This window comes from Marinobacterium sp. MBR-109, assembly GCF_040547565.1.
Classification (GTDB): Bacteria; Pseudomonadota; Gammaproteobacteria; order Pseudomonadales; family Balneatricaceae; genus Marinobacterium.
Genome location: NZ_JBEPPZ010000001.1, coordinates 1 through 113,428, shown reverse-complemented (window position 1 = coordinate 113,428; position 113,428 = coordinate 1). Strand labels below are relative to the sequence as shown.

The window sequence follows — 113,428 nt, the reverse complement described above, 5'->3', positions numbered from 1 at the left end:
CTGGATACCAATAAGGCGACCTTCTACCGTCAGACCGACATTCCCGAAATTACCGAGTTGACCTGGATCCTGACCTGCCAGACTTCCAAGGGGCTGATGAACCGTGCCCACGCTTACAAGGCCTCGGTGGATGCCAACCGTGAGGCTGGCAAGGAAGATCTGGATGATGGTGTCACCATGGGCCTGTTCAGCTATCCGATACTGATGGCCGCCGACATCCTCATGTTCAATGCCGACACCATCCCGGTGGGCAAGGATCAGGTGCAGCATATCGAGATGGCGCGTGATATCGCCGGTCGATTCAACCACCAGTTCGAGCCCCTGTTCACCCTGCCGCAGGCGCAGGTGGATGAAGAAACCCAGCTGATTCCGGGGCTGGATGGCCGCAAGATGTCCAAGAGCTACAACAACACCATCCCGCTGTTCTGTTCGTCAGATGAGCTGCGCAGGCTGATCAATCAGATCGTGACCGATACCCGCGAGCCCGGTGAGCCCAAGGACCCGGACAATACCCTGATGCACCTCTATCGCTGTTTTGCGACCGAAGCGGAAAGTGCCGCCATGCGTCAGCGTTTTATCGAAGGGATCGGCTGGGGTGCTGCCAAAACCGAACTGTTCGAGTATCTGGACGGTCGGCTCAGCCGCCCGCGTCAGCACTACAACGAACTGATGAATGATCTGGGCGCCGTTGAGGAGGTACTGCTCAAGGGGGCCGAGCGGGCGCGGGAATACGCGACCCCGTTCCTGGACAAGGTGCGCCACGCCGTCGGCATCCGTTCACTGACGGATACCAGCAGTACACAGCAGCAGAAAGTGGCAAAAGAAAAGGAAAAGAGCGAGGAAGAGCTGGCTCGCGCCGAGGAAGGGCGCCGTCGTGCCATCCTGATGCAGATCCGTCCCCTGCTGGAGCGGGTGGAGCAGGCGGAAGACAGGGCTGCAGCAGCGGTGACGCTGGTTGAGGAAAAATCGGCTGAGGTTGACGCGCTGAAGAAAAAGGCACGACAGAAAGCTCAAAATGAGCTGGATCTGCTCAAGGAGGAGCTGGCGGCCTATCTCTAGGTGCTCCCTGTTTCCGCACAACTTCCTGCATGACCTGAAACAGCCTTTCCCGACCGGAAAGGCTGTTTCATTTCCGCTGTCCACACCTTGTCATCAAATGACAAAGAAAGCCTCACACACTTGTTATATTCCAATATTAGGCTATGCTTCTTGTAATAAAACTACAAAATAAAATAAACAGGAGGAAGAACATGGATATTCAGGTAAAGGCAGAAGAACGGACTATCGCCATTCTGGGTGTGGATGGCGAAAACTTCGTTGTCAGCGGCGTGTATCAGGGTAGTGCCCGCAAGCCAAGCTCCTACATTGTAACCCGCAGCGGTGATCGCAGCGTCAGCGTACGCGACCTTGGCAGTTTCCCGAGCCATCAGCAGGTACGCGAACTGATGAGCTGATATCAACACCCGACTCAGTCAGAGAAACTGCCGCCTTAAGCGGCAGTTTTCGTTTATGGCACAGCTGTCTTCGGGTGGTTATTGCACCGTTTCGTTATCGCTGAACATGCCTTCAAACAGGATTGAAGACAGGTAGCGCTCACCTGAGTCGGGCAGAATGACCACGATCTGTTTGCCGGCATTGGTTTCCAGCTCGGCCTGACGCAGTGCTGCCGCCAGGGCTGCACCACAGGAGATCCCGCACAGAATGCCTTCCTTCTGCATCAGCTCGCGCGCAGTTGCGATCGCATCTTCATTACTGACCTGCTCAACCTTGTCGACCAGTGAAAGATCCAGGTTCCTGGGTACAAAGCCGGCGCCGATGCCCTGAATCTTGTGCGGGGCGGGCTTGACCTCTTCACCGGCCAGCGTCTGTGCAATCACGGGTGAGTCGACCGGTTCAACCGCGACGCTGATGATCTGTTTGCCCTGAGTCCGTTTGATGTAACGGGAGATGCCGGTCAAGGTGCCGCCGGTGCCAACACCGGCTACCAGCATGTCGATCTTGCCATCGGTATCGCGCCAGATTTCCGGGCCGGTGGTTTTCTCATGGATATCCGGGTTGGCCGGGTTCTCGAACTGCTGCAGCATCAGGAAGCTGTCCGGGTTTTCGTCCACCAGTTGCTGGGCTTTTTCGATGGCCCCTTTCATCCCCTTGGCCGGTTCGGTCAACACGATTTCGGCCCCCAGCGCCTTCATCAGTTTGCGTCGTTCCAGTGACATGGAGGAGGGCATGGTCAGCATCAGGCGGTAGCCCTTGGCGGCTGCTACAAACGCGAGTGCGATACCGGTGTTGCCGCTGGTCGGCTCAATCAGGGTCATGCCGGGCTTCAGGCGCCCTTCCTGTTCCGCCGCCCAGATCATGCTGGCACCGATGCGGCATTTGACCGATCCGGCAGGGTTGCGTGATTCGATCTTGGCGTAGAGATTGCCGGCGGGCCAGAGATTGTTGAGTCTTACCAGCGGGGTGTTGCCGATTGTCAGCGCGTTGTCTTCGTAAATATTCATCAGCTTTTCAACTCCATGACGGCTTGAATCAGGGTCAGCAGACTACTCCAGGCTTGCTGACAACAGGTATAGTTCAGTGTACCGCTGACTGCGGTAAAATGTGAGACGATTTTTTCATATCTGTATAAAGATACGGTTTCTAATGCCTTGGGGGTATATATGCACTGGCTGATGCGGCAACTGGCACCCTTGATCGCCTGGCTGGCAAATTGCCTGTTTCATCTGCCGTTGTTTAAGCGGTCCCGGTTGCGTCATCGGGTGGCCATGCGTCTGTTCCGATTGGCTGCGGACAATGGCAGCCAACGGGCGCTTTCGGTGTACGGCCATCTGCTGCATTTTAGAGGTGAAGATATGGCCAGTCGCATTCAGGGCGGAATCTACCTGCAGCGAGCGGCCGATGGTGGTGACCCCAGGGCGCAGTACCAGATGGGCAGGATTTTCGAAAATGGCTTCGAGCACCACTTCCCACCTGATCTCGGCAAGGCGTTGCAATATTACCGTCAGGCGGCCGAACAGCTTCACCCCCTTGCCATTCGACGCATGATTGAGGTGTACGAAGAGGGCGCATTGGGCGTTGCCATCGACCCGGCGCGGGCCAACTGCTGGCGTCAGCGCCAGGACCGGTTGCCCTCGGTCGAGGCGCTCAGCGTGTCGTCAGAGTCGCGCTGAAGCTCAGCTCCTCTTCACTTTCGGCAGGGATCTCCATCTGCCAGCTGGCAGAGGCACCGCTGACCTGTGTCGTTGGCCTGCTGGTGAGCGTCAGTTTGAACGGCAATGGAAAGTGAGCGGTCAGGTCCAGAGGTTTGCTCTGTTCCGAGCGGTTGCGCACACTGATCCTGTACTCCACTTCATAGCCTTCAAACACCTTTCTGAAACCCGTTTGAACCTGTTCGATGCCCAGATCAAAGGCTTCACCCATAATCACTCTGACCTTCTCGCCTGCAGCAGTTGCAGGTACCTGAGTGCCCCCTACAAACTGCAGCTGGCCGTCGGCATCGGGCCGGAATACACGCGCCTGTCCGGCAGGCAGGGGCAGGCGTGACCCGGACGTGGCGGGTGCGGTGAAGTGCAGCTCAGTCAGGGCCTGGTCAAGCTGTGGAGGCATCTGCTGATGGGCGTTCACCTGTAGCGCGTAGGTGTACCGAATGCTGGCAGGCAGCTCAATATGTGGAATCAGGGGTACCTGCTTCTGCTGCTGATCCTGCAGGTCGTGATGCCCCGGCAGAGTGTAAAGATGGTAGTCCTGTACCGATCCTGTCTCAACGCCACCGCCTTTCATGTCGGCTGCGGCCGAGCGCATCAGCATGACTTCAGGTCGGGGCGGCTGTGGCTGGTTGACCTGTCCCGCCAGCAATTTGATGTTCGCTTCCGGCCAGGCCAGTCCACTGCGGTTGTTAAGGGTGGCAAGGCCTTCCAGATCCAGCTGTTCACCTTTACTGTCGAGGGTCAGCAGATAGTCCATCTGCCAGCTCAGGCCCTGTGTCAGATAACTGATTTCGGCTTCAGCCTCATTGCGGGTACCCTTGGTGCGAAAGGACAGGCGTGGCTGCAGCTGATAGTTATGGCTATCGGGCTTTACAATCAGCCGCCACTGGCCCTGGTGTAGCGGCAGGGTTTCGATCTCTCCTGCGTCATTTGCCACCAGTGCGGTGCTGCCTTCGACGCGCAGAAGACGCACTTCAGTGCGTGTCTCGGTTCCTGTCACGGAGTTGAAGCGGGCGAGGGTAACTGTCTTGCCCGTTTGGGTCTGTAAAAGGCTGCCAAGGCTGAGCAGGTCCTGCTCCAGATTCTGCTCCAGAATCTGCCCCATACCTCTGAGCTTAAGGGTTTGTGCCTGCATCTGCGGGCTCACGGCCTGTAACAGAATCGGGGTGTTGCCTGGCAGTGCCGGTACCTTGCGCTGTTCCTGAACCAGTGCGAGGTTCTGCTGATACAGCGTCAGATCAAGACGGGTACGGCTGTCGGCCGCGATGCTGACTTCGGCTGCGGCCTGTATCAGTGGGCTCAGCAGCAGGCCGCCAGCCAATACGGTGGACAGGGACAGTTGTCGAATTATCATGGGGGGCTCCTGTTATTGCATGCTGGCCGGCAGATCCAGGGCAACCCTGAATCCCCAGCTGTTGCGGGAACTGGTGGCGGGGTGCCGGTAGCGGCTGGCCGGGCGTACGACGCGAGGAATATCAAACCATGAGCCACCTCGCATCACTCGATGAGTGCAGTCGCTGGTACGCACGGCGCTGCCGTCGTCAGGGGCATTGCTGTAGTCGGGCTGATAGCAGTCCAGCACCCACTCGTCCACATTGCCGCTCATGTCGTGCAGACCCCAGGGGTTGGGCTTCATCGAGCCGACGGGGGCTGTCTGCTGACCACCCCAACGGCTGTCGCAGCCGTCACAGACGGCATAGTCCTGCCCCGGCTGGTTGCCCCACCAATAAATGGACTCGGTGCCTGCCCGTGCGCTGTATTCCCACTCAGCTTCTGTCGGCAGTCGATAGGGTTGTCCGGTCTGTTCGGCCAGCCAGAGGGTGTAGGCATTGGCGTCATTCCAGCTGACATTGATCACCGGTCGAGAGCCCCGTCCCCAGCCTTCGTCATTGGGCAGAGGGCGGCCGGTTGCGTTGGCAAAGCGGTCATACTCCTCGAAGGTGACTTCATGACGGGCCAGTGCAAAGCTGTTGCTGATGATAACCTCATGGATTGGACGTTCGTTGTCGTCTCCATTGCCATGCAGATCGCCCATGCGGAAGCGTCCGGCAGGAATGACGGCCATCTGGGGGCCTCTGCCACCTTCGCGAAGCTCATCCTGAAACAGGGTCAGGTTGTTGACCGGGCGGTTGGCTTCTCGCAGGGCGCTGGCCGACTCTACCCCGGTGGAAGGCTGCTCACTGACAGGTTGCTCTGCTGCCATGCGCAGGCGATCAAGCTCCTGCTGCTGGCGCTGGTGTGCCAGTTCAAGCGACTCGAACACGGCACGCAGCTCACGGTTGTTTTTCATCTGTGTCAGGGCCTGTGAGCTGATCGCATCGAGTTGCCCCTGATAAAACAGCAGCGCCAGCCAGAAGCCGGCCACAACGCCGAGCGCAAAGATCAGGCCGCGTCTGGACCAGCGTCGAACCGGTTCGGGCAGCTGACCGAATGCACGCAGTCGAGCGGCCAGAAAACCTGTGCCGGTGCCAGGCTCTTGTTCGGCATCGTCTTCACTGTCGTGTGGGTGTTGCTCTGGCTCCGACTTTTTCTGGGCCTTGGCGGTTGGCGTCTTCTCTATTTCAGCATCCAGTTCGGCCTCTGGCTTCGGTGCCGGTTGGGGTTCCGGTGCCGGTGCCGATTCTGATTCTGATTCTGCGGTTGCAGCTGCCGGCCGCTCCGGAGTCTGTTCCGGTGTTGATTCCGTTTGTGACGGCGTCTCAGGCGGAGGGCCTGCAATCTCGTCGGTGGTGTCAGGGGCAGGCTCACCGGCAACAACCGTGTCCTCAGTGGCACCTGCTGCCGGCTGGTCTAGACGCTCAGTGGCGGGCGCGGGTTGATCCGGAGCGGGCTGAACTTCAGCTGCCGCCTGCTCGATCGCGGCCGCCGCTGGCTGGTCCGTCTCTACCGCTGCCGTCTCGCCAGGGCTCTCGCTGCGCATGTCCGGAATTGTGCTCTGTTCCGGGCTGGTCTCAGTGGCAAACAGCTCTCGCACCAGCGCCATGCAGCTGGCAGGGCGGGGCTCTGTTTCAGGGCTGAGGGCATGGGCGAGGCTTGTCCACTGTGCCTTGTTCAGCCCACCGGGAGCTTTGAACTCCTTACGATAGCGCGCAGCTTCACCATCGGCAGGCTGAAAGGCACGTTTGCCGCTGTACAGCTCCCAGGCGATCAGGGCCAGCGCATAAACATCGGAGCGGGCAGTCTGGTTCTGTGGGTGAAAGGCTTCTGGGGCCTGATAGCTGGGGTAGTCCGGCTGCTTCGGCAACAGGGTAAGCAACGGATCGAGAATGCTGCGCCAGCCAAAGCCGGTCAATTTGACCCCGCCGCCGGCATTCAGAAAAATCAGGTCAGGCGCCAGCAATGAATGAGGTTTTCCCAGCTTGAGCTGGCCGCTGTCCACGGCCTTGGCCAGCTGAATCAGCAGTCCCTGTTTCTGGCGGTCATTGAGCTTGCGTGCCTGATTGCGCTGAAACAGATCGGAGAGGGTTTGCCCGTCCAGGTGTTCCAGTGACATGAATTCCAGCCCGCGCCAGCTGAAATAGCCGTAGCAGGTGGCGATGTGAGGATGGCGCAGTGCCGAGCGCAGCTTTGTAACCAGCTTGCGCATCTGGTCGGCAACCCCGTCGTGACGAACCAGTTCGGGGCGCAATATCAGCAGGCTGACCTCGGTACGGGCAGCAGTGGAAATATCTTCAGCCAGCCAGAGGCTGCCCATGAAGTGCTCGCGCTGTTTGCTGATCAGCTGAAAACGGTGATGGCTGGGGCCAATGACCAGCTCTTCCTTGAGCCCTGAATAGGCGGTTTCGATCGGGTTAGCCATCTTGATACCGGGTCCTTGCTGTAAACATCCTTATCATAGCTGACATGTGCGTGGCTTACAGCTGTGAGCCACGCACGGTCTGAATCAGGCGCTGGTATCGAGAGGGGCGAATGACTTGACCAGTTCGTCAACGGCCTTCATCTGGGCCAGATAGGGCTCCAGCTTGTCCAGCGGCAGAGCGCAGGGGCCATCGCATTTGGCTTCGTTGGGGTTGGGGTGTGCTTCGAGGAACAGGCCGGCGATGCCCTGAGACAGACCCGCCCGTGACAGCTGCGCCACCAGTGCTCGGCGCCCGTCCGCCGAGTCGGAGCGACCACCGGGCATCTGCAATGCGTGGGTGGCATCGAACATCACCGGATAGCCAAACGTTTTCATGACGCTGAAGCCAAGCATGTCAACGACCAGATTGTTGTAGCCGAAGCTGCTGCCGCGCTCGCACAGAATCAGTCGGTCGTTACCGGCTTCTTCACACTTGTGCAGGATATGTTTCATCTCCTGCGGCGCCAGAAACTGGGCCTTCTTGATGTTGATCACAGCACCTGTGGCGGCCATGGCGCTGACCAGGTCGGTTTGGCGAGACAGAAAGGCCGGCAGCTGGATGATGTCACACACCTCGGCGGCAGGGGCGGCCTGATGCGGTTCGTGTACATCGGTGATCAGTGGTACGTTGAAGGTGTTTTTTACCTCTTCCAGAATCTTTAACCCTTCATCGAGACCCGGGCCTCGAAAAGAGTGCAGGGAAGAGCGGTTTGCCTTGTCGAAGGATGCCTTGAATACATACGGAATGCCCAGCTTTTGGGTTACTTCAACGTAGTGTTCGGCGATGCTCAGAGCAAGATCACGCGACTCCAGTACATTCATGCCTCCAAACAGAACCATCGGCTTGTCATTGCTGATCTCGATGGAACCGGCACGCACAACCTTCTGCTGCATAACACCCTCTCGTTACTGGCGAATCAAAACGGGGATTATAAGCCATTCGAGGGGAAATGTGCCGCCTGATGCGCAATCCACTCCAACGCACGTTTTTCGGACTCTTCTGCAGGTGCCTTACGCTGGTAAAGTGCAATTTGGCACAGCTGTTCGAGCATGCGTCCCCTGAACAGCTGCTCCTGCGTCAGAAAGGCGAGTTTCAGCTTGTAGTGATTACCCTCTCGGGTACATTCCATCACCAGAGCATTGATGCAAAAATCAGATGAAAGTGCCGGGGCGCTGATACGCAGCCATTCTCCACTGGGGTGGGGGCTAAGTGCGTTGAGGCTCAAGCCCAGTGGCAGGGGAGACGTGCGGTCGGAAGGGGCTTTATCCAGCGGCAGCAACCTCAGCTCTATCTGATCCGGATGTTGCAGGTAGCGTTGTGGATTATGCATGATCCCAGCCTCTTGAACGGGTACAACGGAACTGTCGGCCTCGATACCTGTATCTTGAGCGCTATTCCTTCATCCTGCCAGTAAAACCTCAAGAAAAAGCCAGAAAGCGACGCCTGTCAGCGACAAGCACCAGACAGACATCCAGCGGTAGCGTCGCATCAGGCGCTCTTCATCGTAGGTCGATAAAAGGTACGGCTGGCGTCGATTCTGTGGATCAGTCAGCACATTCATGCTGGGTAGCTGATGCAGCTCGCGCTGCTGGGCCTGTGCCTCACGCAGGGCTTCTTCCTGAGCCTGCTGCCACTCCTGTATATCAATCTGACCATCACCGTTTTGGTCGAAGCGCTCGCGCAGCTGTTCCGGGTTCTGCTTCCAGTCGCGCAGCAAGTCACGAGCGGTGGCCTTCATGTCCAGCTGCTCACGGCCACCGCCCACCGTGTGGAAGCGACCCAGTGCGTAGAGTTGTTCGTGTTCAAAAATCAGATGTTCGGTATAGCGGTAATGACCACTGACGGTATTGCTGGTCAGAATGGCGGCTATACCCTGGGCTGACAGGCCGCTGGTGGCAATTGACGGGAGTTCATTGTGGCCGCGCCAATTCTGCTTGTGCAGTGATGTGACTTCGGCACCCTCCGGGTCGATCAGGCAGGTGCCGGTCCCGTCGTTGATCTGAAACCAGCTGTCGGAACGGCCGCTGCGGACGGTTTTCCACTGCTTGCGCTCCCCCCCGCTTTGTTTCTCGACCTTGTAGGCGAACCAGACACAGGGGCGGCCCGACAGAGGCGCGGTCAACATGCCGTTTTCACCGGCGATCACATGACCGATCAGCTCCACATATCCTTGCGGAGCCGATCTGATACGAGCGGTAGGGGTGTCTGCAATCAGGCGGTAGTGTCCGAGTTTGCGAAACACGAACCAGAGCGCAACCAGTGCTGCCAGTGCCAGTGCAAGCAGGGCGATCAGTCGTTCAGTGGAGCCCAGCGGCCCGATATCCAGAAACATCGTTCAGCTGAACAGCTGCTTCATGTCGACATCCGCCAGCTCTGCCTCGTCAAACTCAAGCAGTTCGGCAGCCTTGAAGCCGAAACGGCGCGCAATGATCACGTCGGGAAACTGCTCAATGCGAACATTCAGCCGGTTAACCGAGTCGTTATAATACTCGCGGCGGTCGGCGATGCCGGATTCGAGTCCACTGATGCGGCTGTGCAGGTGGTGAAAGCTCTCGCTGGCGGTCAGCTCGGGGTAGTCTTCAGCCACGGCGAACAGGTTTCCAAGGCCCAGGCGCAACTGGGTTTCCGCTTTGCCCAACGCCCCCACATTGCCCTGTTCACGAGCACTGGCGACTGCAGAACGTGCCTGCATCACGGCTTCCAGTGTTTTCTGCTCATAGCCCATGTGCTGCTTGCAGGTTTCCACCAGCTTGGGCAACTCGTCATGACGCTGTTTGAGCAGCACATCGATATTGGCCCAGGCACGCGATACGCCATGCTTGAGCTGTACCAGATGGTTGTAGAGTGAAATGAAGTAGAAAACGACAATGGCCAGAACGACCAGTATAACAATCAGCGAAATATCCATGTGTGAGCCCCGGAAATGATCCTTTGGCTCACACTATAAACGCATTTTATCGCCGGTTGAAACGGCCCTGATGCTCAGATGCTGCCGCCGCCGATAATCTCGACCACCACCGTCTTGACCAGGAAGGCCACCAGACCCAGACCGAGGGCGAAAAACAGGATGAAGGTACCGAACTTGCCGGCATTGGACTTCTTGGCAAGGTCATAGATGATATAAAAGATAGCGGCTGCGAAGAGTACCAGACCCACATTGAGCATCAGCGCTTCGATTTCTGCCAGGCGCATGGACGTATCTCCAGAGTTTTTAAGTTGTATAAATTATGCATGATTCGGTTTTGGATAAACACCGAAACTATGTAGGGAAAAACGGTGCTTTCAGAGCAGGTCGTCCTTGCCGTAGACCTGTTCCTGCCATTCCGGGCCAAGCTCCTGCTCGATAAAGTCGCGGATGAACTTGCGCACCATCTGGGAGGGGGTGACGTCCTGTTCATTGCACAGGCGTTCGAAGGTGGCCTTTTTCTTGGGGTCGATCAGCAGCGTGAGGCGGGCAGTACGGTTTTCCATGAAGCGGTCATTACCTTAAAGTCGAATGTATGTTAATCATGTTAACATTGAATCATATTTGAGCAACCGTTAATGTAGTTGAATTGTACTCATCTCTTTGCTCTTTACAGGGAATACCTCATGTCCAGACATGCCCGGTTGCACTCGCTTTCTTTCGCCAGCGCACTGCGTGAAGTGTTCCGTGAAGGGTATGACCGCCGGGCACTGGGACAGGATCTGCTGGCAGGGCTGACGGTCGGGGTGATCGCCATACCTCTGTCGATGGCGCTGGCGATTGCCAGTGGTGTGCGTCCTGAGTATGGGCTTTACACGGCGATTATAGCGGGCTTTCTGATCGCGCTCAGTGGCGGATCGCGCTTCAGTGTTTCCGGGCCAACGGCGGCTTTTGTGGTGATCCTTTACCCGGTGGCGCAACAGTTTGGGCTGGCAGGGCTGCTGGTCGCTACCCTGATGTCAGCGGTGATACTGCTGCTGCTGGCCTTTGCTCGGCTTGGAAGGCTGATTGAGTATATTCCCGAACCTGTGACGCTGGGGTTTACCTCAGGCATCGCCATTGTAATAGCGACGCTACAAATTCCTGACTTCTTTGGCTTGCAGCTGGCTGAGATGCCTGAGGCCTGGTGGCTCAAGCTGGTGGCGCTGGGGCAGGCGCTGCCCGGCTTTGATCTCGCCACGTTGCTGGTGGCAGCTCTAACCCTTGCGACACTTATTCTTTGGCCCCGTTTGCGTTTACCGATTCCGGGGCACCTGCCTGCCTTGCTGATCGGTGTGGGTGTGGCATGGATTGCATCGGGCCTCGGCTGGAGCGTTGAGACCATTGGCAGTCGCTTCAGCTACCTGTTGCCGGATGGTTCAACCGGGCAAGGCATTCCGCCCTTCTTTCCGGAGTTTGTGTGGCCCTGGCAGCAGCCGGGTCCTTCCGGTGAGCCGCTGGACTGGTCCTGGGCACTGGTGCGTGAACTGCTGCCGGCCGCGTTCTCCATTGCCATGCTGGGTGCCATCGAGTCGCTGCTGTGTGCCGTTGTGCTGGATGGCATGACCGGCAAGCGCCACCATGCCAACGGTGAGCTGCTGGGGCAGGGGGTGGGCAACCTGGTGGCGCCCTTCTTTGGTGGCTTTACGGCTACAGCCGCCATCGCACGCTCTGCCGCCAACTACCGGGCCGGTGCACGCTCACCGATTGCCGGTATGGTGCATGCGCTGGTGGTGTTGGCTGGCCTGCTGGTATTGGCACCCTTGCTGGCATATCTGCCCATGGCGAGCATGGCCGCGCTGCTGCTGATAGTGGCCTGGAACATGAGTGAGGCACCCAAGGTGGTTCAGCTGCTTAAGCGTGCGCCGCGAGGTGATGTGCTGGTGCTGCTGACCTGCCTGTCGCTGACGGTGCTGTTCGACATGGTGATCGCCATTTTCACCGGCATTATGCTGGCTTCGCTGCTGTTCATGCGTGATCTGGCGGGCATGACCCGCTTCACCAATATCAGTCAGCAGCAGAAACATGTGCCTGGGCAGTTACGACCCGGCTGGCAGGTCTACAAACTGAGTGGGCCGCTGTTTTTTGCGGCCGCTGAGAGAGTGTTCGACGAACTCCACGAACAGTGTCAGGGGGCGAAAGGTGTGGTGCTGTATATGGATGCGGTGCCGTTGCTGGATGCCGGTGGCCTGAACGCGCTGGAGCACTTTATCCGTGCCTGTGAGCGTGAGGGGATCGAGCTTGTGGTGGCCGACCTGCAGTTTCAGCCGCTGCGGGCACTGGCTCGGGCCGGCATGGCGCCGGTGCCCGGACAGCTGAGTTTCAGTTCGACTCTGGCGGAGGCGTTGCAGCCTTTGGTTGTTGCAGGCGCTGTGGCTGATAGCTCTCCAGCCAGGCATTAATTTCTTCTGCCGGCAGCGGGCGGCAGAACAGGTAACCCTGCATGAACTGACAGCCCTGTTGAGCCAGTGTGGAGCGCTGGGCTTCGGTTTCCACCCCTTCCGCGATCAGGCGCAGCTCAAGGCTGGCCGCCATGGAAATGATGGCGCTCACCAGCGAGTCAGCGTAGCGGTCGGTGTTGAGGTCACGCACAAACTCCCGGTCAATCTTGAGCGTGTCGACCGGGAAGCGCTTCAGGTAGCTCAGAGAGGAGTATCCGGTGCCGAAGTCATCAATGGCCAGGTTGACACCCACTTGCTTGAAGCCATTGAGCCAGCCGATGGTTTCTTCCGAATCCTGCAGCAGCAGCCCTTCAGTGATTTCGAGCACCAGCTGTGACGGATTGATGTGGTAACGCTCCAGAATGTCGCGGACCACCTCAGCTTCAAGCCCAAGTTCACGCTGACGCTCGGAAATATTCACTGACAGATACAGGTTCAGGCCGCTGTCTGACCAACGTTGCAGCTGGGCACAGGCCGTTTCCAGTACCCATTCGCCGATAGCACCGATCAGGCCCGTTTCTTCCGCCAGCGGAATGAAATGGTCCGGTGGCACCATGCCTCGCTCAGGGTGATGCCAGCGCAGCAGCGCCTCTACCCCGGTGATGCGCCCGCTGCGGCCATGCACGACAGGCTGATAGAACACTTCCAGCTGTTCCCGGTCCAGTGCGTGGCGCAGATCCTGTTCCAGCGTCATGCGCTGGTTGGCATGTTCCTGCATGGCGGCGGTGAAGAAGTGAGCCTGATTGCGTCCGGACTGCTTGGCCTTGTACATCGCCAGGTCGGCATTGCGGATCAGGGTCTCGGCGGTATTGGCATCGCCCGGATGCATGGCAATGCCGATGCTGGCCCCGATGATCACTTCCCGTTCAGCCAGCAGGAAGGGTTCGCTCAACTGGTCAATCAGTTTGGTCGCGACATGAGTGGCATCGGCATCCGATTTGACGTTGTGTAGCAGAATGACAAATTCATCGCCGCCAAAACGGGCAACGGTATCGGTTTCGCGGACACAGTTGTTCAGGCGCTTGGCCACCTGCTTGAGCAGATCATCGCCGTACTCATGGCCCATGGAGTCGTTGACGAACTTGAACCGGTCCAGATCGATAAACAGCAGGGCGATCATCTGCTCGTCGCGGTCGGCGGTGACTATGGCCAGATTGAGGCGATCCGACAGCAGGGTCCGGTTGGGGAGCTCGGTCAGCTCGTCATAATAGGCCTGGCGTACAATTTGAGCCTCATCATTCTTGCGCTTGGTAATGTCCGAGAACACGGCAACGTACTCGCTGGCGTTGCCTTCGCTGTCGTTTACCACGGAAACCGACAGCCACTCGGGGTAGATGGTACCGTTCTTGCGCCGGTTCCAGATTTCGCCACTCCATGACCCGTGTTTGAGAATTTCCTGCCACATGTCTTCGTAAAAGTGCTCGTCGTGGCGGCCGGAGCTGAGCATGCTCGGGTTCTTGCCCTGAACCTCTTCAGGGGCGTAGCCGGTGATGCGGCTGAAGGCGGGGTTGATGGTTTTGATGAGGCCATCCTGGTCGGCAATCATGATCGCTTCGTTACTGGTGCGGAACACCGTTTCGATCATCTGCAGCTGCTCTTCGACCTCTTTCTGCTGCGTGATATCCTCTTTCACCGCAATGTAGCTGAGCACCTCACCGTTTTCATCCCGTACAGCAGAGATGGAGGCCGACTCCCAGAACAGGCTGCCATCCTTGCGACGGTTCAGCAGCTGGCCATGCCACTCCTCGCCGCGTTCCACGGTGGCCCACAGGTCCTTGTACACCTCGGGTGACATCTCGCCCGAGCTCAGCATGCCGGCACTCTGCCCAAGCGCTTCCTCACGGTCGTAACCGGAAATCTGGCAGAATTTCGGGTTTACATACTCGATTCGCCCCTGGGTGTCGGTAATCATGACCGAGGCCGGGCTCTGCTCCATGGCGCGGCCAAGGTTGCGCAGTTTCTGTTCGATCCGCTGGGTGTGAGTGATGTCGGTGCGCACGCAGGCCAGACCGCCTTCGCGGGTGCGACAGTCACTGGCCATGATGGAGTGGCCACTGTCCAGATGTTCGATGTAGCTCTCGGCACCGGGTTGCTCGCTGCCGATCTGTTCGCGGCGCAGCACATGGGGTTGCAGTTGATGCTGGAAGTCGTCCCAGCGTTCAAGTTGAAGCTCATCCATCCAGGGATAAACCTGACGCCAGCGCCGGTTACACACCATCAGGCGGCCAGTCGGGCTGAACAGGGCAAAGGCTTCCGACAGGCTTTCGACCGCATCGTGCATCCGGTCGCGGGAGGTTTCGGACTGGCGACGCAGCAACATGAAGCGACGCAGCAGGTCGCCCATCAGCAGGAATACCAGCAGGAATACCCCGAACAGGGCAACGCCGAGGGCACGGGCATCCATGTTGGCATCTGAGCCACTGAAGTGATTGCGATCCCCGCTCCACAAGATGTAGAACAGCAACAGCAAGTTCAGTCCGGTCAGAACCAGCATCAGCTTGAGTGCGCGGGAAGAGACTATTCTCATTTAATCCAGTAGTGAATAAAGGGTTAAAGGGGGCAAAGTGTAGCGCCTGACAGACTCTTTGCCATAGTTAATTCTGTCTATTTCGTTAATTGTCCGTCAGTTTTCGGTGCTTGTCAGATTTTTTCCGGCCTGAATCAACTTTAATGGTGTACAGTAAATACATCTAAGTAATCGGATGACGCAACAGAGGTTCAGTGAATGTCAGTCGTTAATCTCGAACATACACCGCGCAATCGTTATGAGTTGATTTTCAGTAACGGTTTCCGCCCCATGTTTACGCTGGTTGCCCTGCAGGCGTTGTTGGCACTCGGTGGCTGGCTGGCGTTCTGGAATGGCTGGCTGGCCGCTCCGGACACCCTGGGCACACCCCTGCTGTGGCACGGGCATGAGATGCTGTTCGGTTTTGTTGGTGCAGCGATAGGCGGCTTTTTGCTGGCAGCAGTTGCCAACTGGACCGGTCGACGGCCGGTTCATGGCGGTGCGCTGGTGCTGCTGGTGCTGTGCTGGCTGCTGGCTCGCGCCGTTGCCTGGCTGGGGGCTGATTGGCCGGCACTGTTCAATGCGCTGGCCGCATCACTGTATTGGGTCGTGCTGGCAATCCTGTTCGGGCGTGAGCTGATCGCGGCGGGCAACCGGCGCAACCTGAAGGTGCTGGTATTGATCGGGTTGTTTACCCTGTTCAGCCTGGCGTTTCATCTGCAGTGGCTGGCGCCCCTTGACGTACTGCACCTGACCCTGGTGCTGATACTGATGCTGCTGACATTGATCGGCGGACGCATTACCCCGGCCTTTACCCGTAACTGGCTCAGTCGTCAGTCACCGGCACCGTCCCGGTTGCCGGCGGCATTTGGCCCGCTGGATGTGGCCGCCGTCGTAATGACAGCCCTGTCCGGGCTGGTGTGGGTGTTCTGGCCACAATCGGTTGTTGCCGCAGCGCTGCTCGCACTGGCGGGTGTACTGCAGCTGAGCCGGGTGTTGCGCTGGTGCGGCTGGCAGACCCGAACAGAACCGCTGCTGTGGGTGATGCATCTGGGCTATGCCTGGATCGGCATTGGCCTGCTGTTGCTGGCCGGCGGAAGTGCTGGCCTGTGGCTCTCCAGTGCCGGGCTGCATGCGCTGACCATTGGGGCCATGGGGGGCATGATCATGGCGGTTGCGTCGCGCGCTGCACTGGGACATACCGGCCGTGCGCTGGTATCAACGCCTGTGCTGACACTGGCGTTTGTCAGCCTGCATCTGGCGGCACTGACGCGGGTGGTTGCAGCGCTCTGGCCGTCCGTGATGTTGCCGTTGATTACGCTGTCAGCGTTGCTGTGGCTGCTGGCCTTTGCGCTATTCAGCTGGCGTTATCTGCCGATTCTTTTGGGGCCCTCGGTCAGCTTCAGTGATCGTCTCAAGGCCGGGCAGGGCTGACCGCTCGCCCGTTTACAGGCAGTTGGCCTTGCGATAGGCACCTTGATAATCGAACAGACGCTCGCGGACCTGCCAAAAGCCGCCCCCTTTGCCGGGGCGGCCCTTTGTGCCGCTCATGCGGGCGATGACGAAATCGGGGGCGGGCAAGAGCGCTTCACTGGCAACGACCTCGGCTGCGGTGGTGAAACGCCTTGGCTGTCGGCCCTGACCGCAGCGGCGACCAAACAGAGTATTGAACAGAGCCCTTTGTGCGGGGCGATCCATGTGGAAACGCTCCTGTAGTTCCTCTCCCTGCTCCTCATGATAGGTCAGCGTCAGGCACTCGCCGCTGGCGCTGACGCTGATCCCGGCACAGCGAATCACGCGGGCATCCTTCAGCTGCAGGGCGCGTTTGAGCAGATCGTCCGGGTCGATGATCGCCTGTCGGCAGCTGTGGCAGTTGCGTGCCGCAATATCGTTTTCGGCACCACAGTGAGGGCATTCCTTGAAGCGGAAACGGTAGTCGCACTGTTGTGGTTTCTCGCCTTCCATTTCCAGCAGACCCTGACAGCGGCGGCCATAGTGTTCGATGATCTGGCCGCTGTCGTCTGTCTTGCCCCAGAAAATGTTGGCAAAACCGCAGCCGGGGCAGAACACCTGTACCGGTTCGCTGTCCGTTGAGGGGCGAGGTGTGCCCACCTCGGGGTGGTGCAGATTGAAGCCGTTACCGGCATAGTCGATCACCAGGCAGTCATGCTTGCCTTCATTCAGGCGCAGGCCTCGGCCCACAATCTGCTGATACAGGCTCACCGAGGCGGTGGGCCGCAGGATGGCGATAAAGTCGACGTGAGGGGCATCGAATCCGGTCGTCAGTACCGCTACATTGACCAGATATTTCAGCTCTCGGGACTTGAAGCGCTTGATCAGGCTGTGGCGTTCATCACCGGGCGTTGTGCCGGTGACAATTGCGGTCTGTGCGGTCGGCAGATAGTGCTGAATCTCCCTGGCGTGCTCCACTGTGGCGGCAAACACCATCACCCCCTCGCGTTCTGCCGCCAGTTCGACGATCTGTTCGCAGATAGCGCGGGTGACACGCGGGTGTTTCAGTAGCAGGCTGTTCAGTTCCCGTTCCGGGTAATGGCCGCTTGAGGAGGGTGTCAGAGCGGAAAAATCATAGTGGGCGATGGCGGCATCCACCAGCTCGGGGGGTGTCAGATACCCCTTGCGGATCATCCAGCTCAACGGCAATTCGTAGATGCAGCGCTCGAATACCCGGGGCTCTTCACTGCGCACGAAGCCACGGTAGTGAGTGCGGTAGATCCAGCCATAGCCCAGTCGGTAGGGCGTTGCCGTGAGACCGAGCAGTTTCAGGCCCGGATTCTGTTGGCGCAGGTGGCCGATCACCTGCTGATACTGGGAAGTATCGTCTTCGCTGACGCGGTGACACTCGTCGATGATCAGGAGCGAGAACTGATCCGTAAAGGCCTCCAGATTGCGCGCAATCGATTGTACACTGGCAAAGGTGACCTGATGGCTGAATTCGCGCCGACCAAGACCTGCGGAGAAAACACCGGCCTCAAGCCCCAGTGCCTCAAATTTGGCGTGGTTCTGTTCCACCAGCTCACGCACATGGGTGATCACCAGAATGCGCTTGCGGGCCAGTCGCGCCAGCTCGGCGATCACCAGACTTTTTCCGGCACCGGTCGGCAATACGATCACCGCCGGGTCATTGCAGGCACGGAAGTGTTTCAGAGTGGCGTCGACCGCCTCCTGCTGGTAGTCACGCAGGGTGAACGCGGTGTTTGAGGGGCTGGCAGCTGTCATGGCGGCCATGTTAATGCGCGGCCTGAGCAAACTCCATCGGTAAGGGAGAAAATGAATGACGTTTGAAGTCTGGTTGAGGCTGTCGGTCTTTCTGCTGGTCCTGCTGTTGTGTGCCTTGTTCGAGTGGCGCATGCCAAGGCGCAGCTGGCGTTTTCCCAAACGCTCACGCTGGGTGACCAACCTGACTCTGACCCTGCTGAACACGCTGCTGGCCCGGCTGACACTGGGTGCCTTCGCCATAACCGCAGCGATCTGGGCCAGTGAGCGGGGCATGGGACTGTTCAATCAGGTTGCCGCCCCCCAGTGGCTGATTCTGCTGACCGGGGTTGTTGTGCTGGATGCGGCGGTCTGGCTGCAGCACCGGGTCACCCATCGGGTGCCGCTGCTGTGGCGGCTGCACCGGGTACACCATACCGACCCGGAGCTGGATGTGACCACGGCGCTGCGCTTTCATCCGGTGGAGATCGGCCTGTCGTTGCTGTGGAAGGCGCTGGTGGTGATTCTGCTGGGGCTGACACCGGCCGCGGTGATTCTGTTTGAGCTGGTGCTCAGTATCTCGGCCATTTTTACCCACGCCAACCTGCGGTTGCCCGCAGGGCTGGATCGGCGCTTGCGCTGGGTAATCTGTACCCCGGACATGCACCGCGTCCACCACTCGGTGTATCAGCCTGAAACTGACAGTAACTACGGTTTTTTTCTGTCGATCTGGGATCGTGCCTTTGGTTCCTATCGCCACCAGCCAGCCGAGGGAGCCGAAAGAATGCGGCTGGGGCTGCTGGAGTTTACCGATCAGCGTCAGCTGACACTGGGGCACCTGTTACTGCAGCCACTGAAAAAAGTGCAACGGATCGAAGAGACAGGACCGCTCAGCAAGGCACGCTAGCCTGCCCGAGGTGTGCCAGCAGTAGAGGCGATCGCCTCGGCCCAGGCCGATTTGAGCCGCGACCAGCTCAGATGTTGGATATTGGGCCCTGTGATCACCTCACCCTGCTGCTTTCTGGCTGACAGGTTGGCGATCATGGTCGCCAGTGCACGGCTCTCCTGTTGCTCGGCATAGCGGTATTCGGGCGCAAACAGTTCGCGGTAGGCCAGTCGGTCGGGCACCACCGGGCAACAGCCCGCTGCAACCGCTTCCAGCACGGCGATGCCCTGAAAGTCGTGCAGGGCGGTCGACAGCACAACATCTGATTGCTGCAGCAGCTGGCGGTATTCCTGCACACTCTCGACATGTCCCCAGTACCCGCACTGATTGCCGGACTCAAGCCGCTGCTTGAGCTGCTCAAAAGCGGCCGGCACCTTGCGGAACTGTTGTCCCACTACATGCAGTCGGAAAGGGACCTGCTCGTGCTGCAGCTGTTCCACCGCCGCCAGCAGCAGTTCGGGCCCCTTGTCGAATTCCCAGCGGTGGTTCCATACCAGCTCCAGTGGACCATGGGTGATTTCGTTGGGCAGGAAAACCTGATCAGGCAACGGCACGTGCAGTACCCCGGAGCGGGCCAGAATCCGATCGGTCAGGCCCGTTGGGACCTGATCCGGCAGTTTGCGCAGCAGCCGGTCAGCACCTTCCAGCAGAGTGTCACGGTTGTAGCCCGAGTTGAACAACACCCGATCGGCACAGAGCGCGTTGTAGAGGTTCAGAATCAGCGGCTCCACACTCTGGTGCTCGTGGCCCGAGGCGGGGTAGGCGAACTGGTTTTCGTGGAAGTACACCAGGCAGGGTGTAACTGCCAGCGAGGGCACGAAGCCGCGCAGGCTGGTCAGATCCACCATCGAGGTGGCGAGCACAAGGTCGTAGTGCCGCTCCAGCTGCTCTCGGGCTTCAAAGGCCCAGCTGAGGCTGTTGCCGCGAATGCGCCAACTGAAATAGCGGGCTGGAAGACTCAAGACTGTCCAGTCATGTTCGGGCAGAGCTTCTACCAGCCCGTTGCGCCAATATCGGTGGCTGACTGCGTCATAAGCCGAAAGCAGAAGAATCCGCATGCAGATATCCGTTTAATCAAAGCGGTGGATTCTGCCAGAGTCGGACAAACTTGTCAGACAGGTTGCGGCCTGCTTGACTGAGAGGTAGTTGTATCGAGGAGAGCACAGATGTCCAGAACAGTTTTGATTACCGGATGCAATCGCGGTTTGGGACTTGAGTTTGCGTATCAATATGCCCGTGATGGCTGGCAGGTGCATGCCTGCGCCCGAGACCTGGTACACGCCGAAGCCTTGCAGGCACTGGAAGCGCGCTTTCCCGAGCAGATCAGTCTGCACACACTGGATGTGAACAAGGATGGGCAGATCAAAGCGCTTGATCGTGTGCTGGATAACATCACCATCGACCTGCTGATCAATAATGCAGGTTATTACGGCCCCAAGGGTGTGGCGTTTGGCACCCTGGAGCGTGAGCTTTGGCGACAGGTACTTGAAACCAATACGCTTAGCCCATTGATGCTGACGCAGGCGCTGTATCCGCGCATTGCGGCCAGTGAGCTGAAAACAGTGGCATTTATCAGCAGTAAGGTTGGCAGTATTGCCGACAACACTTCAGGTTGCGGTTACTACTACCGCAGCTCCAAAACGGCACTGAATCAGGTGGTGCGCAGCCTGTCTATTGACCTGTCGGGTGCGGGGGTGAAAGTGGTTGCACTGCATCCGGGCTGGGTTCAGACCGATATGGGAGGCAGTAACGCCCTGATTACGGCAGAAGAAAGCGTGACCGCCCTGCGCTCGCTTTTGGCCGGTCTGACACAGGAGCGCAGTGGTGATTTCATCAATTATGATGGCAGCACGCTGCCCTGGTGAGCTTTATTACAGTGGTCTGATTGCTATGGATGGGCCTGACAGGTAGATTTGATTCTCAATGCTTTTTGGCCGGGAAAGATGACAGGATGCTGCTTTCACAAATGCGATCACCGCTGATACTGACACTGCTGTATGCCGTTCTGGGTGTGGCGTGGATTGTGTTCAGTGACCAGCTTGTCGTTTACCTGGCCGGCGACCTTCACCGTTTTGCTGCGGTCAGTCGCTACAAGGGCGTGGCTTTCGTACTCATCAGTGCAGCGCTTATCTTTCTGGCCTTGACCCATTATCGCTTTGAAGAGCGCTCCAGCCACGGAGCGTTTGGGCGTCAGCGTTATCTTGTGTTTGCCTTTGTTGCGCTGCTGCTGGTGGTACCGCTGTTGGCAGTGTCGGTCACCCGGCTTTATGGCCCCGAACTCCAGCAGCGTGAGCTGGACCGACTTGGCCAGGTTGCCGAGCTGAAAAGCTCGCAAATCAGTCAATGGCTGGAGCAGAGCAGTCGGGAGTTGGGCGCCATTGAGCAGCTGCTGGTAACAGGTGGCAGTACAGTTGCTCCTGAGTCAGAACGTTTTGCACGCATGCAGCAGGCCGTTTCCAGCCTGTTACAGGGGCTGGGCTATTCCGGGGCAGAGATCCATTTTCCGGGGCGGGAGCCGCTTCAACTGGGAACGGTCCCCCGTATAGTGACCAATGGCAATGCTCTCAAACCCTTCAGAATCAGTCAGAGAGACTGGCTGCAGCTGCTGCAGGATGAAGATGCGACGGCCTGGGTTCGACTGTCTCGCCCCAGTCATGGGGACCGTGTCGCCCTTGAGCTTTACAAGCCGTTTGAAACCTCGTTGCAACCGATCTTTGCCGACTGGCTGATGCGCAAGGACAGCTCCGAGATGTTGCTGTTGCAGGCCCGAGGGAATCGGGGTTTTTTCATATCACCGCTGAAATACAGTGATGCCCCTCCCATGACACAGTCATTCTCGCTGATCAACCAGGATATCCCGGCAGCCACCGCATTGGCCACCGGTGGCGCAGGGCAGCTGGCCGGCAAGGATTATCGCGGTGTTTCCGTATTGTCTGCGTACAGATCGGTGCAGGACACCCCTTGGTCACTGATTGTAGAGCGGGATCTGGACGAGGTACTGGAGCCTCTCAGAACTCTGCTGCAATGGATACTGCTGGTTGGCATGGTATTCATGCTGGCGGTGGGGCTCATCCTGTTGCTGCTCTGGCGTCAGCAGCGACTGAGGTTAAGTCTGCAGGCCAAGGCTGATCTGGATGCACGTGACCGAATTCTGCAGCGCTTTTATGACATGCCGCTGATCGGGATGGGCATCTATGACCCCGCCGCCCGGCGCTGGGTGCGCGTCAACGATGAGCTGCTGCGGATGCTGGGCTATGAGCGTGAGCAGTTCATGGCAACAGACTGGCGTGAGCTGACCCCAGGTCACCTGCTGGAAGAGGAAGAGTATCAATTTCAGGCCATATTGGACGGTCTTCGCGATGGTTATCAGATCGAAAAGCAGCTGCGTCACGCAGAGGGTCATCTGGTGGATATCCGGCTTGATGTTCAGATTGAGCGGGAAAACGGCGGCTGGATGCTGGCCATCATGCAGGATATCTCTGAGCGGAAGCGCAATGAAGTGCTGATCCAACGTCAGGCCAACCTGTTCAACATGCTGTCACAGACCAACCAGATGATCGTGCGGCGCCATACGCCAGATCGGATCTTCCAAAGCGCCTGTGATATTGCCGTCCGCTTCGGGAAGTTGAGATTTGCCTGGATGGCTCAGCTTGATCAAAAAGGCCAACTCAAGCCTCTGGCCAGTGCCGGGTTTGGTGGCGAAAGCCTGCCGATGCTGGTGCAGTTGTGCCGCAATTACCCTGAGCAGGGGCTGACCATGGCAGCCATCCGCCAGGGTGAGCGCATGCTGGTGAACAATATTTTTACCGACCCCGGTTTCCAGCCCTGGTATCAGCTGGCGCGGCGCCATGATATCCATGCCGCCATTGTACTGCCCTTGAGTGATGCCGATGGTCGTCTGGTCGTGATGACCCTCTATGCCGGAGAGCCTGACTTCTTCACCGATGAAGTTGTGAACACGCTGGATGAACTCAGCCATGACATCAGTTTTGCACTGGCCAACTACTCGCGAGACCAGGCGCTGGAAAAGGCCAATCAGGTGATCAATGCCAGCCCTGTAGTCTTGATGCGCTGGGAAAACAGTGCAGGCTGGCCCGTGTCCTATGTGTCCGACAATGTGCGCCGCTGGGGGATCGAGCCCGCGAGCCTGCTTGGGGGAGAGGTCAACTATGAGCAACTGATTCACCCGGATGATCGCGACACCATCGCTGCAGAGGTTGAAGGCCACCTGAAGCGAAACGAAAACGAGTATCACCAACTGTATCGTCTGCAGCTGGCATCGGGTGAGGTGATCTGGGTAGAGGACCATACCCATGTGCAGCGGGATCGCCAGAACAATATTCTGCATATCGAAGGTGTCCTGACCGATGTAACCGAGCGCCAGCAGCAGGAGGCGCGCCTGGAGCGTGCTTCGGCCGTTCTGGACAGTACCCGCGAGGCGGTGGTAATTACGGATGCCCACCAACAGATCATTCAGATCAACCCTGCTTTCCATGAGATGTTTGGCTGGTCAGAAGAGGAACTGCTCGGCAATACACCGCACCAGTTTGCCTCCGGCCGTCATGACAGCGCCTTTTATGAACATATGTGGCATGAGCTGGATCAGTCCGGCCACTGGCAGGGTGAAATCATGAGTCGGCGCCGCGATGGCGAAGTATTCCCGGCGCTGCTCAGTATCAGCGTGGTACGCGGGCCGCGTGGCAGTATCAACCATTATGTCGGTGTTTATACTGATCTGAGCCGCTTGAAAGAGAGCGAATCCCGGCTTGAATATCAGGCGCTGCACGACCTGTTGACCGGTTTGCCCAACCGGCAGATGCTGTTCAGTCAGCTGGACCACTGCATTCATTACAACCGCCGCCACAAGCGTATCTCTGCGCTGCTGATGATCGACCTGGACAACTTCAAGGATGTGAACGACAGCTTTGGTCATCTGGTGGGTGATCAGTTGCTTGAGCAGGCCGCGCAGCGACTGAAACTGCGCCTGCGGGACGAGGACATGCTGTTCCGTCTGGGGGGAGATGAGTTTGCGATATTGCTGGATGATGTGAACTCGGGGGGTGATGCGGCCAATGTGGCCCTGAGCCTGATTCGGCAGTTTGACGGCAGTTTTGCACTGGCCGGTGGTGTGGACGTACGAGTCGGTGCCAGCATCGGCATCAGCCTTATCACCAATGTTAAACAGAAGCCGGAAGATCTTCTGCAGCAGGCGGACGCGGCTCTGTTTCGAGCCAAGGAGCGGCGTGGCAGCCTGAGCTTCTTCAGTGATGACCTGACTCAGGCTGCCCGCCAGCGACTGGAGCTGGAACAGCGCCTGGGTCGTGCTATCGAAGCCAACGAACTCCGACTTTACTACCAGCCGCAGTGGTCTCTGGAAAACGGTGAAATGACCGGGGTGGAAGCACTGGTCCGCTGGCAGGATCCCGAGCGCGGTCTGATTTCGCCCGCCGACTTTATCCCGGTCGCCGAGCAAACGGTCTTGATCGACCATATTGGCCGCTGGGTGCTGAACGAGGCCTGTGACCAGATTGTCCGCTGGCAGGCGGCCGGTTTGCACATACCGTGTGTTGCGGTCAATGTATCACCGCAACAGCTGCGCTATCACAGCCTGCCGGATGAAGTGGCCAAGGCGCTGGAGCGAACCGGTATTGCACCGGAGCTGCTGGAGCTTGAGTTGACCGAGAGCGCACTGATGGCGCCCAACCTTGAACCTGTGGCCATGCTGAAGCAGTTGCGCGCACTGGGTGTGCGGCTGGCGATCGATGACTTTGGTACCGGTTACTCCTCCCTGGCCTACCTGAAACGTTTCCCGCTGGATCTGCTCAAGATCGATAAATCCTTCACCGATGACCTGCTGGAAAGTGACGAGGCACGTGCCATTGTCGAAACCATTATTGTACTGGGGCACAAACTTGGCCTGAGAGTGCTGGCTGAAGGGGTTGAAACCGAGGCTCAGCGCAGCCTGCTTAACACGCTTGGCTGTCATCAGTATCAGGGCTATCTGAGAAGCCGGCCGTTGCCGGTGACCGAGCTGGAAGCACTGCTGGCACCGCCACAAGGTTGATCTGTAACAAGTGGAGAAGATACCCGGGCACGGCTTTTGATGTATGATCGAGCACATGTCAAATACCCGGGTCTCAATCATCTGACCTGCAGGGAGTGCAGAGGATACTGTGAATTCATCAGCCGTGTGTCACAGCTCCAACAGAATCATCGCCAATCTGTTGCTGGCCATCGCTTATGCGATGCTCGGACTCAGCTTCTCCACGACTGGACTCCATGATCAAATAGTCCCCCTTTGGTTGCCGGCAGGTCTTGCGCTTGCGGTTGTACTGCGTTTCGGCCTGGCACTGTTGCCGGGTGTGTGGCTCGGCAGTCTGCTGGTCAATTTGATTTTGCCCAGCGGCTGGAATCTGCCCGAGACAGGGCATCTGCTGACCGCGCTGGTGATTGCCAGTGGGGCCGCTCTGCAAACCGGGCTGGCGGCATTCCTGATCCGTCGTTTAGGGGTCGATCCATTGGCGCCGGTCAACGAGCGCTGGATGCTGCGCTTTCTGCTCTGTGCCGGGGTCCTTACCTGCACCCTGAATGCCACCCTTGGAACGCTTGCGGTTACCTACATCAACCAGTCCGGAGGCAGCCTGGGGTTGTTGCTGGACTGGGTCAGCTGGTGGTTGGGTGACAGTTTTGGCGCTGTTTTCGGTACCCCACTTTTCCTTTCGCTGCTGCCGGCGACCCAGCCTGACAGTACCTCTCGCCGTTGGGTGCTGTCGGTGCGACTGTTGGGAACTCTGCTGGCGCTGATCGTGATCAACCAGTACTACCTGTCTCACCTATCCAGCCTGCTGGAGCGAAGCTTCCGTCAGGATGTACAGCTGATTGACGCCCGCATTCAGGCAACCATCCAGCAGAACCTGCGTGATCTGACCCGGCTTGAGCAGCAGATCGCCAGCCGTCCTGACCTGACACCGGCAGAGTTTCGTGAGCTGGTGTTCGCGCGCATGCAGGACAACCCTGCGCTGCGTGCCTATTCGTGGGACCCGCTGGTACCGCGTTCGCACAGGGCCGAGTTTGAGCAGCGTACGCGTGAACTGTTGGGTGACCCCGAGTATGCCATTTATGGTGAATCCCCGCCGTCTGAACAGGCCTTGATTCCGGTGCAGTATGTCGAACCGTTGGAACAGAATCGAGCGGCGCTGGGGTTCAATCTTTACTCGCTTGAAGACCGCCGCCGCTGGGTGCTCCAGGCTCAGTCACGCGGTCAGGCGGTGGCAACCGGTATTCTGAATCTGACCCAGGCCCCCGATGAGCCGGGCTTGCTGATTCTGCAGCCGGTTTACCGTCAGACAGGGGCAGAGCTGCTGCAGAGTCGTCGTGAGCTGCTTGGCTTCATTGTAGGGGTGTTCACGGTGGCTCAGTTTTTTGATGCCGCGCTGCAGGAGTCAGGTATCGAGCATGTGGGCCTGAGGGTATCCGAGCGTTTCGGCGGGCCGTTCTATGACACGATCAATACCGGCTCTGAGGGCGTGAGCCTGAAGCAGACGTTTCCGGTGCTGCTGACACAGCAGGAGTGGCAGGTGGAGGCGGTGGCCGGGCCTGATTATCTGGCTGCACACCCGATCAGTCAGGCGCTCTACCTGCAGGTTTTGTTGGTAGGTATTGGTGCTCTGGCCTCTTTGCTGATCCTGTCGATGTACAATCGTGAGCGCCTGCTGGTGGCAAGGGTACAACAGCAGACACTGGATCTGGCGTGGCAGGCCCGTCACGATGATTTGACCGAACTCCCCAATCGCACCCGCATGCAGGAGCAGTTGGCGGAATGGCTGAAAACGCCTGACAGCCCCTTCGCGCTGCTGTTCATCGACCTGGACCGCTTCAAGCTGATCAATGACAGCCTGGGGCACCAGGTGGGTGATCGCCTGTTGCAGGCGCTGGCGCATCAAATGCGAGTGGAAACCCCTGAAGACTGCAAACTGTGCCGCATGGGCGGTGACGAATTCATCCTGTTGGTACCCGGTGCCGCTCAGCGCGCCATTGCAGAGGCGCAGCGTATCCTGCTGATTGTGGGCCGCCCCTATACGGTTGCCGAGCATAGCCTGCAGCTGACCGCGAGTATCGGCATCAGCCTGTACCCGTCACATGGGCGTGATGCCGACAGCCTGATCAAGCATGCCGATACCGCCATGTACCGCGCCAAGTCGCGTGGCAAGGATCGCTATGAGCTGTACTCCGAGCAGCTCACCTCGGATGCGGTGCAAAGCTTTTCCGTCGAGCAGGATCTGCGTCAGGCGCTGCAGGAAAACCAGCTGGTGTTGCACTACCAGCCACAGTATCGCCTGGATGACGGTCGCCTCTGTGGTCTGGAGGCGTTGGTCCGCTGGCAGCATCCGCAGCGCGGGCTGTTGGGGCCGGACCAGTTCATTCCGCTGGCGGAAGAAACTCAGCTGATCGTGCCGCTGGGCTGGCAGGTGATTGAGCACGCCTGTCAGCAGATGTCCCGTTGGCTGGAGCAGGGACTGGATGTTCCGCTGGTTGCGATCAACATTTCACCGCACCAGCTGTTACAGGCCGACTTTATCCCGCGCCTGAATGCGCTGGTAGACGGGTTTGATCTGGAGCGGCGTCGAATTGAGCTGGAAATCACCGAGTCGATGATCCAGCAGGACCCTGACTTCGTGATTCAGCAGCTGCAGCGTCTGCGTCTGTCGGGCTACCATCTGGCACTGGATGACTTCGGCACCGGCTTCTCTTCACTGGACCGGCTCAAATACCTGCCGCTGAATCGACTCAAGATCGACAAGAGCTTCACCCGCGACATCGGCCGCAACCCCAAGGATGAAGCGGTTATCTTAACGGTGATCGCACTGGGCCGCAGTCTGGGGGTTGAAGTGCTGGCGGAAGGGGTCGAGACCGAAAAGCAGCGTGATTTCCTTAAAGCACATCATTGCAACAGCATGCAGGGCTTCTTGATGGGCAAGCCGGTACCGGCAGAGCTGGTCTGCCTTTCCGGTGAGGAGCGCCAACCAGCCTGATAGTTGTGTGGTTGGGCTCCACCCTGTTTCAGGGTATGCCGTTTGACCGTAACTGATCATTTCGGATTAATTGTTATGTTATAACAAAAGTTATAGTATGCCGATCCCATTCATCAACGTACTAAAGCCGTTAACCATGAACATCAAGTCAATTGCACTGCGTACACTGCCTCTGACCGTTTTTTTATCGGGTACCGCTCAGGCGGAGCTGTCTGCCCCCGAGATCAGTCTGACCATCGACGCCTATCACAAATCCACAGATACGGCGCTGGGTGGCCGTACAGAGGGCTGGGGGTTAAGCCACACTGAACTGGCGCTCAAGCAGCAGTTTGGCAACCTGATGAGCGGCAAGCTGACCGCGGTAATGGAAGCCAATGAAGAGGAAACCGATTTCAGTATCGAAGAAGCCTACCTGCAGACGCTGTCATTGCCGGCGGGTATGACGTTGCGTGGCGGGCGCTTTCTGTCGGATATCGGTTATCTGAATGGTCAGCACCCCCATGCCGACAGTTTTGTTGAGCGCCCGCTGCTGTATCGCGCCTTTTTGGGTGGTCATTATTACGACGACGGTCTTGGGCTGAGCCTGGTTATGCCCACGGATCTTTACTGGCGCATCAGTGCCGAGGCTTTTGATGGTGACCAGTTGAGTGAAACCGATAGCGATCACACGGTGGGTACCTGGGCGCTGTCGACCAGCCTGGGCGGTGACCTGAGTGACTCACAAAGCTGGCAGGCCGGTTTCAGCTATCTGCGTAACCGCACCCTGGAAGCGGGTGAGCATGATGAACATGGCCACCATGACCATGAAGAAGAGGAGCACGGCCACAGTCATGGTGCCGAATATACCGGCAAGCATCTGTACCTGGCCGATCTGGTGTGGAAGTGGGCGCCTCAAGGCAACAATCGCAACCAGCAGCTGACGCTGTCAGCCGAGTATGCCCGCGTGACCGACCCGAACGAACATGCCAGCAGCAAGGAGTATCACGAGGGCTGGTACGGCTCGGCGGTGTATCGTTTTGCACCTCAGTGGAGTGCAGGGCTGCGTCATGGTCGCCTGGATGTACAACTGGGGCACGATGATCACTTCCATGAGGGCTCTCTGGAAGAGACCGCCGTGATGCTGGCCTGGAACCCGAGCCATACCCAGACACTGCGTCTGCAGTACACTCATCAGGATGTGCGCAAGGACTGGCATGAAACCTTTGATGCGGCCGCCGATGATGTTCTGACGCTGCAGTACATCATCAGCTTTGGTGCTCATGATGCGCATTCGTTCTAGTCTGACCGGCCTTGCGCTGGTGGCGGCATTACTGCCGCTGCCGGCTCAGGCACTTGAGATCTTTGCCTGTGAGCCCGAGTGGGCAGCACTGGCTCAAGCACTGGCGCCGAACGCACGTGTCAGCAGTGCAACCCATGCCTATCAGGACCCGCACTATATTGAAGCGCGGCCGAGCCTGATCGCCCGGTTGCGCCGGGCTGATCTGGCCATCTGCAGCGGTGCCTCGCTCGAAGCCGGCTGGCTGCCGGCGCTGCAGCAACGAGCGGCCAACCCAAAGGTACAGCCGGGGCGTGCGGGAATGCTGTTTGCGGCTGATCATGTCGAAACGCTTGATCAGCTTGATCACGTACCCTTCGGTGCCGGTGATGTGCACCCGGAGGGCAATCCGCACCTGCACCTTGATCCGGAACGAATCCGGCAGGTGGCAGCGGTACTGAGTGAGCGGCTTGGCCGGGCCGATCCTGAGCAAGCTACCCAGTACCGTGCGGCCTACCTGCGCTGGTCCCTGAACTGGCAGCAGCGCATGGATGAATGGCGTGAACGTGCGGAGCCGCTGCGCGGTCGTACGCTTGTGGTTCAACACAGTACCTTTGATTACTTCTGGCGCTGGCTGGGACTGGAGGTGGTGGCTGATCTTGAACCCAAGCCGGGTGTGCCCCCGACCCCGGGTCATCTGGCATCGCTGGTTGATCACGTGAACGCAGAACAGCCGCTTGCGATTGTACACAGCTGGTATCAGGACCCGCAAAGTGCCCAGTGGCTGGCGCACAAAACCGGGCTGGCAGTGTTGGCACTGCCGTCCACAACAGCGCCGGATCAGGGAATAGAGCGGCTGGATCAGCTGTTCGAGCATCTGCTGACGCGTTTGCTGGAGCAGGTCGATGCTGGCTGAGGCGGGGCTGTTGCTGGTTCCGTTGGCAGCAGGGCTGCTGGTACTGCTGACCCATCTGCCGCTGGGCGAACAGGTGCTTAAGCGTGGCATTCTGTTTATCGACCTGGCGGTGGCGCAGCTGGCCGCACTGGGTGCCTTGCTGGCGCAGCAGTGGTGGCCGGGTGTGCTTTGGGCCGTGCTGGCCGGTGGCACTTTGCTGGCGGTGCTGGGGGCCGGTCTTGTGGGTTGGCTGGCCGGGCGGTATCCAGCCCAGCGGGAGGCGGTGATCGGGTTGCTCTATGCCGGGGCTGCCTGTTCGCTGCTGCTGTTGCTGGCATCCGATCCTCATGCCGGGCATCAGCTGGCCCGCAGCCTGAACGGTGACATCCTTTGGGTAAGCTGGGATGACCTGTTGCCGCTGGCGCTGCTGACTGTCGCTTTCTGGGCTGTACAGTGGCGGTACTCTAACTGGCTAGGTGCTGCCGGGTTCTATCCCTGTTTTGCGCTGCTGGTCAGCTTCTCGGTGCCGCTGCTGGGCGTCTATCTGGTGTTCGTGACGCTGATCGCACCGGCACTGGTGGCGCAGCTGGCAGGTGGTCGTCGGGCTGCACTGTTGTGTGGCTGTGTTGGCTACCTGTTGGGGCTGGGACTGGCGTGGCAGCTGGACTGGCCGGCCGGTGCCACTCTGGTGCTCAGCCTGTTGCTGGCAAGCGTGATCTGGGTGGTGCTGTATGGCCTGAGAGCAGGCTACTCTTCAGGCCAGTCTTCAGCATCATCCGGCAGTTCATAGGGTTGAATGCGGTAGGCTTCCAGACGGTAGCCTGCCGTTCCCATCTCATGGCTGAACACTTCAGTCGTCAGGCGACCGCTGATCAGCACCGCATCGTACAGACTTTCAACCCGTGTGCCGGGCTGGTAATGCACGTCGATAATCTGGTTGGAAGGCGGTGGCGGCACATGAATACAGGCACCGAAATAGGGCACCAGAAAAAAGCGATCGACTACGTCACCGACCCCCTCAAGCGGTACCACAAAACCGGGAATGCTCACCATGCGGCCATCCATCGACTCCACGATCGGTGCTGAAGCCAGTGTCTGCATCATCTGGTCCATGATCTGCTGCGCCTTCGGGCTGTAGTCGTCCAGCGCATCCAGCTCGGGGCTGTTGAACAGCTCTTCAAGTGAGAGGCCATAGTCTTCCGGCATCAGATCATCCCAGCTTATCTCGGCTGCGGCTTCGCCATTGATGATGACCTCTTCGCTGGCCTGCAGAGGCTGCAACAGCAAAAGGCCCAGTATCAGGGTGGTCAGTACACGCATTGAGTTCTCCATCAGTTGCGCCGTATCAGGCTGTTGGCCAGTGCCATGCGGTAGGCCATCAGGGCCGGTATCAGGCCGCTGAGCAGTCCCAGCAGCAGGATGATACCACCAAGAGCCCATTGTTCGGATGACAGACTGGCAGGCGTCAGCCTGAGGCCAAACAGATCCAGCAGGGGCTGTTGCAGCAGTGCCATGCCGCCCCAAAGCAACAACAGCCCCAGCAACAGGCCGCTGAGGGTCAGCAACAGGCTTTCGGTCATCAGCAGGCTGGCGATGCGCAAAGGGGACGCCCCCAATGCCCGCAATACAGCAATTTCATGCCGGCGCTGCTGGATGCCGCTGAGCAATACGGCCAGCATGCCACACAGACCGATCAGCAGTGCGGCACCGGACACGGCCAGCAATGCCTTTTCGGCCACGCTGACCACCTGCCACAGTTCCTGCAGCGCCACGCCGGGCAAAACGGCAGTGAGGGGGTCGTCCCGTCGGTTGTTCAGCTCGCGCTGCAGATGGAAGGTCTGCAGGCGGGATTCAAGGCCCACCAAAACAGCCGTAACCTCACGGGGTGTCAGTTCGCGCTCACGGGCCTGTCCGGGCGTGACCTGCATACCCGGCAGGGGGATGCCGGCGCGCCAGCCGAGGTGAACGGCCTCCAGCCCCTCAAGTGATACCAACAGGGCCCGATCCAGCGGTGTGCCGGTGGCGGTCAGAATGCCGCTGACCTTGAAGGGCAGATTGTCGTGACGCTTGAAGCTGGTATTGCCGGCACCGTGTGCAATCACCAGGCGGTCATCAAGGCTGTAGCCCAGCTCGCGTGCCACTTCAGCCCCCAGAACCACCGAAAACAGGTCATCCAGCGGTCCGCCCTGAGCAAACTCAAGCGGTTTCTTGGCGCCGTAGCGGTAATGTTCAAACAGGCTGTTGTGAGTGCCCACAACACGGTAGCCGCGGTGCGAGTCGCCCAGTGACAGCGGGACTGTCCAGGCGATGCGCGGGTCCTCACGCAGGGCTTCGTAGCTGCTCCAGCGGATATTGCTGGTGGCCGAGCCGATATGAAACACGGAATAGAGCAACAGCTGGACAGGCCCGGAGCGGGCACCAACGATCAGGTCGGTACCGGAGACGGTATCGAAAAAACTCAATCGACTCTGCTCGCGGATCTGTTGTACCCCAAGCAGCAGGGCGGTACTCAGCGCCAGAGTGAACAGTGTCAGCAGTGCACTGGCGCGGCGACTGGCCAGACTGCTCAGTGCCAGTCGGATCAGCATGAGCCGCCTCCTTCCAGTGTGAGATGGCGTGAAAAATGCTCCGCCAGCGCCGGGTCATGGCTGACCAGCAGCAGGGTGGTATTGCTCTGAACCAGCTCTTCCAGCAGCAACTGCATGAAACGGTCACGACTGGCACCATCCAGAGCAGAGGTGGGCTCGTCCGCAATGATCAACTCCGGTGCGCCAATCAGAGCGCGGGCGGCAGCCACGCGCTGCTGCTGGCCGATCGACAGTTCGGCGACGGCTCGGCGTTGAAACAGTCCGGTGGGCAGCTGCAATCGTTCCAGCAGGCGATGCGCTTCTGCCTGAACACTGCCACTGCGGCGGATTGCGGCTTCGCGCCGGGGGGCTGAAAGTGTGCAGGGCAGGCTGACGTTGTCGATCAGGTTCAGGTAGGGCAGCAGGTTGAACTGCTGAAACAGTACGCCAATATGGTCTGCACGCAGGCGATCACGCTGGCGCTCCGACAGGCTCGCCAATGAATGGCCTGCAAGCTTGATATCACCTTTGAAACCGCTCAATACACCGGCTATCAGGTTGAGCAGGGTGCTTTTGCCGCTGCCGGAGGGCCCCTGAATAAACAGGTGCTCGCCGGGTTGCAGTTGCAGCTGCTCGATACTGACCGCCTCAGCTTCACCGGGCCAGGCAAAGTGCAGGTTTCGGATCTCAATCAGCGGGCTCATGGCAATGACAGCACCCGCTCGCCCTGAGACAGGCTGCGAAGATGCTGCCCTGCGGGGGTGATCAGTTGAACCTCCAGCTGCTGGATGCCGGGAAAGTGCTGCATCAGCGGCAAGGTCATCTGTTGCAACCGCTCGGCCCCGGCGCAGAGGTAGTGATACTCAACCATCAGGTCTGCATGTGTCTCTTCTTCGTGTGCATGAGGATCGGTTTGGCCATGGTCATGATTGTGGCCGTCTGATGATGGCTTATCCATGAACGGCTGGTGCAGGGCAACACGGCTCAGGCTGCAGTCTGCTGCCGCGGGCAGCTGAATCTGCAACTCGGCTTGCTGTAGCTGCTGCTTTAATTGCTGCCAGTCAGCCCGTTCCTGATCGGATGTGGGGCGGTGTTCAAACCCGATCAGATTGGCAAGCGGTGAACGAACCGAGATCGCCAGCACGGGAGGCTCCAGTACCAGATCCAGCTGGGCGATGCCGTGCTGGTGAACACCGGCCGCCAGCAGGGGTTGCAGCGGCAGTAATGCACATAACAGCAGAGGTTTTATCAGTCGCATCATGCTCTCCGGTTACGCATGGGATTAACAGGTGTATGTTACTTTATAACAGGATAAATAATAGTCTGCGCGCATCAAATAAAGTCATTAATACCAGAGTGATCTAATTGGGCTCTGTCCTGTGTGGCATCGGCACATGATGCTTAACCGATATAAATACCGATACGCCGAATCAGAGTCCTTGCGTCTACATCTGACCGATCCATGGCCAGAATCGAATTCAATCTTGAAGGTGAAATCACCGAAACCAATGCCAATGTCATGCAAACAATGGGGTACAGTGAGAGAGTTGTTGGGGCAGCACCACAGAATTTACTGTGACCCACAGCGAGTTGCATCTAAGCTGAAACGAGGGAACATACGATGCTTTTCCACGAGCGTTACCTTTGGCTGTTGCGATATGCCTTGAGGAAGATCTGGGTAAGAGTTGCAGGCTTTGCACTGCTGGCCATTCTTTCACTTGTGGTGGCGCGTATGTTCTCGGGCCGGCTACCTGTTGAATTGACTCAGCGTTCCGGTGCGGCTGTGGTTGAAGACCTGCTGACCATTCTGGCCACTTCCATGTTGGCTGTAACCACCTTCTCGTTGTCCATCGCCGTTTCAGCCTTCGCCGCAGCGGCGAACTCAGCGACGCCTCGTGCCACGGCACTGTTACAGGAAGACAACACGACCCAAAACGTGCTGGCCACATTCATTGGGTCTTTTGTGTTCAGTCTGGTTGGCTTGATCGCGCTGAATGCCGGTTTGTATGACGAATCAAGCCGATCTGTCCTGTTTGCATTTACCATTGCAGTGATCGGATGGGTGGTTTTTGCCCTGATCCGCTGGACAAATCACCTGATGAATTTCGGCAGGATGAGCGACACTCTTGGGCGTGTGGAGGTGGCAGCCACCGATTCTCTTGCTGCACGCATTCAAAACCCGTATCTGGGAGGGAGGCGGCTTTTCAGTACCCCGCCACAGGGGCAGAGGTTGCATGCCACTGCGACGGGCTATGTACAGCACATTGATATGCCCGCACTGCAGGGTATTGCAGATAAGACAGGTGCAAACATCTATCTGTGTCAGCTGCCCGGTCACTTTGTTTATAACGGCAAACCTCTGATGGTAATCACGGGTGCTCAGTTGGACAGCGAAGCCGTTTCGGCGGCCTGCGCTGCGGTTGTGTTGGGTGCGGTCCGTACCTTTGCAGAAGATCCTCGGTTTGGGCTGATCGTGATGGCTGAAATAGCCAGCAGGGCCCTATCACCGGCAGTCAATGATCCGGGAACAGCGATTGACGTTGTTGGACGTCTGCTCAGAGTGCTCTCGCTGTGGTCTGAGCAAAACGAACCTGAGCCCAGCTTTCCAGGCATCCATGTGCCTGTTGTATCCGTGAATGACCTGGTGACCGATGCATTCAGACCCCTCGCCAGAGATGGCGCGGCATTGGTTGAGGTGCAGTGCCGGTTGATCAAGGCGCTTTTGGCATTGAAGTGCCAGGCCCCGGAAGTGTTTGGAGAAGCGGTGAATGTAATGCTCCCCTACATATTTGACCGAATGAATGCGGCAGGTGTTGCCTCTGCCGATATGGACGAGGTCATGAAGATTGTTGGAGGGGTACAGCTTTCTGACAATTAAGTGGTGGGCACCAGCTCAATCAAAACGAAAACACCCCGCATGGGCGGGGCGTCACGGTTCGAGCTGCAGGCTTACTCCTTGGGCCTGTGCTCCTTGAGCTCCTCCTCAAATGCGTCCAGCCCTGCATCGATCTCGGGATGCTCGTGCTCTTCAGGCGTCTCTTCCGGTTTGCTCAGGTCATCATCGTGCTCTTCCATCTGCCAGGGCAGGATACCCGGCGATACATGCAGGAAGTGCAGATACTTCTCGAACTGGTCAAGAATATCGCTGATGATGTCCTGCTGGTCGTAGCCGTATACATCATACGCCTGACCACCGCGGCGCAGGAACACCTCGGCACGGTAGTAGTGTTCATCGCCGTCCGGGTCACGGTCCATCTCCGGGTAGGCGAAGGTCGGCATGGCATAGCCGCGCAGGCGTATCTCATAGATGAACTCCAGCTCACCCGGCTTGATCACATCGATATGGGCACGCCAGTTGTGCTCATCGAAGGTTACCTCGGCGGGCCAGCCTTTCTCTTCAAGCTCCAGCTTCACGCGCTCCATGCTGGTGTATGCCTTGGTGCGGATGAATTTTTCCACATCTTCCTTGCTTGGGAAGTCCACCAATGACGCCAGACGCTTCTTCCAGAACCCCGGCCCCTGTTTGCCGTTGCCACTCTGGCGATGGCTCTGCATGTGACTTTGCAGGCTGGCCTCATGGTGCTGCTCGATCACCAGTGCACGCCACATACCCACCATGGCGATCAGCATGATGATCGCAAAGGGTAATGCACTGACGATGGAAGCGGTCTGCAGTGCCCCCAGACCACCGGCCAGCAACAGTACCGACGCCACAACACCTTCGGTCGTGGCCCAGAATACCCGCTGCCAGGCGGGGGTATGCAGTACGCCGCCGGAAGCCAGTGAGTCGATTACCAGCGACCCGGAGTCAGATGAGGTGACAAAAAAGGTAATGATCAGGATAACGGTGACAAACGACACGATCGATGTCAGCGGCAGGCGCTCAAACAGCTTGAACAGGGCGATGGCGTGATCATCCTGTACCTCCTGGATCAGCTGGGTGTAACCTTCCACCATGATCAGGTGCAGCGCGGTATCACCGAATACCGAGAACCAGAGAAAAGTGAAAATGGTCGGTACCAGCATGACCCCCACCACGAACTGGCGTATGGTACGGCCACGGCTGATCTTGGCGATAAACAGGCCGACAAAGGGGGCCCAGGCGATGGTCCAGCCAAAGATGAACAGGGTCCAGTTACCGATCCAGTCACTGGCGGTATAGGCCTGCAGGCTGAAGGTACGCTCGACAATGTTGCTCAGGTAGCTGCCGGTGTTTTCAACGAAGGTTTCCAGAATGAAAATGGTCGGGCCAACGATAAACACGAACAGCATCAGGGCGATCGCCAGCGCGATGTTGATCATCGACAGGCGCTTGACGCCCTTGTCCATGCCGGCCACCACAGAGATGATCGCCAGCCCGGTGATGGCGGCAATGGCGATGATCTGGAAGGTGGTATTGACCGGAATCGACGGGAACAGATAGTTCACCCCGGCGTTGATCTGTGCCACCGACAGACCCAGAGTGGTGGCGATCCCGAACAGGGTGCCCAGGATGGCAAAGGTATCAACCGTGTGGCCCATCCAGCCGTGGATGCGATCCCCGATCAGCGGGTACAGGGTTGAACGCATCGCCAGCGGCAGGCCGTGGCGGAAGGCAAAGTAGGCCAATGATAGCCCTACCAGACCATAGATCGCCCAGATGTGGAAGCCCCAGTGGAAGTAGGCAATCTGCATTGCCTGCTTGGCCGCGTTAACGGTTTCCGGAACCCCGGCCGGTGGTGAAGCGTAATGCAGCACGGGTTCGGCCACACCGAAAAACAGCAATGCGATGCCGTAACCGGCCGAGAACAGCATGGCAAACCAGGATTTGAAGTCATACTCGGGTTCAGCATGGTCAGGCCCCAGTTTGGTGCTGCCCCAGCTGCTGAACGCTACGCTGACGATGAAGATCAGAAACAATGCTACGGCGAGCATGTAGAACCAGCCGAAGCTGGAAGTAACATAGGCCAGGGTGTCGGCAAACACCTCGCCCGCCAGTTCAGGATTACTGACGGTACCGATCACCATCAGGGCGATGACGATAACGGCCGGCAGAAATACCGGGACCAGAATGGTCGAGTTCCATTCACGTTTTGCGGTCGTCATGGATGACTCCTTTTCAGGAATGTGTAATCGAGCTGGCCGGTACGCAGGTAAGGGTGAACCGGGTCAGCTTCACATCAGTATGACAAGGAATAGCTATCTGGCAAAAACATGAAGTTACCGTTTTATGTCACCTGTCCCTTTCACGGGGCTCATCTTCTGTACAGGCAAGGTGAGCAAGGGAAGATTTTCAGTGCGTGGGCAGGTTAGAATGATGCCAGACTCGATCAAAGGAGCTGCGTGAGTGTCCCTGTTTTGTCGTCCCCGTTTTCTGTTGTTGCCAGCTCTGCTGTTCTGCGGATTGGGTGGCCAGGTGTTCGCTGCTCAGTTTGAACTCGAAGGAGTTGAAGACGAGCTGGCTGACAACGTGCGCGCGATGCTCAGGATCGATGATGCACTGGTACAGACACCTCCGCCCACTGCCAGCCGGCTTCGCTACCTGCATCGTCAGGCGCCGGAGGAGATACGCCGGGCGTTACAGCCGTTCGGTTACTACAACCCTGTGCTTCAGCTTGATATCAAGCTGGATGGGCCAGCAGAACAGTGGCTGGCTCGCTATCGGGTTGATGCAGGCCCGCTTACCCGAGTCCGTTCTGCGCAGCTGGTACTCGAAGGTGAGGGCGCTGAGGACGCGGTGTTGCAGCGGGTCTTGAAGGACACGAGTATCCGAACCGGTGCACCCCTGCGACATGAAGATTATGCGGCCCTTAAAAGCAGCCTGCAGTCGAGGGCGGCCGAGCGGGGCTACTATGAAGCGATGTTCAGACGCAGTGAGATCCGGGTAGATCCCGAACAGAATCTGGCCGACATCGAGCTGGCCTATGACACCGGAATCCGGGCCCGGATCGGTGAGATCCGTTTTGACAAGGCGCCGGTGTCGGAGGCTCTGTTGCGACGCTACCTTCCCTTCGAATCAGGTGATCCGGTCAATACCGCGCATCTGATCGAGCTGCAGCGTAACCTGATCAACAGTGATTACTTTGCCGATGTGGAGGTCAGACCTCAACTGGCGGAGCTGGACAATGCAGAGCTGCCGATCGATATAAAACTGACACCGCGCAAACGCAGCCTCTATCAGGCCGGTTTCGGCTACGGTACCGATACAGGGGCGCGCATGCAGGTGGGTCTGACTCGGCGTTGGGTTAACAGCCGGGGGCACAGCCTGAACAGCCGGCTGCGGTTGTCTGAAATTCGCCAGCAGTTTACGACCAGTTATGAAATTCCCGGCTTTCAGCCAACCACTGACCGCTTTGCGCTGAACCTGAAACTGCAGGATGAGCAGTCCGATACCATCGACGCCCGCAGCTACGGCATCGGTGGCAGCTGGCAGAAACAGATCGGTGACTGGGAGCGGCACCTGTCACTGGATTGGGAGCAGGAAAGCTGGGTGTTTGAGGGGGTTGAGCAGGATTCCACACTGCTTATCCCGAGAGCCCGTTTCAGTCGAACCATCGCGGACAACCGTCTTAACACCCGTAAGGGGCATCAAATCAGTTTTGGCGTGGGTGTGGCTTCGCAAAACCTGCTGTCCGATACCGATCTGCTGCAACTGGATCTGCGCGGCAAGCGCGTCGACAGCCTGTCTGACCGCTGGCGTTTGCTGTCCCGTGCCGAGCTGGGCATCACGCTGATCGATTCGGTTGATGACCTGCCGGCCACCATGCGTTACTACGCCGGTGGTGACAGCAGCGTGCGGGGTTACGACTACCAGTCGCTGGGGCCGGTCGGCCGTGACGGTGATGTGATTGGCGGGCGCTATCTTGTGACCGGCAGCGTGGAGGTCGACTATCTGGTTCGCGAGAACTGGCGTGTGGCGGCCTTTGTCGATACCGGCAACGCCTTTGACGACACTGATACAGAGCTGAAAACAGGTGCAGGTATCGGTGCTCGCTGGCAGTCGCCGGTGGGGCCGGTGCGCCTTGATCTGGCCATGCCTCTGGACGAGAGCGGCTGGCGCATACACTTTACTCTGGGGCCTGATTTGTGAGACCGCTGTTACGCTGGAGTCTGGGTACACTGCTGATTCTGCTGCTTGGCATCCTGCTGATGCTGGCGGCCATTCTGTTTCTACCTTCCGGTACCCGTTTTGCGCTCAACTTGAGTGCCAATCTGATGCCCCAGCTTGAGCTCAGGGGCATTGACGGCACACTGACATCCGAGCTGCAGATTGGCTATCTGCGTTTTGCCCAGAATGACCTGAGCATCGAGGTAGAACGGCTGGCACTGCACTGGCACCCCTGGTCGCTGCGCGACCCACGCCTGAAAGTGTATGAGCTCAGTGCAGAGTCCGTGAACATTGCCTTGCCGGCATCGGTTGAAGAAGAGGCTCCGGTACAGGAAACAGCCACTTTTCAGCTGCCGGAACTGCCTGCGGTGGAGTTGCCGCTTCAGCTTGAGCTGGATCGCGTCAATGTTGGCCGGATACGCGTTACCCAGGGAGAACAACTGCTGCTGGACGAGCTGGGTGTAAGCCTGGCACTGCACAGCGAAGGCCCGCTGCTGGTGATCGACTCACTGCAACTTGAACAGCCCGGCAGCCAGTTGCAGTTGAGCGGCTGGACCGAACCGGCGCGGCAGTTTCTGAGCCACCTTGAGTTGCAGGGCTCAACCGATCTGACCCGTTGGGTACAGCTTGAACACTGGCCGGAGTCACTGCCGCTGAGTGCCGATCTGGTGCTCGACCTGGATGGCGCTCAGCGTCGACTGGAGGTGCAGCTGCAGGCGCAGCAGGGTGATACGGTGTTGCGGCTGCAGTCACAGGTGGATGCCAGGGAGGCGATCCAGCTCGACTATCAACTGAGCGTTGAGGCTATAAACCCGGCACTGGCAGCCCCTGATTGGCCGGGGCAGCTGGAGCTGTCGGCCAATGGTCGCATTGAGTTGGGGACGCAGCTGCCACAGTTGTCGCTTCATCTGCAGTCATTGCAGGGGCAGTTGCGACAGCAGCCCATCAGCTTGAGCGCCAGGGTAGCGGGTGATACCCGACAGTGGAAAATTGATGCGTTTGATCTTCGCTACGCCGGTGCACGAGCACAGGCAAAGGGTGAGGTCAGTGATCGTCTGGACTTGAGTTGGGAGTTGCAGGCACCCAATCTGACGCGGTTGCTGCCTGACGCGCGTGGACAGCTGTCACTCAGTGGGCAGTTGAAGGGCGCACTGCTGCAGCCTGCCGTGACCGCCCGTGTACGTGCCAGTGGGCTGGGCTATGCCGATCAGGCGAGTCTGGAGCGCTTGAGTGGCGACGTGGCGCTGGACCTGTCCGGTGGCAGCGACTGGAAGGCAGACCTGCAGCTGGATAATGCCGCCGCAGCCGGGCAGACCATTGAGCGGATCAGATTAAGCCTTAACGGCAAGCCGGAACAGCACCGCCTGAGCCTGTCTGCCAACGGCTCGCCGGGTCGGCTGGAGCTGGACGCCGCCGGTGGCTGGAGCCCGGATCAGCGGCGCTGGCAGGGGCAGCTCAATCGACTGGAGCTGCTGCCCGAGCCGTTCAGTCAATGGCGCTCGGTGGCACCTGCGGCGCTCATGATCTCAATGCAGGACTACCGCCTGGAGCGTTTATGCCTCGATGAGCAAAGTGCCGGAGGGCGTCTGTGCCTGCAGGTAGACGGTGATTTTGCCGGCCGTACGCAGGCAAGGGCCGAGCTGGACGAGCTGGCACTGAGCATGTTGGAGCCACTGCTTAATGGCATGCAGCTGACCCCAACACTCTCGATGCAGGCAGACTTCACCCAGCAGCCTGGCAGCCTGCCAAGACTTAAGGCAACACTGACAACCACGGCCGGTGAGCTGACCCCGGCACAGGCGGACCAGTCGGTTACTTTGGCACCACTGAATGCGAGCATCTCGCTGCTGGAAGATCGTCTGCAGGTGAGAGCCGATACATTGCTGGAAATGGTGGCTGGAGAGCTGGCGCTGGAGCTTGATGTTACGGGCCTGAGCCAGCAACAGCGGCTGCGTGGACAGCTGCGCCTCAGTGCGGACGATCTGAGCGACGTGCAGGTGCTGGTACCGGACCTGCAGAACCTGAAAGGTTTTGTCCGTGGCGAGCTAAGCCTGGCCGGTACACTGGCAAAGCCGGAGGTGGCAGGGGAGATCAGCTATCGCGAGGGCAGTGTAGAACTGCCGGCAATGGGATTGCTGATCGCGCCGATTGAGCTGCAGCTGGCGCAGGCCCAATACCCCGGCCTGATCCGTTTTTCGGGGTCGGCCCGTTCCGGTGACGGAGGGCTGCAACTGGACGGGGAGTATGATCTGGAACAGCGCACCGGTGATCTGACCCTGAAGGGCGAGCGTTTCACCGCCATGAACACACAGGAGGTTCGTGCCCTGATCAGTCCCGACCTGACCCTGAGCCTGTCTCCGGAGTCGATCCGGCTGGGCGGGACTCTGGGGGTGCCGCAGGCGATGATATCAACGCCCAAGTCGCGTGAAAGTGCCGTGCAGCCATCCTCGGACGTTGTTATCGTCAAGGATGGCGAGGTCGCCGAGAAGGAGCCCGTTATACCCGTATATGCCGACATCCGCATCGAACTGGGTGACGATGTGCGGGTCGATGCGCTGGGCTTCAAGGGCCGTCTGCTGGGGGCGTTGCAGATAGAAGAGTCACCGGGTCAGACCACACGGGCAACAGGCAGCATCCAAGTGGAAAGTGGCGAATATCGTTTGTATGGTCAGGACCTGCAAATCAGGCGTGGCAGTCTGGTGTACACGGCAGGCCCGGTGGACAATCCGGGGCTTGACCTGCGCATCGGCCGTCAGGTGGATGACGTGATGGTGGGGGCCAATGTCAGCGGCACTCTGCGAGAGCCTCGCATGGATCTGTATGGCGAGCCGGCCATGCCGGACAGCAGCGTGCTGTCTTACCTGCTGCTGGGCAAGGCACCGGGGGAAAGTTCCGCCGGTGAGCAGCAGATGATGCTGCAGGCGGCACTGGCACTGGGCATGAATCAGGGCAACAAGATCACCGGCAACCTGCGTGAGGCGTTTGCTCTGGACGAGTTTGGCTTTGACAGTGATGCGAGCGGTGAGTCGGCCTTTTTCATTGGCAAATACCTGTCACCCAGGCTCTATTTGCGCTACGGCGTAGGGGTGATGGATGCCGTCAATACCCTAAGCCTGAAATACAAGCTGAGTGAAAAGTGGCGTGTTGAAGCGCAAAGCAATGAACTGGGCAGTGGCGCCGATCTGCTCTATACATTGGAGCGCTGACGGTAAACCCGGGGCGGGAGTGCAGATGAATTGTGACGAGCACGACTATATCGAAATCGCCTGTACCTTCCGGATGCATGTCCGGCTGATACTGACATCAGGTGAGCTGATTGAGGGCAGGGCGCTGGATACGCAGCGCAATGATGCCGGAGAGGAGTGCATCAAACTGGCCGTGGGCGGTGAGGAGGTTCTGGTGATACAGGACCAGATCAGGAGGATGGAGGCGCTCAGTGAGAATCCGCACTTTCAGAGTGTCGGGTTCTCCTGAGCGAATCGGTGCGCTGATCAGCGCAGCAGCAGCAGCGGAACCTTGCTGTTGTGCAACATCCAGTTGGTCATGCTGCCCACCAGAAACTGGCGGATGCGGGAGTGGCCCCAGGCGCCCATCACCAGCATGCCGATCTTATGCTCTTCCACATAACTCAGCAGGGCAGTGCGCACCTCTTCCTGCTCCAGCTCAGCGGTGGAGACCTCGAACCCGGCCCCTTCCAGCATGGTTTTGGCATTGGCCAGTTGTTCGCGCTGGCGCTCCAGGCGCTTGCCAGCCATCACCAGATGGCAGGGAATACCCTTGAACAGCGGGCTTTGGGCGACCATTTTCAGAGCCTTGTTGGCGGTCACGCTGCCGTCATAGGCGAGCATAAAGCGTTCGGGTGCTTTGAAGTTGTCCAGCGCAACCAGAATCGGCTTTTGCAGCGTACGGGTGACATTCTCCAGATGGCTGCCGACGGCATCACTGGCGCTGTCATGGGCTTCACCCTGACGACCCATCACCAGCAGGCGGGTATCCGGCTCAAACTCCAACAGGGTATCGACCAGAAAGTCGTGGCGCTGCAGTTCGCTGATCTGCTCACTGGACACACCGGCTTCTTCCACCTGCTTGTGGGCTTCAGCCAGCATGAAACGCCCCTGTTCCAGCATCAGGCGACTGCGTTTGCCATCCAGCTCGGCCAGCTCTTCCAGCAGATGCTCACGAGTGCCCAGGCCGATATTGCCGCTCATGTTGCCTTCGGCCGGGTAGTCGGTCTTTTCCAATACATGCAGCAGCTCCAGCGGTGCATCCAGCTGCTGTTGGGCCCAGGCGGAGGCTGCACACACGTTGATGGCGGCCCGTGATCCGTCGATACACGCAATAATCTTACTCATCGTCTGCTCCTCAGTGCCCGGCCATGAATTTTTCGACTTCTTCCGGCTTATTGTGGATCGCCTGCTTGTCCACAATGGTGCGACTGGCTTCATTGAGGCCAATCACGTCAACTTCCACGCCTTCGCGGCGGAACTTGATCACGACCTTGTCCAGTGAGCCAACTGCCGTTATATCCCAGAAGTGTGCCTGACTCAGGTCGATTACGACCTTATCAAGCACTTCCTTGAAATCAAAGGAGGCGATGAATTTTTCCGCCGAGGTAAAGAACACCTGACCGGTGACGGTGTAGGTGCGGGTGGCAGTCGCATCATCCTTGCTGGAGCGGATTGCCATATACTGGCCCACCTTGTTGGCGAAGAACAGTGAGGCCAGCAGCACACCCACAAATACACCGATCGCCAGGTTATGGGTGGCAACCACCACGGCAACGGTAGCGATCATCACGACATTGGTCGACATCGGGTGTTTCTTCAGGTCACGGATAGAGGCCCAGGAAAAGGTGCCGATGGAGACCATGATCATCACCGCAACCAGCGCGGCCATCGGAATTTTGCTGATCCATTCGTCCAAAAAAACCACCAGAATGATCAGGAACAGGCCCGCTACAAAGGTGGACAGGCGCCCGCGACCACCGGATTTCACGTTGATAATGGACTGGCCGATCATGGCACAGCCGGCCATTCCGCCCAGCAGGCCGGAGCCGATGTTGGCGATGCCCTGGCCCTTGCACTCACGGTTACGATCGCTGCTGGTATCGGTCAGTTCATCGACGATGTTGGCGGTCATCAGCGATTCCAGCAGGCCGACCACAGCCAGACCAACCGAGTAGGGCAGAATAATCATCAGGGTTTCAAGGTTAAGCGGTACATCAGGCCAGAGGAAGATCGGCAGCGTATCCGGCAACTCGCCCATATCGCCCACGGTGCGGATATCTATGCCGAACACCATGGCGACGGCAGTCAGGACCACGATGCAGACCAGTGGTGAGGGCAGGTTTTTGCCGACCACTGGAATGTAGGGAAACAGGTAGATGATACCCAGACCGGCCGCTGTCATGGCATAGACATGCCAGGTCACATCGGTCAGTTCAGGCAGCTGGGCCATGAAGATCAGGATGGCCAGCGCATTCACAAAGCCGGTCACGACCGAGCGTGACACAAACCGCATCAGATCCCCCAGTCTGAGGAAGCCGGCCAGAATCTGAATCACACCGGTCAGCAGGGTGGCGGCCAGCAGGTATTCAAGGCCATGATCCTTTACCAGCGTCACCATCAACAGTGCCATCGCACCGGTGGCAGCGGAGATCATCCCCGGGCGACCGCCCACGAAGGCGATGATCACGGCGATACAGAAAGAGGCGTAAAGACCAACCTTGGGGTCAACGCCGGCGATTATGGAAAAGGCGATCGCTTCGGGAATCAGGGCCAGGGCCACGACCGTCCCGGCCAGCAGGTCCTTGGGGACATTGGAAAACCAGTCCTGTTTGATTTTTTGCAGCATTGCGGTTCTCTTGAGTTTTGACGTATTGAGTCAGGTTTTATTACCGACAGACGAATCAAAACAGGGCCGCTTTTGGGGCACAGGCCCACGCACGGCGCGCTGACGGCAACATCAGAAACGGAAGGCTACCTGTAAAAACAAGGCAGCAGTGGGCTCGCCATGACAGGAAGTGTCTCGGAGCCGTGTGACAGGAGTATTAGGGCGGAGTGATCTTCACAGCGCATCCTGAATCGGGTTGAACAAAGAGCGCAACATTATACAGATCCTGAGTGGCAGGTACAGGCGATCCTTTTCAGTGGTATTAATATAGCTAATCTGCATATAAGTATAAAATTATAAGATTTCTTTTATTGATTTCCTTTTGTTATAAAGGATCCATTCTCAAGACCCGAACAAAAGGTGAAATCATGAAACACTGGATCAAGGCTGCTGTACTGGGCGCCGCCCTGCTGTCTCAGCCGGCACTGGCACAAGAGCGTGAACTGCTCAACACATCATACGACATTGCCCGCGAGCTGTTCGCTGACTACAACGAGCACTTCAAGGCACATTGGCAGGAAAAAACCGGCGAAACTGTTGCCATCAAACAGTCTCACGCTGGCTCTTCCAAGCAGGCCCAGGCCATTCTGCAGGGGCTGCGTGCCGATGTGGTGACCTTCAATCAGGTCACCGATATCGATATTTTGCATGAGCGCGGTAATCTGATTCCGGCCGACTGGGCCGAGCGTCTGCCCAATGCCAGCTCTCCCTATTACTCCACCATGGCGTTTCTGGTACGCGAAGGTAATCCGAAAAACATTCAGAACTGGGATGACCTGATTCGTGACGATGTGGCCCTGGTGATGCCCAACCCGAAAACCTCGGGCAATGGCCGTTACACCTATCTGGCCGCACTGGGCTATGCCCAGAAAGTGTTCGGCGATGACCAGGCCAAAATCGATCAGTTTCTGGCCAAGCTGCTGCGCCAGGTAAAAGTATTTGATACCGGCGGCCGCGGTGCCACCACCACTTTTGTTGAACGTGGCATCGGTGATGTACTGCTGACATTCGAGAGCGAAATTCTCAACCTGGCCGACAGCCATCAGGGTGCCTATCAGGCAGTAACACCGAAAGTCAGCTTCCTGGCCGAGTTCCCGGTGACCTGGCTGGAGAGCAACAACGAGCGCAATGGTACAACCGATCTGGCCAAGGCCTATCTGGAAGAACTGTACTCGGAGGCGTCTCAGCGTCTGCTGGCCGGCTACAACTACCGCGTGCACAACGAAACCGTGAAAACCGAAACGGCTGATCGTTTCCCTGAAGTCGAGCTGCTGCCGATTCAGGCCATTACCGGCAGCTGGCAGAAGGCGATGGATGAACATTTCGCCAGCGGTGGCAAACTGGACCAACTGCAGCGTCGCTAGGAGCGGATAGGTGACTTCACGGCAACTCTCTGTACAGCCACCATCAGGCGCTCCCTCCGGGGGGCGCCTTTTTGGCAAAAAAGGCAAAAGGGTTCTGCCCGGTTTTGCACTGAGCCTTGGCATCTCGCTGTTTTTTGTCAGTCTGGTGTTGCTGCTGCCCATCAGTGGGCTGGTGGTGGAAACCTCAGGCATGGGCTGGGGGCGGTTCTGGTCGGTTATCACGGACCCACGGGTTGTGGAGTCCTACAAGGTAACGGCCTGGACAGCGCTGGCAGCCTCGCTGTTCAATGGTGTGTTCGGCCTGTTGTTGGCCTGGGTGCTGGTGCGGTATGAGTTTCCGGGCAAGCGGCTGGTCGATGCCGTTGTGGACCTGCCTTTTGCACTGCCTACAGCGGTTGCCGGTATCACCCTGGCGGGGCTGTTTTCGCAAAATGGCTGGTACGGCCAGTGGCTGACACAGCTGGGAATCGATGTGGCCTTTACGCCGCTGGGCATTGTGGTTGCCATGTCGTTCACCAGTATCCCCTTTGTGGTGCGTACCGTTCAGCCGGTGCTGGAAGACCTGGCTCCGGAAGATGAAGAGGCGGCGATCACACTGGGGGCAAGTGATACACGGGTGTTCCGTCAGGTAGTATTTCCGGCGATATGGCCGGCACTGGTGACCGGTATCGCGCTGTCCTTCACGCGTAGCCTTGGCGAGTTTGGCGCCATCATTTTCATCGCCGGTAACATGCCTTATGTGAGTGAAGTAACCAGTTTGATGATCTTTATTCGGCTGCAGGAGTTTGACTATGCCGCTGCCAGTGCCATCGCCTCCGTGGTACTGCTGGTGTCGCTGGTACTGCTGTTTGCAATCAATCTCTGGCAGGCACGGTTCCTGCGTCGGCTGGCGGGACGGTAAGGCGATATGAAACGTGCACAACACAACCGTATTGGTGATCAGCCCTGGGTAAAATGGTCACTGGTTGGGCTGACCCTGACGCTGGCGGTACTGCTGTTGCTGGTGCCGCTGGTGCTGATTTTTGTGCAGGCGTTCAGTGCCGGGGTAACAGGCTATATGGAAAACCTGAGCGACAGCATCACCCTGCATGCCATCGGCCTGACCCTGCTGGTAGCGGCACTGACGGTGCCACTGAATCTGGTGTTTGGCACGGCGCTGGCCTGGGCCGTTACCCGGTTCCGTTTTCCCGGGCGCAAGCTGCTGATCACCCTGATCGATATCCCCTTTGCGGTATCACCGGTGGTGGCGGGCCTGTTGTATCTGGTGCTGTATGGCAACAACGGCTGGGTAGGGAGCTGGCTCAGCGACTACGACGTTCAGTTGATGTTCGCCTGGCCCGGTATCGTCATGGTGACAGTGTTTGTCACCTGTCCCTTTGTGGCCCGTGAGCTGATCCCGCTGATGCAGCAGCAGGGCAGCGAAGAGGAAGAAGCCGCGGTGGTACTCGGTGCCTCGGGCTGGCGGCTGTTCCGCAAGATCACCCTGCCCAACATCAAGTGGGCGCTGATTTACGGCGTGGTGCTGACCAATGCGCGGGCAGTGGGCGAGTTTGGTGCCGTGTCGGTGGTGTCCGGCAACATCCGTGGTGAAACCAACACACTGCCGCTGCATGTGGAACTGCTGTATCAGGATTACAACATCGTAGGGGCCTTTGCCAGTGCCTCTCTTCTGGCGGGCATAGCCGTTATTACCCTGGCGGTAAAAGGGTTTGTGGAGTGGCACCAAAGCCGCGAAACCGAAGCAACACCGAGTGACAGGACAGGCGCATGACCATCAGAATCGAACAAGTAAACAAGTTCTTTGGTAATTTTCAGGCGCTGCATGATGTGAATCTGGAGATTCCCGAAGGTCAGCTCACGGCCCTGCTGGGGCCGTCCGGCTCCGGCAAGACCACGTTGCTGCGCATCATTGCGGGTCTTGAGAGCAATGATCAGGGGCGCATCCTGTTCGGTGATCGGGATGTGAGCAAGCTGCACGTGCGTGATCGCAATATCGGCTTTGTGTTCCAGCACTATGCGCTGTTTCGCAACCTGACAGTGGCGCAGAATATCGCCTTCGGTCTGGAGTCACTGCCACGCCGCGAACGCCCTTCAAAAGCCGAGATCGGCAAGCGGGTGAATGAGCTGCTGGAGATGATTCAGCTGCCGCAGCTGGCAGATCGTTATCCCGCTCAGCTGTCCGGTGGGCAGAAACAGCGTGTGGCTCTGGCACGGGCACTGGCGACCCGGCCGCGGATTCTGTTGCTGGATGAACCGTTCGGGGCGCTGGACGCGAAAGTGCGCAAGGACTTGCGCCGCTGGCTGCGCAGCCTGCATGACGAATTCCACTTTACCAGCATCTTCGTGACTCACGATCAGGAAGAGGCGCTGGAGTTGTCCGATCAGGTTGTGGTGATGAGTCATGGTCGGGTGGAGCAGGTCAATACACCCACAGAACTCTATGCCCGACCGGAAAGCCGCTTCGTGTTCGATTTTCTGGGGCATGTGAATGTGCTCTCGGGACAAATCGACACCGATCGACTGAGCCAGGGTGAGGCCTGGGTCCGGCTGCCGCAGGCCGCGCCGCAAGGCGAGGCACAACTCTGCCTGCGCCCCCATGAGGTCAGACTGGTCGAGCAGCCCTCCGAGCATGCCTACCTGCCGTTCAACATCGAAGCGGTCAGCCTGATCGGCTCAGAGGTGAGGGTCGAGTTGCGCCCGGATGGTTGGGCCGGTGACGAGATCTGGGAGGTTGGCATTAGCCATGCCGAGTTCAACCGGCGGCAGCCCAAACGTGGCGATCGCTGCTTCGCGGTGCCTGATGTGGGGCATCTGTTCGTGGGTGCAGCCAGCAAACCGCAGACACTGGTTTGGGCGGATTGAATCGGCTTCAGGTGTAGCGGTTGTATCCGCCACGGACACCATGGCGTGAGAACACCCACTGCCACAACTGAATGTCGCGGGCACGGAAGGCTCCGGCGCAAGAGAGCAGGTAATAGCGCCACATGCGATAAAAGCGCTTGCCCAGTTGCTCTCTGAAGCGGGGCCAGGCAGCCTCGAAGTTGGCATGCCAGGCCATCAGTGTTCTGTCGTAGTCGGCGCCAAAGTTGTGCAGATCCTCGGTCACAAACAGACCGGCAGCCGCATCACCGATCTGACCAATGGAGGGCAGGTCCCCATTGGGGAAGATGTAGCGATCAATCCAGGGGTCGGTCACTGAATGGCGCACATTCTTGCCGATGGTGTGCAGCAAAAACAGGCCGTGGTCTTCCAGGCAACGCTCGGCCACCTGCATGTAGGTGCGGTGGTTGCGCCGCCCCACGTGCTCAAACATGCCAACGCTGACGATGCGGTCAAAGCGTCCATGCACCTCACGGTAGTCCTGCAGATGGAATTCGAGGCCAAGATTGCTGTAGCGCTCCTGGGCCCAGCGCATCTGCTCTTTGGAAATTGTCACGCCGACACATTTCACGCCGTAGTGCTCGCTGGCATACCCCATGAAACTGCCCCAGCCACAGCCGATATCGAGAACACGCATGCCGGGCTCCAGTTCCAGCTTGCGACAGATCATGTCGAGCTTGGCTTCCTGCGCCTGTTCAAGTGTTTTGGCATGTTTCCAGAAACCGCAGGTGTAGGTCATGCGCGGGTCCAGCATGGTGGCATAAAAGTCGTTGCCCAGATCATAATGCCGTTCCCCGACCTGCCAGGCACGCTTGCTGTTCTGCAGGTTCATCAGCCGGGCTCGCAGGTAATGCAGCAACAGGCGTGAGGGGCGAATGTACTGATCCAGACGCGCACTGAGGGCGCGGTCAAAAAACTGATCCAGTCGCTCGCAGTCCCAAAGGCCATCCATGTAACTTTCGCCCAGCCCCAGATTGGCCTGGGCGATGACCCGGTCGAACAGCTCTGGTGAGTGTACCTGAATATCCCAGGGTCGAGAGCCGTTGACCTGAATGTCAGCCTTTTCCAGCAGCGCTTCGATGAAGTGCTCTGAGGCGCTGTGCCGTCGCCTTAGTAAAGAAGGGGTGTTGAGGTTACCAGTGTTCATGCCTGCCTCCGATCCTGATTGAGACCTGTCTGAAACCTTTAACCTCTATGTTTAGTTCATGGAACTTTGCTTTGCCAGTTCAAGCGGTTTGATTTGCAGCGGCTGTCCACTCAACTGTCTGTCCCGGTGAGGCAAAATATCGACACTGGGCCAGAGCCCGGTAATCAGCGCCTGCGCATACGCATCACAAAGGTCGGCTTGTTGCATCCGTTGTCGGCTTTGCTGTGCCTGATACGGCAGCCGGTGCCAATGGGCGCTGATGTCATCGTTGTCAGGTTTCAGCAGCAGATACCAGCCATCCTGCGTGCCATCGTTGGCTGGCATGCCAATGACACCGGCATTAAGCCAGTAGCCGGTGTCCAGCCGCTCGCCAAAGGGAATACCGCAATGGCCCCCGACCACTGCATCGGCAGCGGTGGCTGACAGACGTGCCTGTTTCAGTGCCTGCGCAGTGCCCGGGAAGATGAACTCGTTGATGCTTTGAGTGCTGCCATGTACCACGCTGAATCGGAGTGAGCCCAGCTGAAAATCCAGTTGCCCCGGCAGCTCGGCCATCCAGTACTGCTGCTCCGGGCTGACCCGTTGGCTGGCGTAGCGATACCACTCGATCGACAGCAGTGAGCAGCTGCTGCCGCTGTCAAATCCACAGCCGCAGTCGGGGGCATCTGCTCCCAATGATTGCTCGCAGTTACCCTGTACCACATGGATGCCCCAGCGCCTGATCAATTCAAGAGTTTCGGCAGGCTCGGCGCAGTAGGCGATGACATCACCGGTGCAGATGATCCGCTCGGGCGGAATCTGCAGCCGCTGTGCTTCGGCCTGCATCGCTTCGGTGGCGGCCAGGTTGCTGTAGGGGCCACCAAACAGCAATACAGGCCCGTTCAACAGTCCCAGGTCCCTCTTCGGGTTGATCATCATGGCTGTACCTGCATCCGGCTGTCCGATGGTCGGGGGCGGCGGGCACTCAGGCTGCCGATCTGGAACATCAGGCAGCCGATGACCAGCACGGCCAGTGAGATCCACAACAGCTTGGTGTACTTGTGTGCCTCGCCCAACAGAGCGCTGTAGCCCGAGGACTCGGTGAAATAGAGCACCGCACCCCCAAGGGCTACAACAAAGCTGCCCAGATAGCTCCACAGCGGAATGTCGCGTTGATTGCCCCACAGGCTGAAAAAGATGACCGGGGCCAGGTACATGGACGCGGTACCGCTGACCGCCACGGCGCTGAACAGGTCCTTGTTGCCCCAGAACACCAGCGCCAGCCCCAACAGCATGAACAGCACCATGGCGATACGGCCGTTGTTTACCCGTGCCGGGACCAGCTTCATATCCATCACCACCAGTTTGGCGGAACTGGACAGGGTGCTGTCCAGGGTCGACATGGCCGAAATCACCAGCGTGGCACTGAACAGCAGCATCGGCCACTCACCCAACAACCGGGTGAGCGCCTGGTTCATGTCTTCACCGCTGAAGGCACCGGCACCTGCAATGACGCCCAGTGAGCCAAAGGCGAGAATGCACAGAGTGCTGATCCAGCCTGCGTGGATGAAGCTGCGCCAGGTGGTACGGCGGTCGGCAAGGAAGCCGCGATCCATCATCACCGGGTCATGCATCGGGTAGCTCCACACCTGCAGCAGGGCAACCAGCAGCAGAATCGGGCCGGGATCACTGATGGCAAAGGGCTTGAAGTCGAGCAGGGTGGCAGAAAAGTGGCCACCGCCGACGGCAAAGATCAGCAACAGCCCCAGCACCGCAAGGAATACCAGCATCTGGAACAGGTCGGTGCGCAGGCTGGCGTGCAGGCCACCGAGCATGGAGTAGATGAGGGTCACCAGCGATACGGCCAACACCGCCAGGGTATAGGCCTGAGAACCGGCCACACCAAACAGAATACCGATCACCAGCAGGTTGGCGAACACCTCGCTGATCAGACGTACGCCGATCACCAGGTTGTAGCAGCGGGTGCCCCAGTGGCCGAAGCGCTCATGCAGGAATGCCTGAATGCTCGTGTGTCCCTGCCGAAAGCGCAAGTGGTCAATGATCAGGGCGCCGGTAAAAAACGACAGGTAGTAGGCGGCGTAGGCAAGCGTGCCCCAAATGCCGTAGTAAAAGCCCAGGATGGCGGCATTGAGCAGCGAACGGGCAAAGATCCAGGTGGTAACCTGAGAGAAAATCAGCGTGATCAGCCCCGGTGCATTGCCTTCGGCAGAGCGGCCATGAAAAAAGCCGCTTTCCTGTGTACTGCGGCGGGACAGAAAAAGCGAGAAAGTAGCCACGATCAGAATCAAAACAGCCAGTGAAGTGTTCATCTCAGTTCTCGTGCGTGTCGGTCAGGTTGTCGGGGGTGGGTCCTGGTGCCGCAGTGGCAGGAAACCGGCACGGGGCCTCGGCCGTTACCATGTGAAGGTCGGCAAACAGGGCGCCGGTTTGAGTACCGGTGTTGTCGCTGTCGGATGCTATGGCCAGTTGCAGGGTGCGGGCCGACTCGGCGCCAAACAGTTGCTGCAGGTCCGTCAGCAGGTTGCGGCGTTCTTCAACCCAGCGGCCGGTGCCGTCCCTGCCGCTGCGCAGTACCAGCATCCGGGCGCGGTCGGTATAGGCATTATCCGCCGTTGTGCCGATGGGATGACGGTTGTCCCAGATATAGTTGATGGCGGCATCCGGCAGGTCATCGCCGTGCAGCGTGCGGGCCAGGCCCAGTTTCATGCGTGTGCCGAAGCTCAAGGCACTGTCGGGCAGGTCAAAGGTGACGTAGACGCGGGCTGCATAGTCATCGCCCGCTTTGGTGGTCATGTCAGCCTGTTCGATGGGGCTGTCGACCCACCAGCGCCAGCAGAGTACCGGCGTCTGATCCAGGTCCACCTGTAACGGGCGCGCCAGCAGCGCCATGGCTCCATCGGCACGGGCTTCAACGGCTGCAACTCCCTGATGTTTGCTCAGGCTGTACCGGGTTGCCGGGATTTTTTCATCGAAACGCACCAGCTGCCAGGGTTCCTTCGGCAGGCTGTTGTAGCGGCTGAAATCGCCCAGCATGACGACTTCAGCCCCCGACAGGGCCGGGGTGCATAGCGATGCACTCAAAACAGTGGCGCACAGCAAGCGGCTTCTCATATCGAGCCTCCTGACAGAGGTGGATAGTGCTTCAGTCGAGCCAGATCCTCCGGCTCGTCCAGATCCCAGAGCGGTTCACTCTCATGCCAAACCCAGCCCAGTTGCTTGAGGCGGTCACGGGTCAGAGCCATCACCTGATCCGAACTCCAGGGAATATCGCTGAACAGCAGGGGATTGAACCGGCGCAGCCCCAACAGGGAATAACCGCCATCCAGCACGGGGCAGAGGCAGGCATCCTGTTTCATCAGCGCGGCGGCCATGGTCTTCAGCCGTGGTGCTTCGAGTTGTGGGCAGTCAGTGCCGATCAGCATCACCGGCCGTCCTGATGCCAGCCCCTGTTGAGCCGCTGTGGCCATGCGATGGCCCAGATCCCCGTGACACTGTTCGGTCAGCTCGATCCGGTCATTGTCATGCCAGTGGTGCCAGTGGTGCCAGTAGTCGGCACGTCGGTCCGGGGTCACACACAGTTCCACCGGCCCCACATCCGCCGCCAGCGCCTGTGTAACCACGTGGTGTAACAGCCGGTCGGCCAGTTCGGCGGCACCCTGCGCACCCAGTGCTGGAATCAGCCGGGTTTTGGCCAGGCCGGGCCTGGGTTCCTTGGCGATGATGATGATGCGTGCAGTGTTCATCGATAGCGCTCCGCCAGTTGTTGTGCCGGGGTGCCACGCCAGTAGGCCCAGCGCAGTTGCCACATCAGCAGGATGGTGCGCCAGCTGCCACGGCTGTCCCAGCGCCTGCCGGAGGTGGTGACTTTCTGACGCAAACAGGTGGGGGCAACAATCGAATTAAGCCGTTTGCTGATCTCGATATCCTCCATCAACGGCTGTTCGGGGAAGCCGCCGACCCGCTCGAACAGCTCACGGCTCATGAACAGCGCCTGATCGCCGGTGGCAATGCCGCTCAGGCGGGAACGCAGATTCATCAGGCGAGCGATCAGCGGCAACATCCGTGAACGCCCTTCAATCTGCACATCGAAGCGACCCCAGGCGAGCGGTGAGCGTGCCAGCTCGGCCAGAACGGTCTGATCCGCCCCATCCGGCAGACGTGTATCGGCATGCAGGAACAGCAGGTTGTCCGCTTTGCAGGCTCGCGCGCCGCTGTTCATTTGAGTGGCGCGACCGCGCGCGGCATCCAGTACTCTGAAGTCCAATGCCCGAGCGGTTTCAGCGGTGTGATCACGACTGCCGCCATCGACCAGCAGCACCTCGACACCGCGCTGCTGCCAGTGACGCAGATGCTCCAACAGCAGGGGCAGTGTCTCGATCTCGTTCAGGACCGGCACCACGATCGCCAGATCGGCCCGGGCGGACATCTCAGCCCCTCCTCCAGCTGTGGTAGCGCTGCAGCCATTTCATGGCCGCTTCGGGGGCGTGTGCCTTTTTCCATTCACCGGCCGCATACTTGTTGGCTTCGGCCCAGGTGGGGTAGGTATGAATGGTGCCCAACACCTTGTTCAGGCCCAACCCGTGCTTCATCGCCAGTACAAATTCGGCCAGCAGATCACCGGCGTGGCTGCCGGCGATGCAGACGCCGAGAATGCGATCCTTGCCCGGTGCCGTGAGCACCTTGACGAAGCCGGTGCGTTCGCTCTCGGCAATGGCGCGATCCAGGTCATCCAGATCGTAACGGGTCACCTCATAGGCGATGCCCTGTTCAATCGCGTCCTGCTCGCTCAGGCCCACCCGTGCCACTTCAGGGTCGGTGAAGGTGGTCCAGGGGATCACGCGGTAGTCGGCGCGAAAGCGCTTGAACTGCCCGAACAGGGCATTGACGGCGGCGTACCACGCCTGATGGGCCGCCGTATGGGTGAACTGATAGGGGCCGGCCACATCACCCACGGCATAAATATTGGGGTAGAGGGTTTCCAGATAGTCGTTGGTGACGACTGTGCGCCTGGTTTCGATCCCCAGTGTCTCCAGTCCATAACCGGTAAGGCGTGGCTGTCGGCCTACGGCGATCAGCAGCTGATCGAATTCCAGTGCTGTTTCCTGTTCCTGATGCTCGCAGATCAGGAACTTGCGCCCTTCGCGCAACTCGGTGCGCAGGGCGGCGTGCCCGGTCAGAATCTGTACGCCGTCGGCCTGCATGGAGGCCTGCACCAGCTGCGCCACTTCCTCATCCTCACGCGGCAGCAGGCGTGGGCCTCGCTGCACCTGGGTCACGTCTGAACCCAGACGTGCAAAGCTTTGTGCCAGCTCACAGCCGATGGGACCGCCACCCAACACGATCAGCCGCTTCGGTGGGGTGTCCAGTTCAGCAAACCTGTCCCACAGGGTATCGCTGGTGACATAGCCGGTCTCGTCCAGTCCCGGCAGTGGTGGCACAACCGGGCTGGCACCGGTGGCGAGAATGATGCTGCGGGCGGTCAGGCGCTGGCGGCTGCCATCGTGCAGGCGAACGTCCACCGTCCAGGGATCAATCAGGCTGGCATGCCCCTGCAGGACTTCGACACCCAGCCCGGTATAGCGCTCAACGCTGTCATGGGGCTCTACCTGACGGATCACCTCATGAATACGCGCCATGACGGCACGAAAGGAAAACCGGGGTGTTGCCGCTTCAAGGCCATAGCGTTCGGCATGTTTGATCTGGTGGGCGACACGGGCGCTCTTGATCAGCGCCTTGCTGGGGACGCAGCCGTAGTTGAGGCAATCGCCGCCCATTTTGTTGGCTTCGATCAGGGTCACCTTGGCTTTCACGGCGGCGGCAATGTAGGACGACACCAGCCCACCGGCACCTGCACCGATCACGATCAGGTTACGGTCAAACCGAGCCGGTTTTTGCCAGCGGGCATAAACCCGGCGGCGCTGAATCAATCCAATCACCTTCTTCGCCAGCAGCGGGAACAGTCCCAGCAGGGCAAAGGAGATCAGCAGGTCAGGCGACAGAATGCCGGACAGGGTTTCAAGCTGTGCAATCTGGGTGCCGGCGTTGACGTAGACAAAGGTGCCGGCCAGCATGCCGATCTGGCTGACCCAGTAGAATGTCCAGGCCTTGATCGGGGTGAGGCCCATCAGAAGGTTGATCAGGAAAAAGGGGAATGCCGGCACCAACCTCAGGGTGAACAGATAGAATGCTCCATCACGCTCGATGCCGCGGTTGATGGCTGCCAGCCGTGAACCAAACCGTTGCTGTACCGAGTCACGCAGCAGATAGCGCGACACCAGAAACGCCAGGGTGGCGCCGATGGTGGATGCAAAGGATACCAGCAGTGTGCCTTGAAGCAGACCGAACAGGGCGCCGGCAGCAACAGTCATCACGGCGGCACCGGGCAGTGACAGCGCGGTCACGACCACATACAGAAGAAAGAAACCGCCGGCCATCAACAGCGGAAACTGACTGCGCCACTGCTCGAACTGGCCCAGGCCCGATTTGAGCCCATCCAGTGTCAGCCACTGGTGCAGATCGAGCATAAAGAAGGCGCCGGCAACGGCGGCGATGATGACGATTATCAGCAGTTTTTTCATCCCTTGTCTCCTATGGCACCACCGCAGCTGCTGCCCTGACCGGCGGTACAGCCATAGCAGTGGTCGCCGGTGCAGATCGTGCTGCCGGCCAGATCGGCGTTGAGCAGATCCTCAAGGTGGCGTTGCGTGCCCGGTACAGGCATTTCCAGCTGCTGGTTGAAGTCGCAGTCATACAACTGACCCTGCCAGTCAACGCTGAGGGTGCTGCGGCACATCAGATTGTCCAGATTGGTCTGGCTGAAATTGTCCTTCAGCAGTTGCATGTAGGGCTCAAACTGACCTTTGGACAGCAGCATGGAGCCGAACCGCTTGATCGGCATGTTGGTAATGGTGAACAGCTGATTGAAGACAATACCGAAGTGTTCTGCCAGCTCACGCGTGTAGTCGGCTTCCAGTGCCTGCTGCGGCGGCGGCAGCGAAGGGCCCTGCGGGTTGTAGACCAGGTTGAGTACAAGACCGGTATCGGGTTGGCCGTAGCCAAGCGCGTTCAGTTTCTGCAGCCCGGCAATGCTCAGGTCAAACACCCCCTTGCCGCGCTGTTTGTCCACGTTTTCAACCGAGTAGCAGGGCAGGGAGGCCACGACTTCCACCTGATGTTCGGCGAGAAACTCGGCCAGGCCTGTTTGATCCGCTTCAAACAGAATGGTCAGGTTGCAGCGATCGATCACCTTCACGCCCAGTGCGCGTGCAGCGCGAACCAGTTCGCGAAAGCGCGGGTGCATTTCAGGTGCGCCGCCGGTCAGGTCCAGGGTGCCGATATTGCGCGCCTTGAGGACCTGCACAATCAACTCGATCAGTGTGTCACTCATCATTTCGGTACGGTTGGGGCCGGCGTTGACATGGCAGTGCAGGCAGGTCTGGTTACAGCGATAGCCGAGGTTGACCTGCAGGGTCTGTGTCCTGTCGCGGCGTATATTCGGGAAGTCGGTCACTTCCAGCAGTTCAATGGTCGACAGCATTGCAGGCTCCATGCGGTGAAAAATGAGTTCAGGTGTTTGTTAGTCAACGCAAGCATGCGTTTTATTACAACACTTCAGTCATTTTTTCTTCATCTGCTTAGTTTGACAGCCTGAGGATTGTCACTTAGCCTGCTAATGATAATTGAGCAATTGCTCAATTTTGAAGGTGTTCTTCAAAAAGGAGAGTAATGCGATGAGCCATTTCAAGATTCATGATATCGAGTCGGCACCTGTCGACAGTCAGCCGCTGCTTGAAAATTCCATCAAGGGCTTCGGTGTGATTCCCAATCTGCACGGTGTAATGGCTGAATCACCGGCCACGCTTGAGGCATACCAGTTGCTGCATAAGCTTTTCCAACAGTCTGATTTTGATGCGCAGGAGCTGACGGTTATTTGGCAAACCATCAATGTCGAAAATAACTGTCATTACTGTGTACCTGCGCATGCAGCCATTGCCAGCATGATGAAGGTTGACGATGCGCTGACCGATGCGCTGCGCAATGGCAAGCCGATGCCAACGGAAAAGCTGCAAGTGCTGCATGACACGACACTGGCATTGATGCGCAATCGCGGAGTGTTGTCGGAAGAGGACAAACAGCGTTTCTTCGCGGCAGGGTATGGTACTCGTCAGTTGCTGGAAATTGTGTTGGGGCTGGCGCAAAAGACAATGAGTAACTACATCAACCACTTGGCCGACACGCCCTTGGATGAGCGGTTTGCAGATTTTGCCTGAGGGTTCTGGGGTATAATGGCCTTTTTGACTGTCACGATGGAACTCCATGGCTAATACCATCAAATTTAAACCGGATGAGGTTGTTCAGCGCGCCATGCTGCTGTTCTGGGAAAAGGGTTTTGCCGGTACATCGACCCGAGATCTTCAGCAGCAGGTACGCCTGAATCCGGGCAGCCTGTACAGCGCGTTTGGCAGTAAGGCCGGGCTTTACAGTCAGGCACTCGACTTCTATGCCGATGCTACAGAGTCCCGGTTGCTGGCTGCCCGTGAGCAGACGGGGTCCGTGACGGCTGCATTTCGTGAGTTTTTCTATCAGGGGCTGTGCGGTTCGAGTGAGCGGCAGGCCCCCATGTGCCTGCTGGTTCGCACACTGGTTGAGCTGGCCGATAGCCAGCCGGAACTTGCTGCGCAGGCCGAACGGCTGCTGAAGCAGACCGAACGGCTGTTCGCTCGCCTGCTGCAGGAGGCGGTAGTGGATCATGAGCTTGGGCCTGACACAGATGTTGATGCACTGGCGAAAGAGCTGCAGATCAAGATGATGGGCCTGCGCAGCTATCGGTCCTGCGGTGGAGACCCTGCTGCGATCCGTGCCATGATCGACGCGTTATTCTGAACCGCGCCCGGTTTCTTCGTCCTCCGTTATGTCTCTGCCTTTTGCATAGACTCGCGTAATATGGCGCAGGTCGTGCATCTGGTCGTCGAAATTACTGCAGCCTGAGCACATCATCGTGTGGAACCTGAGCGACATCCGCTCCCTGAGTGTTAACGGGCGATCCATCTGCTGTGACAGCAGGGCGGTCGCCTGTTTGCAGTTCATCATCATATGGCCTCCTTCTGGAACCAGCGGTTCTCCAGACATTCGCGCAGCCTGAGTCGGGCGCGGTAGAGCGTCACATTGAGACTGTTGGCGCTGATCATCTCATTGCTGCAAATTTCATCGGTTGTCAGCTCCAGAAATTCGCGCATCATGAACAGGCGTCCATACTTCTCCGGCATGCAGTTCAAGCAGGCATCGAACACCTGCCAGAAATGGCTGTTTTCCATGTCGGCATCAGGTTGGTTCCATTTGACGGGCCGCTCGTGTGGATGCCAGAAACCGCGCTGGTTGAACAGTGTATCGTACAAAGCATCATCCGATGTCTCCTCACCGTCTTTCAGTTTGTCGGTACTGACATAGCGTTGATTCTTGCGCAACAGATCGCTGATCTTGTTCTTGAGGATGGCAAACACCCAGGTTTTCAGAGCTGAACGGCGGTTGAAGGCATGTGCGCTTTTCAGCGCCGCCAACAGGGCTTCCTGTACCGCATCCTCGGCAAGGCTCTGATCCTGCAACTGCAGGGTGGCAAACTTGTTCATCTGCAGTCGCAGTTCGGTCAAAAAGACCGGGTCAGTCAGGCTCTGTTCAGTCGGTTCTGGCTGAGTCATGGGGTCATCCGGGCAGGTTCTCGATCAGTGTGTTTACAGGGCTCAAGCTTTCGTCTTCAATTTTACCAAGTGGTCCACAGAGAGATTTCCTGCACCGTATACCATCAAATACAGCAACACCACGGCCCATACACCGTGGGTCGCGTACGCGCCCGGATACACCATCAGCTGTATCACGGCGGTCATGATCAACAGTGACAGGGCCGAGAGGCGAGTCGCAAAGCCCAGAAGTATCAGTATCGGAAACAGGTGCTCTGCCGTTGCGGCCATGACGGCGGCGATCTCCGGCGCAATCAGCGGGAGCTGATACTCTTCACGAAACAGAAATACCGTTGAACCTGCCAGTCTGGGCCAGCCCAGACTGAATTCGCCACTGACGATATTGATGACCAGGCCTTCTATTTTGGTTTGACCGGACTGCCAGAATACGGCGGCAATGGAAAAGCGGCCCAGCAATGCAATGAAAGAATGCGGAATGCACCCGAACAGTTTCAGTAGGCGGCTGTAAACATCAATCAGGCTATTCATACTCGGATTCCTTGCTGAATGAGAAAGAGGCCAGGTCTGTAATTGCCTGTTGCTGAATCAACAGCTGCAGTACAGCAACCGGGTCAAAGGGCTGAGCCGTTTCTGCGGCTTGCGCCAGCGGTGTCGCCTGATTCAAGTTACGGATGAACTCGGCCGCTCCGGCATCAATGATATGCAGCTCCACCTCCAATGCAGGCCGTGACAGCATGAGGATTTCGGGCTGATCAAGCCTGATCTGGCTTAAATCGGCTCCTGAACTGCCCTGGTGCGCATGCCAGAGTGAGGCAATGGCAAAATTTGAACTCAACACCTGAACTGCGGGTGCCAATTTGACCCCGGTATGTGTGAGTGCCTCCTCGTCTACAACCAGGCCTGCCAGTCTGTCGGCTGAGATGGGCTCACAGTCGGCGCTGTGACGACTTGTCTGGATGGCGTATTCAAGCTGTGCCATATCCGCCAGGTAGGGGACAGAGGCAGCGGGCGGAAAAGCCGCAATAAAATCGGCAAGGTGCTCACCGTAGAGCGCCATGATAGGAGTTGTCGGTGGGTTCAACGTAACAAACTCGCGCCCCATGGCGCGGAAAAAGGCTTCGCCGACCAGTTGCTGTACCACCGGGAAGTTTCCGGCCAGTACATCGATCAGAGATGTCACGACATTATTGCGATACACCGCAAAACGGCGTTCACACCCCGTCCGGTTCCAGCTTGTCAGACCTGCAGGCAGTGTCAGCTCTGCATCCAACAATGCATCATGGAAGGGTTTATGCATGTCGAAGTGTCCCCGCTTCCCGATGAGCGCGCAAAAGCTGTTCCGCCTGGTCAGCCTCAGCCCAGAGCGTCTGCAAGGATGGGATGTTGCCATCGCGTTCCAGCAGCGTGGGGCGCGGGCCGGTAAGAGCCAGTGTATCGGCATACAGTGACCAGACCTGAGGCGCAACGTCTGCATCGTGGCTGTCAATCAACAAGGGGGAGCCATCGTTGTCACTGTCGATGGCAAAACCGGCCAGATGGATTTCGCCGACTGCCTCAAGCGGCAGAGCCTGGATGTAATCGAGAGCACGGCGGTTGTGATTGGTACAGGCAACATGCACGTTGTTTACATCCAAAAGCAGACCACAGCCGGTTTCACGAACCACCTGGGTGATGAACTCCGTTTCCGACATTTCGGACTGCTCAAACTCAAGATAGGTAGCCGGGTTTTCAAGCAGCATGCGCCGCCCGAGCCGGTTCTGAATGTGGTCAATCTGCTCACAAACGTGGCGCAGCGTTTCCTGGGTGTAGGGTACGGGCAACAGGTCGTTCAGAAAGTGTCCCTGATGCGTTGACCATGCAAGGTGTTCTGAAAAAAGTGCGGGCTGGTAACGGTCCAGCAAGTGTCTGAGACGACTCAGGTGCTGCTCATCGACAGGGGCGGCTGCACCAATCGAGAGGCCAACGCCGTGAATCGACAAGGGGTAGTGACTGCAAATGCGTTCAAGATAGAAGTGGAAAGGGCCACCGTCGACCATGTAGTTCTCGGCATGAATCTCGAAAAAGCCGATGTCCGGCAGGGTGTCGAGAATCACGTCGAAGTGCTCGGGTTTGAGCCCGATGCCGGCTCGGCAGGGCATATATTTGCCCACGGCCGAGAGAGGATTTACATGGATCAAGTCTGACACGGTGGCCTCCTTCCTCAGGTTGGCTGGCGATCAGCCGCGTTTCTCGGTAAAGGCCTGCAGTTGACCATAGCCTGTTGGAGAGGTCTTGGACTCGACCTGCTCGCAAGTACCTTTTGGCACCAAAGACCAGGCGTTACCTTGATAATCAATTTTAGAGGTGCCTGCACAAGATGTGCCGGGGCCGGCCTTGCAGTCGTTCTGACCTTTAAGGGCAACGCCATAGCATTTTTCCTGCTCGACTTCAGCCGCCTGAGCGGTGCCGGGAACAGCTGAAACAGAAAGTGCAGCACCGAGTGCCAGGGCAAGTGATGCTTTCGAAAGGGTCTTGTTCATTGTTGTTACCTCATTCTTCATTTTTGTGGGGTGTTCAAAACGCTGACATTGGTCGCATAAGGTCAGCTTTTCTTACACCCTGTTTCAAAAAAATTGCGTGCCACCTGACCAATGTTGCGTGACACGCAATTTTTGGCATCAGCATTGCTGTGCGCCGTTTTGTTCAGCCGAAGACTGATTACGCCACCAGTTCCAGTGGACGTGTCCCAGTTCGCTGTTACTGGCAATTGTCGTTTGGAAGGGTACATGTGACTCTTCCATCTGCTGATGGGTGTGACTGCTGCGCCACCAGTCCCATGCAATGGGGCCGGTTTCGGCAAAGCGAGCCTTCGTTTCAGTATCAGCACAGACGCTGGCGTGAGTGCTTGGGCTGCTGTTTTGCCACCAGTTCCAGCCGATGTGCCCGACTTCAGCCGAGTGCTGCAAATAGGCTGAGTTTGCTGTGGTTTCAGCCATAGCAAGGCCTGCACCACTGCTTAGAACAGCGCTGACAACTGATGCAGTGAACATTTTTCTGATTAAGGTATTCATGTCGATCACCTCTTTGTTCAGGCCCCATCCGTTGGGGTTTATCTTGAGCGTCCCTGACGTTCACTGATTAGTCATGCTGAAGCCGCCAAAACTTACAGTTTTTTTAAGCCGTCTTGATAACTCTCTTGTTGTAATAAAACCTTAGCTGAATCAGTCAAATGGCTTGACGCTGGTGCCATGATTATTGAGCATGTGCTCAAATATATCCAGTATAGATTGTCACTCAGGAGAAACAGATGCAGATCAGAGGCCGCTTGACGATCAGTTATGGTGTGTTACTGCTGTTTATAGTTGCGACATTGGCGGTTGCGGTTGTCCGCTTTGATCAGTTGTCAGGCGAGTTCAGTGAGCTGGTCAATCACGATGCAGCCACGGCACGGCAAGCCAGCGTGATTAACCTGAATGCCGAAAGTGTGGCCAGTCGCCTGTTGCTGCTGTTCATTCTGGAGGACAGAGAGCAGCGAATAGCGCTTTACAGAGAAATGGACAGCCGTAATCAGGAAATGGATCAGGCAGCTGAACGTCTACAGGCGCTGATCCCTGATCAAACAGAGGTGCTTTCCCAGTTGGAGCAGCTAAGGACGGTTTACCAAAATCACCTGCAAGCCACCGTCGAAACCCTCGAAATGGGGCGGCGTGCCGAAGCGCGTGCCATGATGGCACGGGAAACCCGTGCGGCACTCGATCAGCTGCTTGCGTTTACCGAAAGGTTGGCGGCACAACAGCGTGCCAGTATGCAGACGCGCCAGCAGCAAACACTCGTTATGGCGGAACGGTCTGTATACACGATGGTCTTGATCGGAATCGGTGCACTGGTTCTGGGTGCCTTGATGTCAGTCCTGATCACACGCAGTATTATCAGACCTCTGAATGCGGCTGTGCTGGCTGCCGACCAGATTGCTGCCGGGGATTTGAGTGCTCAGGTACCGGAGGGCATATCGGATGAGTTGGGAACTCTGTTGCAGAGCATGGCGAAAATGCGTGAGCACCTTCTGAGAGTGATTGACAGGATTCGTCAGAGTGCTGCTGCAGTCAGCCATGCGGCGGATCAGATGCGCCATGTTGCGGGAGATGTTCGAGCGGATACCGATGGACAGAGCCAGCAGACTGCTGAAATAGAACGCTCTGTCGTCCAGTCCTGCAAAGGTGCTGAAGCGATGGTCGATGATTTGCACATCACGCGAGACCAGGCGCTCAAGGCTCGTGACCTGGCACAACAGGGGGTGCAAGAGATTGGAGTAGCTGCAGCTGAAATTACGCGTATTGCTGACATTGTGGCGGAATCTGCCAAGTCTGTTACGCGATTGACCCTGAGTGCAGAAGAGGTAACTGGCTCTGTTGGCTTGATCCGTGAAATTGCTGATCAGACTAACCTGTTGGCGCTCAACGCATCAATTGAAGCGGCACGGGCCGGTGACAGTGGCCGAGGCTTTGCCGTTGTTGCAGACGAAGTGAGGAATCTGGCGCGCAGAACGGCTGAGGTGACTGCACAGATCGATACGGTGATTGCTACAATTAATAACCAAACTGAGGAGTCAGCCACCAGAATAGCTGAAGGCCGAACCGGAATGGAGCGCGGGGCCGGATTGATACAAAAGCTGGTTGCCCCCTTGGAAACCCTGCAAACTGATGCGCAGCGATCACTGGATAGCCTTGAAAACTTGACGGAGCTGGCGCAGCAACAGGCTCAGGAAAGTCAAGTAATCAGTGGTAGAGTCATTCAGATCGCAGGGATGGCCAGTACCAGTCGTGATGCTGCAGAGCAGTTGGCCCAACTCACGGATCAGTTACTGCAAACAGCCAAGGGCACTGAGACTGTAGTTGGCTCCTTCAAACTGTACTGACCCCTCAATATGCCGGCAATGAGACCGGGAGAAGCAGATGAATGCACTAACGTCTGAACGGAAGTCTGGAACATCTGTCAGAACTCGCCTGTTGCAGGCGTTCTCAGTATTGCTGGCTTTTTTGCTGCTGGTTTCTGTTTTGTCGCTGCAGCGTTTTGATGAGCTGACAACAACCATCGAAGAGCTGGTCGATGACCGTGCGCGACGGGTCATGTTGGCGCAAAAAGCCAATCATCAGGCACAAAATGCCAGTATCTATCTACTGCGACTGCTACAAACGCCCACCCGTGAACAGCGTGTGCCACTTTATCTGAACATGGATGCTGCACTCGCTGCATCAGATGCTGCAATCAGAACCTTGACGCGGGATACGCCCTCAAGCCTGACCGCTGAAGTTGTCACATTGCGTCAACAATATGGTGAATTGTTCCAGCTAACAGTAGAGCAGATTGAAATCAGTGGGCTGGAGACTGCACGTCAGCATTTTGAACAACATACGGATCAGGTGCTGCAGGATTTGTTGGCTGCAACGTTCAGGCTTGCAGAAAACCAGCAGGACTTCATGCACGCGGAAGCCGAAAGGCTGAAAGTCATGATAAGCGATACCCGACTGATCATTATGTTGATTCTGTTTAGTTCATTACTGGTCAGTGCCGGTTTGGCTGTACTGGTCGCCAAGAGTTTGTCTGATCCACTCCAACGGGCAGTCAAAGTGGCAGCTGCTGTTGCAGCGGGGAATTACAGTAAACAGATACCGACATCAAATCTAATTGAAATCAGACGGCTGTTGAGATCGCTGTCACGCATGCGTGACAGTATTGTGCAGCGTGAGCAGCGTATTTGGCGATTGGCCTACACCGATAGCTTGACGGAGTTGCCTAACCGAACGCAGTTTTTGGAACAGTTGTCCAAGGCTGTCAAGGAGGGCTGCGGAGTATTGGCGTTGCTGGATTTGAACCGTTTTGCGCAGATTAACAACGCATTGGGCCATGAAGTCGGGGATGAGCTGCTGCAGGCGGTAGCCGGTCGCTTGAGCGAGTGCATTCAGGTGCCTCACCTGGTGGCACGGCTCGACAGTGATGAATTTGCCATCCTGTTGCGGGATATCGAGGTTGAGAAAGCCAAGCCGGAAATCATGGCCATCATGCAGCAATTGCGTGATCCGATTGAGCTGCAGGGGCAACGGCTGGATATGGACGCGAGTGTGGGCGTGGCCTGTTTCCCTGCAGATGGTCAGTCAGCCAGCGTGCTGCTTAAGCGCGCCAACATTGCCCTCAAGGCAGCCAAGCGCAGGCATGAAAGCTGTGCTTTTGCTGCAGAATTCACCTTGCCCGAGCCGCATGAGCATTTGTCGTTGCTGGGGGAGATGCGTCAGGCACTGCAGCGTGATGAGTTTACGCTGCACTATCAGCCCAAGTATGACGCCCGTTCAAAGCGTGTCAGCGCAGTTGAGGCTCTGGTGCGCTGGCAACACCCAGAGAGGGGGATGGTGGCACCTGGTGTTTTTATTCCTTTTGCCGAGCAAACCGGTTTTGTACGTAATATAACGCCATGGGTTATCAGCCGTGCCCTCGGTGACCTTGTCGAGTGGCGTCGGCAGGGAGTCGAACTGGTCGTATCAGTGAATATCTCCGCCCTGGATCTTATGAGCGCTGATTTGGTTACTCAGATACAACAGCAACTTGTCTGCCATAGCCTGCCGCCATCACAGCTGTGTCTGGAAATAACCGAAAGCGCCCTGATGAACGACCCTGAAACGGCCCAGCTGCACCTTGAACAGCTCTCGGGGTTGGGTGTCAGGTTATCAATTGATGATTATGGTGCCGGCCATGCATCATTGGCCTATGTAAGAGACTTGCCAGTCGATGAACTGAAGATTGATCGCGCCTTCGTTTCCGGCATTGATCAATCGTCCCGTAATGCCGCAATCGTCTGGTCAACCATTCTGCTCTGTCGAGAGTTGGGTTTGAGGGTGGTAGCTGAAGGTGTTGAGACCGAATCTGAATCGGAGTGGTTGATCGCCCATGACTGTGATCTGTTGCAGGGCTATGGCATTGCAAGGCCCATGAATAGTGACAGGCTTCTGCACTGGCTGTCGGTCCAGAAGCCTGTTGAAGCCGGTTAGCGGCTTTTGCCTGTGGCGATGGCGGCAAGCTCAGACAGGTTGCCGGCAATCCCTGTTACCACAGGACAGTCTTCTGCGAGATGGCGGCTGGCCAAATAGTCCGGGTCGTTATAGCCCAGCCATACCTGGCCTTGCTCATCTTCCCAGACCAGCGCCTTGAGGGGCAGGTCAATGCCGACGCTTTGCGCACACTGCATGAAGGGTGTGCCCGCCTTGGGGCTGCCGAATATCAGCAGTTCGGTCGGCCTGAGCGTTTTGCCCACCTTTTCGGCACCCGCCGCATGATCAATGCGGGCGAAAATGTTCAGGCCACGATCTTCTGCTGCCTGCTCGAAGCGATCGGCCGTGACTGCAACCGAGTCAGGGCTTTTTATCTGGATCAGCCCTTCGGCTGCAAAAGCGAAAGAAGTGCCGAATATGAGTGCGGCAACTGCTGAAAATCTCAATAGCTTCATGGTTTAACCTCTACTGGCTTAAGGGCGTTAAAAATTGCTTGCCCGGCCGGGCCACCGGCCGAGTGCTCGGCTTTCCATTATTTTGACAACGCCTTGCCTGATCATAGACCCAGCGGAAGCAGTGCGCCTGGTGTGTTCTTAATTAAAGGAGTGGCTGGGGTACAGAGTTGAAGCCATCAAGCAAGGTGTGCCTTTTTCAGCCATTTACGTAACAGCGTGGCAAAGTATGACTCTCCACCGCGTTGCTGCGCCTGCGGTCTGACTTCAGCCACATTGGTGGATGTGGGGTGAGCATTCTTGCGCTTCTCGCGTTGCTCGCGTCTTGCCTGTGCAGCGTTGGCCACCGCAGCGAACGAGGCCATTTGAGAACTGGACAGGCTGCTGTTTGTAAACTGGTTCTGTTTCGGTTGTTGGGCCTGCTGTGTTTTGGGTGAACTACACATGACGCACCTCCGGTTCTGGCTGCTCAAGTTGACTTAATGGTTAGTCGCGCGATGGAAGCATTTATTACATTAACTGCAAAGGAACCAGATCAGTCTTCAAAGTGGATGGCGTGTTTTGAATATGTGTTTTTTCATATATAGTGCTATGTAGATATTCAGGGGGTGATATGAAAACACGCGTCCTTTTCCTTTGCTCGGCCAATTCCGCTCGCTCACAGATGGCTGAGGTGCTGCTGCGTCATTTCGGCGGTGATCAATTTGACGCATTCAGTGCCGGCACTGAGCCCTCAACGGTCGACCCCCGTACCCTGGAGGCACTGAAGGGCTTTGGGCTTCAAGCACAGGGACTTGTCTCCAAGTCAGTCGAGAGCCTTGGAGATCAGCATTTCGACTATGTGATCAGTCTGTGTGACAAGGCGCACCGTGAGTGCCGCTACTGGCCCGGCAGTGGTGTGGTGATGGCCTGGGATTTCCCGGACCCCAAGGCGAGCAATGACCCGAAAGCGTTTGCGCGCACCCTGCAGGAGATCAGCGAGCGAATCCGGCTGTTCGTGCTGGTGAACAGCAAGGACGTGAACTCGGCGGTGAAAGTGCTGCAGCCGCTGGAGTTTTACAAGTCACTGGCGGATGAAACGCGCCTGCTCAGCCTGCTGCTGATCGAGCAGGAAGGAGAGCTGTGTGTGTGTGAACTGATGGCCGCACTGGACCTGCCACAGCCGAAAATCTCACGCCATCTCAGTCAGCTGCGCAAGGCGGGGCTGCTGCTGGATCGTCGCCAGGGGCAGTGGGTCTTTTACCGCCTGCATCCGTTGCTGCATGACTGGATGCGGGAGGTGCTGCGCCAGACACGTGAACACGGCACTCGCATGCTGCAACAGCCACTGGCGCGTCTGGACGCAATGGGTGATCGCCCAAGCAAGGGTGGCAATGTCTGCGGTACGGCGTTGGCCGGTTAATACATCTGAATACCGAGGTACCTGTCGTGTACAAGCAACTGTTAGGGCTCTATGACAGTAACCGGCGTGAAGGCAACCTGCTGTTTCTCATGCTGGCGGCCTTTCTTGCCATCTATTTTGTACCGGCGGGTACCGCGCGCTTTGACAACGCCGTACTTGAAGCGGTGCGTCTGACCAACTCGTATGCGCGTGAGCATGTCATCCTCTGTCTGCTCCCCGCGTTTCTGATCGCCGGCGCCATGGCGGTCTATATCAGTCAGGGTGCCGTGATGCGTTACCTCGGGCCTGATGCATCCAAGCCGGTCGCGTTCAGTGTGGCCTCTGTTTCGGGCACCTTGCTGGCGGTGTGTTCCTGTACGGTACTGCCGCTGTTTGGTGGCATCTATAAGCGGGGTGCGGGTCTTGGGGCCGCGATCGCCTTTCTCTATTCCGGCCCGGCAATCAATGTGATGGCGGTGGTGGTGACGGCCAAGGTACTCGGTGCCGAGATCGGTATCGCCCGTGCTGTGGGTGCCATTCTGTTTGCGCTGGTGATCGGCACCATCATGCATCTGATTTACCGCAGGGAAGAAGCCGAGCGTTCAGTTAAAAGCAGTCGCGGTTTTGAGGGTGAGTCGGGCGATCGCCCCATGGGGGTTATTGTCGGCTTCTTTGCGCTGATGGTCGGGATTCTGGTATTTGCCAACTGGGCGGCGGCCGACAGTGAGACATGGATGGCGATTTATGAATGGAAGTGGCCGATCACCGCTGTGCTGGCATCACTGCTGGCTGCGCTGCTGGTCTGGCGTTGGCACTGGCCGGCTCATCAGTTGTTGCTGCTGGGCGCCGTGGTACTGGTGGCGGCCTGGCTTGTGCCTAAGGCCCCCGAACTGCCGTTTGCCATCGGCATTGCCGGCTTGATGATCATTGCGAGCCTGCGCGAACAGGATCGGGAGTGGGCCGTGCAAAGCTGGGACTTTGCCAAACAGATCCTGCCATTGCTGCTGGCCGGGGTGTTTGTTGCCGGCTTTGCGCTGGGGCGGCCGGGCAGTGAAGGCATCATTCCATCGCAGTGGGTTGCGGCTGCAGTGGGTGACAACAGCCTGATGTCGACCATTCTCGCCTCTTTCCTTGGTGCCCTGATGTATTTCTCGACACTGACTGAAGTGCCGATTGTGGAGGCGTTGATGGGGGCCGGAATGGGCAAGGGGCCGGCGTTGGCCCTTCTGCTGGCTGGTCCGGCATTGTCACTGCCCAACATGCTGGTGATTCGAACCATTCTGGGCACCGAGAAAACACTGGTCTACTGTGCACTGGTTGTCGTGATGGCCACCATCACCGGTTATGTATACGGCAATCTCTGGCATGCCTGAACAGGTCAGGCTGATCTGAAACGTTGAATATGAGGAAGACAGGATGAAATTCACCATTTACGGCAGTGGTTGTGCCAAATGCAAACAGCTGACTGAAAACGCTGAGCAGGCCGCCAACGCCAAGGGAATCCACTTCGAGATCGAAAAGGTCACCGATACCAATGCCATCATCGATGCGGGTGTCATGCGCACACCGGCGCTGGCGATTGATGATGAGATTATGGTCGAAGGCAAAGTGGCCAGTCCGGACGAGATTCAGAAACTGCTGGGGTAAGCAAAAACGAAATGGGTATTTTTGAACGTTATATGACCCTGTGGGTTGCACTGTGCATTCTCGCCGGCGTGGTGCTGGGCAACCTGGTTCCGGGCCTCTTTGGTGCGGTTGCCGAGCTGGAATTTGCCCACGTTAATCTGGTGGTGGCGGTGTTCATCTGGGTGATGATCTACCCGATGATGGTGCAGATCGACTTCAGCTCGATCAAGGATGTGGGCAGGAAGCCGAAGGGGCTGGTGCTGACGCTGATCATCAACTGGCTGATCAAGCCCTTTACCATGGCCGCGCTGGGCTGGCTGTTTTTCCGGGTGATTTTTGCCGACTGGGTCGATCCGCAAACGGCGGGCGAGTATATCGCCGGCATGATCCTGTTGGGTGTGGCACCCTGTACCGCGATGGTGTTCGTCTGGAGCCAGCTGACCAAGGGTGATGCCAACTACACGCTGGTGCAGGTATCGGTGAACGATATCATCATGGTCTTTGCCTTTGCGCCGATCGCCGCCTTTCTGCTGGGTGTCAGCGATATCCATGTGCCCTGGGAAACCCTGCTGCTGTCAGTGGTGCTCTATGTGGTGCTGCCGCTGGTAGCGGGTGTATTCACCCGTCATTGGCTGGAGCGCAAGGGCGATGGTGCCCGACTCGACGGCTTTCTGCATACCCTCAAGCCCTGGTCGATTCTGGGTCTGCTGGCTACGGTGGTGCTGCTGTTCGGCTTTCAGGCGGAAACCATCATCGCCCAGCCACTCAGTATCGGCATGATCGCCATCCCGCTGCTGATCCAGACCTATGGCATTTTCATCATCGCTTATGCCGCTGCCTACTGGCTGCGGCTGCCGCATAACGTGGCAGCTCCGGCCTGCATGATCGGTACTTCCAACTTCTTCGAACTGGCCGTGGCCGTAGCGATCTCCCTGTTTGGCCTGCACTCGGGCGCAGCTTTGGCCACGGTGGTCGGGGTGCTGGTAGAAGTGCCGGTGATGCTGTCGCTGGTGGCAATTGTCAATCGCACTCGGCACTGGTTCACCGGAACGTAACACAGGGATGCTAGTGTCCACTTCATTTTTCACCTGTGCATTTTTAACCGATTTTCAGTGAGGGAGTTTACATCATGACCATCAAGGTGGGGATCAACGGCTTCGGGCGCATGGGGCGCCTGACCATGCGGGTGCTGTTTGAGCAGAGCGACATCGAAATCGTACAGATCAACGATCCGGCCGGTGATGCCGCGACGCTGGCACACCTGATGAACTTCGATTCTGTGCACGGTCGCTGGCAGCATGAAGCGCTGGCCAATGGTGACAGCATGTTGATTGGCACCCAGCGTATCGCCATCAGCCGCAACAAAACCATCGAAGAGACCGACTGGTCCGGCTGTGACCTGGTGATCGAAGCGTCCGGCAAGATGAAAAAGAAAGAGGTGCTGCAGGCCTATCTGGATCAGGGCGTGAAGCGGGTGGTGGTCACCGCGCCGGTGAAGCAGGAGGGCGTGCTGGATCTGGTGATGGGCGTGAACGATCACCTGTTTGACCCGGCGCAGCATCGCATCGTCACGGCGGCGTCCTGTACCACCAACTGTCTGGCGCCGGTGGTAAAGGTGATCCATGAGCAGTTGGGCATCAAGCACGGTTCCATGACCACCATCCACGATATCACCAACACCCAGACCATTCTGGATGCGCCGCACAAGGATCTGCGCCGCGCCCGCGCCTGCGGCATGAGCCTGATCCCGACCACCACCGGCTCCGCTACCGCGATCACCCATATTTTCCCGGAGCTGAAGGGCAAACTGAACGGTCATGCCATCCGTGTGCCGCTGGCCAACGCCTCCATCACCGACTGTGTGTTTGAAGTTGCCCGCGACACTACCGTGGAAGAGGTCAACGCGCTGCTGAAAGCCGCAGCCGAGGGTGAGCTGAAAGGCATCCTGGGCTATGAGGAACGCCCGCTGGTATCGATCGATTACAAGACCGATCCGCGTTCAGGCATCATCGATGCGCTCTCGACCATGGTGGTGAACGGCACTCAGGTGAAGCTCTATGTCTGGTACGACAATGAGTGGGGCTACGCCAACCGCACCGCTGAACTGGCACTGAAGGTCGGGCGCGCGTAAATGCTGAGCCGGCTTTCCCCCGCCATCCGCCAGTATCTGGTGGTCACCGGCAACTACTGGGCCTTTACCCTGACCGACGGCGCTCTGCGCATGCTGGTGGTGCTGCACTTTCATGGTCTGGGCTATTCGCCGCTGGAGATCGCGCTGCTGTTTCTGTTCTACGAAATCTTCGGCGTGATCACCAACCTGGTGGGGGGCTGGCTCGGGGCCCATCTGGGTCTCAACCGCACCATGAACATCGGCCTGGCGCTGCAGGTGATCGCCTTGGCGATGCTGTTGGTGCCCGCTGTCTGGCTCACTGTACCCTGGGTGATGGCGGCGCAGGCGATGTCCGGCATCGCCAAGGACCTGAACAAGATGAGCGCCAAAAGCTCGATCAAGCTGCTGGTACCGACGGATGCGCAGGGCACGCTCTATAAATGGGTGGCGCTGCTGACCGGCTCGAAGAATGCGCTCAAGGGCGTGGGCTTTTTCCTCGGCGGCGCGCTGCTGATGTGGCTGGGCTTTGCCGGGGCCGTGGCAGCGATGGCAGTGGCACTGACGCTGGTGTGGCTGCTGAGTCTGGTGCTGCTGAAGCAGGATCTGGGCAAGGCGAAACACAAGCCGAAGTTCCGCGACATTTTTTCCAAAAGCCGTGCCATCAACATACTATCAGCGGCGCGGATGTTCCTCTTTGGTGCCCGTGATGTCTGGTTTGTGGTCGCCCTGCCGGTGTTTCTGTCGCAGACACTGGGCTGGAATCACAGCCAGACCGGCGGCTTTCTGGCGCTCTGGGTGATCGGCTACGGCATTGTGCAGGCACTTGCTCCCCGGCTGACCGGCAAGGCGGCGGGAAAGGTACCCGATGGTGCTGCGGCGACCCTTTGGGTGGCTCTGTTGGCTCTGCTGCCGGCGCTGATCGCGCTTGGGCTGCTGTATGAACTGGATCCTGCGGTGTTGCTGATCGGCGGCCTGCTGCTGTTCGGCGCAGTGTTTGCCGTCAATTCGTCGCTGCACAGTTACCTGATCGTCAGCTACGCCGGCAGTGACGGTGTATCGCTGGACGTGGGTTTCTACTACATGGCCAATGCCATGGGGCGTCTGATCGGTACGCTGCTGTCCGGCTGGGTGTTTCAGCTGGCGGGCATGGGCAGCAGTGGCCTGCAGGCCTGTCTCTGGATTTCGACCGCCATGCTGGTCACGACGCTATTGATCTCCCTTGGCTTGCCTCGGTTGCAAGGCACGATCTCGCACGCGACTGAGCGTCATTGAACGCTCATTGAGTATTGCAGGCCGGTGAGTTTTGCACCGGCCTGTGGTGCTGTCATCAAACAGTCATCTCTCAGACATATCCTGCCGGGCGTAGTATGCATTTGGAGTCATTATGCTTGGCACAGTCCGTTTTCGTATTCTGTTTTTCGCCTTCCTCTGCGTGCTGGCGCTGGCCGGTCTGGCCACGCTGGCCTGGAGTATTATTCTCAAGGCTGAGGAAGCTTCCAATAACCTGATTCACACCAGTCTTGAAGAAACCTGGTTGTTGGTTGATCTGGAGCAGGATCACCGTCGCCTGCAGGATCTGTCCTACAAAACCAAGGCCCAGCTGTTGCTGTGGGATGAAATTGAACCGACCCATGCCGAGTTGAAGCAGGCGCTGCCCAGCCATTGGAAACGTATCGAAGGCAATGCCGGGCTCAGTGACTGGGCTCAAGCGCATCGTGCCGAGTTTGATCGTGTGATGGCGTATCTGGATGCCATGGCATCCGGTATCAGCGAAAAGAGTTACTACCGAGTCGGGCAGGTGGTCGATTTTGATCTGGTGCCGGCTCTTGAGCCGATGCTCAAGGCCATTGCCGCACGTCAGCAGACCAGTCGTGAGGGGCTGTCGGATGCCGCCCAGGACCTGCTGGCCTTTCTCGCCGGGCAGCAGAACTATCTGTTCGGTGGTTCTGCTCTGTTTTTTGTCATTGTGGTGAGTATGACCCTCTGGCTGCGGCATACCGTGATCCTGCGTCTGCAAAGGATGGAACAGGACTTGAGCGCCATGGACCGCAACAGTGATCTGACCGGTGTGCCTGTGGTTGATGGCAATGATGAAGTTGCTGGCGTCAATCGGGCTCTCAGTGGCTTGGTGCAACGGTTCGAGCATTTTGTGGGTGATGTGCGTGTCGCTGCGAGCGGCTTGACCGAGCGTTCCGCTCAGCTCGACCGGGAAGCGGAAACCCTGCACAGCACCTCAACCCAGACACGCCGATTGATCGATGACGTGAACCAGTCGATGAACAACATTGCGCACCAATCGACCGCCATCGAGGCGGCCAGTGAGCAGTCCGCGAATACGGTGCGCGAAGCGCTGGCGGCCAATGCGGAAGCACAGCAGGGTATTAGCAGCAGTGAACAGGCGGCTGACCATGCGGTCAGCATTATCAATCGGGTCAGTGAGTCGATCACAACCCTGACCGAATCCAGCGGGCGCATCAGTCAGGTGATCAGCATCATTGCCGATATCGCCGAACAGACCAACCTGCTGGCGCTGAACGCCGCCATCGAAGCCGCCCGTGCCGGTGAGCATGGGCGAGGCTTCGCCGTGGTGGCAGATGAGGTCAGGGTACTGTCGCAGCGCACTTCGGATTCCACTCGTGATATCCGTCAGTGGGTTGAGGAGCTGGTGGCCGGTGTTAAAGAGGTCGAACAACAACTGGATGGCATGCGCGATGCCGGTAGCCAAAACCGCTCCCATATTACTGCCCTGCGCGCATTCCTGGAGCGGTTGCAGGAGCAGTTTGTGGAGCTGGAGAGTCACAGTACCGGCATCAGTGATGCGATTGCGACCCAGCGTAATGAAACCGGCCGTGTAGGCCGCCGTGCCCAGGCACTGGAAGAGAGTGCCGACTCGCTGGTGGCCAGTGTTGGCAGCGCGCGGGAAGTGAGTAATGCCCTGCGCCAGGAGTCGGACTCCATGCGTGGTCTGATCGCCCGCTTCAAGACTTCTGTTGATGTGTAAGGAGATGCGGGAGGCAGCACTCCCGCTGTTATCTTATATTCAATAATCGAATAGATCTGTTATCTATTATTCTTTTATAGAATCAAAATAACCCTGTATCTTGGTGGTTTTTAACGGATACGGGTTATTGCTGTGGAATGGCAGGGCTGGTTTGCACTGAGTCTGATGATTACGGCACTGGCCGTGCTGATACTGACACGCATAGGGCCGCACATCGTGATGATGGCGGTGCTGGCGCTGCTCAGCATCAGTGGCGTACTGAGCGCCAATGAAGCGTTGGCCGGCTTTTCCAACTCGGGCCTGATCACTGTTGCCTGCATGTTTGTGGTGGCGGCCGGGATTCACTCTTCCGGTGGGGTCGACATGCTGGTCAACCGTGTACTGGGCAAACCGAAAGGGGTGCGTGGTGCATTGGCTCGCATCTTTGCGCCGGTGGTTCTGCTCAGCGGCTTCCTCAACAACACCCCCGTGGTTGCGACCATGATTCCGGCGATCCATGCATGGTCACGCAAGATCAATATTCCCGCGTCCAAGCTGATGATTCCGCTCAGTTACAGTGCCATTCTCGGCGGTACGCTGACGCTGATCGGAACCAGTACCAATCTGGTTGTTAACGGCCAGTATCAGCAGCTGACCGGGGAACCGGGTCTGTCCCTGTTTTCGATTACGGCGGTAGCGCTGCCGGTGGTGCTGGTGGGTCTGACATTCATCTGGCTGGTATTTCCGCGCCTGTTGCCGGATCGCAGCGAAAAACGTGCTTTTGCCAATCTGCGCGAGTTCACCCTTGAGGTCGCCGTCGCACCGGGTGGGCCGCTGGTGGGGCAAAGCGTGGAGCAGGCGGGGTTGCGCAGCCTCGATCGGGTCTATCTGGTCGAAATTGAACGCAACGGCAATATCGTGACTGCGGTGCCGTCCGAAGAGAAGCTGCGCGATGGTGACCGGCTGGTGTTTGCCGGCGATACCGAGGCCATTTCAGATCTGCTGCGCATCAATGGAATCGTCCCTTCGCCGGAAAATGGCCACTCCGATACGCTCAATCTGGATCGCGCCGAGCGCAGTCTGGTTGAGGCGGTGGTGTCACCCCACTGTGATGCCGTCGGCCATGCGATCCGTGATGCCCGTTTTCGGGATCGCTACGGTGCTGTTGTGCTGGCGGTAGCACGCAACGGAGAGCGGGTGCAGGGCAACCTGGGCAATATCGTACTGGAAGCGGGGGATACTCTCCTGCTGGAGGCACGTCCGGCTTTTGTCAGCCGCCAGCGCTACAACAAGGATTTCCTGCTGATTAACGACCTGGACAAATCGCAGCCACGCCATGAACGCGCCTGGTTGGCCTGGGGCATTCTGGCGGCGATTGTACTTGCCGCCGGTACGGGTGTGACGAGTATGCTCAATGCGGCGCTGGTGGGTGCCGGCATGATGGTGGTGACCGGCTGCTGCAGTGTGTCTCAGGCGGAAAAGAGCCTCGATCTGACCGTAATTTTGACCATCGCCGCGTCTTTTGCACTGGGGGCTGCACTGCAGAAAACCGGTGTCTCAGGCTGGATTGCCCACGCCATTGTCGACCTGAGTGCAGGCACGCCCTGGCTGTTGTTATTGCTGACCTATCTGGCAGTATCCATCCTTACGGAAATCATCACCAATAACGCGGCTGCAGTTTTGATGTTGCCGATCGTGTTGGAGGTGACCGAACGCGCCAGTCTGCAGCATGAGCCGTTCATTTTCGCCATCATGATCGCGGCCTCGGCCAGCTTCGCGACCCCGCTGGGTTATCAGACCAACCTCATGGTGTACGGCCCCGGCGGCTATCGCTTCAGTGACTTTCTCAAGGTTGGTGTGCCGATGAACCTGTTGGTTGGTGCGGTCACGATGACCACACTGTTGTTGGGCTGGCCGCTGGTACGCTGATGCGCTCGCGACAGGGCGAGCGCAGCGCCTTCAGGCCTTGATGAACAGCATCACCGACAGCAGGCCAACCCCGCCCAAAACCACTGTGTAGGGCAGCGCCATGATCACCATGCGGCCGTATGACAACCGTACCAGTGGTGCGATTGCCGACGTCAGCAAGAACAGGAAAGCGGCCTGACCGTTGGGCGTGGCAACGCTTGGCAGGTTGGTGCCGGTATTGATGGCAACCGCCAGTCGATCAAAATGCTCGCGGCTGATCAAACCGTTGTCCAGCGCCTGCTTGATTTCACTGATATAGACCGTGGCGACGAACACGTTGTCGGAGATCATCGACAACACGCCGTTGGCGAGGAAAAACATGCCGGGCTGTTGTTCTGGCGGCAGTGCCAGTACTGCCGTGATGATCGGACTGAACAGATGTTGTTCATGTATCACCGCCACAATGGCAAAAAAGACCACCAGCAGTGATGTGAAGGGCAGCGCCTCCTGAAAGGCCTTGCCGATCTGGTGCTCGTCGGTCACGCCGTTAAAGGAGGTGATCAGGATGATCACCAGCAGGCCGATAAGCCCCACTTCCGCCAAGTGCAGGGCCAGGCCCACGACCAGTATGACAGCAGCAATTGCCTGGACGATCAATGCGGCTTTCTGGCTCGGTGTCCGCTTGGCGCGTTCGGCATCGGCAAATTCCTTCAGCACCTGCAGAACGGGCCGGGGCAACTTGACGCCGTAGCCGAACAGCTTGAGTTTCTCCAGCAGCACACAGGTGATCAGGCCGGCCGCCAGCACAGGCATCGAGATGGGGGCCATTTTGAGAAAGAAATCTGCAAAGTCCCAGCCGGCGGTTTTGGCGATCAACAGGTTCTGTGGTTCGCCCACCAGCGTGCAAACGCCCCCCAAGGCGGTACCGATGGCGCTGTGCATCAGCAGGCTGCGCAGGAAGGCGCGAAAGCCCTCCAGATCCTCGCGGTGAAGATCCACTACGTCTTGATCGGTTACATGGTCATGGCTTTTATGGTGATGAGGTTTGCCGGAAGCGACCTTGTGGTAAACGGAGTAGAAACCCACTGCCACGCTGATGATAACGGCAGTAACGGTCAGCGCATCCAAAAAGGCAGACAGCAGGGCCGCGGTCATGCTGAACATTAGCGCCAACAGGTATTTGGAGCGCACATGCAGCAGAATATTGGTAAAGGTCACCAGCAGCAGGCTCTTCATGAAATAGATTCCGGCCACCATGAACATCAGCAGTAGAATGACCGGCAGGTTGGTCTGAATCTCGGCATAGAGGGTCTCCGGAGAGGTCATGCCCAGCAGCAGGGCTTCGGTGGCGAGCAGTCCACCGGGCAACAGCGGATAGCATTTGAGTGCCATTGCCAGGGTGAAGATGAACTCGGCGATCAGCAGCCAGCCGGTGGCTTGAGGGCCAAACAGCCAGAGACAAACCGGATTGATGATCAGGAAGAGTACAATGGTCTGCTTGTACCAGGCAGGGGCATTGCCCAGAAAATTGTGCGCCAGCGCACCGGGTGTGCTTGTCGACATGGCAGGTTTCTCTCTCAGCCGTAGGGGCTGTCATGCAGTTTGAGTTGTTTTTATCGCGGCGAATTATACGCCGGGTTTAATCATAATGCTGCACCTGCGTAATATCAGGGCATCCTCAATTAGTGCTACTCATATCGACCTGCTATGGTAGGTATTGCATAATCCCTCCCATCTCTTTCCATACAAGGACGCATCATGGAGTTTCAGATCGAATACTGGCACTGGGTCGTGTTTGGCATGTTGCTGATATTGGCCGAGCTGGTGGTGCCCAGCTTTACCATTTTCTGGTTTGGTCTGGGTGCTCTGTTGATGGCCCTGCTGGCCTGGCTTTTGCCGGACCTGACGCTGAGCCTGCAGTTGGTGCTGTGGGCGATAGGTTCTGGCCTCTTTGCGCTGGCCTGGTTTCGCCTGTTGCGACCGATGATGCTGGATCGAACCAAGGCCGGCATTTCACGCGAGGCGGCACTGGGCGAAACCGGGCAGGTAATAGAGGCCCCGCAGGCCGAACGGCGAGGGCGGGTCAGATTTACCACACCGGTACTGGGTGATGATGAATGGGAGTTCATCTGTGAACAGCCGGTCGAAGTGGGTGATCGAGTGGTGATTACGGAAATTTCCGGTAACACCCTGATTGTCAGAAAACGCTGATACAACCAAACCTTCAAGTCACTGCATGAGGATAAACGGATGCTGATCGATGGATTGACAATGGCCGGAGTATTTCTGGCGCTGGTGGTAATCACCCTGTTTCTGGGCGTCAAGATTGTGCCTCAGGGCAGTAAGCATGTAGTACAGCGGCTGGGCAAGTACCACAAGACGTTGGGGCCGGGGCTGAACATCATATTCCCCTATATCGACAGTGTGGCCTACAAGGTCACGACCAAGGACATTGTGCTGGATATTCCGTCACAGGATGTGATCACGCTCGATAACGCCGTGATCATCGCCAATGCAGTGGCCTACATCAATATCGTGTCGCCGGAAAAATCGGTCTACGGTGTTGAGGACTACCGCTTTGCGATCCAGAATCTGGTGCAGACTTCACTGCGTTCCATTGTGGGCGAGATGAGTCTGGATGAGGCTCTGTCCAATCGTGACAGTATCAAGGCCAAGCTCAAGGGCGCGATCTCGGACGATATCGCTGACTGGGGCATTACCCTGAAAACGGTTGAAATTCAGGACATCAATCCGTCTCAGACCATGCAGACAGCGATGGAAGAGCAGGCGGCGGCCGAACGTCAGCGTCGAGCCACCGTCACCCGGGCCGGTGGTGAAAAGGCCGCCGCCATACTGGAAGCGGAAGGACGACTGGAAGCGTCGCGTCGTGATGCCGAGGCCAAGGTGGTATTGGCTGAAGCCAGTCAGGCGGCCATCGAGAAAGTGACCTCAGCGATCCAGGGCAATGAATTGCCGGTGATGTTCCTGCTGGGCGAGAAGTATGTGGAAGCGATCAAGGAGATGTCAGCGGGTGAAAATGCCAAGATTGTACTGCTGCCCGGCGACATCCCGGCGGCTGTCCGTGGCATTATGGGTGGCATGAGCAAATAGCTCAGATCTGGTAGTTCCACAGCTCCGGCTGCGAAATGCTGGCGAACAGATCCGGGATCTGTTCCGCCGGCACCGGACGACTGAAAAAATAGCCCTGATACTGGTGGCAGCCAAACTCGGCCAGCAGTGCCAGTTGATCGGCATCTTCCACCCCTTCCGCAATGACCGTCAGGTTGAGGTTGTCCGCCATGGAGATGATGGTGCGGCAGATGGTGGCATCATCAGAATCAACACAGATTTCACGTACGAAGGACTGGTCAATCTTGAGCTTGTTGAGCGGGAAGCGCTTGAGGTAGCTCAGGCTTGAATAGCCGGTACCGAAATCGTCCACGCTCAGATGAACTCCCATGCGGTCCAGCTGTTCCAGCAACCGGATGGTCTGGTCCACATGCTTCATGATGATGCTTTCGGTCAGCTCAAGCTCAAGCTGGCTGGGGTCAAGCCGGTAACGTTTAAGGCAACGCGCCACCTTGTCACAGAAATGGGCATCATCCAGCTGGCGCGCCGACAGGTTGACCGACACCCGCAGGTCCAGCCCCTGCTGTTGCCATTGCTCCAGCTGGGCGCAGGCACGTTCCAGCACCCAACTGCCGATCTCCGTGATCAAACCGTTCTCTTCCGCCAGCGGAATGAAATTCGCGGGCGATACCATGCCGTGGCCCGGTCGTTGCCAGCGGATCAGCGCTTCAACACCTACAACGCGACCGCTCTGGATCTCGACCTGGGGCTGGTAGTGCAGCTCGAACTCTTCGTGACGCAGGGCATGAAACAGCGCGTTTTCCAGCTCAACGCGCTCGCTCTGTTCATTATCGAGTCGGTGGTTGTAGAAGTGGTAACGGTTACGGCCATTGGCCTTGGCGCGATACATGGCGGCATCGGCATGCTGAATCAGTGCCTGAGGCGTATGGCCATCTTCCGGGTAAACCGCTACACCGATGCTGGATGAAATTCTGAACTCCTGCACCCCTACGCGAAAAACCGGCACCAGCGCCGTCTGTATGCGCATGATCAGCTGCTCAATCCGGCTGCGGGGCTTGATGTCACTCAGCATGATGACAAACTCATCACCGCCGATGCGTGACAGGGTACCCTGCTGGCCCACTGCCTGGCGCAGGCGCTCGGCCAGACTGCGCAGCAGCATGTCGCCTTCGTGATGGCCGAGGGAGTCGTTAATGTGCTTGAAACGGTCCAGGTCTACGAACAGCACCGCCAAGGCATCGCGGCTGCTCTGGGCCTGTTCGATCTGCTCCTGCAGCCGGTTCTCGAACAGGCTGCGGTTGGGCAGGCCGGTGAGGCTGTCGTGCTGTGCCAAATGGCGGATGCGCTCTTCGGCAATCTTGCGCTCCTCTATCTCGCGATGCAGGCTGGCGACCACCTGTTCCAGCTCACGGGTACGCTCCTCAACCCGGTGTTCCAGCTGCTGGTGGGCGGCCACCAGAGCGGCTTCGGTCGCCTTGCGATCGGAGATATCCATGATGATCCAGATGCCGCCCTTGCTCAGATCGTTCGGGTCTACCGCCTTGCTGCGAACGTCACACCAGAACCGGGTACCGTCCTTTCGGATCAACTCCATCTCCGCTTCAAAGGCACGGCCTGAAGACAGTACCGCGTTGTAACGCTCACCCGCCGCTTCCCAGATCGACTTGTCGGCGTACCAGAGTTGGGAGCTGGCGCCGATCAGCTCATCAGCCTGATAACCCAAAAGCTCGGCAAAACGACGGTTGCAGCTGGTCACATGGCGGTTGTGCAGAAAGACGATACCCACCATCGCATGGTCCAGTATCAACTGCTGCTGGCGGGTGATCTGCTCCAGTGAGTCGGCCGCACGGCGCTGCTGGTTGATATCGTCCACGATCCAGATGGAGCCCTGTTCAGGGCTGGAAGGGTCGATCATCTTGCCGGTAACGCGGCACCAGAACAGCTCACTGCTGGCGCGGCGCATCTGCAGCTCGGTACTGAAACGCTCGCCTCGGGCAAGAGAGGGATAGGCTTCAACGCCGAGTTTGCGAAAGCTGAGGTTGTCCGGATAGAGGCGTTCGCTGCTGGTGCCCACCAGCTGCTCAGCACTTTCATAACCGTAAATTTCGGCAAAGCGCTGATTACAACGCTGAATCTGGCGCTGCAGGATAAAACAGATGCCAACACTGGCATTGTCCAGAATGACCCGCTGTTCGTTCAGAATCCGCATCAACTCCTGCTGGCTTGGCAGGGTGCGGTTGTTGCGGCTGTCGCGTGTAGGCTTGTTGTTATCGTTTGTCATTACCGTTTCAGACCGGTCCTGAATCACCTGTTACTGCAAGACTAGCACGAAGCTGGCGCATACTGCATAGCACTAAAGCCGACTACAGAGCCTTTGCATGACGCAATACTTGCGTTAGGGTGAAATGAACACTGCCTGACAACTGGAGGTAGCCCATGCCTACGGCGTTTCGTATGCCAGCGGTGATTAACAGGGATGACGGCCAGATGCGCCGGATCGGGTTTGAGCTTGAATTTACCGGGCTCAATGTCGATGAAGCGCTGGTGGCCATGCAGCGGGTGCTGAAGGCCGAGGTGGAGCAGGTCTCGGCCGCCGAACGCAAACTCAAAACGGCTTCGGGCAGCTACAATCTGGAGCTGGACTGGGCGCTGCTCAAGCGAACGGCTGCGGAAGCGCAGCAGGCCGTTGACTCGGATGAGCCCGAACCTGAATGGATCGGGATGGTCAGTCAGGCGGCGGCATTGCTGGTGCCGGTTGAGGTGGTCTGTCCTCCCTTGCCGCTGGATAAACTGGACGAGCTGGATGCACTGGTTGATGTGTTGCGTCGCTCCGGGGCGAAAGGTACCAGTGACTCGCTGGTGGCGGCACTGGGCGTGCATATCAACGCGGAGCTGCCTGCACTGGATGCCGAAACCATCACGGCCTACATCGTGGCCTACAGCTTGCTGCAGTGGTGGCTGGTTGAGTCTCATGCGGTCAATATTGCCCGCAAGATCTCCCCCTATGTTGACCTGTACCCCGAGGTTTTCATTCGTGAGCTGCTGGAAGCCTCAGACCCAGACCTTGACTGGCTGTTCGAGCATTACCTTACACATAACGCCACCCGAAATCGGGCGCTTGACCTGCTGCCCCTGCTGTCGCATCTCGATGCCGATCGTGTGCAGGCCAAAGTGCCGGATGATCGCATCAAGTCGCGGCCGACATTTCACTACCGCCTGCCCAACTGTGAAATTGAAAATCCGGCCTGGTCGCTGGCGAGCGAATGGAACCAGTGGTGGATGGTTGAACAGCTGGCGGCAGATGCCGAGGCGCGAGCCGAGCTGAGTGAAGCCTGGTTGCAGGCTTACCGGCCATTGCTGGGGGTTAACCGAAAACAGTGGGTTTTACAGGTGGATGGATGGCTGCAACAACGCGGGTGGCGGTAACCGGTAACAGTCGACGCTGGTCACCTTCCTGGTGGTGTACCCGGCTGGCGTTGCGTCTGGCAGGTGCAGAGGCGGTGCGGGTCAGTGTGCGCCATGAGGTACCTGAAACCGCCGTCGATGCCCTGATCATTGGTGGCGGGGATGACATCAGCCCGGAGCATTACGGCGGCGAGTTGAGTGAGCCGGTACGGCTTGATCCGGAACGGGATGAACTGGAAATGCGCTGGATTCATCATGCGCTGGATACCGGTTTGCCGATGCTGGGTATCTGCCGCGGTTCTCAGCTGATCAATGTGGTGCTGGGTGGTCAGTTGTATCAGGACATTCGTCACCTGCGCCGTCTGACCTATAACCGCCCCGGCCTACTGCCCACCAAGCAGGTGCGGCTGGAGCAGGGCTCGGCACTGGCGCGCATCTGTCAGCGCGAAAAGCTGCGTGTGAACAGTCTGCACCATCAGGCGGTGCGTGTACCGGGCGAGGGGCTCAGGGTGGTAGGGCGCGATCTGGACGAATTGACACAGGCGGTGGAGTCAACGGCGGGACAGCCGATTATCGGTGTGCAGTGGCACCCGGAGTATCTGTTTTACTTGCCGTCGCAACTGCGCCTGTTTCGCTGGCTGGTCAAAATGGCACAGGCGGAAAAACAAAAAAGCCCTACCGGTTAGGGCAGGGCTCTTTCGTTTCAATCAGATGGTGGTGGGAGGTGGATTGTACCCCTTCGGGCCGTTGCGTCTGCGCCGCAACGTCGTCTCGTCACTGCGTGGCTCGGCTCGAACCACCTTCGGTGGCTCTCATCCACTGTCGCGTTTTGAGTTACAAAAAAGCCCCACCGGTTAGGGCAGGGCTCTTTCGTTTCAATCAGATGGTGGTGGGAGGTGGATTCGAACCACCGAAGCTCGCGCGTCAGATTTACAGTCTGATCCCTTTGGCCACTCGGGAACCCCACCAGCGAGCTGCGCATTCTAATGATCAGGTCGATGCTTGTAAAGCGGCAGTATCCTGAGGTGGGTCAGGCTTTTTTGGCTATGCAGATTTTTCTTGGTGATGGTTTTTCATATGAAAAAAACTCATTTTTGAGTTCGCTCCCCTGTAGCCCCTGTCATACCGCATTTGTGGCCGCCAGCCGGTATCGGCTACACTCCAAACGGCTTAAAATCAAGATTGAAATCTTTCCCCCGATATCTATATTTAGTGCCCTGTAAGCAGTGCCACACTATATATAGTGCTTTCCGTCTAAAAAGTGATCAGGCGTTCTCGTTGGGTGCGTACTGATGGCGACACATGCTGTCACAGCCACTGGCCGGGCCGGGCGGGCTGCTTCAGGGAATACAGGCAGAGCCACGCCTGAACGACAATACTGACTGAAACTGGGATGAGCGTCATATGCAGCAGAATCTGATGGTTACCAAACGTGATGGACGCCGCGAGCCGATCGACCTGGAGAAGATCCACCGCGTGATAATCTGGGCTGCCGAAGGGCTCGAAAACGTTTCGGTTTCTCAGGTCGAGCTTAGCGCTCACCTTCAGTTTTACGAAGGCATCAAAACCTCGGATATCCACGAAACGCTGATCAAGTCAGCGGCCGATCTGATTTCGGAAGAGGCACCCGACTATCAGTACCTTGCTGCACGTCTGGCGATCTTCCATCTGCGCAAGCGGGCCTTCAACGACTTTGAGCCGCCACATCTCTACGACCACGTTGTACGCATGGTCGAAGACAACCGCTACGACCGCCATCTGCTTGAAGACTACAGCCGTGAAGAGTTTGACGAGCTGAATGCCTATCTCGATCATGCGCGTGACATGAACTTCAGCTATGCGGCCGTGAAGCAGCTGGAAGGCAAGTATCTGGTACAGAACCGTGTCAGCGGCAAGATTTTTGAAAGCCCGCAGCAGCTTTACATGCTGGTATCGGCCTGCCTGTTCTCCAATTACCCGCGTGAAACGCGACTGAGATACGTCAAGCGTTTCTATGACGCTACCTCGCTGTTCAAGCTGTCGCTGCCGACGCCGATCATGGCCGGAGTACGTACCCCGACGCGCCAGTTCAGCTCCTGTGTGCTGATTGAAACCGATGACAGCCTGGATTCCATCAATGCCACGGCTGCAGCTATCGTCAAGTATGTCTCGCAGCGTGCCGGTATCGGCATCAACGCGGGTCGCATCCGTGCCATTGGCAGCCCGATCCGTAACGGTGAAGCGTTCCACACTGGCTGTATACCGTTCTACAAGCACTTCCAGACCGCCGTCAAATCCTGCTCCCAGGGCGGGGTGCGTGGCGGTGCGGCCACGCTGTTCTACCCGATCTGGCATCTGGAGGTGGAATCCCTGCTGGTACTGAAGAACAACCGGGGTGTTGAAGAGAACCGCGTGCGTCACATCGACTATGGCGTGCAGATCAACAAGCTGATGTATCAGCGTCTGATCAAGGGCGGCAATATCACCCTGTTCAGCCCGCATGAAGTACCGGGCCTGTATGAGGCGTTCTTCGCTGATCAGGACGAGTTCGAGCGTTTGTATGTGCAGTATGAGCAGGACGAGTCGATTCGCAAGAAAACCATCAAGGCGGTCGAACTGTTCGGTCTGATGATGTCCGAGCGTGCCTCTACCGGTCGTATCTACATCCAGAACGTGGACCACTGCAACACACACAGCCCGTTTGACCCGGCCGTGGCGCCGGTGAAGCAGTCCAACCTCTGTCTGGAGATTGCACTGCCGACCAAGCCGCTGAAGGATGTGAATGATCCCGAAGGTGAAATCGCGCTCTGCACCCTGTCGGCATTCAATTTGGGTGCGCTGGCCAATCTGGACGAGCTGGAAGACCTGGCGGATCTGATCGTGCGTGCGCTGGACAGTCTGCTGGACTACCAGGACTACCCGATTCCGGCTGCCCGCAACGCCACCATGTCGCGTCGTACGTTGGGTGTGGGCGTGACCAACTTTGCCTATTACCTGGCCAAGAACGGTGTACGCTACTCCGATGGCAGTGCCAACGGTCTGGTGCACCGTACGTTTGAGGCGATCCAGTACTATCTGCTCAAGGCATCCAACCAGCTGGCCAAGGAGATGGGGCCCTGCCCGAAATTCAACGAGACCACCTACGCCAAGGGTCTGCTGCCGACAGACACCTACAAGCGTGATATCGACGACTACTGTCAGGAGCCGCTGCATTACTTCTGGGAGACCCTGCGCGAGGACATTCGCGAATTCGGTCTGCGCAACAGCACGCTGACGGCGTTGATGCCCTGCGAAACCTCCTCCCAGATCACCAATTCCACCAACGGTATCGAGCCGCCACGTGGCTTTGTTTCGGTGAAGGCGAGCAAGGATGGCATCATGAAGCAGGTGGTGCCTGAGTATCTTGAGCTGAAAAACCAGTATGAACTGCTCTGGAGCATTCCGAACAACACCGGCTATCTGCAGCTGGTAGGTATCATGCAGAAGTTCGTAGACCAGTCGATCTCGGCCAACACCAACTACGACCCGTCCAAGTTCCCGGGTGACAAGGTGCCGATGAAGCAGTTGCTGCAGGATCTGCTGACCGCCTACAAAAACGGTGTAAAGACCCTTTACTACCACAACACCCGTGACGGCGCCTCTGATCAGGCCGACGACGGCGGGTGTGAAGGCGGAGCCTGCAAGCTCTGATCAGACCCTCTGATGTTCATGTTTCAACAGGCGCTCACAATCGGTGAGCGCCTGCTCAGGTTTTGTTTCTTTCAGGAAAGCACCGATGTCATATTCCACTTTCAGTCCGAGTAACCACGATGCCACACGTGAACCGATGTTTTTCGGTCGCCCGGTCAATGTGGCGCGATATGACAAGCAGAAATACCCGATCTTTGAAAAGCTGATCGAAAAACAGCTCTCTTTCTTCTGGCGTCCCGAAGAGGTCGATCTGACCAATGATCGCAAGGACTTCATGGACATGCCGGACCACGAGAAGCACATCTTTCTCAGCAACCTGAAATACCAGACCCTGCTGGACTCGGTTCAGGGGCGCTCGCCCAACGTGGCATTTCTGCCAGTGGTGTCTCTGCCGGAACTTGAAACCTGGTTTGAAACCTGGGCGTTCAGCGAGACTATTCATAGTCGTTCGTATACCCACATCATCCGCAACATCATTACCGAGCCGTCCGAGGTGTTTGACACCATCGTGACCAATCCGGAAATCATCAAACGGGCCGAAACCGTTACCCGGCTGTATGACGAGTTCATTCAGCTGGTCAGCATCTACTCTGTGCACGGTGCCGGTGTACACCAGATCAACGGCATCAGCTACGATGCCTCACTCTACAATTTGAAGAGAAAGCTCTATCTGACGCTGGTTTCGGTGAACGTGCTGGAGGCAATCCGCTTCTACGTCAGCTTTGCCTGCTCCTTTGCCTTTGCCGAGCGTGCCCTGATGGAAGGCAATGCCAAGATCATCAAGCTGATTGCGCGTGATGAGGCACTGCATCTGACTGGCACCCAGCACATGCTCAATCTGATGGCATCAGGGGCCGAAGATGCGGACTTCAAGCAGATCGCGGCTGAATGTGAAGAGCAGGTATACGCCATTTTCCGTGAGGCGGCACAGCAAGAGAAGGAGTGGGCCGAGTATCTGTTCAGTGAAGGCTCCATGATCGGCTTGAATGCACGCATTCTGGGCGACTATGTCGAGTACATCACCAACGTACGCATGAAGGCACTGGGCTTGAGTGAAATCTTCCCGTCGCGGCAGAATCCGCTGCCCTGGATGAATGGCTGGCTGGTCAGCGACAACGTGCAGGTGGCGCCTCAGGAGGCGGAAATCAGCTCCTATCTGGTCGGACAGATCGACAATGATGTCGGCAGCGACGATTTTGACGGTTTTGACCTGTAAGCGAGGGACGCATGTCAGGTATTCCACGAATTAAGGTCAGCAATTACCACACATTCTTCTATCAGTATGAATTCTCCCTGCTGGATGCACTCGAAACCCAGGAAATTCCCGCCCCCTACAACTGTCGGGGTGGCTATTGTGGCTGTTGTAAGGTGCGCCTGCTGGATGGTGAGGTGGAGTATGTGCAGGACAGTTTGGTAGACCTGCAGGGCGATGAAATACTCACCTGTTGTTGCCGACCGAAGACACATATCGAGATCGAGTTACCCGAAGATTGAACCGGGTCATAAAATCGACATGAAGTGAAAAAAGCGCCTTGACAGGGCGCTTTTTTTTTGAACTTGTGCACATGCCTGACGTGCACTGCTTCAGGTCGGTGCATAACCTCTCTCAGCAAAGCTGTATCGCTCTATTGACATATATAAGCTATTGTTTTTTATGGATTTGATCGAAAACTGACGCTTTTCTTACCAATTTGCTGAAGGCCTCGAAATACGCTGGATTGAGCCATTCTTCCCAATAGTACTCACAGTTTTATCCACAGAAATTGTGGGTAACGAAAGGGCCTAGACAGGCTCCGTTTTCTGCTTGTATTCACACAAATCCTCAATGACGCAGGCACCGCAACGGGGCTTGCGTGCAGTGCAGACATAACGTCCGTGAAGGATCAGCCAGTGGTGTGCATCCACCAGAAAAGGCTTGGGCACATGGCGCAGCAGTTTCCTTTCAACTTCCAGTACGGTCTTGCCCGGCGCGATGCGAGTGCGGTTGGCGACGCGAAAGATATGGGTGTCAACCGCCATGGCCGGTTGGCCAAACGCCGTGTTGAGGACCACGTTGGCGGTCTTGCGGCCAACACCGGGCAGCTTCTCCAGTTCGGCACGTGTATGGGGGACTTCGCTGTTGTGCTCTTCGATCAGGATGCGGCAGGTTTTGATGACGTTTTCAGCCTTGGTATTGAACAGGCCGATGGTCTTGATGTATTGCTTCACCCCATCCACCCCGAGGGCAAGAATGGCTTCAGGCGTATTGGCAACGGGGTAGAGCTTGCGGGTAGCCTTGTTGACGCTGACATCGGTTGCCTGTGCCGACAGCATGACGGCAATCAGCAGCTCAAAGGCGTTGCTGTATTCGAGTTCGGTTTCGGGGTTGGGGTTTTCGGCCTGCAGGCGGCTGAAAATCTGGTATCGCTTGTCGGCATTCATCGCAGTCTGTCCGGTTGCGGGCAAAACTGCGATTATTCCAGATCCTCGGCCAGGGTGGTACGGTTGCGGCCATTCTCCTTGGAGTAATACAGTGCCGTATCGGCATCGCGCATCCACTCTTCGTGAGACTGATGCTGATTGCCCAGCTGGGCAATGCCGAGACTGGCCGTGAACTGGATACGGTTGGGGCCATGCCTCACCTCCAGCATCTCGATGGCGCGACGAACCCGCTCGGCAAACACCATTGCATTGGTCGCAGAGGTATTGACCAACAGTATGCCGAACTCCTCGCCGCCGTAGCGGCCAGGGGTATCGGTGGCGCGGGCGTGGTGGCGCAGGGTTTCAGACAGCACGCGTATCACCTCATCACCGGCCTGGTGGCCGTAGGTATCGTTGATCGCCTTGAAGTGGTCCACATCCATCATCACCAAGCTGGAAGGAGTCTGGGTGCGGCGGAAGCGTTCGTATTCCTGGCGCAGGCACTCTTCCCAGTAACCACGGTTGGCAAGGCCACTCAGCTTGTCGGTGCGACTCAGCAGCGCCAGCTCAGCGTTGACCTCACGCAGTGCCAGCTGGCTCATGGCGGCGGCGGTCATGTCATAGATCATGATGCCGACGTGGTCGATCTTGCCGCTGGGGGAGGACAGCGGGATCAGCGTCACATTCTGATACATGAATTCAGCCAGCCCGGTGATCGGGTGATAGGGCTTGAAGCGGAACAGGTAAGGGCGCTCTTCCCAGGTGATAAAGGCACGGTTGCGCAGCATGAACACGCTTTCCAGCTTGCGCTGAAACCATTGACCGGGGAAATCATCGAACAGGTCTTCCAGTCGTTTGCCATAGGCGATGGCATCACGTACACCGGAATGGTTGGTCATGAAATTGTTCCAGAGATGCACGCGATGATCGGCATCCAGTACGATCAGGCCCACATCCAAATGCTGCAGGAGTCCCAGCTGCCAGTGGAACTCATCCACGCTCAGCGTGTGTTCCGGCGGGTTGGTCATCACAGGTGCCTCACTAATTCATTCATGGCCGGAAGCGAATCTTCGGTAAACAGCAGCAACAGGTCACAGCTCAGATCACGTCCTTCGATCCGGTAACAGATATCGATGCTAAGCGTTCGGGTCCAGCGGTTGTTTTGCTGCAGGTTGGGCACACTGCAGTGCTGCCCCAGAATCAGCGGCGAGCCCTGGCCGAAACTCAGGTCCAGCTGTGAGCCGAGCCCGTTCAGGAAGGCGCCTATCAACAGGTTGGCAATATCCATCATCAACTCGCGCTCGATCTGATCGGTAATTTCACCTTCATGGCCGAGCAGGTGAGCCAGATCCTGGCTGCTGGAGTCGCTGAACATCAGCAGGGCCTCACCGGCAATGCCCGGGGCGATAAAGCCCTGACAGATGGTGGTCACCGGGTTGTCGCCGGTTGCCTGATGCAGCGCCATATCCAGTTCGCACAGTTCAACCAGCTGTACGCGCGGGATTGGCAGCTCAATAAAGACCTTCAGCAGTCGGGCAAGACGGTCGGCTGCCTGCCCCATGGCGACGTTGGCCAGCTCCTGGTAGCACTCGGTCAGCTCAAATGCCTGCGATACCGGGTCGAGGCCAAGGCTGCGAGTACGGTTCAGCGGCTGTGGACGTGCACCCTCAAGGTGGGTTTCAGCTTCGTCGCTGTGATTGGTTGAGCTTACGGAAAGCTCTTCGAGCAGGCCGAATGAGCGCAGGGATTGGGTCAGCAGGTCGGTATTCAGCGGTTTACGGATAAAGTCGAGCGCACCGAGCTGAATCACACGCTCACGCGCTTCCGGTTGAACATCGCCGGATACAACGATGGTCAGGGTGGGCAGGTCGTTGGCACGGATGCGCTCCAGTACCTGATAGCCATCCAGCAGCGGCATGTTAAGGTCGAGAAACAGCAGTTCACCCTTGCCGGCTCTGATCGCCTCAAGCGCTTCAAGACCATGACTGGCGTGTGTGATGTCTACATTCCATTGTACCAGCGCTCGCTCCATCTGCTTGCGAGCGAGGCGGGAATCATCACAGATTACGACGGATAGCGGTTTGCCCACCTTGGCTCCTGTTGATCGAAAATGATGCAGGTTCAGCCGAGGTTAATGAAAAAGGGCTTGGGTTACAATGACTAAAAAATGTCATCAACCGGTAACGCGTACCCTTTTGCTGCCCGTCAAGGTTTTGGGGGTCTGTTGCTTGCGGCGTTCTTCCAGGCGCGCATCGATGATGTTCTTCAGCGCAATCAGCAGTCCCAGGCCAACAAAGGCACCCGGCGGCAGGATGGCGAACAGGAAGCCGGGGTAATCCTCGAATATCAGCCATTTCCAGTTGCGTGCGGCTTCGCCGAACAGAAGGTGCATGTCACTGAACAGGGCGCCGGTGCCCAGCAGCTCACGCATGCCGCCCAGCAGGATCAACACGGCGGTGAAGCCGACACCCATCATCAGGCCGTCCAGTACCGAGGCACGCACCGGATTTTTGCTGGCAAAGGCATCGGCGCGACCCATGATGGCGCAGTTGGTCACAATCAGCGGAATGAAAATGCCCAGAATCAGGTAAAGTTCGTAGGTGAATGCCTGCATCAGCAGTTCGATTGCGGTCACGAACGAGGCGATGATCATGACAAAAATCGGCAGGCGCACGGTTTCCGGTACCAGCTTGCGGAAGGCGGATACGGTCAGGTTGGAGCTGACCAGCACCAGTGTGCTCGCCAGCCCAAGACCCAGTGCATTCACCACGGAAGCCGTGACGGCCAGCAGGGGGCAGAGGCCCAGCAGCTGGACCAGCGCAGGGTTGTTGGTCCAAAGGCCGTCCAGCGTAATCTTGCGGTAGTCGACGCTCATTGTGTGACTCCTGCCGCAGAAGCGGCGTCAGCAGTAACGGGTTGCAGCAGCTGTGCGCGGTGAGCCCGGAAAAATTCGATGGCGCGGGCGGTGGCGTTCACGACCGCACGCGGCGTGATGGTGGCACCGGTGAACTGATCAAATTTGCCACCGTCTTTTTTAACCGCCCAGTTCTCGTCACGATTAACCGCCATGCGAGCACCTTCAAAAGCCATAATCCAGTCGGATTTGCTCAGTTCGATCTTGTCACCCAGCCCGGGTGTCTCCTTGTGGCTGAGTACGCGCACCCCTGCGAGCGAGCTGTCGGCATTCACCCCGACCAGGAGCTCGATGTTGCCGCTGTAGCCATCCGGTGCAATCACCGGCAGCAGTACGGTAACGACTTCGCCTGAATTGATCGCCTGCCAGCCTGTGCTTCCGGAAGGATAGCCCAGTTCAGGCGCGGCACGGAACTGAATCTCGTGTGACAGCAGCTCGGGATCGACCGTCTTGGGCACAATTTCATACAGTGCACGGGCCTGAAACTCGGCCTTGTTGTGGGCGATTTTGTCGCGCGTGCCGAGCTGAGTGAAGGCGATGACAGCCGCGGTTACGATCGCAAAAATGCCGATGGCGAGTGCGTTGTTGCGAATGGCCTGAAAGATCTCGTTCATGCCTTGTCCCCTCGTCCCTTGTTGGCTCTGTTGTGGCCATAGCTGCGTGGCTGGGTGTAGATATCAATGAAGGGTGCAGCCAGGTTCATCAGCAGAACCGCAAACGCGACGCCATCGGGGTAATTGCCCCAGGTGCGAATAATGAAAATCAGAACACCAATACTGGCGCCAAACACGATGCGCCCCCGGTTGCTGGTGGCGCTTGAAACCGGATCGGTAATGATGAAGAACGCCGCCAGCATGGTGGCGCCGGTACTCAGGTGGAAGAACGGATCAGCGTAGCTGTCCGGGTCAAAACCGAAAAACATGCTGGCGCACAAGCCCAGTGCAACCAGCATGGAGATGGGTGCATGCCAGGTGATCACCTTGCGGTACAGCAGGAAGATGCCGCCCATCAGCCAGGCGGCGCTGACCGCATGCCAGGCGCCAATGCCCTGTGACAGCACAATTGACTGCCGCCAGGTTTCTTCAGTAGTCAGGCCTCCGCGGTGACGGATTTCGTCCAGAGGTGTCGCACCGGTGAAACTGTCATACCAGAGGGTATCCGCCGACACGAAGATGGCCTTCAACGTGTCGATCAGAGGCGCAATCTGCCAGCCTTCGCCGTTGAGCACGAAGGGGGCTGTCCAGCGGGTCATCTCCACTGGGAACGAGATCAACAGCAGAGCATAGGCCACCATGGCGGGATTGAACGGGTTCTGGCCCAGGCCGCCGTAAAGATGTTTGCCCAACACAATGGCAACAAATACACCGACCAGCGTCATCCACCAGGGCGCGAAGGGCGGAATCGCTACGGCCAGCAGCATGGCGGTGACAAGGGCGCTGCCATCGTTTAGATGGAAGAGAACCGGGCGCTTGCGCAGCTTGAGTATCGCGGCTTCAAGCCCCAGTGCCAGCAGGCCGGCCCAAACGATCTGGATTAAAGTGCCCCAGCCGAAAAAGACGGTCATGGCCAGAATGCCGGGCAGCATCGCCAGCATCACCAGACGCATCACGTTGGCAGTGCTGTTGGCCTTGTAGACATGAGGTGAACTCAGTCGGATCAGTGACATCGGTGTGCGATCCTGTCTTCAGTATCAGTTGGGTTTAGGCTGGCGAATGCTCGCTCAGGCTCTCGTTCAGGGCATCGGATTTCTTGCGGGCTTCCACCAGTTCGGTTTCCATCTCTCGACGTGCCTGCTCGTCTTCCGTTTTTGTCAGCGCGCGTTCCAGTTTGGTCACCGCTGCGCGGGCCATGGCAGCATCAATCTTGAGTTGCTTCAGGTCGACCCCTTTTTCGGCGGCCGCAGCGGCTTCTGCCTGCTCCGCTGCCTTGAAGGCCTGCTCGGCCGCACTCGACTTCTGTTCCAACTCAGTCAGAGTGGCGCGCAGTGCATCAATGCCATCAAGCCCCTTGTCTTCAGCGTTTTTGAGCGCATCGCGGGCCTTCTTCAGTTTGGTACGGGCAACCGCTGCAGCGGTTTTCAGCTGCTTCAGGTCCGGTGCAGCACTGGCTGCAGGAGCGGCGCTGCCGGGTTCGGCCTGTGCCTTGTCCGCTTCGGTATTCTTGCGTGCCTGCTGTGCGCGTGCGGCCTCTTCGGCACGGGCCTTGCGGCGCGCTTCCTTCTCGGCCTGTTCACGTTCGAGTCGTGCCTGACGGGCTTCAAAGCGCTGGCGAGCGTGGTCGGCCTTGCGCTGTTCGGTCTCTTCGTTACGGATCTCGGACTTGGCAAAGCGATAGTACTGTACCAGCGGAATACTGCTGGGGCAGACATAGGCGCAGGCGCCGCATTCGATGCAATCGAACAGGTTGTGGTTGCGTGCCTTGTCGAACTCACGCCCTTTGGAGAACCAGTACAACTGCTGTGGCAGCAGCGTGACGGGGCAGACCTGCTCGCACATGTTGCAGCGGATGCAGGGCTGCTCTGGTGGTGCCGGGGGCATCTCTTCATCGCTGGCGGCGATGATGCAGTTGGTGGTCTTGATCACCGGAATCTGATCATGCGCGACCGTAACGCCCATCATCGGCCCACCCATCACCAGCCGAAACAGACGGCCTTCATACAGGCTGGCAGCCTCCAGCAGGTCGGCAAAGGGCGTGCCGATCAGGGCTTCAAAGTTTTGTGGCTGAGCCACGGCATCGCCGGTCACGGTGACGATGCGTGAAATCAGAGGCTCGCCGAAATGTACCGCACGGTGGATCGCCGCTGCCGTGCCGACGTTCTGACACACGATGCCGATATCCGCCGGAATATGCCCACTGGGTACTTCGAGCCCGGTGAGCAGCTGAATCAGCTGGCGCTCACCGCCCGAGGGGTATTTGGTGGGCACGACGCGGATATCAATATTCAGGTCGCATCCCTTGAGTACCGCCTCCAGCGCGTGGATCGCCTGGGGCTTGTTGTCCTCAATGCCGATCATGATATGGCTGGGGCGCAGCAGGTGGCTGATGACGCGAATGCCGCTGAGAATGTCGGCGGCACGCTCGCGCATCAGCATGTCATCAGCCGTGATGTAGGGTTCACACTCGGCGGCGTTGATGATCAGCGTGTTGACGATATGGTCATCACCCAGATGCAGTTTCACATCAGTGGGGAAGCCTGCGCCCCCCATGCCGGCGATACCGCACTGACGGATGTGTTCGATCAGCGCCGAAGGCTCCAGCCGAGTGTAATCCTCCAGGCCTTGATGCTCGATCCACTCATCCTGACCATCGGCTTCCAGCGTAATGCAGTCAGACTCAAGGCCTGATGCGTGCGGCACCGGGTGTGGCCCGATGGAGCGCACAATGCCTGAGGTAGGGGCGTGCAGGGACGCGCTGATACGGCCCACCGGTTCGGCAATCAACTGCCCCTTGAGTACACGATCGCCCACATTGACCACAGGGGTGGCTGGAATGCCGATATGCTGCTGCAGCGGGATGTAGAACATCCTGGGCAGCGGCGCATGGGCAATCGGGGTTCGGGAAGACTGCTTCTTGTTTTCCGGCGGGTGAACGCCACCGTGGAACGCAAATACTTTGCCCATCAGTGTGCCTCCTGCTGTTCAACGCCGCGCCCACGGTCGGTGGCGATCAGGCTCAGGCTTGACGATTCAGTAGGCGAAGGCCATTTCCAGTTGGTGATGGTGGTTTCCACCGGAATCATATCGATACAGTCCACGGGGCAGGGTTCAACACACAGATCGCAGCCGGTGCACTCGTCGACGATGACGGTATGCATCTGCTTGGCGGCGCCCAGAATCGCGTCCACGGGGCAGGCCTGGATACATTTGGTGCAGCCGATGCATTCATCTTCGCGGATGAAGGCGACCTTTTTGACCTGTTCTTCACCGTGCTCGGCATCCAGCGGAACCGCTTCCACATCGAGCAGGTCAGCCAGTGCTTCGATGGTGCTCTGGCCACCGGGCGGGCACTTGTTGATCGCTTCACCATTGGCGATCGCTTCCGCGTAGGGGCGGCAGCCCGGATAGCCGCACTGGCCACACTGTGTTTGTGGCAGCAGGGAATCAATCTGATCCACGATCGGGTTGCCCTCGACACGGAAGCGCACTGAGGCATAACCCAGAATCACGCCGAACACGACCGCGAGGCTAAACAGGATAAGAACAGCGGTAATAACGGTAGTCATTGTTGCCTCCGCCTCAGAACTGCACGAGGCCGGCAAAGCCCATGAAGGCCAGCGACATCAGACCGGCGGTGACCATGCCGATGGCCGCACCGCGAAAGGGGACGGGGACATCGGCCACGGCGATCCGCTCGCGGATGGCAGAGAACAGTACCAGTGCCATCGAGAAACCGACGGCAGCACCGAAACCATAGGCGATCGACTCAAGGAAGCCGTTCTGCTTCTTGATATTGAGCAGGGCAACGCCGAGAACCGCACAGTTGGTGGTGATAAGCGGCAGGAAGATCCCCAGCAGCTTGTATAGCAGCGGGCTGGTTTTGTGCACCACCATTTCGGTGAACTGCACCACTACCGCGATCACAAGAATAAAGGCGATGGTCTGCAGGTATTCCAGCCCGAAGGGGGCCAGCAGGGTTGAGTAAACCAGATAGCTGCAGACGGACGACAGCGTCAGCACGAAGGTGGTGGCCAGGGACATGCCCATGGCGGTTTCCAGTTTGTTGGAAACACCCATGAACGGGCACAGCCCGAGGAACTGGACCAGTACGAAGTTATTCACCAGTACGGTGCTGATCAGGATGAGCAGAAATTCAGTCATAGCCCCTGTCAATGCCTCAAGCCCTGCCGGCAGAACCGGGCAGGGCGTATTAGATTCCGCTGAATTTTACCGGATTTATAACCTAAGGGTATAGATCCGCAGGCCGAGCGCAAGCGCTCGACCCCCGACTCAGATCAGATCTGCCTGCTGAATTTGCTGCAACAGCGTCTTGACCTGCGCTGTCGGGGTGAGATCTGAGTCTGTCTCCAGCACCAGATCCGCCTCAAGGTCATCACGCTGAGTCAGCAGCAACAGACCGGCAGCCTTGAGTGCGTTGACCTGCTCAGTGCTCTGGAAGGTCAACGCCAGCGGCAGACGGCCACGATTGAACAGCTGTTGCTCAAGCGTATACAGCAGCGTTGCGCCCTGAGTCGCGTCAGTGGCCTTGATCTGAACCAGCGCGGCTTTCTGGCCAAAGCGCTCGGCGCGCTGCTGAGTGCTGATGATGGACTCGGCGTGCAGCTCAACCGCACTGTCATCTTCAGCTTCGGCCTGAATCATGCCCGCTGCAACGGTGGCGTTGGTCAGCCGGTCCACAATAATGAACGAGCCGGTGCCCTTGTGACGACGGTAGTCGTCGGCCACCACAGCGCGCTCCAGGCTGATCTCGACCTGAGCGATCTCGTTCAGACCCAGAGTCGCTGCCGGGCTCTGTTCCAGCGTGTTGACGTCGATCCGGTGACGAATCGCGCTGACACGTCCCGCGGTACGGGTGCTGGCCAGCTTGATTTCGTAGTTGCGCCCCGGAATCAGTTCCTGTTCCGACATCCAGACCAGGTGGGCTGCAAAGCGGTTGGTTGCTTCCGGTACCTGATGGCTGTGTACGATCAGGTCGCCACGGGATACATCAATTTCATCTTCCAGCGTCAGCGTCACCGACATGGGGGCAAACGCCTCGGCCAGCTCGCCATCAAAGGTTACGATCGATTTCACCTTGCTGGATTTGCCGGAGGGCAATACCGTCACCGCATCACCCGGGCGCACGATACCGGCACTCAGGGTACCGCAGTAGCCACGGAAGTTCAGATTGGGGCGGTTGACGTACTGCACCGGGAAGCGCAGTTCATCAAAGTTGGCGTCACCGGCAATCTCCACGTTTTCCAGTGTCTGCATCAGCGAATCGCCGCTGTACCAGGGCATGTGCTCTGACGGGTTGACCACGTTGTCGCCCTTCAGGGCCGAGATCGGCGCGAAGTGAATATCTTTCAGCCCCAGGCCCTGGGCAAAGTCCAGGTAGTCCCGCTTGATCTGCTCAAAGCGCTCTTCGCTGAACTCCACCAGATCCATCTTGTTGATCGCCACCACGGTGTGCTTGATGCCCAGCAGTGACACGATGAAGCTGTGACGGCGGGTCTGCACCTGTACCCCGTGACGGGCGTCGATCAGGATGATCGCCAGATCACAGGTGGACGCACCGGTCGCCATGTTGCGGGTGTACTGCTCGTGCCCCGGGGTATCGGCGATGATGAACTTGCGCTTGGCGGTGGAGAAGTAGCGGTAGGCCACATCAATGGTAATGCCCTGTTCACGCTCGGCCTGCAGGCCGTCGACCAGCAGTGCCAGGTCGATGTCGTCGCCAGTGGTGCCGACTTTCTTGCTGTCGTTATGAATCGCGGCCAGCTGATCTTCATAGATCATTTTGGAGTCGTGCAGCAGACGACCGATCAGGGTGGATTTGCCGTCGTCCACACTGCCGCAGGTAAGAAAGCGCAGCAGCTCCTTGTTTTCGTGCTGGTCCAGATAGGCGTCGATGTCGGTGGCGATCAGATCAGATTGATGACTCATAATGCTGTACTCAAATATCCGTTAACGAGATGGCGGTGGCGGCTCAGAAATACCCTTCGATCTTCTTCTGTTCCATTGAGCCGCTGCTGTCGTGGTCGATGGCGCGGCCCTGGCGCTCTGACGTGGTGGTCAGCAGCATCTCCTGAATGATCTCGGGCAGGGTGTCGGCATCGGATTCCACGGCGCCGGTCAGCGGGTAACAGCCCAGCGTACGGAAACGGATATTCTTCATCATCGGCACTTCGCCATCCGCCAGCGGCAGACGCTCGTCATCGACCATGATCAGCATGCCATCGCGCTCAACCACCGGGCGAACGGCGGAGAAGTAGAGCGGTACGATGGGGATCTGCTCCAGATGGATGTACTGCCAGATGTCCAGCTCGGTCCAGTTCGACAGCGGGAACACGCGGATGCTCTCGCCTTTGTCGACACGGGTGTTAAAGGTGTTCCACAGCTCCGGGCGCTGGTTCTTCGGGTCCCAGCGGTGGTGCTTGTCGCGGAAGGAGAACACGCGCTCCTTGGCGCGGGATTTCTCTTCGTCGCGGCGTGCACCGCCGAAAGCGGCGTCGAACTTGTACTGGTTCAGCGCCTGCTTCAGCCCCTGTGTCTTCATGATATCGGTGTGCTTGGACGAGCCGTGGGTGAAGGGGCTGATCCCCATCTCGACCCCTTCCGGGTTGATATGCACAATCAGGTCCATACCGGCTTCCTGCGCCATGCGGTCACGGAACTGGATCATCTCCTTGAACTTCCAGGTGGTATCCACATGCAGCAGCGGGAAGGGCGGCTTGCCCGGGAAGAACGCCTTGCGTGCCAGATGCAGCATCACGGAAGAGTCCTTGCCGACAGAATAGAGCATGACCGGATTGTCGAACTCGGCAGCCACTTCACGGATGATGTGGATGCTCTCGGCTTCGAGCTGTTTGAGATGGGTCAGGCGGTGTTCCGGCAACAGATTCATCATTCGACTCTTTCACTTGGTTGCGACACGAAATCCCCGGAGGGCTAATAACTGGATGGCATTATGTCGAACCGCCAATAAAATAAAAAAGAATATATATGAATTTTTATATTCCTTATGGAGATATGCAGCCTATTTGACTAAAGGTTATAACAAAATTATCAATTAGTATTTTACGTTATAAAGACAGGTCGGTAACATGACGACCTGTTTCAATGACGCTCAGTAGAAAGGTTGAACTGACATGTACCAGTACACCGAAGTGGATCAGAAGCTGGTAGACGAACGGGTGGCGCAGTACCGCGACCAGACCCGTCGCTACCTTGCAGGCGAGCTGCCGGACGAAGAGTTCCGCGCATTGCGCCTGATGAACGGCCTTTATATACAGCGTCAGGCACCGATGCTGCGTGTGGCGGTTCCCTATGGTCTGATGTCTTCGATCCAGATGCGCAAGCTGGCGCACATCGCGCGCACCTATGACAAGGGCTACGGTCACTTCACCACCCGTACCAATATTCAGTACAACTGGCCTACGCTGGAGTCGGTACCGGATATTCTGGCCGAGCTGGCCGAAGTGCAGATGCACGCCATCCAGACTTCGGGCAACTGTATTCGCAACACCACCACTGACCCCTACGCCGGCGTCATCGCCAGTGAGCTGGAAGATCCGCGTCCCTGGTGCGAGATCATCCGTCAGTGGTCCACGCTTCACCCGGAATTCGCCTACCTGCCGCGCAAGTTCAAGATCGCCGTCACCGGTGGTCCCGAAGACCGTGCCGCTTCGCAGGTTCACGACATCGGCCTGCATCTGGTCAAGAACGCGCAGGGCGAGATCGGCTTTGAAGTGCTGGTCGGTGGCGGCCTGGGCCGTACCCCGGTGATCGGCAAGCAGATCCGTCCCTTCCTGGAAGGGCGTGACCTGCTCTCCTATCTGGAAGCGATCATCCGCGTGTACAACCTGAACGGTCGTCGTGACAACAAGTACAAGGCGCGCATCAAGATTTTGGTAAACGCCATGGGCATTGATGCCTTCCGCGAGCAGGTCGAAGCCGAGTGGGCCGAGATCCGCGAATCCGATCTGCGCCTGTCGCAGGACGAGATTGACAGGGTTAAGGCCCAGTTTGCACCGCCGGCCTACGCGGCGGATGCGGTCAACAATGACCTGAACGCCCAGCTGGCCGAGAACGATGACTTCCGCGTCTGGTACGAGCGCAACACCGTTGAGCACAAGGTGCCGGGCTACCGCATCGTTGTGGTATCGCTCAAGCCCTACCTGAAGGCGCCGGGCGATATCACCGACGTGCAGATGGATACCGTGGCCGATCTGGCGGACCGCTTCTCTTTTGGCGAGATTCGCGCCACCCATCACCAGAACCTGGTGCTGGCCGACGTGAAGCAGGGCGATCTGCTGCAGGTATGGAAGATCCTCAACGCCAACAACCTGGCGCGGCCCAATATCGGCACCCTGACCGACATGATCGTCTGCCCCGGTTTTGATTTCTGCGGTCTGGCCAACGCCCATACCCTGAACATCGCCGAGCAGATCAACGAGAAGTTCGAACAGGTGGACTACCTGCATGACGTGGGCACCATCCGTCTGAACATGTCCGGCTGCATCAACGCCTGTGCGCACCACCATGTGGGCCACATCGGTATCCTCGGCGTCGACAAGAAGGGCGAGGACTGGTACCAGTTCACCCTGGGCGGTTCGTCCGAGGCGGATGCGGCGCTGGGCAAGGCACTGGGCAAGGCGATTGCCGCCGACGAGGTGGCCAACACCATCGAAAAGATTTTGCTGACCTACATTGAACAGCGTGAATCCGAAGAGGAAAGCTTCCTCGATCTGGTACGCCGTGTGGGTGTGGACCCCTTCAAGGAGGCTGTATATGGCGCTGATCATTGATCGCAAACCGGTAACCGAAGACCGTTGGCAGTGGCTGGCGGATGATCAGGCGCTGCCCGCCGAAGGTCCGGTCGTATTGCCGCTGGCACGCTGGCTGGACGAAGCCGATGCACTGGCAGGCCGTGAAACCGGTGTGCAGGTGAACGGTGACGACGACCTGCAACAGGTACTGGCACTGCAGGACCGTGTCAGCCTGTTTGCGGTGGAATTTCCGGCCTTTACCGATGGCCGCGGCTTCAGCATCGCACGCCTGTTGCGACGCGGCGGCTTCAAGGGTGAAATCCGCGCCATTGGCGACGTGACCCGTGACCGTCTGGCGCATCTGGAACGCTGCGGCTTCAACGCCCTGCAGGTACCGGACGAGCGCTACAGCCCGGACGTGTTGCAGGCGTTTGACGAAATCGGCGTCCATTACCAGGGCGGTGCGTCACTGGCACGCCCGGCCTATCCTCAGAGCTGAACCGGAATCAGGAGACAACCAATGAGCATCGATCTGGCTGCCGCCAACGCGGAACTGGCGGGCAAAACCCCGCAGGAGATCATCGCCTGGGCCATCGCCCACAGCGACAAGCCGCTGGTCACGACCAACTTCCGCCCGTATGAGTCGGTGATTCTGCACATGGCCGTGCAGGTCAAGCCGGACATTGAGGTGCTGTGGGTCGATTCCGGTTACAACACCTCGGCCACCTACCGCTTCGCGGAAAAGCTGATCAAGGACCTGAACCTGAACATCCACACCTTCATCCCGCAGATGAGCGCAGCCCGTCGCAACGTGCTGATGGGCGGCATCCCGGATGTGGACGATCCTCAGCATGACGAGTTCACCCGTCAGGTGAAACTGGAACCCTTCCAGCGCGCCCTGGCCGAACTCAAGCCCGACCTGTGGCTGAACGCGATCCGCAAGGACCAGACCGAATTCCGCCAGTCACTGGATATCGTGACGGCCAGCAAGGACGGCATCATCAAGGTGGCGCCGCTGTTCAACTGGACCGAAGCCGACATGGACGCCTACCTGGCCGAACACAATCTGCCCAACGAACACGACTACTTCGACCCCACCAAAGCGCTCGAAACGCGCGAGTGCGGACTGCATACGCAGTTGTAAGCGTGTAAGGCCTCGCCGCTCGGCGGGGCCTTTTATCCCTACCCCATCTTTTCTGTCATTTATCCAGTCAGCTTGCCTGCCTTCATATGATGTCGTACCCTTTTATGTACATCCAAATGTACAAAGGTGGTTTCCATGTCAAGGGTTCGTGTCGATGAAGATATTCGTCCCCTGTCCGAATTCCGGGCAGGCGTAGCCTCGTTTGTAAAACAGATCCATGAAACCCGCCGCCCTATGGTGCTGACGCAGCGGGGCCGCGGAGTCGCCGTATTGGTGGATGTCCATGAGTACGAGAGAATGCAGGAGCGCCTTGAGATTCTGGAAGAGCTATATAAGGCGGAAGAACAGATAGCCTCCGGTGATGGCATCGCGCATGAAGACGCGAAAAACAGGGTTTTGAGTAGGCTTGCTCCATGAAGATTGTTTGGTCCCCGCTCGCGCTTGAGCGTGTGGAAGATACAGCCCGCTATATAGCAGAAGATAACCCGGATGCTGCGGTGCGCTGGGTGGAGGACTTGTTCTCTGCGGTAGAACGGTTAGCCGACTTTCCTGAAAGTGGACGAATGGTTCCCGAGGTAGGGTCGCCCCGTATCAGGGAGCTGATATTCGGAACGTATCGGGTTATTTACAGTGCCAAAGGTCGCGTTGATATTCTGACCGTGCGTCGCAGTAGCCAGTTGTTGCGTATGTCCGAGATCGGTGCTGATGAAGAATGACCAGTGGCTGCACAATTTTTCGCCGTTCTGCAGTTCAGCAGTTCCGCAGCTCCAAAGCGGTGCACGGGTAGCCTGTCAAACCTCATACACCATTGTGATGAGGTGCCGCGTACTATAAATCATGTCTTCCGATGACTTCGGTTATTGTATCCACATTGATTCTTCAGAGTGGTTGAGTAAGCACTGTTGACACTACAGGATAAAGCGAACATTTATTTCTTCTGCCATTCGGGTCAGGCCCGTTGGTAAAGGGGACAGATCTTTTAGTTTTGTTGTTGAAACTGCCACTGGCCGATCTGTCCATTGTGCGGGGCCACTGCGCTGCATTGGGTAGCGGAGCTGATATTTCAGGCCGATTGGCGCGTAGTCGACGACGATAATCGGCATCTGAGCGAGGGTGGGGAGACAGGACGCGACGGTCTGCCTCGGCAGTGCCGGGGTTCAGTGCGTTCGCAGCGTGGACGTGGGCCGAAAACCGCGCTAGATTTGAGGCAATGGGACGACAAAGGGATGCCGCATATGGCCAGCGAGGGCTCAGGGACCACCAACATCACGAGGGACGGGATGCTTCGAGCATCCGGCGACCCCGTGCCCTTGAAAAGCTTTTCCCTTATAAACAGAAGCCACTGCCACCCGGATGGGCGCTTGAGTTCAACAGACATTTATACGTCTGCGGGGCAGAACGTATAAATGCTTAGATGTTAGGCTCTATAAGGAGGTTGAGTGGATAAGGTTGACCAGTACAAACAGAGCATCGGTAAGTTCGTATTCAGTGAGCTTGTCATTTTTATGTCGCAGGTCTTGGTTTTTTTCATGGTTGCAGTTTTTACGTCGAACTTTTTGAACAGTGAAGATAAGCTTGTAGCATTTGCTAATCAAAAAATAAACGATGGATCTCTCACAGAAGTAGGGCTGACGTTTTTAGCAATTCTGGTAGTTATTGGGCTGTTCTCTGCGCTAGGCCGAATATTTGATAATAAATATGTCGAGTTTTACGTTAATGAAGTTTTATGTGAAATGCCAAATACTATTTATGTATTCGGATCATCTGCAACGGGAACGATGTTGGCAATTTCTTTGTTTATCTATATGAATCCGGCAGAAGGCACTTCGGCAAAAGGATTTGCTGCGCTATCACTGCTTTTCGCTTTCATGATGTTTTTGTATGGGGTTGCTTTCAGTTATGCATTTAAGCGGAAAACACACATCATAAAAAGTCCTAACAAATCATGCAGCAGACCGCTGACGCGGCAGCAGATTGAGGCGTTATACAGACCGACCGATCAAAAAACAGAAAATAAGGACATAAAGGAGTAATTAATGGCAGATCTTGCTTCGCAACCGACATCAATTCAGTCAATATACAGTTGGTACAAGGATAATAAGCTGTTTGTCAATCGGCGGTACCAAAGAAAGCTCGTGTGGACTCAAGAAGAAAAACAGAGATTGATCGAGTCAATACTTAAAAAGTATCCAATTCCTGCAATATTGATTTCGGAACGAGATCAAAGTGGCACGTACGAAATAATAGATGGCCTTCAGCGACTTCATGCGATAGTTTCTTTTATCGAGACATCTTTTCCTACATTGGAAGGAGATTATTTTAATCTAGACTATTTTCCAACTGCCAAAAGTAACGCTGAGGCTGGCAACTTCGAGCAAACTGAATCTGCCGATCTTATTGACCAAAAACAAGTTACTACGATACTTGATTACTCGTTGGCATTATCTGTCATGAGAAATGCAACGGAACAGGAAGTAAACGATGTTTTTGACAGGATTAACACGTACGGTCATAGGCTAAGCGATCAAGAAAGAAGGCAGGCAGGCATAAAAAATGACTTCTCTGAGGCTGTTAGGCATATAGCTTCTGAAATTAGGGGGGATGACTCCTCAGATATATTAACACTCAATTTGATGCCATCCGTAAGCGTCGATTTGCCAATGACCAAGCATGGTTATGAAGTTCGTGCCGAAGAAGTATTTTGGGTGCAGCAGGGGATTTTGAGATCAACTGATCTAAGGGATAGTGAGGATGAGCAGTGTATAGCGGATATTGTGGCGTCGATTGTGGGTGGGCAATTGATCACCAGATCCAAAGATGCACTAGATAAAATATATATCGACGGAAGTGACGAAAATAAAAGAATAATAGATGCTTTAGATGTTTATGGGGTGGATAGGATTTCTGAAGAATTTAAATTTTGCATAGATGAAGTGCAAAAAATTTGTAATGATGGAAAAGAAACAAAATTGAGGGACTTGCTATTTGCCAAGAGAACGACTAACGCATTCCCATCAGTTTTTGCTACCTTATTTATATCGCTGCACGAGATATTTGTAGTTGATAAAAAATTAATATCAGATTATCAGAAAGCTAAAAACTCTTTAGATAATTTGATAATAAGAATTGAGTCGGGCCGAAAGGCTGGGTCTCCAGAAGAGCGCAGAAAAAATATAGACACCGTGAAGGGACTTTTGGCGAGCTGCCTTATTGATGCTAAAGGCACGCAACATATATATGGAACTCACTCAACTGTTGAGATCCAAACCTCTATTCGAAGGTCAGAGATTGAACATCCATATTATGAGTTAAAACAAGGTCTTTTGAGCCTTTCTGAAAATAGAGAAAGAGATCTTAATGTCATAAATAAAGTAATTAAAACTATTTGTGCAATGGCTAACAATGGGCCTCAATCTTCTGGAAAAATAATAATTGGAGTTGCAGATAAGGAGTCGGATAAAGAAAGAATTAAGAAGCTCGACCATATAGAGCCGAAGCCGATTGGTAAGAGGTATGTTGTAGGGGTAAGAAGAGAAGCTGAAAGTCTTGGGCTTTCAGTAGAACAGTACTTCTCTGTTTGGAAAGATGGTATTCGAAATTCTGACTTATCTTTGACGTTAAAGGACTCTGTTCTTTCCAATATAGATTACAATGACTTCTTTGGTCTCGGAGTGATCACAATCACCGTTCCGCCTCAAAAGGAAATGTCATATGTTGGCGATGATACCTATTTTAGGAGCGGTGATGATACATTAAAGGCTGAAAACGCAAAACAGATTGCTTCAATAGCAAAGCGGTTCTAGATTTTTTCTGCATAACCAGTGCATCAAGTCGACCGCTTTGAGCTGACGCTCCAAGCGGCGGCTTATTCGAGGCGTTATGGGTTCTGAGACCTAAGTGGCTACCAATAAAGGATTGTAAGACTTGAATTATATAGAAAGATTAATAAATGCGGTTGACTACACGCACAGCTTAGGATTGAAGGTTGAAAAATCTCCGATACCGCTAGGCGAAAAGATTGAATCTTCAACTATGCAAGATATTTTTCAACTATGTGGTGATGCGTTATACCACTATGGTTATCAAACTTCAGAAGATCTAGCTGGTGAATGTACGCCTGTACATTTAATGCTAATGTCTCATCTTAAAAGTGACCTGAACATTGAAAGCTTTATTACGGTAGGTGATAGATATTGGAATGATTACGTTTATTGTGAGATGTCTAAAGATTCTATAGAAAGTGAACTGAAGAAGCCGAGTATTGGTGGAGACATTAAGGCTCATGTTTGGCTGACCCTTACAGATGGTACGATTTTAGACTGTACTGCAGAGGCACATGCTGATCTCCTTTTCAAGCGCGGTCTACATCCTGCCCATAAATGCATAATGCTCGTTGATCCAAACCAAGAAGAAAGCGCGAAATCTGGATATCACAGGCCTTATCTGATAGGAACTGATTTTTTAGAAAAGACAGGGATGTATCGGATTGTATATCGATAACAAGCATTGCAGCGGACAAGCTGCTGAATGCGGCGTTAGGCTTCCGAGTTACCCACGAACAGTAGACACCTTCTATAGTTAGGTGGACTTACCCCGGTGCGGACGGTGGGATCGCTGGCCGTCAGTTAAGAGCAACAACGAGAGAAAGGCAGATGAGCGAGCACGATGCACGGTTTTGGGACCGGGCCGCCAAAAAATATGCAGCCTCTCCAATTGATGATGAGGCGGGGTTCGAGAGGACGCTGGCGCGCACGCGTGCGTTGATGCCGCCCGAGGCACGGGTGCTGGAACTTGGCTGTGGCACCGGTACGGCAGCCCTGTGTCTGGCTGATTCTGTGAAAAGCTACGTTGGCACGGACATTTCAGCGGGCATGATCGCCATTGCACAAGTTAAGCTGGAAACAGCCCGCCAAAGCGGCTTGAATGCGACGTTGGCGTTCCGCCAGGCAACCGCTGATACCTTGGCCCGTGAGGGTGTACAGTATGATGTGGTGCTGGGGTTTAACTACCTGCATTTGGCAGGCAGCCTGCCTGTGGTGCTCGCTCAAATTCATTCGATGCTTGTGCCGGGTGGGCTGTTCATCGCCAAAACCCCTTGTGTCGGTGATATGAATCCTCTTATCCGCCTTGCCATCCCGGTTATGCGTCTCGTGGGCAAGGCCCCGAGCGTCGTGACCACATGCTCCTCGGGTTCGCTGGTACAAGCGATCGGTGAAGCGGGGTTTGAAATACTTGAAAACGAACGGCACGGCACGAAGAAAAGTGACTACCGTCCCTTTATTGTCGCTCGGGCGATCTGACTCTGCCTGACCTCAGGCATGCGGGAGTGCGCGCTCCCGCGCCGCCCCGGGTTTAAGGGTGTATCCCTGACGCGAAATCAAAAATGGTCATGAACAGGAAAAAACATGAAAAAACAGCTGCTGGTCTTACTGATACCCTTCCTGCTGTTGGCAGGATGTGCGAGTAGCCCGTCTGCTCTCCGACATGATGTCGCCGTGTCGTATGACACCGAGCGTATCGCCTATGATGTGGCCGGAGAGGGCGAAACGGCGCTGATTTTCGTTCACGGCTGGAGTTGTGACGGGCGCTACTGGCAAGAGCAGGTCCCGGTATTCGCGAAAGACTATCGGGTCATTACGGTCGACCTGGCAGGGCATGGGCATTCCTCATTGGAGCGATCCGATTATTCAATGCTGTCCTTCGCGCAGGATGTGAAGGCCGTTATGGACAGGGAAAATATTGGTCGCGCGGTTCTGATCGGGCATTCAATGGGAGGTGGCGTGATTGCCGAGGCGGCCAGGCTCATGCCGAAGAGGGTTGTGGGTATTGTCGGGGTCGATACCCTGCAAAACGTAGGGGAGCGTACACCAGAGAGCGTCATTGAGGAGATGGTAACGCCATTTGAGTCTGATTTCAGAACGGCGACGCAGGGTTTTGTTTCACAAATGTTCCCGGCAGGCACCGATCAACAGCTGATGAACTGGATAATGGAAGATATGTCATCAGCGCCCAAGGCGCCGGCCATGAGTGCCTTTCGTAACTACCTGGGCCAGTATGTCAGCGGAGATGCCGCCGCTGTCTTCAAGGATGTCAGTGTTCCTGTGGTCTCAATAAATGCACGACTATGGCCGACCGCATTTGAAGAAAACCAAAAGCATATTAAAGACTATCAGCTTCTCTATATTGAGGATTCAGGCCACTTTCCCATGCTGGAAAGGCCCGACGCCTTTAATGCGCTGTTACAACAGGCCATTGAGGCAATTGAAACGCGCAATGGCATCTAGCCTTTGCATCGCATGCGCGCCGGTGTCTCCGCTGTTGTGAGACACCCGTGACTGGGAACCGGGGCATTAGTGTCGTTGAATCCAGAGTGGAAAGCGATCACTGTGGCAGCGCGAATGGCTGCATAAAAATCAGACAGGACGACAGATACCTTGACAGTTACTGCGGGCGTTCGTCTTGACGTACGTACTCAAAAGCGTACACTTGGTGAAAAGTTGAACACGCAAGAGGTGCGTCATGACCGGAATCACAGCCACTGAGGCGCGCAGCAACCTTTATCGGTTGATTGACGAGACCGCCGAATCCCACCAGCCAATCGTCATCATGGGTAAGCGGAATAAAGCCGTCCTGGTTTCCGAGGAAGACTGGTCTGCAATTCAGGAAACACTTTACCTACTCTCCGTACCCGGTATGCGGGAGTCTATTCGTGAGGGTATGGTTACTCCCGTGGATGAATGCGATGAGGAGCTGAACTGGTGACATGGAAGTTGGTTTACACCAAACAAGCCCAGAAGGACGCAAAGAAGCTGGCCTCCAGCGGCCTCAAACCAAAAGCCGAAGAGTTATTGGCACTCATTGCAGAAGATCCGTACCGCAAGCCACCCCCGTTCGAGAAGTTGATTGGTGATCTTGCGGGTGCCTATTCACGCCGAATCAATATCCAGCACCGTCTGGTATACCAAGTGCTTGAAGACGAGAAAGTGGTAAAAGTCCTCCGTCTCTGGAGCCACTACGAATGATGCATAACCAGTCGCTGTTGCCGGACAATTTCTCCACCGCTTCGCGGCTACAAAATTGCCGCAAAGCTCTATGTTATGTTTGTTCTCTCAGGCACCTTGGCTGCCTTCATGAGAGGCCGTACTCTTTAACGTACACTAAATCGTACAGAGATGATTCCCATGTCTAGAGTTCGTGTCGATGAAGATATCCGTCCCCTGTCCGAATTCCGGGCAGGCGTAGCCTCATTTGTAAAACAGATCCATGAAACCCGCCGCCCTATGGTGCTGACGCAGCGGGGCCGCGGAGTCGCCGTATTGGTGGATGTTCACGAGTACGAAAGGATGCAGGAGGGCCTTGAAATTCTGGAAGAGCTATATAAGGCGGAAGAACAGATAGCATCCGGTGATGGCATTGCGCATGAAAACGCGAAAAACAGGGTTTTGAGCAAGCTGGCTCCATGAAGATTGTTTGGTCCCCGCTCGCGCTTGTGCGTGTGGAAGATACAGCCCGCTATATAGCAGAAGATAACCCGGATGCTGCGGTGCGCTGGGTGGAGGACTTGTTCTCTGCGGTAGAACGGTTAGCCGACTTTCCTGAAAGTGGACGAATGGTTCCCGAGCTAGGATCGCCCCGTATCAGGGAGCTGATATTCGGTACGTATCGGGTTATTTACAGTGCCAAAGATCAACACGGCTCTAAACGGTTGCGTGAGCCGGTCGTTAAATTTATTGACCGCACCTGTTAACAGGTGCTATCTATAGCACCAAATCGTTGGCCAGGTAATCACTATGCAAGTGAAATTTTCCGAGGATGTCGTTCCTCTATCAGACCTGAAGGTCAACCCCGGAAAGGTGGTTGGTCGAGCGCAAGATACGCATCGCCCCATCCTGCTCACCAGTCGTGGTCGCGGCATAGCTGTTGTTCAGGGACTCGAGGATTATGAGAGAACCGCAGAGGAATTGCGGTTTGTAAAGGCGGTGGCGCAGGGGCTTGTGGATGTTCGCGAGGGCAACACCCTATCGTTGGATGACGCCAGGAAAGCGTTGGGTATCAAGTAAATGGAATTACGCATCGCCCAGTCCGCTCTTGAGGACTTACAGGCTATTCAGGCGTATTACAAAGAGCAGGATGTGCCACATGTCGGTGATGATTTCGTGGCTGCTATCCTGGAGCACTGTGAAATGCTTCAAATCCACCCCGATGCTGGCCGAGTTGTGCCTGAATTCAACATGGACACGATTCGAGAATTGATTCACGCGCCGTTTCGAGTTGTCTATCTCAGGCAGCCGAGAGAGGTTGTGCTCATACGCGTCTGGCGGAGTGAGAGGCAGCTCGAATTACCAGCAAACGCAACATAATCAGCCATGCACCGGATGCCAGGCTCTCTGCTACGCTGCGATTCTGTCACCGGTGATCGCGGGCGTTAGCTGTGATTTCCTCGCCCGCAAAAGTGATACTATAGTGCCACTATCAGTCTGATTCAGGGTGCTCCCATGAAAGTTGAGCTTGTTACAAACCTTAAGCGCCAAGCCACGAAAATCCTGGCTGACCTGCACCAGTCCAAAGAGCCGGTACTGATCACCGAGCATGGTCAGCCATCCGCATACCTTGTCGATGTGCAGGATTACGAGTTCATGCAACGTCGCCTTGAGTTGCTTGAAGGGCTCTCACGGGGAGAGCGTGCTGTACTTGAAGGAAGAACGTACAGCCAAACTGAGGCCAGGGAGAAAATGAGTAAATGGCTGAAGTAATCTGGACGGAGCCTGCGCTTCAAGAACTGGATGCCATCGCTGAGTACATTGCTCTGGATAATCCAGTTGCTGCAGGTCATCTGGTTCAGAACGTTCTCGATAAGACCGGGCGTTTGGAAGACTTTCCCCAATCTGGACGAATTCCTCTAGCAGTCTGTCGGGTTTTCGATAGCCCTGTGAGATAATCCCCCTATTATCGAGATCGAGCTATGACCGGAACGTCATCATGAGCCGCTTTATT

At 57.2% G+C, this 113,428-nt stretch carries 106 protein-coding genes and 1 tRNA gene (1 of these 107 cut by a window edge); 57 read left to right on the top strand and 50 right to left on the bottom strand.

Annotated features, from left to right (window positions below):
- Nucleotides 1-1,059: the 3' portion of a tryptophan--tRNA ligase gene (gene trpS, locus ABIE60_RS00535; protein WP_354466899.1), read on the top strand. It extends 219 nt beyond the left edge of the window; 1,059 of the gene's 1,278 nt are visible here — the last part of the coding sequence; the start codon falls outside the window, past its left edge; the stop codon is at nt 1,057-1,059.
- Between the two features lie 191 nt (nt 1,060-1,250).
- A complete protein-coding gene (locus ABIE60_RS00530; RefSeq protein WP_354466897.1) occupies nt 1,251-1,454 on the top strand; it encodes a hypothetical protein in 204 nt (67 codons plus the stop codon).
- Nucleotides 1,455-1,532: 78 nt separating this feature from the next.
- On the opposite strand, the gene cysK is transcribed toward ABIE60_RS00530, so the two are convergent.
- Entirely contained in the window at nt 1,533-2,501 is a 969-nt protein-coding gene (cysK, locus tag ABIE60_RS00525; RefSeq protein ID WP_354466895.1) for a cysteine synthase A, read from the bottom strand.
- A 159-nt stretch (nt 2,502-2,660) separates the two neighbouring features.
- Between cysK and ABIE60_RS00520 the strand changes: the two genes are divergently transcribed.
- On the top strand, nt 2,661-3,170 hold the full coding sequence (locus ABIE60_RS00520; protein ID WP_354466893.1) for a tetratricopeptide repeat protein: 510 nt from the start codon (nt 2,661-2,663) through the stop codon (nt 3,168-3,170).
- On the opposite strand, the gene ABIE60_RS00515 is transcribed toward ABIE60_RS00520, so the two are convergent.
- The 8 genes from ABIE60_RS00515 to ABIE60_RS00480 form a co-directional block, all read right to left on the bottom strand.
- A complete protein-coding gene (locus ABIE60_RS00515) occupies nt 3,145-4,560 on the bottom strand; it encodes a DUF4139 domain-containing protein (RefSeq protein WP_354466891.1) in 1,416 nt (471 codons plus the stop codon). The genes ABIE60_RS00520 and ABIE60_RS00515 overlap by 26 nt on opposite strands.
- 12 nt (nt 4,561-4,572) lie before the next feature.
- Complete coding sequence (locus ABIE60_RS00510; protein WP_354466889.1) at nt 4,573-7,005, bottom strand: SUMF1/EgtB/PvdO family nonheme iron enzyme; 2,433 nt, start codon at nt 7,003-7,005, stop codon at nt 4,573-4,575.
- Between the two features lie 84 nt (nt 7,006-7,089).
- Nucleotides 7,090-7,938: a 3-deoxy-8-phosphooctulonate synthase gene (kdsA, locus tag ABIE60_RS00505; RefSeq protein WP_354466888.1), complete on the bottom strand. Its 849-nt coding sequence runs from the start codon at nt 7,936-7,938 to the stop codon at nt 7,090-7,092.
- 35 nt (nt 7,939-7,973) lie between these two features.
- Entirely contained in the window at nt 7,974-8,375 is a 402-nt protein-coding gene (locus ABIE60_RS00500; RefSeq protein WP_354466886.1) for a hypothetical protein, read from the bottom strand.
- 69 nt (nt 8,376-8,444) lie between these two features.
- Entirely contained in the window at nt 8,445-9,377 is a 933-nt protein-coding gene (locus ABIE60_RS00495; protein WP_354466884.1) for a GIDE domain-containing protein, read from the bottom strand.
- Nucleotides 9,378-9,380: 3 nt separating this feature from the next.
- Nucleotides 9,381-9,953, bottom strand: a complete 573-nt coding sequence (locus ABIE60_RS00490) for a LemA family protein (RefSeq protein ID WP_354466883.1) — start codon at nt 9,951-9,953, stop codon at nt 9,381-9,383.
- A gap of 74 nt (nt 9,954-10,027) precedes the next feature.
- Complete coding sequence (locus tag ABIE60_RS00485) at nt 10,028-10,237, bottom strand: DUF2788 domain-containing protein (protein WP_354466882.1); 210 nt, start codon at nt 10,235-10,237, stop codon at nt 10,028-10,030.
- 90 nt (nt 10,238-10,327) lie between these two features.
- On the bottom strand, nt 10,328-10,516 hold the full coding sequence (locus ABIE60_RS00480; protein ID WP_206840805.1) for a ribbon-helix-helix protein: 189 nt from the start codon (nt 10,514-10,516) through the stop codon (nt 10,328-10,330).
- Between the two features lie 120 nt (nt 10,517-10,636).
- On the opposite strand from ABIE60_RS00480, the gene dauA reads away from it, so the two are divergent.
- Entirely contained in the window at nt 10,637-12,391 is a 1,755-nt protein-coding gene (gene dauA / locus ABIE60_RS00475; protein WP_354466880.1) for a C4-dicarboxylic acid transporter DauA, read from the top strand.
- Here dauA and ABIE60_RS00470 read toward each other — a convergent pair.
- Nucleotides 12,312-14,957 carry an EAL domain-containing protein gene (locus tag ABIE60_RS00470; RefSeq protein ID WP_354466878.1) on the bottom strand — a complete coding sequence of 882 codons (2,646 nt, stop codon included), beginning with the start codon at nt 14,955-14,957 and terminating at the stop codon, nt 12,312-12,314. The two genes, dauA and ABIE60_RS00470, sit on opposite strands and share 80 nt — an antisense overlap.
- Nucleotides 14,958-15,155: 198 nt before the next feature.
- On the opposite strand from ABIE60_RS00470, the gene ABIE60_RS00465 reads away from it, so the two are divergent.
- On the top strand, nt 15,156-16,370 hold the full coding sequence (locus tag ABIE60_RS00465; RefSeq protein WP_354466876.1) for an NnrS family protein: 1,215 nt from the start codon (nt 15,156-15,158) through the stop codon (nt 16,368-16,370).
- Between the two features lie 12 nt (nt 16,371-16,382).
- On the opposite strand, the gene radD is transcribed toward ABIE60_RS00465, so the two are convergent.
- Nucleotides 16,383-18,182: a DNA repair helicase RadD gene (radD, locus tag ABIE60_RS00460; RefSeq protein WP_354466874.1), complete on the bottom strand. Its 1,800-nt coding sequence runs from the start codon at nt 18,180-18,182 to the stop codon at nt 16,383-16,385.
- A 46-nt stretch (nt 18,183-18,228) separates the two neighbouring features.
- Here radD and ABIE60_RS00455 point away from each other — a divergent pair, with 46 nt between their 5' ends.
- Nucleotides 18,229-19,056 (top strand): sterol desaturase family protein, encoded by an 828-nt coding sequence (locus ABIE60_RS00455; protein WP_354466872.1) that lies wholly within the window; start codon nt 18,229-18,231, stop codon nt 19,054-19,056.
- Here ABIE60_RS00455 and ABIE60_RS00450 read toward each other — a convergent pair.
- On the bottom strand, nt 19,053-20,153 hold the full coding sequence (locus tag ABIE60_RS00450) for a tRNA-queuosine alpha-mannosyltransferase domain-containing protein (RefSeq protein WP_354466871.1): 1,101 nt from the start codon (nt 20,151-20,153) through the stop codon (nt 19,053-19,055). The genes ABIE60_RS00455 and ABIE60_RS00450 overlap by 4 nt on opposite strands.
- 108 nt (nt 20,154-20,261) lie before the next feature.
- Between ABIE60_RS00450 and ABIE60_RS00445 the strand changes: the two genes are divergently transcribed.
- The 6 genes from ABIE60_RS00445 (at nt 20,262) to ABIE60_RS00420 (ending at nt 31,067) form a co-directional block, all read left to right on the top strand.
- Complete coding sequence (locus ABIE60_RS00445; RefSeq protein WP_354466870.1) at nt 20,262-20,960, top strand: SDR family oxidoreductase; 699 nt, start codon at nt 20,262-20,264, stop codon at nt 20,958-20,960.
- Between the two features lie 86 nt (nt 20,961-21,046).
- Complete coding sequence (locus ABIE60_RS00440; RefSeq protein ID WP_354466868.1) at nt 21,047-25,159, top strand: EAL domain-containing protein; 4,113 nt, start codon at nt 21,047-21,049, stop codon at nt 25,157-25,159.
- A gap of 109 nt (nt 25,160-25,268) precedes the next feature.
- Nucleotides 25,269-28,127, top strand: a complete 2,859-nt coding sequence (locus ABIE60_RS00435; RefSeq protein WP_354466866.1) for a bifunctional diguanylate cyclase/phosphodiesterase — start codon at nt 25,269-25,271, stop codon at nt 28,125-28,127.
- 136 nt (nt 28,128-28,263) lie between these two features.
- A complete protein-coding gene (locus ABIE60_RS00430) occupies nt 28,264-29,406 on the top strand; it encodes a hypothetical protein (protein WP_354466864.1) in 1,143 nt (380 codons plus the stop codon).
- A complete protein-coding gene (locus ABIE60_RS00425; protein ID WP_354466862.1) occupies nt 29,390-30,298 on the top strand; it encodes a metal ABC transporter substrate-binding protein in 909 nt (302 codons plus the stop codon). The genes ABIE60_RS00430 and ABIE60_RS00425 overlap by 17 nt, the downstream gene beginning before the upstream one ends.
- The gene (locus ABIE60_RS00420) at nt 30,288-31,067 is read left to right on the top strand and encodes a metal ABC transporter permease (protein WP_354466861.1); all 780 of its coding nucleotides are present in this window, start codon (nt 30,288-30,290) and stop codon (nt 31,065-31,067) included. Before ABIE60_RS00425 ends, ABIE60_RS00420 begins: the two co-directional genes overlap by 11 nt.
- Here ABIE60_RS00420 and ABIE60_RS00415 read toward each other — a convergent pair.
- From ABIE60_RS00415 to ABIE60_RS00400, 4 genes are read right to left on the bottom strand one after another with little or no spacing between them, the layout of a single operon-like run.
- The gene (locus ABIE60_RS00415; protein WP_354466860.1) at nt 31,025-31,597 is read right to left on the bottom strand and encodes a DUF3299 domain-containing protein; all 573 of its coding nucleotides are present in this window, start codon (nt 31,595-31,597) and stop codon (nt 31,025-31,027) included. The two genes, ABIE60_RS00420 and ABIE60_RS00415, sit on opposite strands and share 43 nt — an antisense overlap.
- 11 nt (nt 31,598-31,608) lie before the next feature.
- A complete protein-coding gene (locus ABIE60_RS00410; RefSeq protein ID WP_354466859.1) occupies nt 31,609-32,865 on the bottom strand; it encodes an ABC transporter permease in 1,257 nt (418 codons plus the stop codon).
- A complete protein-coding gene (locus ABIE60_RS00405) occupies nt 32,859-33,548 on the bottom strand; it encodes an ABC transporter ATP-binding protein (RefSeq protein ID WP_354466858.1) in 690 nt (229 codons plus the stop codon). Before ABIE60_RS00405 ends, ABIE60_RS00410 begins: the two co-directional genes overlap by 7 nt.
- A complete protein-coding gene (locus tag ABIE60_RS00400) occupies nt 33,545-34,102 on the bottom strand; it encodes a ZrgA family zinc uptake protein (protein ID WP_354466857.1) in 558 nt (185 codons plus the stop codon). Before ABIE60_RS00400 ends, ABIE60_RS00405 begins: the two co-directional genes overlap by 4 nt.
- Nucleotides 34,103-34,465: 363 nt before the next feature.
- Between ABIE60_RS00400 and ABIE60_RS00395 the strand changes: the two genes are divergently transcribed.
- Nucleotides 34,466-35,722, top strand: a complete 1,257-nt coding sequence (locus tag ABIE60_RS00395) for a DUF2254 domain-containing protein (protein WP_354466856.1) — start codon at nt 34,466-34,468, stop codon at nt 35,720-35,722.
- Nucleotides 35,723-35,793: 71 nt separating this feature from the next.
- On the opposite strand, the gene ABIE60_RS00390 is transcribed toward ABIE60_RS00395, so the two are convergent.
- Nucleotides 35,794-37,929, bottom strand: coding sequence for a BCCT family transporter (locus ABIE60_RS00390; RefSeq protein WP_354466854.1), 2,136 nt, complete (start codon nt 37,927-37,929; stop codon nt 35,794-35,796).
- 241 nt (nt 37,930-38,170) lie between these two features.
- Between ABIE60_RS00390 and ABIE60_RS00385 the strand changes: the two genes are divergently transcribed.
- The 3 genes from ABIE60_RS00385 to ABIE60_RS00375 are packed head-to-tail and all read left to right on the top strand — an operon-like array spanning nt 38,171 to nt 43,405.
- The gene (locus tag ABIE60_RS00385) at nt 38,171-39,913 is read left to right on the top strand and encodes an autotransporter assembly complex protein TamA (protein WP_354466853.1); all 1,743 of its coding nucleotides are present in this window, start codon (nt 38,171-38,173) and stop codon (nt 39,911-39,913) included.
- Nucleotides 39,910-43,137 (top strand): translocation/assembly module TamB domain-containing protein, encoded by a 3,228-nt coding sequence (locus ABIE60_RS00380; RefSeq protein WP_354466852.1) that lies wholly within the window; start codon nt 39,910-39,912, stop codon nt 43,135-43,137. Before ABIE60_RS00385 ends, ABIE60_RS00380 begins: the two co-directional genes overlap by 4 nt.
- A 25-nt stretch (nt 43,138-43,162) precedes the next feature.
- Complete coding sequence (locus ABIE60_RS00375; RefSeq protein WP_354466851.1) at nt 43,163-43,405, top strand: Rho-binding antiterminator; 243 nt, start codon at nt 43,163-43,165, stop codon at nt 43,403-43,405.
- Nucleotides 43,406-43,422: 17 nt separating this feature from the next.
- On the opposite strand, the gene ABIE60_RS00370 is transcribed toward ABIE60_RS00375, so the two are convergent.
- Complete coding sequence (locus ABIE60_RS00370; protein ID WP_354466850.1) at nt 43,423-44,283, bottom strand: universal stress protein; 861 nt, start codon at nt 44,281-44,283, stop codon at nt 43,423-43,425.
- Between the two features lie 10 nt (nt 44,284-44,293).
- Entirely contained in the window at nt 44,294-45,784 is a 1,491-nt protein-coding gene (locus ABIE60_RS00365) for a SulP family inorganic anion transporter (RefSeq protein WP_354466848.1), read from the bottom strand.
- A 407-nt stretch (nt 45,785-46,191) separates the two neighbouring features.
- Here ABIE60_RS00365 and cysP point away from each other — a divergent pair, with 407 nt between their 5' ends.
- The 4 genes from cysP to ABIE60_RS00345 are packed head-to-tail and all read left to right on the top strand — an operon-like array spanning nt 46,192 to nt 50,049.
- Nucleotides 46,192-47,187 carry a thiosulfate ABC transporter substrate-binding protein CysP gene (cysP, locus tag ABIE60_RS00360; RefSeq protein ID WP_354466847.1) on the top strand — a complete coding sequence of 332 codons (996 nt, stop codon included), beginning with the start codon at nt 46,192-46,194 and terminating at the stop codon, nt 47,185-47,187.
- A 10-nt stretch (nt 47,188-47,197) separates the two neighbouring features.
- Nucleotides 47,198-48,088 carry a sulfate/thiosulfate ABC transporter permease CysT gene (gene cysT / locus ABIE60_RS00355; protein WP_354466845.1) on the top strand — a complete coding sequence of 297 codons (891 nt, stop codon included), beginning with the start codon at nt 47,198-47,200 and terminating at the stop codon, nt 48,086-48,088.
- A 6-nt stretch (nt 48,089-48,094) separates the two neighbouring features.
- Nucleotides 48,095-48,958: a sulfate ABC transporter permease subunit CysW gene (gene cysW / locus ABIE60_RS00350; RefSeq protein ID WP_354466843.1), complete on the top strand. Its 864-nt coding sequence runs from the start codon at nt 48,095-48,097 to the stop codon at nt 48,956-48,958.
- On the top strand, nt 48,955-50,049 hold the full coding sequence (locus ABIE60_RS00345) for a sulfate/molybdate ABC transporter ATP-binding protein (protein ID WP_354466842.1): 1,095 nt from the start codon (nt 48,955-48,957) through the stop codon (nt 50,047-50,049). The genes cysW and ABIE60_RS00345 overlap by 4 nt, the downstream gene beginning before the upstream one ends.
- 7 nt (nt 50,050-50,056) lie before the next feature.
- On the opposite strand, the gene cfa is transcribed toward ABIE60_RS00345, so the two are convergent.
- Genes cfa through arsS form a run of 8 tightly spaced genes read right to left on the bottom strand, consistent with a single transcriptional unit; the run spans nt 50,057 to nt 58,751 of the window.
- Entirely contained in the window at nt 50,057-51,214 is a 1,158-nt protein-coding gene (gene cfa / locus ABIE60_RS00340) for a cyclopropane fatty acyl phospholipid synthase (protein ID WP_354466841.1), read from the bottom strand.
- A 51-nt stretch (nt 51,215-51,265) separates the two neighbouring features.
- Nucleotides 51,266-52,129 carry a metallophosphoesterase family protein gene (locus tag ABIE60_RS00335; protein WP_354466840.1) on the bottom strand — a complete coding sequence of 288 codons (864 nt, stop codon included), beginning with the start codon at nt 52,127-52,129 and terminating at the stop codon, nt 51,266-51,268.
- Nucleotides 52,129-53,523, bottom strand: a complete 1,395-nt coding sequence (locus ABIE60_RS00330; protein ID WP_354466839.1) for a sodium:solute symporter family transporter — start codon at nt 53,521-53,523, stop codon at nt 52,129-52,131. The genes ABIE60_RS00335 and ABIE60_RS00330 overlap by 1 nt, the downstream gene beginning before the upstream one ends.
- 1 nt (nt 53,524) lies before the next feature.
- On the bottom strand, nt 53,525-54,325 hold the full coding sequence (locus ABIE60_RS00325; RefSeq protein WP_354466837.1) for a DUF3047 domain-containing protein: 801 nt from the start codon (nt 54,323-54,325) through the stop codon (nt 53,525-53,527).
- Entirely contained in the window at nt 54,322-54,957 is a 636-nt protein-coding gene (locus ABIE60_RS00320) for a TIGR04282 family arsenosugar biosynthesis glycosyltransferase (RefSeq protein ID WP_354466835.1), read from the bottom strand. The genes ABIE60_RS00325 and ABIE60_RS00320 overlap by 4 nt, the downstream gene beginning before the upstream one ends.
- On the bottom strand, nt 54,954-55,640 hold the full coding sequence (locus tag ABIE60_RS00315) for a TIGR04283 family arsenosugar biosynthesis glycosyltransferase (protein ID WP_354466834.1): 687 nt from the start codon (nt 55,638-55,640) through the stop codon (nt 54,954-54,956). Before ABIE60_RS00315 ends, ABIE60_RS00320 begins: the two co-directional genes overlap by 4 nt.
- A gap of 1 nt (nt 55,641) precedes the next feature.
- The gene (locus ABIE60_RS00310; protein ID WP_354466832.1) at nt 55,642-57,792 is read right to left on the bottom strand and encodes a dihydrolipoyl dehydrogenase family protein; all 2,151 of its coding nucleotides are present in this window, start codon (nt 57,790-57,792) and stop codon (nt 55,642-55,644) included.
- Nucleotides 57,789-58,751: an arsenosugar biosynthesis radical SAM (seleno)protein ArsS gene (arsS, locus tag ABIE60_RS00305; protein WP_354466830.1), complete on the bottom strand. Its 963-nt coding sequence runs from the start codon at nt 58,749-58,751 to the stop codon at nt 57,789-57,791. Before arsS ends, ABIE60_RS00310 begins: the two co-directional genes overlap by 4 nt.
- A 193-nt stretch (nt 58,752-58,944) precedes the next feature.
- Here arsS and ABIE60_RS00300 point away from each other — a divergent pair, with 193 nt between their 5' ends.
- Together ABIE60_RS00300 and ABIE60_RS00295 are read left to right on the top strand one after the other, a co-directional pair.
- Complete coding sequence (locus ABIE60_RS00300) at nt 58,945-59,484, top strand: carboxymuconolactone decarboxylase family protein (protein ID WP_354466828.1); 540 nt, start codon at nt 58,945-58,947, stop codon at nt 59,482-59,484.
- Between the two features lie 46 nt (nt 59,485-59,530).
- Nucleotides 59,531-60,097 (top strand): TetR/AcrR family transcriptional regulator, encoded by a 567-nt coding sequence (locus ABIE60_RS00295; protein WP_354466827.1) that lies wholly within the window; start codon nt 59,531-59,533, stop codon nt 60,095-60,097.
- On the opposite strand, the gene ABIE60_RS00290 is transcribed toward ABIE60_RS00295, so the two are convergent.
- The 7 genes from ABIE60_RS00290 to ABIE60_RS00260 all read right to left on the bottom strand — a co-directional run bounded on the left by ABIE60_RS00290 (nt 60,089) and on the right by ABIE60_RS00260 (nt 63,968).
- Nucleotides 60,089-60,304 carry a zf-HC2 domain-containing protein gene (locus ABIE60_RS00290; RefSeq protein WP_354466826.1) on the bottom strand — a complete coding sequence of 72 codons (216 nt, stop codon included), beginning with the start codon at nt 60,302-60,304 and terminating at the stop codon, nt 60,089-60,091. The two genes, ABIE60_RS00295 and ABIE60_RS00290, sit on opposite strands and share 9 nt — an antisense overlap.
- Nucleotides 60,304-60,909, bottom strand: a complete 606-nt coding sequence (locus tag ABIE60_RS00285) for a sigma-70 family RNA polymerase sigma factor (RefSeq protein WP_354466825.1) — start codon at nt 60,907-60,909, stop codon at nt 60,304-60,306. The genes ABIE60_RS00290 and ABIE60_RS00285 overlap by 1 nt, the downstream gene beginning before the upstream one ends.
- A 42-nt stretch (nt 60,910-60,951) precedes the next feature.
- The gene (locus ABIE60_RS00280) at nt 60,952-61,437 is read right to left on the bottom strand and encodes a DoxX family protein (protein ID WP_354466823.1); all 486 of its coding nucleotides are present in this window, start codon (nt 61,435-61,437) and stop codon (nt 60,952-60,954) included.
- Nucleotides 61,430-62,206, bottom strand: a complete 777-nt coding sequence (locus ABIE60_RS00275; protein WP_354466822.1) for an HvfC/BufC family peptide modification chaperone — start codon at nt 62,204-62,206, stop codon at nt 61,430-61,432. Before ABIE60_RS00275 ends, ABIE60_RS00280 begins: the two co-directional genes overlap by 8 nt.
- Complete coding sequence (bufB, locus tag ABIE60_RS00270) at nt 62,199-63,095, bottom strand: MNIO family bufferin maturase (RefSeq protein WP_354466821.1); 897 nt, start codon at nt 63,093-63,095, stop codon at nt 62,199-62,201. Before bufB ends, ABIE60_RS00275 begins: the two co-directional genes overlap by 8 nt.
- A gap of 30 nt (nt 63,096-63,125) precedes the next feature.
- Nucleotides 63,126-63,428 carry a BufA1 family periplasmic bufferin-type metallophore gene (locus ABIE60_RS00265; protein WP_354466819.1) on the bottom strand — a complete coding sequence of 101 codons (303 nt, stop codon included), beginning with the start codon at nt 63,426-63,428 and terminating at the stop codon, nt 63,126-63,128.
- Between the two features lie 138 nt (nt 63,429-63,566).
- Nucleotides 63,567-63,968 carry a hypothetical protein gene (locus tag ABIE60_RS00260; protein WP_354466818.1) on the bottom strand — a complete coding sequence of 134 codons (402 nt, stop codon included), beginning with the start codon at nt 63,966-63,968 and terminating at the stop codon, nt 63,567-63,569.
- 227 nt (nt 63,969-64,195) lie between these two features.
- Here ABIE60_RS00260 and ABIE60_RS00255 point away from each other — a divergent pair, with 227 nt between their 5' ends.
- Together ABIE60_RS00255 and ABIE60_RS00250 are read left to right on the top strand one after the other, a co-directional pair.
- On the top strand, nt 64,196-65,803 hold the full coding sequence (locus ABIE60_RS00255) for a methyl-accepting chemotaxis protein (RefSeq protein WP_354466816.1): 1,608 nt from the start codon (nt 64,196-64,198) through the stop codon (nt 65,801-65,803).
- Nucleotides 65,804-65,840: 37 nt separating this feature from the next.
- Nucleotides 65,841-67,928 carry a putative bifunctional diguanylate cyclase/phosphodiesterase gene (locus ABIE60_RS00250; RefSeq protein ID WP_354466814.1) on the top strand — a complete coding sequence of 696 codons (2,088 nt, stop codon included), beginning with the start codon at nt 65,841-65,843 and terminating at the stop codon, nt 67,926-67,928.
- Here ABIE60_RS00250 and ABIE60_RS00245 read toward each other — a convergent pair.
- Entirely contained in the window at nt 67,925-68,383 is a 459-nt protein-coding gene (locus tag ABIE60_RS00245) for a DUF302 domain-containing protein (protein ID WP_354466813.1), read from the bottom strand. The two genes, ABIE60_RS00250 and ABIE60_RS00245, sit on opposite strands and share 4 nt — an antisense overlap.
- 176 nt (nt 68,384-68,559) lie before the next feature.
- Nucleotides 68,560-68,826, bottom strand: coding sequence for a hypothetical protein (locus ABIE60_RS00240; protein ID WP_354466812.1), 267 nt, complete (start codon nt 68,824-68,826; stop codon nt 68,560-68,562).
- Nucleotides 68,827-68,993: 167 nt separating this feature from the next.
- Here ABIE60_RS00240 and ABIE60_RS00235 point away from each other — a divergent pair, with 167 nt between their 5' ends.
- The 8 genes from ABIE60_RS00235 to ABIE60_RS00200 all read left to right on the top strand — a co-directional run bounded on the left by ABIE60_RS00235 (nt 68,994) and on the right by ABIE60_RS00200 (nt 78,406).
- Nucleotides 68,994-69,782 carry a metalloregulator ArsR/SmtB family transcription factor gene (locus ABIE60_RS00235; RefSeq protein ID WP_354466810.1) on the top strand — a complete coding sequence of 263 codons (789 nt, stop codon included), beginning with the start codon at nt 68,994-68,996 and terminating at the stop codon, nt 69,780-69,782.
- A gap of 26 nt (nt 69,783-69,808) precedes the next feature.
- Complete coding sequence (locus ABIE60_RS00230) at nt 69,809-71,134, top strand: permease (protein WP_354466809.1); 1,326 nt, start codon at nt 69,809-69,811, stop codon at nt 71,132-71,134.
- Between the two features lie 43 nt (nt 71,135-71,177).
- Nucleotides 71,178-71,408, top strand: coding sequence for a thioredoxin family protein (locus ABIE60_RS00225; protein ID WP_206840870.1), 231 nt, complete (start codon nt 71,178-71,180; stop codon nt 71,406-71,408).
- 11 nt (nt 71,409-71,419) lie between these two features.
- On the top strand, nt 71,420-72,442 hold the full coding sequence (gene arsB, locus ABIE60_RS00220; protein ID WP_354466807.1) for an ACR3 family arsenite efflux transporter: 1,023 nt from the start codon (nt 71,420-71,422) through the stop codon (nt 72,440-72,442).
- A 74-nt stretch (nt 72,443-72,516) separates the two neighbouring features.
- Complete coding sequence (locus ABIE60_RS00215; protein WP_354466806.1) at nt 72,517-73,518, top strand: ArsJ-associated glyceraldehyde-3-phosphate dehydrogenase; 1,002 nt, start codon at nt 72,517-72,519, stop codon at nt 73,516-73,518.
- Nucleotides 73,519-74,769 (top strand): organoarsenical effux MFS transporter ArsJ, encoded by a 1,251-nt coding sequence (gene arsJ / locus ABIE60_RS00210; RefSeq protein WP_354466804.1) that lies wholly within the window; start codon nt 73,519-73,521, stop codon nt 74,767-74,769.
- A 112-nt stretch (nt 74,770-74,881) separates the two neighbouring features.
- Entirely contained in the window at nt 74,882-76,498 is a 1,617-nt protein-coding gene (locus tag ABIE60_RS00205; RefSeq protein WP_354466802.1) for a methyl-accepting chemotaxis protein, read from the top strand.
- Nucleotides 76,499-76,630: 132 nt separating this feature from the next.
- A complete protein-coding gene (locus ABIE60_RS00200) occupies nt 76,631-78,406 on the top strand; it encodes an SLC13 family permease (protein ID WP_354466801.1) in 1,776 nt (591 codons plus the stop codon).
- A 30-nt stretch (nt 78,407-78,436) separates the two neighbouring features.
- Here ABIE60_RS00200 and nhaB read toward each other — a convergent pair whose 3' ends face one another.
- Nucleotides 78,437-79,948 (bottom strand): sodium/proton antiporter NhaB, encoded by a 1,512-nt coding sequence (gene nhaB, locus ABIE60_RS00195; protein ID WP_354466800.1) that lies wholly within the window; start codon nt 79,946-79,948, stop codon nt 78,437-78,439.
- 195 nt (nt 79,949-80,143) lie between these two features.
- Here nhaB and ABIE60_RS00190 point away from each other — a divergent pair, with 195 nt between their 5' ends.
- Together ABIE60_RS00190 and ABIE60_RS00185 are read left to right on the top strand one after the other, a co-directional pair.
- The gene (locus ABIE60_RS00190) at nt 80,144-80,596 is read left to right on the top strand and encodes an NfeD family protein (protein ID WP_354466799.1); all 453 of its coding nucleotides are present in this window, start codon (nt 80,144-80,146) and stop codon (nt 80,594-80,596) included.
- Between the two features lie 39 nt (nt 80,597-80,635).
- Nucleotides 80,636-81,496 (top strand): SPFH domain-containing protein, encoded by an 861-nt coding sequence (locus ABIE60_RS00185; RefSeq protein ID WP_354466798.1) that lies wholly within the window; start codon nt 80,636-80,638, stop codon nt 81,494-81,496.
- A 1-nt stretch (nt 81,497) separates the two neighbouring features.
- Here the strand turns inward: ABIE60_RS00185 and ABIE60_RS00180 are convergent, their stop codons facing one another.
- A complete protein-coding gene (locus ABIE60_RS00180) occupies nt 81,498-83,756 on the bottom strand; it encodes a sensor domain-containing protein (protein ID WP_354466797.1) in 2,259 nt (752 codons plus the stop codon).
- A 155-nt stretch (nt 83,757-83,911) separates the two neighbouring features.
- On the opposite strand from ABIE60_RS00180, the gene ABIE60_RS00175 reads away from it, so the two are divergent.
- Nucleotides 83,912-84,901, top strand: a complete 990-nt coding sequence (locus tag ABIE60_RS00175) for an amidoligase family protein (RefSeq protein WP_354466796.1) — start codon at nt 83,912-83,914, stop codon at nt 84,899-84,901.
- Nucleotides 84,874-85,566 (top strand): gamma-glutamyl-gamma-aminobutyrate hydrolase family protein, encoded by a 693-nt coding sequence (locus ABIE60_RS00170; RefSeq protein WP_354466794.1) that lies wholly within the window; start codon nt 84,874-84,876, stop codon nt 85,564-85,566. Before ABIE60_RS00175 ends, ABIE60_RS00170 begins: the two co-directional genes overlap by 28 nt.
- Nucleotides 85,567-85,764: 198 nt before the next feature.
- Here ABIE60_RS00170 and ABIE60_RS00165 read toward each other — a convergent pair.
- Nucleotides 85,765-85,848: transfer RNA gene (locus ABIE60_RS00165), tRNA-Tyr, on the bottom strand.
- A 436-nt stretch (nt 85,849-86,284) separates the two neighbouring features.
- On the opposite strand from ABIE60_RS00165, the gene nrdA reads away from it, so the two are divergent.
- The 3 genes from nrdA (at nt 86,285) to yfaE (ending at nt 90,043) form a co-directional block, all read left to right on the top strand.
- Entirely contained in the window at nt 86,285-88,549 is a 2,265-nt protein-coding gene (nrdA, locus tag ABIE60_RS00160; protein WP_354466792.1) for a class 1a ribonucleoside-diphosphate reductase subunit alpha, read from the top strand.
- 85 nt (nt 88,550-88,634) lie between these two features.
- Entirely contained in the window at nt 88,635-89,765 is a 1,131-nt protein-coding gene (gene nrdB / locus ABIE60_RS00155; RefSeq protein WP_354466791.1) for a class Ia ribonucleoside-diphosphate reductase subunit beta, read from the top strand.
- Between the two features lie 11 nt (nt 89,766-89,776).
- Entirely contained in the window at nt 89,777-90,043 is a 267-nt protein-coding gene (yfaE, locus tag ABIE60_RS00150; protein ID WP_354466789.1) for a class I ribonucleotide reductase maintenance protein YfaE, read from the top strand.
- Between the two features lie 288 nt (nt 90,044-90,331).
- On the opposite strand, the gene nth is transcribed toward yfaE, so the two are convergent.
- From nth to cysD, 11 genes are all read right to left on the bottom strand, one after another.
- A complete protein-coding gene (nth, locus tag ABIE60_RS00145; RefSeq protein WP_354466787.1) occupies nt 90,332-90,970 on the bottom strand; it encodes an endonuclease III in 639 nt (212 codons plus the stop codon).
- Between the two features lie 32 nt (nt 90,971-91,002).
- Nucleotides 91,003-91,977, bottom strand: a complete 975-nt coding sequence (locus ABIE60_RS00140) for a GGDEF domain-containing protein (protein ID WP_354466785.1) — start codon at nt 91,975-91,977, stop codon at nt 91,003-91,005.
- Entirely contained in the window at nt 91,977-93,038 is a 1,062-nt protein-coding gene (locus ABIE60_RS00135; protein WP_354466783.1) for a response regulator, read from the bottom strand. The genes ABIE60_RS00140 and ABIE60_RS00135 overlap by 1 nt, the downstream gene beginning before the upstream one ends.
- Before the next feature lie 84 nt (nt 93,039-93,122).
- Complete coding sequence (locus ABIE60_RS00130) at nt 93,123-93,824, bottom strand: electron transport complex subunit E (protein WP_354466781.1); 702 nt, start codon at nt 93,822-93,824, stop codon at nt 93,123-93,125.
- Nucleotides 93,821-94,477: an electron transport complex subunit RsxG gene (gene rsxG, locus ABIE60_RS00125; RefSeq protein ID WP_354466779.1), complete on the bottom strand. Its 657-nt coding sequence runs from the start codon at nt 94,475-94,477 to the stop codon at nt 93,821-93,823. Before rsxG ends, ABIE60_RS00130 begins: the two co-directional genes overlap by 4 nt.
- The gene (gene rsxD, locus ABIE60_RS00120) at nt 94,474-95,529 is read right to left on the bottom strand and encodes an electron transport complex subunit RsxD (RefSeq protein ID WP_354466777.1); all 1,056 of its coding nucleotides are present in this window, start codon (nt 95,527-95,529) and stop codon (nt 94,474-94,476) included. The genes rsxG and rsxD overlap by 4 nt, the downstream gene beginning before the upstream one ends.
- A gap of 34 nt (nt 95,530-95,563) precedes the next feature.
- On the bottom strand, nt 95,564-97,483 hold the full coding sequence (rsxC, locus tag ABIE60_RS00115) for an electron transport complex subunit RsxC (protein ID WP_354466775.1): 1,920 nt from the start codon (nt 97,481-97,483) through the stop codon (nt 95,564-95,566).
- Complete coding sequence (gene rsxB, locus ABIE60_RS00110) at nt 97,483-98,085, bottom strand: electron transport complex subunit RsxB (protein ID WP_354466773.1); 603 nt, start codon at nt 98,083-98,085, stop codon at nt 97,483-97,485. The genes rsxC and rsxB overlap by 1 nt, the downstream gene beginning before the upstream one ends.
- Nucleotides 98,086-98,098: 13 nt before the next feature.
- Nucleotides 98,099-98,680 carry an electron transport complex subunit RsxA gene (gene rsxA, locus ABIE60_RS00105; RefSeq protein ID WP_354466771.1) on the bottom strand — a complete coding sequence of 194 codons (582 nt, stop codon included), beginning with the start codon at nt 98,678-98,680 and terminating at the stop codon, nt 98,099-98,101.
- Between the two features lie 129 nt (nt 98,681-98,809).
- On the bottom strand, nt 98,810-100,465 hold the full coding sequence (gene cysN, locus ABIE60_RS00100; RefSeq protein WP_354466769.1) for a sulfate adenylyltransferase subunit CysN: 1,656 nt from the start codon (nt 100,463-100,465) through the stop codon (nt 98,810-98,812).
- Between the two features lie 43 nt (nt 100,466-100,508).
- A complete protein-coding gene (gene cysD, locus ABIE60_RS00095) occupies nt 100,509-101,426 on the bottom strand; it encodes a sulfate adenylyltransferase subunit CysD (protein ID WP_502914928.1) in 918 nt (305 codons plus the stop codon).
- A 244-nt stretch (nt 101,427-101,670) separates the two neighbouring features.
- On the opposite strand from cysD, the gene ABIE60_RS00090 reads away from it, so the two are divergent.
- The 18 genes from ABIE60_RS00090 (at nt 101,671) to ABIE60_RS00005 (ending at nt 113,372) form a co-directional block, all read left to right on the top strand.
- Complete coding sequence (locus ABIE60_RS00090) at nt 101,671-103,329, top strand: nitrite/sulfite reductase (RefSeq protein WP_354466767.1); 1,659 nt, start codon at nt 101,671-101,673, stop codon at nt 103,327-103,329.
- Entirely contained in the window at nt 103,313-103,789 is a 477-nt protein-coding gene (locus ABIE60_RS00085) for a DUF934 domain-containing protein (RefSeq protein WP_354466765.1), read from the top strand. The genes ABIE60_RS00090 and ABIE60_RS00085 overlap by 17 nt, the downstream gene beginning before the upstream one ends.
- Before the next feature lie 21 nt (nt 103,790-103,810).
- The gene (locus ABIE60_RS00080) at nt 103,811-104,434 is read left to right on the top strand and encodes a phosphoadenosine phosphosulfate reductase domain-containing protein (protein WP_206841019.1); all 624 of its coding nucleotides are present in this window, start codon (nt 103,811-103,813) and stop codon (nt 104,432-104,434) included.
- Nucleotides 104,435-104,569: 135 nt separating this feature from the next.
- Nucleotides 104,570-104,851: a type II toxin-antitoxin system Phd/YefM family antitoxin gene (locus tag ABIE60_RS00075; protein WP_354466763.1), complete on the top strand. Its 282-nt coding sequence runs from the start codon at nt 104,570-104,572 to the stop codon at nt 104,849-104,851.
- Nucleotides 104,848-105,150, top strand: a complete 303-nt coding sequence (locus ABIE60_RS00070; protein ID WP_354466761.1) for a type II toxin-antitoxin system RelE/ParE family toxin — start codon at nt 104,848-104,850, stop codon at nt 105,148-105,150. The genes ABIE60_RS00075 and ABIE60_RS00070 overlap by 4 nt, the downstream gene beginning before the upstream one ends.
- 723 nt (nt 105,151-105,873) lie before the next feature.
- Nucleotides 105,874-106,467, top strand: a complete 594-nt coding sequence (locus ABIE60_RS00065; RefSeq protein WP_354466759.1) for a hypothetical protein — start codon at nt 105,874-105,876, stop codon at nt 106,465-106,467.
- A gap of 3 nt (nt 106,468-106,470) precedes the next feature.
- A complete protein-coding gene (locus tag ABIE60_RS00060; RefSeq protein ID WP_354466757.1) occupies nt 106,471-108,237 on the top strand; it encodes a GmrSD restriction endonuclease domain-containing protein in 1,767 nt (588 codons plus the stop codon).
- 121 nt (nt 108,238-108,358) lie between these two features.
- Nucleotides 108,359-108,934, top strand: a complete 576-nt coding sequence (locus ABIE60_RS00055; protein WP_354466755.1) for a hypothetical protein — start codon at nt 108,359-108,361, stop codon at nt 108,932-108,934.
- 152 nt (nt 108,935-109,086) lie between these two features.
- Entirely contained in the window at nt 109,087-109,734 is a 648-nt protein-coding gene (locus ABIE60_RS00050; protein ID WP_354466753.1) for a class I SAM-dependent methyltransferase, read from the top strand.
- Between the two features lie 105 nt (nt 109,735-109,839).
- The gene (locus tag ABIE60_RS00045; protein WP_354466751.1) at nt 109,840-110,718 is read left to right on the top strand and encodes an alpha/beta fold hydrolase; all 879 of its coding nucleotides are present in this window, start codon (nt 109,840-109,842) and stop codon (nt 110,716-110,718) included.
- Between the two features lie 235 nt (nt 110,719-110,953).
- Entirely contained in the window at nt 110,954-111,196 is a 243-nt protein-coding gene (locus ABIE60_RS00040; RefSeq protein ID WP_354412235.1) for a type II toxin-antitoxin system Phd/YefM family antitoxin, read from the top strand.
- Nucleotides 111,193-111,456 carry a Txe/YoeB family addiction module toxin gene (locus ABIE60_RS00035; RefSeq protein WP_354412233.1) on the top strand — a complete coding sequence of 88 codons (264 nt, stop codon included), beginning with the start codon at nt 111,193-111,195 and terminating at the stop codon, nt 111,454-111,456. The genes ABIE60_RS00040 and ABIE60_RS00035 overlap by 4 nt, the downstream gene beginning before the upstream one ends.
- Before the next feature lie 159 nt (nt 111,457-111,615).
- Nucleotides 111,616-111,897, top strand: coding sequence for a type II toxin-antitoxin system Phd/YefM family antitoxin (locus ABIE60_RS00030; protein ID WP_354466749.1), 282 nt, complete (start codon nt 111,616-111,618; stop codon nt 111,895-111,897).
- Nucleotides 111,894-112,181, top strand: a complete 288-nt coding sequence (locus ABIE60_RS00025; RefSeq protein WP_354466748.1) for a type II toxin-antitoxin system RelE/ParE family toxin — start codon at nt 111,894-111,896, stop codon at nt 112,179-112,181. The genes ABIE60_RS00030 and ABIE60_RS00025 overlap by 4 nt, the downstream gene beginning before the upstream one ends.
- A 43-nt stretch (nt 112,182-112,224) precedes the next feature.
- Nucleotides 112,225-112,494, top strand: coding sequence for a type II toxin-antitoxin system Phd/YefM family antitoxin (locus tag ABIE60_RS00020; RefSeq protein WP_354466746.1), 270 nt, complete (start codon nt 112,225-112,227; stop codon nt 112,492-112,494).
- Nucleotides 112,495-112,794 carry a type II toxin-antitoxin system RelE/ParE family toxin gene (locus ABIE60_RS00015; protein WP_354466744.1) on the top strand — a complete coding sequence of 100 codons (300 nt, stop codon included), beginning with the start codon at nt 112,495-112,497 and terminating at the stop codon, nt 112,792-112,794.
- A gap of 135 nt (nt 112,795-112,929) precedes the next feature.
- Nucleotides 112,930-113,187, top strand: a complete 258-nt coding sequence (locus tag ABIE60_RS00010; protein ID WP_354466742.1) for a type II toxin-antitoxin system Phd/YefM family antitoxin — start codon at nt 112,930-112,932, stop codon at nt 113,185-113,187.
- Entirely contained in the window at nt 113,175-113,372 is a 198-nt protein-coding gene (locus tag ABIE60_RS00005) for a type II toxin-antitoxin system RelE/ParE family toxin (RefSeq protein ID WP_354466741.1), read from the top strand. The genes ABIE60_RS00010 and ABIE60_RS00005 overlap by 13 nt, the downstream gene beginning before the upstream one ends.
- The last annotated feature ends 56 nt before the right edge of the window (nt 113,373-113,428 follow it).

What these genes read in the sequence shown, in the direction of transcription:
- ABIE60_RS00530 (WP_354466897.1), top strand. Translation starts at nt 1,251, where the DNA reads ATGGATATTCAGGTAAAGGCAGAAGAACGGACTATCGCCATTCTGGGT.
- cysK (WP_354466895.1), bottom strand. Translation starts at nt 2,501, where the DNA reads ATGAATATTTACGAAGACAACGCGCTGACAATCGGCAACACCCCGCTG.
- ABIE60_RS00520 (WP_354466893.1), top strand. Translation starts at nt 2,661, where the DNA reads ATGCACTGGCTGATGCGGCAACTGGCACCCTTGATCGCCTGGCTGGCA.
- ABIE60_RS00515 (WP_354466891.1), bottom strand. Translation starts at nt 4,560, where the DNA reads ATGATAATTCGACAACTGTCCCTGTCCACCGTATTGGCTGGCGGCCTG.
- ABIE60_RS00510 (WP_354466889.1), bottom strand. Translation starts at nt 7,005, where the DNA reads ATGGCTAACCCGATCGAAACCGCCTATTCAGGGCTCAAGGAAGAGCTG.
- kdsA (WP_354466888.1), bottom strand. Translation starts at nt 7,938, where the DNA reads ATGCAGCAGAAGGTTGTGCGTGCCGGTTCCATCGAGATCAGCAATGAC.
- ABIE60_RS00500 (WP_354466886.1), bottom strand. Translation starts at nt 8,375, where the DNA reads ATGCATAATCCACAACGCTACCTGCAACATCCGGATCAGATAGAGCTG.
- ABIE60_RS00495 (WP_354466884.1), bottom strand. Translation starts at nt 9,377, where the DNA reads ATGTTTCTGGATATCGGGCCGCTGGGCTCCACTGAACGACTGATCGCC.
- ABIE60_RS00490 (WP_354466883.1), bottom strand. Translation starts at nt 9,953, where the DNA reads ATGGATATTTCGCTGATTGTTATACTGGTCGTTCTGGCCATTGTCGTT.
- ABIE60_RS00485 (WP_354466882.1), bottom strand. Translation starts at nt 10,237, where the DNA reads ATGCGCCTGGCAGAAATCGAAGCGCTGATGCTCAATGTGGGTCTGGTA.
- ABIE60_RS00480 (WP_206840805.1), bottom strand. Translation starts at nt 10,516, where the DNA reads ATGGAAAACCGTACTGCCCGCCTCACGCTGCTGATCGACCCCAAGAAA.
- dauA (WP_354466880.1), top strand. Translation starts at nt 10,637, where the DNA reads ATGTCCAGACATGCCCGGTTGCACTCGCTTTCTTTCGCCAGCGCACTG.
- ABIE60_RS00470 (WP_354466878.1), bottom strand. Translation starts at nt 14,957, where the DNA reads ATGAGAATAGTCTCTTCCCGCGCACTCAAGCTGATGCTGGTTCTGACC.
- ABIE60_RS00465 (WP_354466876.1), top strand. Translation starts at nt 15,156, where the DNA reads ATGTCAGTCGTTAATCTCGAACATACACCGCGCAATCGTTATGAGTTG.
- radD (WP_354466874.1), bottom strand. Translation starts at nt 18,182, where the DNA reads ATGGCCGCCATGACAGCTGCCAGCCCCTCAAACACCGCGTTCACCCTG.
- ABIE60_RS00455 (WP_354466872.1), top strand. Translation starts at nt 18,229, where the DNA reads ATGACGTTTGAAGTCTGGTTGAGGCTGTCGGTCTTTCTGCTGGTCCTG.
- ABIE60_RS00450 (WP_354466871.1), bottom strand. Translation starts at nt 20,153, where the DNA reads ATGCGGATTCTTCTGCTTTCGGCTTATGACGCAGTCAGCCACCGATAT.
- ABIE60_RS00445 (WP_354466870.1), top strand. Translation starts at nt 20,262, where the DNA reads ATGTCCAGAACAGTTTTGATTACCGGATGCAATCGCGGTTTGGGACTT.
- ABIE60_RS00440 (WP_354466868.1), top strand. Translation starts at nt 21,047, where the DNA reads ATGCTGCTTTCACAAATGCGATCACCGCTGATACTGACACTGCTGTAT.
- ABIE60_RS00430 (WP_354466864.1), top strand. Translation starts at nt 28,264, where the DNA reads ATGAACATCAAGTCAATTGCACTGCGTACACTGCCTCTGACCGTTTTT.
- ABIE60_RS00425 (WP_354466862.1), top strand. Translation starts at nt 29,390, where the DNA reads ATGCGCATTCGTTCTAGTCTGACCGGCCTTGCGCTGGTGGCGGCATTA.
- ABIE60_RS00420 (WP_354466861.1), top strand. Translation starts at nt 30,288, where the DNA reads ATGCTGGCTGAGGCGGGGCTGTTGCTGGTTCCGTTGGCAGCAGGGCTG.
- ABIE60_RS00415 (WP_354466860.1), bottom strand. Translation starts at nt 31,597, where the DNA reads ATGCGTGTACTGACCACCCTGATACTGGGCCTTTTGCTGTTGCAGCCT.
- ABIE60_RS00410 (WP_354466859.1), bottom strand. Translation starts at nt 32,865, where the DNA reads ATGCTGATCCGACTGGCACTGAGCAGTCTGGCCAGTCGCCGCGCCAGT.
- ABIE60_RS00405 (WP_354466858.1), bottom strand. Translation starts at nt 33,548, where the DNA reads ATGAGCCCGCTGATTGAGATCCGAAACCTGCACTTTGCCTGGCCCGGT.
- ABIE60_RS00400 (WP_354466857.1), bottom strand. Translation starts at nt 34,102, where the DNA reads ATGCGACTGATAAAACCTCTGCTGTTATGTGCATTACTGCCGCTGCAA.
- ABIE60_RS00395 (WP_354466856.1), top strand. Translation starts at nt 34,466, where the DNA reads ATGCTTTTCCACGAGCGTTACCTTTGGCTGTTGCGATATGCCTTGAGG.
- ABIE60_RS00390 (WP_354466854.1), bottom strand. Translation starts at nt 37,929, where the DNA reads ATGACGACCGCAAAACGTGAATGGAACTCGACCATTCTGGTCCCGGTA.
- ABIE60_RS00375 (WP_354466851.1), top strand. Translation starts at nt 43,163, where the DNA reads ATGAATTGTGACGAGCACGACTATATCGAAATCGCCTGTACCTTCCGG.
- ABIE60_RS00370 (WP_354466850.1), bottom strand. Translation starts at nt 44,283, where the DNA reads ATGAGTAAGATTATTGCGTGTATCGACGGATCACGGGCCGCCATCAAC.
- ABIE60_RS00365 (WP_354466848.1), bottom strand. Translation starts at nt 45,784, where the DNA reads ATGCTGCAAAAAATCAAACAGGACTGGTTTTCCAATGTCCCCAAGGAC.
- cysP (WP_354466847.1), top strand. Translation starts at nt 46,192, where the DNA reads ATGAAACACTGGATCAAGGCTGCTGTACTGGGCGCCGCCCTGCTGTCT.
- cysW (WP_354466843.1), top strand. Translation starts at nt 48,095, where the DNA reads ATGAAACGTGCACAACACAACCGTATTGGTGATCAGCCCTGGGTAAAA.
- ABIE60_RS00345 (WP_354466842.1), top strand. Translation starts at nt 48,955, where the DNA reads ATGACCATCAGAATCGAACAAGTAAACAAGTTCTTTGGTAATTTTCAG.
- cfa (WP_354466841.1), bottom strand. Translation starts at nt 51,214, where the DNA reads ATGAACACTGGTAACCTCAACACCCCTTCTTTACTAAGGCGACGGCAC.
- ABIE60_RS00335 (WP_354466840.1), bottom strand. Translation starts at nt 52,129, where the DNA reads ATGATCAACCCGAAGAGGGACCTGGGACTGTTGAACGGGCCTGTATTG.
- ABIE60_RS00330 (WP_354466839.1), bottom strand. Translation starts at nt 53,523, where the DNA reads ATGAACACTTCACTGGCTGTTTTGATTCTGATCGTGGCTACTTTCTCG.
- ABIE60_RS00325 (WP_354466837.1), bottom strand. Translation starts at nt 54,325, where the DNA reads ATGAGAAGCCGCTTGCTGTGCGCCACTGTTTTGAGTGCATCGCTATGC.
- ABIE60_RS00320 (WP_354466835.1), bottom strand. Translation starts at nt 54,957, where the DNA reads ATGAACACTGCACGCATCATCATCATCGCCAAGGAACCCAGGCCCGGC.
- ABIE60_RS00315 (WP_354466834.1), bottom strand. Translation starts at nt 55,640, where the DNA reads ATGTCCGCCCGGGCCGATCTGGCGATCGTGGTGCCGGTCCTGAACGAG.
- ABIE60_RS00310 (WP_354466832.1), bottom strand. Translation starts at nt 57,792, where the DNA reads ATGAAAAAACTGCTGATAATCGTCATCATCGCCGCCGTTGCCGGCGCC.
- arsS (WP_354466830.1), bottom strand. Translation starts at nt 58,751, where the DNA reads ATGCTGTCGACCATTGAACTGCTGGAAGTGACCGACTTCCCGAATATA.
- ABIE60_RS00300 (WP_354466828.1), top strand. Translation starts at nt 58,945, where the DNA reads ATGAGCCATTTCAAGATTCATGATATCGAGTCGGCACCTGTCGACAGT.
- ABIE60_RS00295 (WP_354466827.1), top strand. Translation starts at nt 59,531, where the DNA reads ATGGCTAATACCATCAAATTTAAACCGGATGAGGTTGTTCAGCGCGCC.
- ABIE60_RS00290 (WP_354466826.1), bottom strand. Translation starts at nt 60,304, where the DNA reads ATGATGAACTGCAAACAGGCGACCGCCCTGCTGTCACAGCAGATGGAT.
- ABIE60_RS00285 (WP_354466825.1), bottom strand. Translation starts at nt 60,909, where the DNA reads ATGACTCAGCCAGAACCGACTGAACAGAGCCTGACTGACCCGGTCTTT.
- ABIE60_RS00280 (WP_354466823.1), bottom strand. Translation starts at nt 61,437, where the DNA reads ATGAATAGCCTGATTGATGTTTACAGCCGCCTACTGAAACTGTTCGGG.
- ABIE60_RS00275 (WP_354466822.1), bottom strand. Translation starts at nt 62,206, where the DNA reads ATGCATAAACCCTTCCATGATGCATTGTTGGATGCAGAGCTGACACTG.
- ABIE60_RS00265 (WP_354466819.1), bottom strand. Translation starts at nt 63,428, where the DNA reads ATGAACAAGACCCTTTCGAAAGCATCACTTGCCCTGGCACTCGGTGCT.
- ABIE60_RS00255 (WP_354466816.1), top strand. Translation starts at nt 64,196, where the DNA reads ATGCAGATCAGAGGCCGCTTGACGATCAGTTATGGTGTGTTACTGCTG.
- ABIE60_RS00250 (WP_354466814.1), top strand. Translation starts at nt 65,841, where the DNA reads ATGAATGCACTAACGTCTGAACGGAAGTCTGGAACATCTGTCAGAACT.
- ABIE60_RS00245 (WP_354466813.1), bottom strand. Translation starts at nt 68,383, where the DNA reads ATGAAGCTATTGAGATTTTCAGCAGTTGCCGCACTCATATTCGGCACT.
- ABIE60_RS00240 (WP_354466812.1), bottom strand. Translation starts at nt 68,826, where the DNA reads ATGTGTAGTTCACCCAAAACACAGCAGGCCCAACAACCGAAACAGAAC.
- ABIE60_RS00235 (WP_354466810.1), top strand. Translation starts at nt 68,994, where the DNA reads ATGAAAACACGCGTCCTTTTCCTTTGCTCGGCCAATTCCGCTCGCTCA.
- ABIE60_RS00225 (WP_206840870.1), top strand. Translation starts at nt 71,178, where the DNA reads ATGAAATTCACCATTTACGGCAGTGGTTGTGCCAAATGCAAACAGCTG.
- arsB (WP_354466807.1), top strand. Translation starts at nt 71,420, where the DNA reads ATGGGTATTTTTGAACGTTATATGACCCTGTGGGTTGCACTGTGCATT.
- ABIE60_RS00215 (WP_354466806.1), top strand. Translation starts at nt 72,517, where the DNA reads ATGACCATCAAGGTGGGGATCAACGGCTTCGGGCGCATGGGGCGCCTG.
- arsJ (WP_354466804.1), top strand. Translation starts at nt 73,519, where the DNA reads ATGCTGAGCCGGCTTTCCCCCGCCATCCGCCAGTATCTGGTGGTCACC.
- ABIE60_RS00205 (WP_354466802.1), top strand. Translation starts at nt 74,882, where the DNA reads ATGCTTGGCACAGTCCGTTTTCGTATTCTGTTTTTCGCCTTCCTCTGC.
- nhaB (WP_354466800.1), bottom strand. Translation starts at nt 79,948, where the DNA reads ATGTCGACAAGCACACCCGGTGCGCTGGCGCACAATTTTCTGGGCAAT.
- ABIE60_RS00190 (WP_354466799.1), top strand. Translation starts at nt 80,144, where the DNA reads ATGGAGTTTCAGATCGAATACTGGCACTGGGTCGTGTTTGGCATGTTG.
- ABIE60_RS00185 (WP_354466798.1), top strand. Translation starts at nt 80,636, where the DNA reads ATGCTGATCGATGGATTGACAATGGCCGGAGTATTTCTGGCGCTGGTG.
- ABIE60_RS00180 (WP_354466797.1), bottom strand. Translation starts at nt 83,756, where the DNA reads ATGACAAACGATAACAACAAGCCTACACGCGACAGCCGCAACAACCGC.
- ABIE60_RS00175 (WP_354466796.1), top strand. Translation starts at nt 83,912, where the DNA reads ATGCCTACGGCGTTTCGTATGCCAGCGGTGATTAACAGGGATGACGGC.
- ABIE60_RS00170 (WP_354466794.1), top strand. Translation starts at nt 84,874, where the DNA reads ATGGCTGCAACAACGCGGGTGGCGGTAACCGGTAACAGTCGACGCTGG.
- nrdA (WP_354466792.1), top strand. Translation starts at nt 86,285, where the DNA reads ATGCAGCAGAATCTGATGGTTACCAAACGTGATGGACGCCGCGAGCCG.
- nrdB (WP_354466791.1), top strand. Translation starts at nt 88,635, where the DNA reads ATGTCATATTCCACTTTCAGTCCGAGTAACCACGATGCCACACGTGAA.
- yfaE (WP_354466789.1), top strand. Translation starts at nt 89,777, where the DNA reads ATGTCAGGTATTCCACGAATTAAGGTCAGCAATTACCACACATTCTTC.
- nth (WP_354466787.1), bottom strand. Translation starts at nt 90,970, where the DNA reads ATGAATGCCGACAAGCGATACCAGATTTTCAGCCGCCTGCAGGCCGAA.
- ABIE60_RS00140 (WP_354466785.1), bottom strand. Translation starts at nt 91,977, where the DNA reads ATGACCAACCCGCCGGAACACACGCTGAGCGTGGATGAGTTCCACTGG.
- ABIE60_RS00130 (WP_354466781.1), bottom strand. Translation starts at nt 93,824, where the DNA reads ATGAGCGTCGACTACCGCAAGATTACGCTGGACGGCCTTTGGACCAAC.
- rsxG (WP_354466779.1), bottom strand. Translation starts at nt 94,477, where the DNA reads ATGAACGAGATCTTTCAGGCCATTCGCAACAACGCACTCGCCATCGGC.
- rsxD (WP_354466777.1), bottom strand. Translation starts at nt 95,529, where the DNA reads ATGTCACTGATCCGACTGAGTTCACCTCATGTCTACAAGGCCAACAGC.
- rsxC (WP_354466775.1), bottom strand. Translation starts at nt 97,483, where the DNA reads ATGGGCAAAGTATTTGCGTTCCACGGTGGCGTTCACCCGCCGGAAAAC.
- rsxB (WP_354466773.1), bottom strand. Translation starts at nt 98,085, where the DNA reads ATGACTACCGTTATTACCGCTGTTCTTATCCTGTTTAGCCTCGCGGTC.
- rsxA (WP_354466771.1), bottom strand. Translation starts at nt 98,680, where the DNA reads ATGACTGAATTTCTGCTCATCCTGATCAGCACCGTACTGGTGAATAAC.
- cysN (WP_354466769.1), bottom strand. Translation starts at nt 100,465, where the DNA reads ATGAGTCATCAATCTGATCTGATCGCCACCGACATCGACGCCTATCTG.
- cysD (WP_502914928.1), bottom strand. Translation starts at nt 101,426, where the DNA reads ATGAATCTGTTGCCGGAACACCGCCTGACCCATCTCAAACAGCTCGAA.
- ABIE60_RS00090 (WP_354466767.1), top strand. Translation starts at nt 101,671, where the DNA reads ATGTACCAGTACACCGAAGTGGATCAGAAGCTGGTAGACGAACGGGTG.
- ABIE60_RS00085 (WP_354466765.1), top strand. Translation starts at nt 103,313, where the DNA reads ATGGCGCTGATCATTGATCGCAAACCGGTAACCGAAGACCGTTGGCAG.
- ABIE60_RS00080 (WP_206841019.1), top strand. Translation starts at nt 103,811, where the DNA reads ATGAGCATCGATCTGGCTGCCGCCAACGCGGAACTGGCGGGCAAAACC.
- ABIE60_RS00075 (WP_354466763.1), top strand. Translation starts at nt 104,570, where the DNA reads ATGTCAAGGGTTCGTGTCGATGAAGATATTCGTCCCCTGTCCGAATTC.
- ABIE60_RS00070 (WP_354466761.1), top strand. Translation starts at nt 104,848, where the DNA reads ATGAAGATTGTTTGGTCCCCGCTCGCGCTTGAGCGTGTGGAAGATACA.
- ABIE60_RS00060 (WP_354466757.1), top strand. Translation starts at nt 106,471, where the DNA reads ATGGCAGATCTTGCTTCGCAACCGACATCAATTCAGTCAATATACAGT.
- ABIE60_RS00050 (WP_354466753.1), top strand. Translation starts at nt 109,087, where the DNA reads ATGAGCGAGCACGATGCACGGTTTTGGGACCGGGCCGCCAAAAAATAT.
- ABIE60_RS00045 (WP_354466751.1), top strand. Translation starts at nt 109,840, where the DNA reads ATGAAAAAACAGCTGCTGGTCTTACTGATACCCTTCCTGCTGTTGGCA.
- ABIE60_RS00040 (WP_354412235.1), top strand. Translation starts at nt 110,954, where the DNA reads ATGACCGGAATCACAGCCACTGAGGCGCGCAGCAACCTTTATCGGTTG.
- ABIE60_RS00030 (WP_354466749.1), top strand. Translation starts at nt 111,616, where the DNA reads ATGTCTAGAGTTCGTGTCGATGAAGATATCCGTCCCCTGTCCGAATTC.
- ABIE60_RS00025 (WP_354466748.1), top strand. Translation starts at nt 111,894, where the DNA reads ATGAAGATTGTTTGGTCCCCGCTCGCGCTTGTGCGTGTGGAAGATACA.
- ABIE60_RS00020 (WP_354466746.1), top strand. Translation starts at nt 112,225, where the DNA reads ATGCAAGTGAAATTTTCCGAGGATGTCGTTCCTCTATCAGACCTGAAG.
- ABIE60_RS00015 (WP_354466744.1), top strand. Translation starts at nt 112,495, where the DNA reads ATGGAATTACGCATCGCCCAGTCCGCTCTTGAGGACTTACAGGCTATT.
- ABIE60_RS00010 (WP_354466742.1), top strand. Translation starts at nt 112,930, where the DNA reads ATGAAAGTTGAGCTTGTTACAAACCTTAAGCGCCAAGCCACGAAAATC.
- ABIE60_RS00005 (WP_354466741.1), top strand. Translation starts at nt 113,175, where the DNA reads ATGGCTGAAGTAATCTGGACGGAGCCTGCGCTTCAAGAACTGGATGCC.